This window comes from Pseudomonas oryzae, from assembly GCF_900104805.1.
Lineage (GTDB): Bacteria > Pseudomonadota > Gammaproteobacteria > Pseudomonadales > Pseudomonadaceae > Geopseudomonas > Geopseudomonas oryzae.
Map to the genome: position 1 here is coordinate 1,206,192 of NZ_LT629751.1, position 111,802 is coordinate 1,317,993.

The 111,802-nt window shown below is 67.5% G+C and carries 104 protein-coding genes, 2 tRNA genes, 3 rRNA genes and 1 pseudogene (2 of these 110 only partly in view); 66 read left to right on the forward strand and 44 right to left on the reverse strand.

What is annotated here, in order from left to right; genetic code table 11:
• The 7 genes from BLT78_RS05450 to BLT78_RS05480 form a co-directional block, all read left to right on the forward strand.
• Positions 1-215: the 3' portion of a phenol hydroxylase subunit gene (locus BLT78_RS05450; RefSeq protein ID WP_172830765.1), read on the forward strand. 91 nt of this gene lie to the left of the window's left edge; the window shows 215 of its 306 coding nt (coding positions 92-306); the start codon falls outside the window, past its left edge; the stop codon is at positions 213-215.
• A gap of 61 nt (positions 216-276) precedes the next feature.
• The gene (locus BLT78_RS05455; RefSeq protein ID WP_090347989.1) at positions 277-1,269 is read left to right on the forward strand and encodes an aromatic/alkene monooxygenase hydroxylase subunit beta; all 993 of its coding nucleotides are present in this window, start codon (positions 277-279) and stop codon (positions 1,267-1,269) included.
• An 11-nt stretch (positions 1,270-1,280) separates the two neighbouring features.
• A complete protein-coding gene (locus BLT78_RS05460) occupies positions 1,281-1,550 on the forward strand; it encodes an MmoB/DmpM family protein (protein WP_090347990.1) in 270 nt (89 codons plus the stop codon).
• A 14-nt stretch (positions 1,551-1,564) separates the two neighbouring features.
• A complete protein-coding gene (locus tag BLT78_RS05465; protein WP_090347991.1) occupies positions 1,565-3,085 on the forward strand; it encodes an aromatic/alkene/methane monooxygenase hydroxylase/oxygenase subunit alpha in 1,521 nt (506 codons plus the stop codon).
• Positions 3,086-3,154: 69 nt separating this feature from the next.
• Positions 3,155-3,511: a phenol hydroxylase subunit P4 gene (locus BLT78_RS05470; protein WP_090347992.1), complete on the forward strand. Its 357-nt coding sequence runs from the start codon at positions 3,155-3,157 to the stop codon at positions 3,509-3,511.
• 14 nt (positions 3,512-3,525) lie between these two features.
• Positions 3,526-4,587 (forward strand): NADH:ubiquinone reductase (Na(+)-transporting) subunit F, encoded by a 1,062-nt coding sequence (locus BLT78_RS05475; protein ID WP_090347993.1) that lies wholly within the window; start codon positions 3,526-3,528, stop codon positions 4,585-4,587.
• A 172-nt stretch (positions 4,588-4,759) separates the two neighbouring features.
• Complete coding sequence (locus BLT78_RS05480) at positions 4,760-5,173, forward strand: GFA family protein (protein WP_090347994.1); 414 nt, start codon at positions 4,760-4,762, stop codon at positions 5,171-5,173.
• 66 nt (positions 5,174-5,239) lie between these two features.
• On the opposite strand, the gene BLT78_RS05485 is transcribed toward BLT78_RS05480, so the two are convergent.
• Genes BLT78_RS05485 through BLT78_RS05495 form a run of 3 tightly spaced genes read right to left on the reverse strand, consistent with a single transcriptional unit; the run spans position 5,240 to position 7,404 of the window.
• A complete protein-coding gene (locus BLT78_RS05485) occupies positions 5,240-5,836 on the reverse strand; it encodes a hypothetical protein (RefSeq protein ID WP_157719485.1) in 597 nt (198 codons plus the stop codon).
• Complete coding sequence (locus BLT78_RS05490) at positions 5,833-6,864, reverse strand: hypothetical protein (RefSeq protein ID WP_090347996.1); 1,032 nt, start codon at positions 6,862-6,864, stop codon at positions 5,833-5,835. The genes BLT78_RS05485 and BLT78_RS05490 overlap by 4 nt, the downstream gene beginning before the upstream one ends.
• Positions 6,865-6,876: 12 nt before the next feature.
• Complete coding sequence (locus BLT78_RS05495; RefSeq protein ID WP_090347997.1) at positions 6,877-7,404, reverse strand: PAAR domain-containing protein; 528 nt, start codon at positions 7,402-7,404, stop codon at positions 6,877-6,879.
• A gap of 423 nt (positions 7,405-7,827) precedes the next feature.
• On the opposite strand from BLT78_RS05495, the gene BLT78_RS05505 reads away from it, so the two are divergent.
• Complete coding sequence (locus tag BLT78_RS05505; RefSeq protein WP_090347998.1) at positions 7,828-8,073, forward strand: type II toxin-antitoxin system Phd/YefM family antitoxin; 246 nt, start codon at positions 7,828-7,830, stop codon at positions 8,071-8,073.
• Entirely contained in the window at positions 8,063-8,344 is a 282-nt protein-coding gene (locus tag BLT78_RS05510) for a type II toxin-antitoxin system RelE family toxin (RefSeq protein WP_090347999.1), read from the forward strand. Before BLT78_RS05505 ends, BLT78_RS05510 begins: the two co-directional genes overlap by 11 nt.
• A gap of 153 nt (positions 8,345-8,497) precedes the next feature.
• Here the strand turns inward: BLT78_RS05510 and BLT78_RS05515 are convergent, their stop codons facing one another.
• Positions 8,498-9,226: an alpha/beta fold hydrolase gene (locus tag BLT78_RS05515; RefSeq protein WP_157719486.1), complete on the reverse strand. Its 729-nt coding sequence runs from the start codon at positions 9,224-9,226 to the stop codon at positions 8,498-8,500.
• A gap of 310 nt (positions 9,227-9,536) precedes the next feature.
• Between BLT78_RS05515 and BLT78_RS05520 the strand changes: the two genes are divergently transcribed.
• From BLT78_RS05520 to BLT78_RS05580, 13 genes are all read left to right on the forward strand, one after another.
• Positions 9,537-10,997, forward strand: a complete 1,461-nt coding sequence (locus BLT78_RS05520; RefSeq protein WP_090348001.1) for a 2-hydroxymuconic semialdehyde dehydrogenase — start codon at positions 9,537-9,539, stop codon at positions 10,995-10,997.
• Between the two features lie 122 nt (positions 10,998-11,119).
• Positions 11,120-11,917 (forward strand): 2-oxopent-4-enoate hydratase, encoded by a 798-nt coding sequence (dmpE, locus tag BLT78_RS05525; RefSeq protein ID WP_090348002.1) that lies wholly within the window; start codon positions 11,120-11,122, stop codon positions 11,915-11,917.
• Positions 11,914-12,717: a 2-oxo-3-hexenedioate decarboxylase gene (dmpH, locus tag BLT78_RS05530; RefSeq protein WP_090348003.1), complete on the forward strand. Its 804-nt coding sequence runs from the start codon at positions 11,914-11,916 to the stop codon at positions 12,715-12,717. The genes dmpE and dmpH overlap by 4 nt, the downstream gene beginning before the upstream one ends.
• Before the next feature lie 22 nt (positions 12,718-12,739).
• Complete coding sequence (locus BLT78_RS05535) at positions 12,740-12,949, forward strand: tautomerase family protein (RefSeq protein WP_090348004.1); 210 nt, start codon at positions 12,740-12,742, stop codon at positions 12,947-12,949.
• Positions 12,946-13,860, forward strand: a complete 915-nt coding sequence (locus BLT78_RS05540; RefSeq protein WP_090348005.1) for an acetaldehyde dehydrogenase (acetylating) — start codon at positions 12,946-12,948, stop codon at positions 13,858-13,860. The genes BLT78_RS05535 and BLT78_RS05540 overlap by 4 nt, the downstream gene beginning before the upstream one ends.
• The gene (gene dmpG / locus BLT78_RS05545; RefSeq protein ID WP_172830766.1) at positions 13,857-14,909 is read left to right on the forward strand and encodes a 4-hydroxy-2-oxovalerate aldolase; all 1,053 of its coding nucleotides are present in this window, start codon (positions 13,857-13,859) and stop codon (positions 14,907-14,909) included. Before BLT78_RS05540 ends, dmpG begins: the two co-directional genes overlap by 4 nt.
• Positions 14,910-15,031: 122 nt before the next feature.
• Positions 15,032-15,787, forward strand: a complete 756-nt coding sequence (locus BLT78_RS05550; RefSeq protein WP_090348007.1) for an SDR family oxidoreductase — start codon at positions 15,032-15,034, stop codon at positions 15,785-15,787.
• A gap of 131 nt (positions 15,788-15,918) precedes the next feature.
• Positions 15,919-16,347 carry a tautomerase family protein gene (locus BLT78_RS05555; RefSeq protein WP_090348008.1) on the forward strand — a complete coding sequence of 143 codons (429 nt, stop codon included), beginning with the start codon at positions 15,919-15,921 and terminating at the stop codon, positions 16,345-16,347.
• Entirely contained in the window at positions 16,344-16,706 is a 363-nt protein-coding gene (locus tag BLT78_RS05560) for a 2Fe-2S iron-sulfur cluster binding domain-containing protein (RefSeq protein ID WP_090348009.1), read from the forward strand. Before BLT78_RS05555 ends, BLT78_RS05560 begins: the two co-directional genes overlap by 4 nt.
• Before the next feature lie 52 nt (positions 16,707-16,758).
• Positions 16,759-17,463, forward strand: a complete 705-nt coding sequence (locus BLT78_RS05565) for an NAD(P)H-dependent oxidoreductase (RefSeq protein ID WP_090348010.1) — start codon at positions 16,759-16,761, stop codon at positions 17,461-17,463.
• A 36-nt stretch (positions 17,464-17,499) separates the two neighbouring features.
• On the forward strand, positions 17,500-18,294 hold the full coding sequence (locus BLT78_RS05570) for an SDR family NAD(P)-dependent oxidoreductase (RefSeq protein WP_090348011.1): 795 nt from the start codon (positions 17,500-17,502) through the stop codon (positions 18,292-18,294).
• Between the two features lie 148 nt (positions 18,295-18,442).
• On the forward strand, positions 18,443-19,423 hold the full coding sequence (locus BLT78_RS05575; RefSeq protein WP_090348012.1) for a 2-hydroxyacid dehydrogenase: 981 nt from the start codon (positions 18,443-18,445) through the stop codon (positions 19,421-19,423).
• A 152-nt stretch (positions 19,424-19,575) separates the two neighbouring features.
• Positions 19,576-20,361, forward strand: a complete 786-nt coding sequence (locus tag BLT78_RS05580) for a sulfite exporter TauE/SafE family protein (RefSeq protein WP_090352159.1) — start codon at positions 19,576-19,578, stop codon at positions 20,359-20,361.
• Between the two features lie 106 nt (positions 20,362-20,467).
• On the opposite strand, the gene BLT78_RS05585 is transcribed toward BLT78_RS05580, so the two are convergent.
• Positions 20,468-21,061 carry a nitroreductase family protein gene (locus BLT78_RS05585; protein WP_090348013.1) on the reverse strand — a complete coding sequence of 198 codons (594 nt, stop codon included), beginning with the start codon at positions 21,059-21,061 and terminating at the stop codon, positions 20,468-20,470.
• 192 nt (positions 21,062-21,253) lie between these two features.
• Here BLT78_RS05585 and BLT78_RS05590 point away from each other — a divergent pair, with 192 nt between their 5' ends.
• Both BLT78_RS05590 and BLT78_RS05595 read left to right on the forward strand, forming a co-directional pair.
• A complete protein-coding gene (locus BLT78_RS05590) occupies positions 21,254-22,444 on the forward strand; it encodes a trans-sulfuration enzyme family protein (RefSeq protein ID WP_090348014.1) in 1,191 nt (396 codons plus the stop codon).
• A gap of 104 nt (positions 22,445-22,548) precedes the next feature.
• A complete protein-coding gene (locus tag BLT78_RS05595) occupies positions 22,549-24,762 on the forward strand; it encodes a beta-agarase (protein ID WP_090348015.1) in 2,214 nt (737 codons plus the stop codon).
• A gap of 31 nt (positions 24,763-24,793) precedes the next feature.
• Here BLT78_RS05595 and BLT78_RS05600 read toward each other — a convergent pair whose 3' ends face one another.
• The 9 genes and pseudogenes from BLT78_RS05600 to urtA form a co-directional block, all read right to left on the reverse strand.
• On the reverse strand, positions 24,794-26,011 hold the full coding sequence (locus BLT78_RS05600; RefSeq protein WP_090348016.1) for a hypothetical protein: 1,218 nt from the start codon (positions 26,009-26,011) through the stop codon (positions 24,794-24,796).
• A 41-nt stretch (positions 26,012-26,052) separates the two neighbouring features.
• Complete coding sequence (locus tag BLT78_RS05605; RefSeq protein WP_090348017.1) at positions 26,053-26,559, reverse strand: DUF1993 domain-containing protein; 507 nt, start codon at positions 26,557-26,559, stop codon at positions 26,053-26,055.
• 364 nt (positions 26,560-26,923) lie between these two features.
• Positions 26,924-28,201: a methyl-accepting chemotaxis protein gene (locus BLT78_RS21955; protein ID WP_408003109.1), complete on the reverse strand. Its 1,278-nt coding sequence runs from the start codon at positions 28,199-28,201 to the stop codon at positions 26,924-26,926.
• Positions 28,196-28,939, reverse strand: a pseudogene (locus BLT78_RS21960) (PDC sensor domain-containing protein); the annotation flags it as partial. The gene BLT78_RS21955 and the pseudogene BLT78_RS21960, both read right to left, overlap by 6 nt.
• Before the next feature lie 264 nt (positions 28,940-29,203).
• On the reverse strand, positions 29,204-29,902 hold the full coding sequence (gene urtE, locus BLT78_RS05615) for an urea ABC transporter ATP-binding subunit UrtE (RefSeq protein WP_090348019.1): 699 nt from the start codon (positions 29,900-29,902) through the stop codon (positions 29,204-29,206).
• 119 nt (positions 29,903-30,021) lie between these two features.
• Positions 30,022-30,837: an urea ABC transporter ATP-binding protein UrtD gene (gene urtD, locus BLT78_RS05620; protein ID WP_090348020.1), complete on the reverse strand. Its 816-nt coding sequence runs from the start codon at positions 30,835-30,837 to the stop codon at positions 30,022-30,024.
• Complete coding sequence (gene urtC / locus BLT78_RS05625) at positions 30,834-31,940, reverse strand: urea ABC transporter permease subunit UrtC (protein ID WP_090348021.1); 1,107 nt, start codon at positions 31,938-31,940, stop codon at positions 30,834-30,836. The genes urtD and urtC overlap by 4 nt, the downstream gene beginning before the upstream one ends.
• A complete protein-coding gene (urtB, locus tag BLT78_RS05630; RefSeq protein ID WP_090348022.1) occupies positions 31,940-33,508 on the reverse strand; it encodes an urea ABC transporter permease subunit UrtB in 1,569 nt (522 codons plus the stop codon). The genes urtC and urtB overlap by 1 nt, the downstream gene beginning before the upstream one ends.
• Positions 33,509-33,659: 151 nt before the next feature.
• Positions 33,660-34,928 carry an urea ABC transporter substrate-binding protein gene (gene urtA / locus BLT78_RS05635; protein WP_090348023.1) on the reverse strand — a complete coding sequence of 423 codons (1,269 nt, stop codon included), beginning with the start codon at positions 34,926-34,928 and terminating at the stop codon, positions 33,660-33,662.
• Positions 34,929-35,211: 283 nt separating this feature from the next.
• On the opposite strand from urtA, the gene BLT78_RS05640 reads away from it, so the two are divergent.
• The 10 genes from BLT78_RS05640 (at position 35,212) to ureG (ending at position 44,600) form a co-directional block, all read left to right on the forward strand.
• On the forward strand, positions 35,212-38,604 hold the full coding sequence (locus BLT78_RS05640; RefSeq protein WP_231975715.1) for an ATP-binding protein: 3,393 nt from the start codon (positions 35,212-35,214) through the stop codon (positions 38,602-38,604).
• Positions 38,601-39,272 carry a response regulator transcription factor gene (locus BLT78_RS05645; RefSeq protein ID WP_090348025.1) on the forward strand — a complete coding sequence of 224 codons (672 nt, stop codon included), beginning with the start codon at positions 38,601-38,603 and terminating at the stop codon, positions 39,270-39,272. The genes BLT78_RS05640 and BLT78_RS05645 overlap by 4 nt, the downstream gene beginning before the upstream one ends.
• The gene (locus BLT78_RS05650) at positions 39,269-40,123 is read left to right on the forward strand and encodes an urease accessory protein UreD (RefSeq protein WP_090348026.1); all 855 of its coding nucleotides are present in this window, start codon (positions 39,269-39,271) and stop codon (positions 40,121-40,123) included. Before BLT78_RS05645 ends, BLT78_RS05650 begins: the two co-directional genes overlap by 4 nt.
• Positions 40,124-40,133: 10 nt before the next feature.
• The gene (locus BLT78_RS05655; RefSeq protein WP_090348027.1) at positions 40,134-40,436 is read left to right on the forward strand and encodes an urease subunit gamma; all 303 of its coding nucleotides are present in this window, start codon (positions 40,134-40,136) and stop codon (positions 40,434-40,436) included.
• A 114-nt stretch (positions 40,437-40,550) separates the two neighbouring features.
• The gene (locus BLT78_RS05660) at positions 40,551-40,868 is read left to right on the forward strand and encodes an urease subunit beta (RefSeq protein WP_090348028.1); all 318 of its coding nucleotides are present in this window, start codon (positions 40,551-40,553) and stop codon (positions 40,866-40,868) included.
• Positions 40,865-42,568, forward strand: a complete 1,704-nt coding sequence (gene ureC / locus BLT78_RS05665; RefSeq protein WP_090348029.1) for an urease subunit alpha — start codon at positions 40,865-40,867, stop codon at positions 42,566-42,568. Before BLT78_RS05660 ends, ureC begins: the two co-directional genes overlap by 4 nt.
• A gap of 13 nt (positions 42,569-42,581) precedes the next feature.
• Positions 42,582-43,070 carry an urease accessory protein UreE gene (gene ureE / locus BLT78_RS05670; RefSeq protein ID WP_090348030.1) on the forward strand — a complete coding sequence of 163 codons (489 nt, stop codon included), beginning with the start codon at positions 42,582-42,584 and terminating at the stop codon, positions 43,068-43,070.
• Positions 43,071-43,092: 22 nt separating this feature from the next.
• Complete coding sequence (locus BLT78_RS05675) at positions 43,093-43,275, forward strand: hypothetical protein (protein ID WP_090348031.1); 183 nt, start codon at positions 43,093-43,095, stop codon at positions 43,273-43,275.
• 13 nt (positions 43,276-43,288) lie between these two features.
• A complete protein-coding gene (locus BLT78_RS05680) occupies positions 43,289-43,963 on the forward strand; it encodes an urease accessory protein UreF (protein WP_090348032.1) in 675 nt (224 codons plus the stop codon).
• 10 nt (positions 43,964-43,973) lie between these two features.
• The gene (gene ureG, locus BLT78_RS05685) at positions 43,974-44,600 is read left to right on the forward strand and encodes an urease accessory protein UreG (RefSeq protein WP_090348033.1); all 627 of its coding nucleotides are present in this window, start codon (positions 43,974-43,976) and stop codon (positions 44,598-44,600) included.
• A 29-nt stretch (positions 44,601-44,629) separates the two neighbouring features.
• On the opposite strand, the gene BLT78_RS05690 is transcribed toward ureG, so the two are convergent.
• Positions 44,630-45,532 carry a LysR family transcriptional regulator gene (locus BLT78_RS05690; RefSeq protein ID WP_090348034.1) on the reverse strand — a complete coding sequence of 301 codons (903 nt, stop codon included), beginning with the start codon at positions 45,530-45,532 and terminating at the stop codon, positions 44,630-44,632.
• Between the two features lie 171 nt (positions 45,533-45,703).
• Here BLT78_RS05690 and BLT78_RS05695 point away from each other — a divergent pair, with 171 nt between their 5' ends.
• The 9 genes from BLT78_RS05695 (at position 45,704) to BLT78_RS05735 (ending at position 54,070) form a co-directional block, all read left to right on the forward strand.
• On the forward strand, positions 45,704-46,423 hold the full coding sequence (locus BLT78_RS05695) for a pirin family protein (protein ID WP_090348035.1): 720 nt from the start codon (positions 45,704-45,706) through the stop codon (positions 46,421-46,423).
• 20 nt (positions 46,424-46,443) lie between these two features.
• Positions 46,444-47,043, forward strand: coding sequence for an FMN-dependent NADH-azoreductase (locus tag BLT78_RS05700; RefSeq protein ID WP_090348036.1), 600 nt, complete (start codon positions 46,444-46,446; stop codon positions 47,041-47,043).
• A 502-nt stretch (positions 47,044-47,545) separates the two neighbouring features.
• Positions 47,546-49,082 (forward strand): 16S ribosomal RNA (locus BLT78_RS05705).
• A 66-nt stretch (positions 49,083-49,148) separates the two neighbouring features.
• Positions 49,149-49,225: transfer RNA gene (locus tag BLT78_RS05710), tRNA-Ile, on the forward strand.
• Positions 49,226-49,256: 31 nt separating this feature from the next.
• Positions 49,257-49,332: transfer RNA gene (locus BLT78_RS05715), tRNA-Ala, on the forward strand.
• A gap of 268 nt (positions 49,333-49,600) precedes the next feature.
• A 23S ribosomal RNA gene (locus BLT78_RS05720) occupies positions 49,601-52,492 on the forward strand.
• Between the two features lie 130 nt (positions 52,493-52,622).
• Positions 52,623-52,738: ribosomal RNA gene (rrf, locus tag BLT78_RS05725) — 5S ribosomal RNA — on the forward strand.
• The 16S, 23S and 5S rRNA genes sit together here with 2 tRNA genes alongside, the layout of an rRNA operon.
• A gap of 192 nt (positions 52,739-52,930) precedes the next feature.
• Positions 52,931-53,401 carry a YMGG-like glycine zipper-containing protein gene (locus BLT78_RS05730; protein ID WP_090348037.1) on the forward strand — a complete coding sequence of 157 codons (471 nt, stop codon included), beginning with the start codon at positions 52,931-52,933 and terminating at the stop codon, positions 53,399-53,401.
• A gap of 246 nt (positions 53,402-53,647) precedes the next feature.
• The gene (locus BLT78_RS05735) at positions 53,648-54,070 is read left to right on the forward strand and encodes a hypothetical protein (protein ID WP_090352160.1); all 423 of its coding nucleotides are present in this window, start codon (positions 53,648-53,650) and stop codon (positions 54,068-54,070) included.
• Between the two features lie 115 nt (positions 54,071-54,185).
• Here BLT78_RS05735 and BLT78_RS05740 read toward each other — a convergent pair whose 3' ends face one another.
• The 6 genes from BLT78_RS05740 to BLT78_RS05765 form a co-directional block, all read right to left on the reverse strand.
• Positions 54,186-54,437, reverse strand: a complete 252-nt coding sequence (locus BLT78_RS05740; protein ID WP_090348038.1) for a hypothetical protein — start codon at positions 54,435-54,437, stop codon at positions 54,186-54,188.
• A gap of 244 nt (positions 54,438-54,681) precedes the next feature.
• Positions 54,682-55,989, reverse strand: coding sequence for an MFS transporter (locus tag BLT78_RS05745; protein ID WP_408003094.1), 1,308 nt, complete (start codon positions 55,987-55,989; stop codon positions 54,682-54,684).
• A gap of 204 nt (positions 55,990-56,193) precedes the next feature.
• Positions 56,194-57,960 (reverse strand): FAD-dependent oxidoreductase, encoded by a 1,767-nt coding sequence (locus BLT78_RS05750; protein ID WP_090348040.1) that lies wholly within the window; start codon positions 57,958-57,960, stop codon positions 56,194-56,196.
• Positions 57,961-58,096: 136 nt separating this feature from the next.
• Positions 58,097-58,417, reverse strand: coding sequence for an NIPSNAP family protein (locus tag BLT78_RS05755; RefSeq protein WP_090348041.1), 321 nt, complete (start codon positions 58,415-58,417; stop codon positions 58,097-58,099).
• A gap of 22 nt (positions 58,418-58,439) precedes the next feature.
• A complete protein-coding gene (locus BLT78_RS05760; protein ID WP_090348042.1) occupies positions 58,440-60,161 on the reverse strand; it encodes an FAD-dependent oxidoreductase in 1,722 nt (573 codons plus the stop codon).
• Between the two features lie 22 nt (positions 60,162-60,183).
• A complete protein-coding gene (locus BLT78_RS05765; protein WP_090348043.1) occupies positions 60,184-60,993 on the reverse strand; it encodes a shikimate dehydrogenase family protein in 810 nt (269 codons plus the stop codon).
• Between the two features lie 147 nt (positions 60,994-61,140).
• Here BLT78_RS05765 and BLT78_RS05770 point away from each other — a divergent pair, with 147 nt between their 5' ends.
• From BLT78_RS05770 to BLT78_RS05780, 3 genes are all read left to right on the forward strand, one after another.
• A complete protein-coding gene (locus BLT78_RS05770; protein WP_090348044.1) occupies positions 61,141-61,911 on the forward strand; it encodes an IclR family transcriptional regulator domain-containing protein in 771 nt (256 codons plus the stop codon).
• A gap of 186 nt (positions 61,912-62,097) precedes the next feature.
• Positions 62,098-62,838: a sulfite exporter TauE/SafE family protein gene (locus BLT78_RS05775; protein WP_090348045.1), complete on the forward strand. Its 741-nt coding sequence runs from the start codon at positions 62,098-62,100 to the stop codon at positions 62,836-62,838.
• Positions 62,839-63,079: 241 nt separating this feature from the next.
• Complete coding sequence (locus BLT78_RS05780) at positions 63,080-64,480, forward strand: phospholipase D-like domain-containing protein (RefSeq protein WP_197673142.1); 1,401 nt, start codon at positions 63,080-63,082, stop codon at positions 64,478-64,480.
• A gap of 64 nt (positions 64,481-64,544) precedes the next feature.
• Here BLT78_RS05780 and BLT78_RS05785 read toward each other — a convergent pair whose 3' ends face one another.
• The 5 genes from BLT78_RS05785 to BLT78_RS21320 all read right to left on the reverse strand — a co-directional run bounded on the left by BLT78_RS05785 (position 64,545) and on the right by BLT78_RS21320 (position 69,714).
• A complete protein-coding gene (locus BLT78_RS05785; RefSeq protein WP_090348046.1) occupies positions 64,545-66,236 on the reverse strand; it encodes an FAD-dependent oxidoreductase in 1,692 nt (563 codons plus the stop codon).
• A gap of 196 nt (positions 66,237-66,432) precedes the next feature.
• Entirely contained in the window at positions 66,433-67,434 is a 1,002-nt protein-coding gene (locus tag BLT78_RS05790) for a tripartite tricarboxylate transporter substrate binding protein (protein WP_090348047.1), read from the reverse strand.
• 31 nt (positions 67,435-67,465) lie between these two features.
• Positions 67,466-68,980 carry a tripartite tricarboxylate transporter permease gene (locus BLT78_RS05795; protein ID WP_090348048.1) on the reverse strand — a complete coding sequence of 505 codons (1,515 nt, stop codon included), beginning with the start codon at positions 68,978-68,980 and terminating at the stop codon, positions 67,466-67,468.
• Between the two features lie 10 nt (positions 68,981-68,990).
• Complete coding sequence (locus BLT78_RS05800; protein WP_090348049.1) at positions 68,991-69,464, reverse strand: tripartite tricarboxylate transporter TctB family protein; 474 nt, start codon at positions 69,462-69,464, stop codon at positions 68,991-68,993.
• Between the two features lie 73 nt (positions 69,465-69,537).
• A complete protein-coding gene (locus BLT78_RS21320; RefSeq protein WP_157719487.1) occupies positions 69,538-69,714 on the reverse strand; it encodes a hypothetical protein in 177 nt (58 codons plus the stop codon).
• A 243-nt stretch (positions 69,715-69,957) separates the two neighbouring features.
• Here BLT78_RS21320 and BLT78_RS05805 point away from each other — a divergent pair, with 243 nt between their 5' ends.
• Positions 69,958-70,734, forward strand: a complete 777-nt coding sequence (locus BLT78_RS05805) for an IclR family transcriptional regulator (RefSeq protein ID WP_090348050.1) — start codon at positions 69,958-69,960, stop codon at positions 70,732-70,734.
• A gap of 94 nt (positions 70,735-70,828) precedes the next feature.
• On the opposite strand, the gene BLT78_RS05810 is transcribed toward BLT78_RS05805, so the two are convergent.
• The 3 genes from BLT78_RS05810 to BLT78_RS05820 all read right to left on the reverse strand — a co-directional run bounded on the left by BLT78_RS05810 (position 70,829) and on the right by BLT78_RS05820 (position 72,473).
• Entirely contained in the window at positions 70,829-71,230 is a 402-nt protein-coding gene (locus tag BLT78_RS05810; protein WP_090348051.1) for a hypothetical protein, read from the reverse strand.
• Between the two features lie 181 nt (positions 71,231-71,411).
• Positions 71,412-71,867, reverse strand: a complete 456-nt coding sequence (locus BLT78_RS05815; RefSeq protein ID WP_090348052.1) for a hypothetical protein — start codon at positions 71,865-71,867, stop codon at positions 71,412-71,414.
• A 45-nt stretch (positions 71,868-71,912) separates the two neighbouring features.
• A complete protein-coding gene (locus tag BLT78_RS05820; protein ID WP_090348053.1) occupies positions 71,913-72,473 on the reverse strand; it encodes a lipid-binding SYLF domain-containing protein in 561 nt (186 codons plus the stop codon).
• Between the two features lie 282 nt (positions 72,474-72,755).
• On the opposite strand from BLT78_RS05820, the gene BLT78_RS05825 reads away from it, so the two are divergent.
• Both BLT78_RS05825 and BLT78_RS05830 read left to right on the forward strand, forming a co-directional pair.
• A complete protein-coding gene (locus BLT78_RS05825) occupies positions 72,756-73,814 on the forward strand; it encodes a Gfo/Idh/MocA family protein (RefSeq protein WP_090348054.1) in 1,059 nt (352 codons plus the stop codon).
• A gap of 13 nt (positions 73,815-73,827) precedes the next feature.
• Positions 73,828-74,643: a sugar phosphate isomerase/epimerase family protein gene (locus tag BLT78_RS05830; RefSeq protein WP_090348055.1), complete on the forward strand. Its 816-nt coding sequence runs from the start codon at positions 73,828-73,830 to the stop codon at positions 74,641-74,643.
• Positions 74,644-74,658: 15 nt separating this feature from the next.
• Here the strand turns inward: BLT78_RS05830 and guaD are convergent, their stop codons facing one another.
• Positions 74,659-75,954 carry a guanine deaminase gene (gene guaD / locus BLT78_RS05835; protein WP_090348056.1) on the reverse strand — a complete coding sequence of 432 codons (1,296 nt, stop codon included), beginning with the start codon at positions 75,952-75,954 and terminating at the stop codon, positions 74,659-74,661.
• 138 nt (positions 75,955-76,092) lie between these two features.
• Between guaD and BLT78_RS05840 the strand changes: the two genes are divergently transcribed.
• The gene (locus BLT78_RS05840) at positions 76,093-76,296 is read left to right on the forward strand and encodes a hypothetical protein (RefSeq protein WP_090348057.1); all 204 of its coding nucleotides are present in this window, start codon (positions 76,093-76,095) and stop codon (positions 76,294-76,296) included.
• A gap of 59 nt (positions 76,297-76,355) precedes the next feature.
• On the opposite strand, the gene xdhC is transcribed toward BLT78_RS05840, so the two are convergent.
• The 3 genes from xdhC to xdhA all read right to left on the reverse strand — a co-directional run bounded on the left by xdhC (position 76,356) and on the right by xdhA (position 81,077).
• Positions 76,356-77,171 carry a xanthine dehydrogenase accessory protein XdhC gene (xdhC, locus tag BLT78_RS05845; RefSeq protein ID WP_090348058.1) on the reverse strand — a complete coding sequence of 272 codons (816 nt, stop codon included), beginning with the start codon at positions 77,169-77,171 and terminating at the stop codon, positions 76,356-76,358.
• A 110-nt stretch (positions 77,172-77,281) separates the two neighbouring features.
• Positions 77,282-79,630: a xanthine dehydrogenase molybdopterin binding subunit gene (gene xdhB, locus BLT78_RS05850; RefSeq protein ID WP_090348059.1), complete on the reverse strand. Its 2,349-nt coding sequence runs from the start codon at positions 79,628-79,630 to the stop codon at positions 77,282-77,284.
• Positions 79,623-81,077, reverse strand: a complete 1,455-nt coding sequence (gene xdhA, locus BLT78_RS05855; protein ID WP_090348060.1) for a xanthine dehydrogenase small subunit — start codon at positions 81,075-81,077, stop codon at positions 79,623-79,625. The genes xdhB and xdhA overlap by 8 nt, the downstream gene beginning before the upstream one ends.
• Before the next feature lie 268 nt (positions 81,078-81,345).
• Between xdhA and BLT78_RS05860 the strand changes: the two genes are divergently transcribed.
• Positions 81,346-82,950, forward strand: a complete 1,605-nt coding sequence (locus tag BLT78_RS05860) for a diguanylate cyclase domain-containing protein (RefSeq protein WP_231975721.1) — start codon at positions 81,346-81,348, stop codon at positions 82,948-82,950.
• A gap of 108 nt (positions 82,951-83,058) precedes the next feature.
• On the opposite strand, the gene BLT78_RS21325 is transcribed toward BLT78_RS05860, so the two are convergent.
• Positions 83,059-83,244, reverse strand: a complete 186-nt coding sequence (locus BLT78_RS21325) for a hypothetical protein (RefSeq protein WP_157719488.1) — start codon at positions 83,242-83,244, stop codon at positions 83,059-83,061.
• Between BLT78_RS21325 and BLT78_RS21330 the strand changes: the two genes are divergently transcribed.
• On the forward strand, positions 83,243-83,395 hold the full coding sequence (locus BLT78_RS21330) for a hypothetical protein (RefSeq protein WP_157719489.1): 153 nt from the start codon (positions 83,243-83,245) through the stop codon (positions 83,393-83,395). The genes BLT78_RS21325 and BLT78_RS21330 overlap by 2 nt on opposite strands.
• 225 nt (positions 83,396-83,620) lie before the next feature.
• Positions 83,621-85,081 (forward strand): sodium-dependent transporter, encoded by a 1,461-nt coding sequence (locus tag BLT78_RS05870; RefSeq protein WP_090348062.1) that lies wholly within the window; start codon positions 83,621-83,623, stop codon positions 85,079-85,081.
• A gap of 978 nt (positions 85,082-86,059) precedes the next feature.
• On the opposite strand, the gene BLT78_RS05875 is transcribed toward BLT78_RS05870, so the two are convergent.
• A complete protein-coding gene (locus BLT78_RS05875; protein WP_090348063.1) occupies positions 86,060-87,256 on the reverse strand; it encodes an amino acid aminotransferase in 1,197 nt (398 codons plus the stop codon).
• Positions 87,257-87,539: 283 nt separating this feature from the next.
• On the opposite strand from BLT78_RS05875, the gene BLT78_RS05880 reads away from it, so the two are divergent.
• Complete coding sequence (locus BLT78_RS05880) at positions 87,540-89,099, forward strand: sigma-54-dependent transcriptional regulator (protein ID WP_090348064.1); 1,560 nt, start codon at positions 87,540-87,542, stop codon at positions 89,097-89,099.
• A 53-nt stretch (positions 89,100-89,152) separates the two neighbouring features.
• Here BLT78_RS05880 and BLT78_RS05885 read toward each other — a convergent pair whose 3' ends face one another.
• On the reverse strand, positions 89,153-89,671 hold the full coding sequence (locus tag BLT78_RS05885; RefSeq protein ID WP_090348065.1) for a hypothetical protein: 519 nt from the start codon (positions 89,669-89,671) through the stop codon (positions 89,153-89,155).
• Positions 89,672-89,844: 173 nt separating this feature from the next.
• The gene (gene amaB, locus BLT78_RS05890) at positions 89,845-91,335 is read right to left on the reverse strand and encodes an L-piperidine-6-carboxylate dehydrogenase (protein ID WP_090348066.1); all 1,491 of its coding nucleotides are present in this window, start codon (positions 91,333-91,335) and stop codon (positions 89,845-89,847) included.
• Between the two features lie 137 nt (positions 91,336-91,472).
• Here amaB and BLT78_RS05895 point away from each other — a divergent pair, with 137 nt between their 5' ends.
• From BLT78_RS05895 to BLT78_RS21340, 11 genes are all read left to right on the forward strand, one after another.
• Complete coding sequence (locus BLT78_RS05895; RefSeq protein ID WP_090348067.1) at positions 91,473-92,363, forward strand: LysR family transcriptional regulator; 891 nt, start codon at positions 91,473-91,475, stop codon at positions 92,361-92,363.
• 288 nt (positions 92,364-92,651) lie between these two features.
• Positions 92,652-93,902 (forward strand): 2-aminoadipate transaminase, encoded by a 1,251-nt coding sequence (locus tag BLT78_RS05900; RefSeq protein WP_090348068.1) that lies wholly within the window; start codon positions 92,652-92,654, stop codon positions 93,900-93,902.
• Positions 93,903-94,712: 810 nt separating this feature from the next.
• Positions 94,713-96,101: a 2-oxoadipate dioxygenase/decarboxylase HglS gene (gene hglS, locus BLT78_RS05905; RefSeq protein ID WP_090348069.1), complete on the forward strand. Its 1,389-nt coding sequence runs from the start codon at positions 94,713-94,715 to the stop codon at positions 96,099-96,101.
• Between the two features lie 314 nt (positions 96,102-96,415).
• The gene (locus BLT78_RS05910; RefSeq protein ID WP_090348070.1) at positions 96,416-97,189 is read left to right on the forward strand and encodes an ABC transporter ATP-binding protein; all 774 of its coding nucleotides are present in this window, start codon (positions 96,416-96,418) and stop codon (positions 97,187-97,189) included.
• 14 nt (positions 97,190-97,203) lie between these two features.
• A complete protein-coding gene (locus tag BLT78_RS05915) occupies positions 97,204-97,959 on the forward strand; it encodes an ABC transporter substrate-binding protein (RefSeq protein ID WP_090348071.1) in 756 nt (251 codons plus the stop codon).
• 52 nt (positions 97,960-98,011) lie between these two features.
• Positions 98,012-98,707 (forward strand): ABC transporter permease, encoded by a 696-nt coding sequence (locus tag BLT78_RS05920; RefSeq protein ID WP_090348072.1) that lies wholly within the window; start codon positions 98,012-98,014, stop codon positions 98,705-98,707.
• Positions 98,704-99,393 (forward strand): ABC transporter permease, encoded by a 690-nt coding sequence (locus BLT78_RS05925; protein WP_090348073.1) that lies wholly within the window; start codon positions 98,704-98,706, stop codon positions 99,391-99,393. The genes BLT78_RS05920 and BLT78_RS05925 overlap by 4 nt, the downstream gene beginning before the upstream one ends.
• A 308-nt stretch (positions 99,394-99,701) precedes the next feature.
• Positions 99,702-100,163, forward strand: coding sequence for an Lrp/AsnC family transcriptional regulator (locus tag BLT78_RS05930; protein WP_090348074.1), 462 nt, complete (start codon positions 99,702-99,704; stop codon positions 100,161-100,163).
• A 420-nt stretch (positions 100,164-100,583) separates the two neighbouring features.
• Positions 100,584-100,961 carry a DUF7674 family protein gene (locus BLT78_RS21335; protein WP_157719490.1) on the forward strand — a complete coding sequence of 126 codons (378 nt, stop codon included), beginning with the start codon at positions 100,584-100,586 and terminating at the stop codon, positions 100,959-100,961.
• Positions 100,962-101,065: 104 nt separating this feature from the next.
• Positions 101,066-101,824 carry a hypothetical protein gene (locus tag BLT78_RS05935; RefSeq protein WP_090348075.1) on the forward strand — a complete coding sequence of 253 codons (759 nt, stop codon included), beginning with the start codon at positions 101,066-101,068 and terminating at the stop codon, positions 101,822-101,824.
• Positions 101,825-102,345: 521 nt separating this feature from the next.
• Positions 102,346-102,516, forward strand: a complete 171-nt coding sequence (locus BLT78_RS21340; protein WP_157719491.1) for a hypothetical protein — start codon at positions 102,346-102,348, stop codon at positions 102,514-102,516.
• Positions 102,517-102,646: 130 nt separating this feature from the next.
• Here the strand turns inward: BLT78_RS21340 and BLT78_RS05940 are convergent, their stop codons facing one another.
• From BLT78_RS05940 to BLT78_RS05950, 3 genes are all read right to left on the reverse strand, one after another.
• On the reverse strand, positions 102,647-104,329 hold the full coding sequence (locus BLT78_RS05940) for a thiamine pyrophosphate-binding protein (RefSeq protein ID WP_090348076.1): 1,683 nt from the start codon (positions 104,327-104,329) through the stop codon (positions 102,647-102,649).
• Positions 104,330-104,383: 54 nt separating this feature from the next.
• On the reverse strand, positions 104,384-105,631 hold the full coding sequence (gene alr, locus BLT78_RS05945; RefSeq protein ID WP_090348077.1) for an alanine racemase: 1,248 nt from the start codon (positions 105,629-105,631) through the stop codon (positions 104,384-104,386).
• Positions 105,632-105,797: 166 nt separating this feature from the next.
• Positions 105,798-106,895, reverse strand: a complete 1,098-nt coding sequence (locus BLT78_RS05950; RefSeq protein ID WP_090348078.1) for a saccharopine dehydrogenase family protein — start codon at positions 106,893-106,895, stop codon at positions 105,798-105,800.
• A 638-nt stretch (positions 106,896-107,533) separates the two neighbouring features.
• Between BLT78_RS05950 and BLT78_RS05955 the strand changes: the two genes are divergently transcribed.
• Positions 107,534-108,754 (forward strand): sigma-54-dependent transcriptional regulator, encoded by a 1,221-nt coding sequence (locus tag BLT78_RS05955; protein ID WP_197673143.1) that lies wholly within the window; start codon positions 107,534-107,536, stop codon positions 108,752-108,754.
• Positions 108,755-108,762: 8 nt separating this feature from the next.
• On the opposite strand, the gene BLT78_RS05960 is transcribed toward BLT78_RS05955, so the two are convergent.
• The 4 genes in view from BLT78_RS05960 to BLT78_RS05975 are tightly spaced (at most 22 nt apart) and all read right to left on the reverse strand, a layout consistent with a single transcriptional unit that may run on beyond the window.
• The gene (locus tag BLT78_RS05960) at positions 108,763-109,497 is read right to left on the reverse strand and encodes an amidohydrolase family protein (protein WP_090348080.1); all 735 of its coding nucleotides are present in this window, start codon (positions 109,495-109,497) and stop codon (positions 108,763-108,765) included.
• A gap of 16 nt (positions 109,498-109,513) precedes the next feature.
• Complete coding sequence (locus tag BLT78_RS05965; protein WP_090348081.1) at positions 109,514-110,032, reverse strand: GIY-YIG nuclease family protein; 519 nt, start codon at positions 110,030-110,032, stop codon at positions 109,514-109,516.
• 22 nt (positions 110,033-110,054) lie between these two features.
• Complete coding sequence (locus BLT78_RS05970) at positions 110,055-111,110, reverse strand: aminotransferase class I/II-fold pyridoxal phosphate-dependent enzyme (protein ID WP_090348082.1); 1,056 nt, start codon at positions 111,108-111,110, stop codon at positions 110,055-110,057.
• 10 nt (positions 111,111-111,120) lie between these two features.
• On the reverse strand, positions 111,121-111,802 hold the end of the coding sequence (locus BLT78_RS05975; protein WP_157719492.1) for a hypothetical protein. 1,340 nt of this gene lie beyond the right edge of the window; only the last 682 of its 2,022 coding nucleotides appear in the window; its start codon lies off the right edge, out of view; the stop codon is at positions 111,121-111,123.

Below are 111,802 nucleotides of genomic sequence, written 5' to 3' on the forward strand. Positions count from 1 at the left end.
GCTTCATCGAGTTCGACTTCGCCATCGGCGAGCCCGACCTCTGCGTGGAGATGATCCTCAGCCCCGAGGCCTTCGCCGAGTTCTGCGCGGCCAACCGGGTGCAGATGCTGCCGCCGCGCGACCCGGACGCCGGGTCGCCGGCCGCCGGGGACGAGGAGCCCAGCGACTGGCACTGGAGTCTCGCCGACGCCACCCAGACCCGCTTCAAAGCCTGATCAGCGACAAGAACAACAAGAACGGCGCTGCGTACCGCGCAGTGCCGGCAGGAGAGAGCACATGCAAATCGACCTTCGCACGGTGAGCATCCAGCCGCTGCGCCAGACCTTCGACCACCTGGCCCGCCGCTTCGGCGACAAGCCGGCCTCGCGCTACCAGGAAGGCAGCTACGACATCCAGGCCGCCGAGAACCTGCACTACCGGCCGACCTGGGATCCGGAGCAGGCGCTGTACGACACCGGCATCACCAAGATCGTCATGCAGGACTGGTACGCCCTCAAGGACCCGCGCCAGTTCTACTACAGCACCTACACCCTGGCCCGCGCCCGCCAGCAGGACAGCATGGAGGCCAACTTCGCCTTCGTCGAAAGCCGCGGCCTGACCGACCTGCTGCCGGCCGAGCTGCGCCAGATCGCCCTCGACCTGCTGGTGCCGCTGCGCCACGCCGCCTGGGGCGCCAACCAGAACAACACCTTCATCTGCGGCTACGGCTACGGCACCACCTTCACCCAGCCGTGCATCTACCACGCCATGGACAACCTGGGCATCGCCCAGTACCTGTCGCGCCTGGGCCTGCTGCTCGGCGGCACCGAGGCGCTGGACGCCGGCAAGGCCGCCTGGCTGGACGGCGAGGCCTGGCAGCCGCTGCGCCGCTACGTCGAGGACTGCCTGGCGCTGCGCGACCCGTTCGAGCTGTTCGTCGCGCAGAACGTCGCCCTCGACGGACTGCTCTATCCGCTGGTCTACGAGCGCATCGTCGACGACTACCTGTCCAGCCGTGGCGCCTCCACCGTGGCCATGCTCACCCAGTTCATGACCGACTGGTTCGACGAGACCAAGAAGTGGGTGGATGCGGTGCTCAAGGTCGCCGCCGGCGAGTCCGAGCACAACCGCGCCCAGCTGCAGGAGTGGATCAACGCCTGGCAGTGCCGCGCCGCCTCGGCACTGCTGCCGGTGGTCGAGCAGGTGTTCGGCGCCGAAGCCGACGACCTGGTCAGCGAACAAGTGGCCGCCTTCAAGGCGCGCATCGAAAAAACCGGCATCGCGCTCTGAGAGGCTCACCCATGTCCACCGTATTCATTGCCCTGCAAGCCAACGAAGACACCCGCCCGATCATCGAGGCGATCGAGATCGACAACCCCAATGCCGTGGTCAACCGCGAGCCGGCGATGGTCAAGATCGACGCGCCGAACCGCCTGGTGATCCGCAAGGACACCATCGAGGAGCAGCTCGGCCGCAGCTTCGACCTGCAGGAACTGCAGATCAACCTGATCACGCTGTCAGGCAACGTCGACGAAGACGAAGACACCCTGACCCTGACCTGGAACAGCTGAGAGAGGACTCCGCCATGGACATGAAAACCGCCGCCAAGAAGCTCAGCCTGAAGGACAAGTACAAGCTGTTCACCCGCGACCTGGGCTGGGAGCCGACCTACCGCAGCAAGGACGAGGTGTTCCCCTACGTCCAGTACGAAGGCATCAAGATCCACGACTGGAACCAGTGGGAAGACCCGTTCCGCCTGACCATGGACGCCTACTGGAAGTACCAGGCCGAGAAGGAGCGCAAGTTCTACGCGATCATCGACGCCCACGCGCAGAACAATGGCCACCTGAACATCACCGACGCCCGCTACCTGTCGGCGCTGAAGGTGTTCCTGCAGGCCATCAGCCCCGGCGAGTACGCCGCCCACAAGGGCTTCGCCCGCGTCGGCCGCGAGTTCCCCGGCGTCGGCACCCAGGTCGCCTGCCAGATGCAGGCCATCGACGAGATCCGCCACGCGCAGACGCAGATCCACGCGCTGTCCAACTACAACAAGTTCTACAACGGCTTCCACGCCTTCGCCGAACAGCGCGACCGCATCTGGTACACCTCGGTGGCCCGCTCGTTCTTCGACGACGCCATGTCCGCCGGCCCGTTCGAGTTCATGATCGCCATCGGCTTCAGCTTCGAATACGTGCTGACCAACCTGCTGTTCGTGCCGTTCATGTCCGGCGCCGCCTACAACGGCGACATGGCCACCGTCACCTTCGGCTTCTCGGCGCAGTCCGACGAGGCGCGGCACATGACCCTGGGCCTCGAGTGCATCAAGTTCATGCTCGAGCAGGACCCGGACAACCTGCCGATCGTCCAGGCCTGGATCGACAAGTGGTTCTGGCGCGGCATCCGCGTGCTGAGCCTGGTCAGCACCATGATGGACTACATGCTGCCCAAGCGCGTGATGTCCTGGCGCGAGGCGTGGAACATCTACGGCATCGAGAACGGCACTGCGCTGTTCAAGGACCTGGCCCGCTACGGCATCCGTGCGCCCAAGGGCTGGGACCAGGCCGAAGAGGCCATCGACCACATGTCCCACCAGCTGATGCTCGGCCTCTACCAGTGGAAGTTCGGCACCTCCTTCCACGTGTGGATCCCCTCCGACGAGGACATGGACTGGCTGTCGAAGAAGTACCCGACCACCTTCGACAAGTACTACCGCCCGCGCTGGGAGCACATCAAGAAGCACGAAGCCGCCACCGGCGCGCCGTTCAACAACTTCGGCCTGCCCAAGCTGTGCCAGTGCTGCCAGCTGCCGACCCTGTTCACCGAGCCGGGCGACCCGACCCTGATCTGCCACCGCGAGTCGGTGTACCAGGGCGAGCGCTACCACTTCTGCTCCGACGGCTGCAAGGACGTGTTCGACAACGAGCCGGAGAAGTACATCCAGGCCTGGCTGCCGATGCCGGGGCTGATGCAGGACCTCAAGGGCGACCTCGGCGCCTGGGTCGACTGGGTGTTCCTCAAGGACGGCCAGGACAACGGCGACTACGCCACCTCCCAGGACCGGCAGAACTTCGAGCAGTGGCGCGCCCAGGCCACGTCCAACCAGTAACGCCAGGTGGCGCGGCCGGGGCGCACCCCGGCCGCGCCCGCGAACAGAACAACAAGAAGGAATACGCACATGACCGTAGCCGCCCGCAAAGAATACGTCGGCATCCCCCGCGACCGCGTGGAGAACTTCCACGGCAAGCAGCTGGTGTTCATCAGCTGGGACCACCACCTGCTGATCTGTGCCCCCATCATGTTCTGCCTGCCGCCGCAGGCCACCTTCGGCGAACTGATCGAAAGCCACCTGCAACCGCTGCTGCAGGCCGACCCGGATGCCGCCGCCCTCGACTGGAGCAAGGTCGAGTGGCTCAAGGAAGGCCAGCCGTGGGTGCCGGACTTCGCCGCCAGCCTGGCCGCCAACGGCATCGGCCACAAGGAACAGCTGCGCATGCGCACCCCGGGCCTGCACAGCCTGGTACCGGTGAACTGAGGGGAGGGCGCGCCATGAGCTACGAACTGACCATCGAGCCGCTCGGCCAGACCATCGAGATCGAGGAAGGCCAGACCATCCTCGACGCCGCGCTGCGCGCCGGCATCTACCTGCCGCACGCCTGCTGCCACGGCCTGTGCGCCACCTGCAAGGTGCAGGTCACCGACGGCGAGATCGACCACGGCGAAGCCTCCAGCTTCGCCCTGATGGACTTCGAGCGCGAGGAGCAGAAGTGCCTGGCCTGCTGCGCCACCGTGCAGAGCGACGTCACCATCGAGGCCGAGATCGAGGAAGATCCGGACGCCGAGAACCTGCCGGTGCGCGACTTCCCCGGTGTCGTCAGCCGCATCGAGAGCCTGACCCCGACCATCAAGGGTATCTGGCTCAAGCTCGACGCCCCGGAAGGCATGCACTTCCAGGCCGGCCAGTACGTCAACCTGGAACTGCCCAACGGCATCGGCAGCCGCGCCTTCTCCATCGCCAACGCTCCGGAGGCGGGCGGCGAGATCGAGCTGAACATCCGCATCGTCCCCGGCGGCAGCGGCACCACCTACGTGCACGAACAGCTCAAGGTCGGCGACCGCCTGACCATCAGCGGCCCCTACGGACGCTTCTTCGTGAAGAAGTCCGCCGACGTGCCGGTGATCTTCATGGCCGGCGGCTCCGGCTTGTCCAGCCCGCGCTCGATGATCCTCGACCTCTTGGGCGAAGGCTTTGAAAAGCCGATCACCCTGATCTACGGCCAGCGCAACCGCGACGAGCTGTACTACCACGACGAGTTCCTCGCCCTGGCCGAGCAGCACCCCAACTTCCAGTACGTGCCGGCACTCTCCCACGAACCGGAAGGCAGCGGCTGGCAAGGCTTCCGCGGCTTCGTCCACGAGGCGGCCAAGGAATACTTCGCCAACGACTTCCGCGGCCACAAGGCCTACCTGTGCGGCCCGCCGCTGATGATCGACTCCTGCATCACCACCCTGATGCAGGGCCGCCTGTTCGAGCGCGACATCTACACCGAGAAGTTCATCTCGGCGGCCGATGCCCAGCAGGTGCGCAGTCCGTTGTTCAAGGCGATCTGAGTCACCCTTTGCGGCCGCCCACGGGCGGCCGGTTTTTTGGATCCGACCGCGGGAACCGCATCCCTTGTAGGGGCGAATTCATTCGCCAGCGTGGCCCCGGTCAGGCGAATGAATTCGCCCCTACAGAGGACTAGCGGCGCAACGTCGCTTCGTTTTCGGGAGGAAAGACAGGATGAGTGAAAACAAACTGATCGGCGGCTGCGCCTGCGGCGCGGTGCGCTACGAATCCACAGCCGAGCCGGTCATTGTCGCCCACTGCCATTGCCGCGACTGCCAGCGCGCCAGCGGCGCCGCCATGTCCACGGTGTTCGCCGTGCCCCGCGTGGCCTTCCGCCGCGAAGGGCCGACCAGCACCTACGCCACCAACGGCGACAGCGGCCACCCGGTGGTCCGCCACTTCTGTCCCGACTGCGGCTCGCCGCTGTTCTCGGACGTGAGCGTGCTGCCCGACCTGCAGTTCGTCCGCGCCGCCAGCCTCGACGACCCGACCGCCGTCAGCCCCACCATGCACATCTACTGCGACAGCGCCCAGCCGTGGGGCAGGCCGCTGGACGACCTGCCGCACTTTGCCAAAATGCCGGGCTGAGCATTTGTGGTCAGCGCGCGCAACTACGCACCCTTGCCCGCACAAGATACGTCAGAGCCATTCCCACTAGTGTGATTTGCGCTCGGCATTCTCGATTTCGGCGAATATCTTCAGATGCTCGGCATGAGAGGGCTGTCCATCGAATATTCTTTCGGCTGAACCGCCTAGCAATGCGTCCCCTGTTTGGCCGTCTCTAGCGAAGGTGATGACGTAACGTTGTCCGTGCAATGTGACGAAGACGTTGTAGTAATCCACTGGCTTGTTGGGCTCTGCAAATGCGCTGTAAATGTAGCGAATACGCTTGCTCAGATCAGGTGGGTCAATGAATACCGGTTCGGTATTTACGTCTTCATAAGGGCCGTAATCGAAAGCCCCGGCGACGACAAAGGGAAGATCTTCCAGTTGCATGCGGGTAAAGGGCATGGGCTTTATTCGCAGCATGGAGACATTGCTGGCACCTTTATCTGCATCCATATGGCGAGGCTTGTACATTCCGCTGGAAAACCATCGGCTGGCGTCGAACATCTCTTCGACCTCGAAGCCACCGTAGTACATCATGACTTTTCCGGGCATAGTTACTTCCTTGGTATTCAGATAAAGGCCTGTGGCAACCAGAAAGGTCGCCAGGGCAAGAGTCCATGCAAGTGCTTTCAATCGCTTCATTGTGGCTTGTACTCCCGCAAGATTGCGGGAACCCCCGTTGGGGTTTCACCTGCGCGAACACCACGAACCGCGCCTTCTGCATCAAGCGGATAGCCAATCAGAATTTCGTTTTTATCGCGACTGTTGGCATGGCGGACGAGGTTCTCCTCCTCTGCGCTAGCGGTTTTTCGGGGAGGTACTGGGGCTGCTTCATTGGGCAACTGGGCGGTAACATCGTTTTTGGCTTTCCGATATGCCGCAAGGCGCCTCTGGTGCTCGGCCAACTGGCGTCTATAGTTTTTTATCGCTTGGGCGTCGGCATTTATCTTGTCCCGAGCACTCGCGAGTCCTGTCCTGTCACTAGAATTACCATAGGTCTGATCGTAATTACTGCGTCGGGGAAATGCCCACACAGTGGTTCGGGTGGCGTCAGCCAATATCTGCGCCAAGCTTTGCTCATACAGTGGATCTTCGTCGTCATCGACCTGCACATCAGCCTGGATGCCAAGCCCAGTTCGGCAGGCGTATGAGTGGATCCTGGCGCCGAGATCGAACGCATCCGGTTTGAGCATCCAAGCCTGGGCGTCGCACAAGCGGTAACTGTCCACCTTGTCCATCTCGTAGCCGAATTCTATGGAGCCAACCAGACCATGGGAGAAAAAGTCGAGTTTCTTGATGTCGCGCTTTTTTGCGGTACGCAGGTTGATGAAGTCTACGAGGTGGGATATAGAGTCCAGTTCACGATACTTTGCTTGATAGCGTGTAGTAACCAAATCGTTCACGGCGTCCAGCAGTTTTCGCTCGTATCCTTCTGTGAAAATCAGGAATATGCGTTGTATGGAGTCGTTAGGGGTTGCAGGCGGGTATAGGCGAGTCTGCCGGATCCCCTGATTGATAAAGCGCATCATGTTGCCTTTCTGCCCCCGCAAGCTCTCCATGATAGTCATGTGTGAAGAGCCAACTACGGTAATGAAGTCCTGCTGCAGATAAACTGGTATCTGCGTAGTACTATGCAGGGTGCTGGTTTTTCCCTGATGTTGCTGAGCCATCACGTCCAATCCTTAGAAGCTGATTCCCTTGTCCCTGAGGTGGTTGGCTGCATCCTTGCCCCACCGTACGACTACCGATTGAGGTTCATCGGTGAACACCCTTTCGGTGTTACCATAGCTATTGGTGTACCCGACAAGTCGCTGACCATCGCTGCATTCCACGCAGTAAAGGATGCCTCCGGCAGGTTGTCCGCTATTTTCGTCAATGAGTTGGTATTGCTCGCTATTCCTGGGCAGTATCTCCGGTGCCGAGAAAGGTGCGGCAGCGGATTGGGTGCCAACCAGCACATCGCCCGAGCCGGTAATGATGAGGCCGCCATGCGCTGTGGCACTGCCCTGAAAGGCTATTGGTTTGCCGTTGATCAGGATGGTGCCGATGCCTTCGGTAACCGTGTCGCCGCAAGCGGTGGCATCGCCAACCCGCAATGCAGGCAGGTTGTTTATCAGCACATTGGGTGAGCCGCTGGTGGTGGGATTGGTGCCGTGGCCTGGCAGAGGGCAGGCATTAAGATCGCCAAGACGTGCTGCTGGTTTCGCCATATTGAAACATCCATGTTTGATTGTGTTGTGGATCTTATAGGGTGATGGATATTGCTGGTGTGCCTCGGATCACCCCATGACCTCATGGGTATGCAGGTCATTTTTCTGAAAGCTGTCGCGTCTTCTCCATTGTCCGCGCGCCTGTAGCGCCGCCAGCCTCGACGACCCGGCAGCGGTCAGCCCGACCATGCACATCTACTGTGCCAGCGCCCAGCAGTGGGGCAAGCCGCTGGACGACCTGCCGCATTTTGCGAAGATGCCGGGCTGAGCCACACCGGTCGAGGTGCGCGTGAGCGCGCCTCAGTCATCAATGGCTGTGTTGGCGGCCAGCCAGACGCATCCCACCTGACCAGCGGCAGTCTGCCGCCTTGTCTCCTTTCAGTTAAAAAGACCAATATAAAGATCTGAAAAGGAGTCCTTATCATGCAAAGCGTACTGGCCGACAAGGCCGTCAGCGTCTCCGAACTGAAGAAGAATCCCTCCGCGGTGATCGGCGGCGCCGATGGCGGGCCGGTGGCGGTGCTCAACCACAACCGGGTGATGGGCTACCTGGTCCCGGCCGAGGTCTACGAGGCGATGATCGAGCGCCTGGAAGATCTGGAACTGGCCGAAATCGCCCGCGCCCGTGCCGGCGAGACGCCCGTGCCGGTGAGCCTGGATGACCTATAGCCTGGAGTTCCTGCCGTCCGCGCTGAAGGAGTGGGAGAAACTGGGCCATACGGTGCGCGAGCAGTTGAAGAAGAAACTGCGCGAGCGCCTGGAACTGCCCAGGGTGCCGGCCGACGCCCTGCGCGAGATGCCGAACCACTACAAGATCAAGCTGCGCGCCTTGGGCTACCGGCTGGTGTGCCGGGTGGAGGACGAGCGCGTGGTGGTGATCGTGGTCGCCGTGGGCAAGCGCGAGCGCGTCGCGGCCTACGAGAAGGCGAAGGGGCGGTAGTTGCTCAGGTGCCGCCCTGCGGCTGACTGAAAGCGGGCCAGCGACAGTCGAGCGCGGCTCTAAAATCCTTGCGATCACACGGATTCCTGGGAATTTCGGCCCACGAACACCGAAAATCCGTGCGTTCGCACGGATTTTTTCTTGTCTGCAGGATCAACCACGCAACTGCTCGACAATCGACTCGAACATGCAGTCGGCGGCCGAGCGGCCATCGTGCAGCGGATTGCAGAACAGCGCCCAGGCATTGGCGTGGTTGGTGTCCAGCGCCTCGTCGATGTCCGGCTCGCCGGCGACATGCCACTTGCGCCCCAGCTGCGCCACCAGGTCCGACGCGTTCGACCGCCCCGGCTCGGCGCGCACGTTGATCCAGCAGTGGCTGCGCGGCGCCGGCCGGTGGTAGGGAATCCGCGAACCCAGCCGCACCAGCAGGCCCGAACCCACCGGGTCCAGGGTCACCAGCATCTCCACCCGGTAGCCCCATTCGCTCAGCCGCTGCGACAGGTGCGCGCCGCTCCAGGCGCCGAGGCTGTGGCCGACGATATAGATGGGCGTGGTCTGGTCATGTACCTCGGCCGCCACCAGCCGGCCGATGGCGGATGCGCTCCATACCTCGTGATAGCCGAGATACAGCGACTGGTAGCCGTCCGTCTGCCCGGCTTCCTCGATGCGCTGGTCGAAAGCGGTCAAAGCATAGGCGATGTTGCGGTAGGGACCGGCCAGGTAGTAGGCCTTCTTGTCACCAGCACCGCCGATGAACAGGGCGACCGCTCTACACGCGGGATGGGTTGCCGCTCCGGGATCTTGATCCTTGGCCGTGGAGACCAGTGTCGGGAGAGGTCGCGATTCACTGGCTCCGCTGGGATGCCGGCTTGAGCTCGCCATTGTGCATCCTCCCAGGATGTATGGAGGCTGTGACAGCAACGCATCAGCGCAGCTGCCGGGTAAGAGCATGATAGTCCCATCGTGCATGGCTCAGTGTCAGGTGCCTCTGCCAAGGCCCGGCTTCCCCGCTCGAGGGTGCTTTCGGGCAAAGGTTGATGCGTATCAAGCGATACCTTTAAGGTATTCGGTCAGAAGAAACAAAGTATTAGCCGGTATCACCCCCTCTCCCTATTCTCACTCCCAAGGCCCAGCCCCGACTAACCCCGGTCGCCCTGGCTGGCCACCCCCAGAACAACAACGCGGAGTGACCATGCGCAAGATTGAGAACTTCATCGCCGGCGAGTACGTCGCCGCTGCCAGCGGCAAGCGTTTCGACAAGCGCTCGCCGCTCGACAACCGCGTGATCGCCTCCATCGCCGAGGCCGGGCGCGGTGAGGTGGATGCGGCGGTCAAGGCCGCGCGTGGCGCGCTCAGCGGCGAGTGGGGCGGGTTGACCACCGAGCAGCGTGTCGAGCTGCTGTACGGCGTGGCCAACGAGATCACCCGCCGCTTCGACGACTTCGTCGAGGCCGAGATGGCCGACACCGGCCAGCCCGCGCATGTCCAGAAGCACGTGTTCATCCCGCGCGGCGCGGCCAACTTCAAGGTGTTCGCCGACGTGATCAAGAACGTGCCCAGCGAATCCTTCCAGATGGCCACCCCGGACGGTCGCGGCGCGCTCAACTACTCGCTGCGCGTGCCCAAGGGCGTGATCGGCGTGATCTGCCCGTGGAACGCGCCGTTCATGCTGATGACCTGGAAGGTCGGCCCGGCGCTGGCCTGCGGCAACACCGTGGTGGTCAAGCCGTCCGAGGAGTCGCCGCAGACCGCCGCACTGCTCGGCGAGGTGATGAACGCCGTGGGCATCCCCAAGGGCGTGTACAACGTGGTGCACGGCTTCGGGCCGGATTCGGCCGGCGAGTTCCTCACCCAGCATCCGGGCGTCAACGCCATCACCTTCACCGGTGAGACCCGCACCGGCGCGGCGATCATGAAGGCCGCCTCGGAAGGCATGCGCGACGTCTCCTTCGAACTGGGCGGCAAGAACGCCGGCATCGTGTTCGCCGATGCGGACTTCGACGCGGCGGTGGAGGGCATCTTCCGCTCCGCCTTCCTCAACTCCGGGCAGGTGTGCCTGGGCACCGAGCGGGTGTACGTCGAGCGGCCGATCTTCGAGCCCTTCGTGCAGGCGCTGAAGGTCAAGGCCGAGGCGGTGAAGTTCGGCCGCCCGGACGATCACAACGCCAACTATGGCCCGCTGATCAGCCAGGAACACCGCGACAAGGTGCTGTCCTACTACCGCAAGGCGGTGGAAGAGGGCGCCACCGTGGTCACCGGCGGCGGCGTGCCGGAGATGCCGGGCGAGCTGGCCGAAGGCGCCTGGGTGCAGCCGACCATCTGGACCGGCCTGTCGGATGACGCGGCGGTGGTGCGCGAGGAGATCTTCGGCCCGTGCTGCCACATCCGCCCGTTCGACAGCGAGAACGAGGTGGTCGCCCTGGCCAACGACAACGTCTACGGCCTGTCCACCACCATCTGGACCAACGACCTGGCCCGCGCCCACCGCATGGCGGCGCGCGTCGAGGTGGGCATCACCTGGATCAACAGCTGGTTCCTGCGCGACCTGCGCACCCCGTTCGGCGGCTCCAAGCAGTCCGGCATCGGCCGCGAGGGCGGGGTGCATTCGCTGGAGTTCTACACCGAGACGCGCAACGTCTGCGTGAAGCTGTAAGCCGCGCCGCGGGCCTGTAGGGGCGAATTCATTCGCCAAGAGATCGGGTAAAGGCGAATGAATTCGCCCCTACAAGAGTCGGCCCGGACATTCGATTGCCTTCGCCCCCACGGGACACAGACATGGACAACAACAAGATCGAGCAATACGGCGATGAGCTGTACGAAGCCTTCGTCGCCCGCCGTGCGGTGCCGCCGCTGCTGAGCCGCGAGCCGGACATCAGCATCGAGGACGCCTACCGCATCCAGCAGCGCTTCGTCGCGCGGCGCCTGGCGGCCGGCGAGACGGTGGTCGGCAAGAAGATCGGCGCCACGAGCAAGCCGGTGCAGGATTTCCTCGGCGTGTACCAGCCGGACTTCGGCATCCTCACCTCGGGCATGGTCTACCAGGAGGGCGACACCATCGACCTCGGCGAGCTGATCCAGCCCAAGGCCGAGGCGGAGCTGGCCTTCGTGCTCAAGCACGACCTCAAGGGGCCGGGCATCACCGCGATGGACGTGATCCGCGCCACCGACTACGTGCTGCCGTGCTTCGAGATCGTCGATTCGCGCATCACCAACTGGCAGATCAAGATCCAGGACACCGTGGCCGACAACGCCTCCTGCGGCGTGTACGTGCTGGGCAAGACCAAGGGCGACCCGCGCAAGCTGGACCTGACCCTGGCCGGCATGGTGCTGGAGAAGAACGGCGAGCTGTTCTCCACCGGCGTCGGCGCCGCGGTGCAGGGTTCGCCGGCCAACGCGGTGGCCTGGCTGGCCAACACCCTCGGCGAGCTGGGCATCCCGTTCAAGGCCGGCGAGGTGATCCTCTCCGGTTCGCAATCGGCGCTGGTGCCGGTGGTCGATGGCGACGAACTGGTGTGCACGGTCGGCGGCCTCGGCAGCTGCCGGGTGAAATTCTCCGGGAGGAGCGCAGCATGAGCAGCAACCTGACCCTGTCCCGCGAGGACATCGTGCGCCTGTGCGAGCGCGTCGAAGGGGCGCAGACCCGCGCCTACGCGATCCCCAAGCTGACCGACGAATACCCGGACATGACCATCGCCGACGGCTACGCCGTGCAGAGCGAGCTGCGCCGCCGCTTCATCGCCAAGGGCCACAAGCTGGTCGGCTGGAAGGCCGGACTGACCTCCAAGGCCAAGATGCAGCAGATGGGAGTCAGCGTGCCCTCCATCGGCTTCCTCACCGACCGCATGGCGCGCCCGGAGAACTCGGCCATCTCCACGTCCGACTTGGTGCACCCGCGCGTCGAGTGCGAGGTGGCCTTCGTGATGAAGGAAACCCTGCAGGGTCCGGGCTGCACCGCGGCCGACGTGCTGGCCGCTACCGACTACGTGCTGCCGGCGGTGGAGATCATCGATTCGCGCTTCTCCGGCTTCAAGTTCGACCTGGCCAGCGTGATCGCCGACAACGGCTCTTCGGCGCGCTTCGTTGGCGGCGGCCGGCCGCGCTACGTCGAGGACCTCGATCTGCGCACCCTCGGCGTGGTGATGGAGAAGAACGGCGAGATCGTCGGCATGGGCGCCAGCGCCGCGGTGCTCGGCCATCCGGCCGAAGCGGTGGCCATGCTGGTGAACATCCTTGCCGAACTGGGCGAGAACCTGCCGGCCGGCAGCTTCGTGATGAGCGGCGGGATCACCGAGGCCGTGCCGGTCAAGCCGGGCGACAGCGTGGTCGCCCGCTTCCAGGAACTCGGCTCCGTATCCATGCGCTTCACCGAATAACAAGAATCTGGAGAGTACCCCCATGCCCATCATCGAAATGCACATGATCGAAGGCCGCACCGTCGAGCAGAAGCAGCGCGTCGCCGCCGCCGTCACCGCGGCGGTCGCCGAGAGCCTGGATTGCAGCCCGGAAACCGTGCGCATCCTGATCACCGAACACCGAGAACACGAGTTCTACGTCGCCGGCCTGAGCAAGCCGCAGCGCGCCGCGCTGCAGGAGCAGGGACAATGAAGAAGATCCGCTGTGCGCTGATCGGCTCGGGCAACATCGGCACCGACCTGATCTACAAGATCCAGCGCAGCGAAGTGCTGGAGCCGGTGTGGATGGTCGGCATCGACCCGGAATCCGAAGGCCTGGCGCGCGCCCGCGAGATGGGCCTGAAGACCACTAGCGACGGCGTGGACGGCCTGCTGCCGCATGTACTGGAAGACAACATCCAGATCGCCTTCGACGCCACCTCGGCCTACGTGCACGCCGAGAACAGCCGCAAGCTCAACGCGCTGGGCGTGCTGATGATCGACCTGACCCCGGCGGCCATCGGCCCGCTGTGCGTGCCGCCGGTGAACCTGCGCGAGCACGCCGAGAAGCTGGAGATGAACGTCAACATGATCTCCTGCGCCGGCCAGGCGACCATCCCGATCGTCCACGCGGTGTCGCGCATCCAGAGCGTCGGCTACGCCGAGATCGTCGCCAGCCTGGCGTCGAAATCCATCGGCCCGGGCACCCGCGCCAACCTCGACGAGTTCACCTACACCACCTCCAACGCGCTGGAGAAGGTCGGCGGCGCGCGCAAGGGCAAGGCGCTGGCGATCATCAACCCGGCCGAGCCGCCGATGATCATGCGCAACACCATCTCCTGCCTGACCGACGACGAGCCGGACCAGGAGCGCATCAGCGCCTCGATCCTCGAGATGATCGGCGAGGTGCAGAAGTACGTGCCGGGCTACCGGCTGGTCAACGGCCCGCTGTTCGACGGCAACAAGGTGGCGGTGTTCATGGAAGTGGCTGGTCTCGGCGACTACCTGCCGACCTACGCCGGCAACCTCGACATCATGACCGCGGCGGCCACTCGCACCGCCGAGATGTTCGCCGAGGAGATCCTTGCAGGAAAGATCCAGCTGCCCACCCCGGAGGTTGCGTGATGAGCCAGTCCAACAGTCTCAAGGGCCGCAAGGTCATCCTCCACGACATGTGCCTGCGCGACGGCATGCACGCCAAGCGCGAGCAGATCAGCATCGAGCAGATGGTCAAGGTCGCCACCGCCCTCGATGATGCCGGGGTGCCCTACATCCAGGTCACCCACGGCGCGGGCCTGGGCGGCAACTCGCTGCAGCACGGCTTCGCCCCGCACAGCAACGAGGAGTACATCAGCGCCGTCGCCTCCAAGATGAAGCAGGCCAAGGTCTCGGTGCTGCTGATTCCGGGCCTGGGCACCATGAAGGAGCTGCAGTCGGCCTACGACTGCGGTGCGCGCAGCGTGCACGTGGCCACCCACTGCACCGAGGCGGACACCTCGCCGCAGCACATCGCCTTCGCCCGCAAGCTGGGCATGGACACCACCGGCTTCCTGATGATGGCCCACCTCAACGATGCTGAAGGCATCGCCAAGCAGGGCAAGCTGATGGAGTCCTACGGCGCGCAGACCGTGTACGTCACCGACTCGGCCGGCTACATGCTGCCGGAGGACGTCAAGGCACGCATCGGTGCCCTGCGCGAGGTGCTCAACCCGGAAACCGAGATCGGCTTCCACGGCCACCACAACCTGGGCATGGGCATCGCCAACTCCATCGCCGCCATCGAGGCTGGTGCCAGTCGCATCGATGGCTCGGCCGCGGGCCTCGGCGCCGGCGCCGGCAACACCCCGCTGGAGGTGTTCGCCGCGGTGTGCGAGCGCATGGGCATCGACACCGGCGTCGACCTGTTCAAGCTGATGGACGTCGCCGAGGACATCATCGTGCCGATGATGGAGCACGTGGTGCGCGTCGACCGCGAGTCGCTGACCCTCGGCTACGCCGGCGTCTACTCGACCTTCCTGCTGCACTCCAAGCGTGCTTCCGAGCGTTTCGGCGTACCGGCGCGCGACATCCTGGTCGAGCTGGGCCGCAGGAAGATGATCGGCGGCCAGGAGGACATGATCCTCGACACCGCGATGACCATGGCCAAGGAGCGCGGGCTGCTGAAGTCGGCCTGAGGCGAGCGCCGGGCAGGGTGACCTGTCCGGCGTTGCCGTTTATGGAGGCCCCTGTAGGGGCGAATTCATTCGCCCCCACGGATCGGGAAATCGGCTCCATGCGTTTGCCCCGGGAGGTGAACATGAGTGCGAACACGGAACTGGCCGTGGTGGTGGGCGCCACCGGCGCCTTCGGCCAGGCGATAGTCGGACGGCTGTGCGCCGCAGGCCTGGAGGTGCTGGCGGTGGCGCGCAGCGCGGCGAGCATCGATGCACTGGCCAGCCGCCATGCCGGCGTGACCGGTTGCGTGGCCGATATCGCCAGCGACGAAGCCATCGTGGCGATTGCCGCCGCCGTCGACCGCCCGGTGCGCATGGTCGTGCACGGGCCGGGCGTGGCGGTGGCTGGTGGGGTGCTGGAGGCGCCGACTTCGGCGCTGGTGGATGCGGTGAACATCAAGGTCGGCGGCCTGCTGCGGCTGGTGCGCGCGGTGGACTCGCGTTTGGTGAGGGGCTCGCGCCTGGTGGCCATCGGCGGCCACTACGGCTTCGAGCCGACCGCCTACGCGGCGGCGGCCGGGGTGGCCAACGCCGCGCTGGCCAACGCCAGCCGCCAGCTCAGCCTGGCCTATGGCCCGCGCGGCATCACCGCGCACCTGATCGCCCCCGGCCCGGCCGATACCGAGCGCCTGCATCGGGTTGCCGCCGACCGTGCCGCGCTGCGCGGGATCAGTACCGAGGCGGTGCTGGCGGAGCTGTGCGCCGAGTCGTCGCTCGGCGCGCTGACCACTCCGGAGCAGGTGGCCTGGGCGGTGACGCTGCTGCTGGCGCCGGAGGCCGATGCGATGACCGGCTCTACGCTGATGCTGGATTCCGGGCGGCGTCGGGGGCTGCCGTAGGGGGCGCCTTGCGCACCCTGCATCTGCGGTGCGCTGTTCGCACCGAATCCATGCCGAAGCCTTGCCGGGCGCAGCGCACCCTGTGCAGGCTGCGGATTGAATGCGCAGACAAAAATAATCGGAGATGCGCCATGCCTGTCGTGAACTTCCATCTGCTTGCCGGACACAGCACCCCGGAGCAGGAAGAGCACCTGCTCAAGGGAGCCTCGCGGCTCTACGCCGAGGTGCTCAAGGCGCCCATCGAGCGGGTGCGGGCCTTCATCACCACCTATCCCGCCAGCCGGTTCGCCGTCGCCGGCGCGCCGTGCAGCGCCAACGGCCTGCACGCGCCGTTCTTCGAATTCATCGTGCTCGACGGCCGCGCGCTGGAAGATCGCCAGCGTCTGCACCAGGGCTTCACCGACCTGCTGGAGGACGTGCTCGGCGTGCCACGCGAGCTGGTGCGCGGCCTGTGCCGACGGGTGCCGCCGGAGGACTGGTCCATCGGTGGCGCGCCGGCCAGCGTGCTGCGCGCCGATGAGGTTGCGGCCCGCGCCGCAGCCGGGGAGGGTGCCGCATGAAACACGAGATCCATATCGAGGACACCGGCGAGCGCTACGCCTGCGACGAGCAGGAAACCGTGCTCAACGGCATGGCCAGGCTCGGCCGCAAGGGCATTCCGGTCGGCTGCCGCGGCGGCGGCTGCGGGGTGTGCAAGGTGCAGGTGACCAGCGGCGACTACCGGACCACCCGCACCATGAGCCGCCAGCACGTCAGCCTCGACGAGCAGGAACACGGCACCGTGCTGGCCTGCTGCATCCAGGCGCAGAGCGACCTGAGCCTCAAGGTGGTCGGCAAGCTGCACAAGGCGGTGTGCAAGGGGGTAATTCCGCCAGCGCCGCTGGCAGACCAATCGGTAGGGGCGAATTCATTCGCCTGACATGGCAGCATCGGCGAATGAATTCGCCCCTACAGGATTGGACAACGCCCTCATGAACGTACTGATCGTCCACGCCCACCACGAGCCGCGCTCGTTCAACAGCGCGCTGAAGGATTGCGCCGTCGAGCAGTTGAGCGCCGCTGGCCACGCGGTGCAGGTTTCCGACCTCCATGCGATGGGCTGGAACCCGGTGGCCAGCGCCGCCGACTTCGGCTCGCGGGCCAACCCGGACTATCTGGTCTACGCCCTGGAACAGCGCCACAACTTCGAGGCCGGCACCCTGGCGCCGGACATCGCAACCGAGATCGCCAAGGTGCAGTGGTGCGACCTGCTGATCTTCAACTTCCCGCTGTACTGGTTCTCGATGCCGGCGATCCTCAAGGGCTGGATCGACCGAGTGATGATTTCCGGGGTGTTCTACGGCGGTCGGCGCATCTACGACCGTGGCGGCATGTGCGGCAAGCGCGCGCTGGTGACCCTGACCCTCGGCGGCCGCGAGCACATGTTCGGCGCCGGGGCGATTCACGGCGAGATCGAAACCCTGCTGCGCCCGCTGCTGCAGGGCAGCCTGGCCTACTGCGGCTTCGCAGTACTGCCGCCCTTCATCGGCTATCACGTGCCCTACGTCGACGACGCAGCGCGTGCGCAGATCCTCGCCGACTACCAGCGCCACCTGGGCGCGCTGGACAGCCTGGAACCGCTGCGCTTCCCCAGTCTCGCCGACTATGACGAACGCCTGCTGCCGCTGGCACGCTGAAACCGTTCATTCACCTGCAATCACAGGAGTTCCTTCATGATCATCGACCTTTCCGCCAAGACTGCCATCGTCACCGGCTCCACCGGCGGTATCGGCCTGGCCATCGCCAGGGGCCTGGCCGACGCCGGGGCGAGCGTGGTGGTCTGCGGCCGCGAGGCGGGGCGGGTCGACGCCGCGCTGGCCAGCCTGCGCGACACCCGCGCCGGCAGCCAGGCCCGTGGCGTGGTGGTCGACGCCGGCACTGCCGAGGGTTGCCGGGCGTTGATCGCCGCCGAGCCGGAGGCCGACATCCTGGTCAACAACCTCGGCGTCTACGGTGCGAAGGAGTTCTTCGCCATCGAGGATGCCGACTGGGAGGAGATCTTCCAGATCAACGTGATGAGCGGCGTGCGCCTGGCGCGCCACTATGCGCGCGGCATGCAGGCGCGTGGCTGGGGACGCATCCAGTTCATCTCCAGCGAGTCGGCATTGAACATCCCCGCCGAGATGGTCCACTACGGCGTCAGCAAGGCGGCGCTGCAGGGCGTGTCGCGTGGCCTGGCCAAGGTGCTGGCCGGCAGCGGGGTGACCGTCAACAGCATCCTGCCCGGACCGACCCGCACCGAGGGGGTGATCGCCTTCTTCGCGCAGATGGCCAGGGAGCGCGGCGTATCGCTGGAGGAGATGGAGGCACTGTTCCTCAGGGAGAACCGCCCCTCGACGCTGATCCGCCGCTTCGCCAGCCCGGAGGAGGTGGCCAGCCTGTGCGTCTATGTCGCCTCCCAGCAGGCCAGCGCCACCACCGGCGCGGCGCTGCGGGTGGATGGCGGGATCGTCGAGAGCATCGCCTGAGTCCGCGAGTCCGCGAGTCCGCCGGCGCAAGGCGTTCGCCGGCGGACGCTCCGGCCAGCCGTGGCGGGGGCAAGGCGGTAAGCGGGTCGCTTGACCGGCGCCGGCGCCCGGCGGCACCCTCGCGGTTCCCTTCGTGCACGGAATCGCCATGAAAAAGAACGTCTTCGTCTTCAGCCGCCTGAGCCCCGAACACCAGCAGCGTCTGCGGCAGAACTTCAACGTCAGCGTGCTCGATCCGGCCGGCGACATCGCGGCCCAGTACGCCGCGGCGCTGCCCGAGGCGCACGGCCTGCTCGGCGTCGGCCGGCGCTTCGGCCGCGCCGAGCTGGAGCGTGCGGCCTGCCTGGAGGTGGTCTCCAGCATCTCGGTGGGCTACGACAACTACGACCTCGACTACCTCAACCAGCGCGGCATCCTGCTCACCAACACCCCGGACGTGCTCACCGAGACCACCGCCGACCTCGGCTTCACCCTGCTGATGGCCGCCGCGCGGCGCGTGCCGGAGCTGGACGCCTGGGTCAAGGCCGGCCACTGGCAGGCGCCGGTGGGGCCGGCGCAGTTCGGCAGCGACGTGCACGGCAAGACCCTCGGCATCCTCGGCCTCGGCAATATCGGCGCGGCCATCGCCCGCCGCGGCCGGTTCGGCTTCAACATGAACGTGCTGTACAGCGGCAACAGCCGCAAGCCGGCGCTGGAAGCGGAGCTGGGCGCGCGCTTCTGCGCCTTCGACGAGCTGCTCGGCGCGGCCGACTTCGTGGTGCTGGTGGTGCCGCTCAGCGAGCAGACCCGCCACCTGATCGGCCGCCGCGAGCTGGCGCTGATGAAGCCGGGTGCCATCCTGGTCAACGTCGCCCGCGGCCCGGTGGTGGACGAGCCGGCGCTGGTCGAGGCGCTGCAGAGCGGCCAGCTGCGCGCCGCCGGCATGGATGTGTACGAGCAGGAACCGCTGCGCGAGTCGCCGCTGTTCGCCCTGCCCAACGTGGTGACGCTGCCGCACGTGGGCTCGGCCACCCACGAGACGCGCCTGGCGATGGCCGAGCTGGCGCTGGACAACCTCGAGCGCGCACTGCTTGGCGGCACGCCGCGCTGCATGGTCAATCCGCAGGTGCGCGAGGCAGGCGCTCGCTGAGGCGAGGGCAGCCGCGCGGCCCTGGTGCGGCGGCTGCCCCTGCGGCCTGTGGTTATAACTACAGGTCACATCGTTCTAAATGCTTATGTAGAAAAGCCGCTATCCTGCCGCCCAGTTTCGATGGAACTTCGCTCCGTGAGCTGGGTGTGATGATGGATGCCGCGATAATCGGTTTTGTGGTGGCTGGCCTGGTGGTCGGCTTTATCGTCGGCATGACCGGTGTCGGCGGTGGTTCGCTGATGACGCCGATCCTGCTGTGGTTCGGCATCAACCCGGCGACTGCGGTGGGCACCGACCTGCTGTATGCGGCGATCACCAAGTCCAGCGGCGTGCTGGTGCACCGCAAGAACGACAACATCGACTGGAAGATCACCGGCTGGCTGGCCCTGGGCAGCGTGCCGGCGGCAGCGCTGACGCTGCTGTTCCTGAACAGCCTGCACACCGACCAGCAGGCCCTCAACGCCCTGATCAAGCAGGCGCTGGGCTTCGTCCTGCTGCTCACCGCCCTGGCGATCCTGTTCAAGAAGCAGCTGATGGCCTTCGCCAGCCGGCATGCCGACGACAGTTTCCACCTCAGTGCCCCGACCCTCAACACGCTGACCGTGGTCACCGGGGTGATCCTCGGCGTGATGGTGACGCTGACCTCCATCGGCGCCGGCGCGCTGGGTACGGTCGCACTGTTCATGCTCTATCCGTTCCTGCCCACCCGCCGCCTGGTCGGCACCGAGATCGCCCATGCGGTGCCGCTGACCCTGGTCGCCGGCCTCGGTCACGCCGGCATGGGCAGCATCGACTGGCAGCTGCTCGGCTACCTGCTGGTCGGCTCGCTGCCGGGCATCTATCTCGGCAGCCACCTGACCGGGCGGATTCCCGAGCATCTGCTGCGTCCCTGTCTGGCGGTGATGCTGTCGCTGGTCGGTTTCAAGCTGGCCTTCTGAGTACTGCCGCATCGGCTGCAGAGCGTTCCCGGAGCCCGCCGCAAGGCGGGCTTTGCATTTGCGGGGGCGTGTGGCGAAGGCGCGCGGTGCGCCTTCGCGCCAGGCCTTACAGGGTGAAGTCGCCCTCGGCGCAGATGGCCTCCAGCGGCAGGCGCGGGCTGGGGGTTTCCCGCGCCTGGAGGGACTCGGGCAGGTTGCTGGCGTCGCCGCGCTTGCCGACGGCGACCATGGCGTGGATCTCGTGGTCGGCCGGAATCTTCAGCGCCTTGCGCGCCAGCTCCTTGTCGAAGCCGGTCATCGCGTGGGTGTGCCAGCCGGCCAGGTGCGCCTGCAGGGCGAAGAAGCCCCAGGCCGCGCCGGTGTCGAAGGTGTGCGAGGGCGCCGGCTGCTCCTCGCTCTTGCCCGGCGGCGCGAAGGTGGTCTTCGACACGATCACCAGCAGCGCCGAGGCGTGCTGCGCCCAGCCGCGGTTGAACTCGTTGAGCAGGCCCAGGTAGCGCGGCCAGTCGGCGCTGTCGCGGCGCGCGTAGAGGAAGCGCCAGGGCTGCGAGTTGTACGCCGAGGGCGCCCAGCGTGCGGCCTCGATGAAGCCGAGCAGGGTGGCCTCGGGAATGTTCTCGTTGTTGAAAGCGCGCGGCGACCAGCGCTCGAGGAACTGCGGGTCGATGTCGTGGGTAGCGACGCGGGGGTTCTTGCTCATGGTCTCTCCTGGCTGGACTGGCACGAGGTCGGGCCGATCCGTTTAGCGAATATCGAAATAGTAAATCAATAGTTTATGCCTGAATGAAGGGGGGCTAGGGTAGGGCATCCGCTGCGCCAGTCCTGTCGCCGCATCCTCCGTCGGCACCGATCGCGCTACCCTTGGCGGCGTGCCCCTGTCCAGGAATGTCCCATGTCCGCATCCACTCAAGGCTTCGCCACCCGCGCCGTGCACAGCGGCAACGACGTCGACCGCCACATGGTCACCCACGCCAAGACCCAGCCGATCTACCAGACCTCGGTGTTCGTCTACGACTCGCTGGCGCAGGTCGACGACTTCCTCGCCGGCAACCCCGACAACTTCATGTACACGCGCATCGGCAACCCCAACCCGGCGGCGCTGGAGGCGCTGATCCGCGATCTGGAGGGCGGCGAAGACGCGCTGTTCTGCGCCTCGGGGATGGCGGCGATCAGCGCCGCGCTGCAGGGCGTGCTGAGCGCCGGCGACCACCTGATCGCCAGTCGCGAGCTGTACGGCACCACGCAGAGCCTGATCGAGAAGGAGCTAAGCCGCTTCGGCATCGCCTCGACGCTGGTCGACATAGGCGACCTGGCCGCGGTGGAAGCGGCGATCACCCCGCAGACCCGGCTGATCTACACGGAAACCGCGTCCAACCCGCTGGTGCGGGTCAGCGACATCCCGGCGCTGGCGGCGCTGGCGAAGCGGTACGGCCTCAAGCTGGTGGTCGACAACACCTTCCTCTCGCCGGCGCTGTACCGCCCGCTGGCCGACGGCGCCGACCTGGTGCTGCACAGCACCACCAAGTACCTCAACGGCCACAGCGACGCCACCGGTGGCATCCTCGCCGGCGACGCCGCGTGGGTGGCGCAGGCGCGGCGCTTCCAGATCAACGCCGGCGGCAGCGCCAGCCCGTTCGAGGCCTGGCTGACCTTCCGCGGCGCCAAGACCCTGGCCCTGCGCATGCAGGCCCACTCGCGCAATGCCCAGGCGCTGGCCGAGGCGCTGGAGGGGCATCCCAGGGTGGCGCGCGTCTACTACCCGGGGCTGCCGTCGCATCCCGACCACGAACTGGCCACGCGCCTGTTCCCCAACGGCTGCTCGGGGATGCTCAGCTTCACCCTCAGGGGCGGGCTGGACGAGGTCGACCGGCTGATCCAGTCCCTGCAGCTGGCGGTGTTCGCCCCCTCGCTGGCCGGCGTGGCGACCAGCATCAGCCACCCGGGCAAGACCTCGCACCGTGCGCTGGATGCGGCGACCCTGGCCAGCCTGGATATCCACGACGGCACCGTGCGCGTCTCGGTGGGCATCGAGGAGGCGGCGGACATCGTCGCCGACTTCGTGCAGGCGCTCGACCGCATCTGAGCTGCCCGGCCGTTACTCGTGCAATTCTCGCAGGCGCGCGTGGTCTACTGGCGCTTGTCGACGCCCGCCGGGCATGCCTGGCGGGCCATATGGAGAGCCGTCCGATGCTTCGCCCTGTTCTGTACGCCGTGCTGTCGCTGCTGCTCGGCGGACCGCTGCACGCCGCGCCGCTGCCGCTGTTCGACTTCGCCAGTCCCGGGCCGGCGGTGGCCCTCGCCACCGACAACGCCGCGCTGGCGGCCGGTGCCGCCGAGCTGACCGCGCAGGGCGAGGCGTTGCGCCGGGTGACCTTCGCCGCCGGCGATATGGCCAGCCTGCGCCTGACTCCGCTCGCAGGCAGCTGGGACTGGTCTGCGGCCAGCGCCCTCAGCCTGCGCCTGCAGAGCGCGATGGACTGGGCGCTGACCCTCGACGTGAAGATCGAGAGCGCCGACGGCCAGGTGCTGAGCAGTCGCATCGCCCTGCCATCCGGCCCGGCGCAGGAGCTGCTGGTGCCGCTGCAGGCCGGTTCGCCGCGCGGCCAGGGCATGCGCTCCGCGCCGCCGATGCCGTGGGGCGAGGGCGAGCGGCGCACCCTGCTGGCCACCCAGGTGGACGGCCGGCTCGACCGCAGCCGGGTGGTGGCGGTCACCTTGTCCCTCGACCATCCCAATGCGCCGCAGAGCCTGCTGCTCGGCCGCGTCGGCGTGCGCAGCGAGGCGGATCTGCAGCAGGCCGCCTATGCCGGCATCGTCGACGGCTACGGCCAGTTCAGTCGCGGGCAGTGGCCGGAGAAGATCGCCAGCGACGCCCAGCTGCGCGAGGCGGCGGTGACGGAGAACCTCCTGCTGCAGCGCTGGCTGGCCGAACGGCCGCGCCAGGACCGCTTCGGCGGCCTGCTGGATGGCCCGAGCTTCGCCGCCAGCGGCTTCTTCCGCACCGAGAAGCGCGACGGCCGCTGGTATCTGGTCACCCCGGACGGCCATCCGTTCTACTCCCTCGGCGTCAACGCGATCAGCGCGGTGCAGAGCGCCACCTACGTCGAGGGCCGCGAGGCGATGTTCGCCGAGCTGCCGGCGCCCGGCAGCGCGCTGGCCGCCTACTACGGCGTCGGCGACAGCCGCCGCGGCACCGGCGCCAGCCGCGATCTGGGCTTCGCCCACGGCCGCTGGTTCGACTTCTACCGCGCCAACCTGCGGCGAAGCTACGGCGCGCCGGCCTGCAGCGGCGCGCCGGAGTGTGGCGACTTCGACAGCCCGCGCTGGACGGTGCACACCCTGGAGCGCCTGCAGGCCTGGGGCTTCAACACCATCGGCAACTGGAGCGACGCCACGCTGGTCGACGCGCGACGCGTGCCCTACACCCTGCCGCTGCTGATCGCCGGCAACTTCGCCACCGTCAGCACCGGCCTCGATTTGTGGGGCGGCATGCCCGACCCGTTCGATCCGCGCTTCGCCGAAGCCGCCGAGCGCGCCGTGCGGGTCGCCAGCGCGGGGCACGCCGACGATCCCTGGCTGATCGGCTACTTCGCCGACAACGAGCTGGCCTGGGTCGGCATCGGCGAGCCGTTGCGCGCGCGCTACGCGCTGGCGCTGGGCAGCCTGCGCCTGGGGCCGGAGTCGCCGGCCAAGCGCGCCTTCGTCGAGCAGCTGCGCGGCCGCTACGCCACCGCGCAGGAGCTGGCGGCGGCCTGGGGCATCGCGCTGGCCGACTGGAGCGTGCTGGAGGGCGCGGGTTTCGCGGCACCGTTGCCGGAGGCCGGGCATCCGGCCATCGAGGAGGACCTGCAGCGCTTCCAGCGTCTGTACGCCGACACCTACTTCCGCATCGTCGCCGAGCAGCTCGCGGCGCAGGCGCCCAACCACCTGCTGCTCGGCGGGCGTTTCGCCGGCACCATTCCGGAGGCGGTGGACGCCTGCGCCCGCCATTGCGACGTGCTGAGCTTCAACTTCTATACCCGCGAGCCGCAGCACGGCTACGACTTCGCCGTGCTGCGCGCACTGGACAAGCCGCTGCTGATCACCGAGTTCCACTTCGGCTCGCGCGACCGCGGGCCGTTCTGGGGTGGCCTGCAGGAGGTGTGGACCGAAGAGCAGCGCGGCCCGGCCTATGCGCACTACCTGGCGCGGGCGCTGGAGGAGCCGAGCATCGTCGGCCTGCACTGGTTCCAGTACCTCGACCAGCCGGTCACCGGCCGCCTGCTCGACGGCGAGAACGGCCACCTCGGCCTGGTGGCGATCACCGACCGGCCCTATTCCGGCTTCGTCGCGGCGGTGCGGGAGGCCAACCGGGCGGTCGCCGCGAAACTGACCGGCGATGAGCGGGCGGCCAGCCGCTGATCGGCCGGCGATCCCGCCCGCCAGGCGCGGGTTACAGGACGATCCCCAGCAGGCGTTTCAGCAGCTCCTCCAGGGGCATCATGGTCAGCAGCAGAGGCCCCACCGGCAGCAGGGTGGTGATCGCGAGACGGATGATCACATCGCGGGTGACCGGGGCGAGGCGCATCTCCTGCACCACCGCGAAGCTGTTGCCAAGGTCGGCGAGCGACTGGATATCGCCGCTGCCCACCAGTGGTTCGTCAGGCGCGGCGCCACCGCGCAGCCATTTGCGGTCGAATTCGCGCACGTAATTCATCGCCAGCCCGCCGTATTCGCGCAGGCCGACCCGTTTGGCCGCGGCCAGCTGGGCGGTGAAAACGAACAGCGGGGCGAGTACCAGCATCTGGATGAACGTGACCACCAGGGCAATCTCGGCCTTGTACGCCGGCAGAGTGGTGCCGAGGTGGATGACCCGGTTGGCCAGAATGCCGGCCAGCAGTGCGCCGTGGGCAAGCGCGAGCGGCATGAAGGCGTAGGCCGAGTTGGCCAGGAAGCCCAGCCCGCCGACCCGGTCCGGGTGGGTCGGGATCAGGTTCAGCTCGATGCGCGATACCTGCCAGAGAAAGCGCATCCAGATGGCGATGCGGAAGAACCAGCGCACCAGCAGGAACTGGAATACCGGCACGCTGACATAGCCGTACCAGACCCCGGCCAGCGACAGCTCGAACCCCGAATCGGTCGGCACCGTATACCAGGAGGCGGTATCCAGCACGGCGAACTGGCGCCAGATGACGAGCACGCCCAGCCCGTAGACCAGCGCGATGAGCAGCGCCTCGGCGGTCACCGAGTTGCGCAGGCGCATGGCGGAGGCGATGGCGGATTCGAAACGACTCCGCTCGTGGTCCGCAACCAGCCCCCGCGCGAGGAATTGCTGCACCACCGGACGGATGCGCTGGTGCACGACCAGTTCGGCGACGATCAGCAACGGCATCGCGATCAGAAAGCGGATATGGACTTCGAAATCCATGAGGAAGGGAATGGCCACTCCGCCATCCAGCAACCGCCCCTCCAGCGCCGAGAACAGCAGCAGCGGCAGCCAGGCGAACAGGGCGATCACCACTATGCGCTTGCGCACCAGTTCGAGCGTATCGCCCGAGAGGTGGGCGCGGCGGAACAGCTGAAACAGCGGGCCGCCGAGCACCAGCGAGAAGTCGCCCGGATCGCTGGCGAACTGTGCGGACGGTGGCGGGCGGCCATTGCTTGACTTCATGGATGGCTCCGATGCCGTGTCGATGTTCCGGTTTGCCCCGCTCAGAGCGGGCCCAGATAGTCCTGCTTGCCGACCTCGACGCCATGGTGGCGCAGGATTGCGTAGGCGGTGGTCAGGTGAAAGAAGAAGTTGGGCAGGGCGAAGGTCAGCAGGTAGGCCTGCCCGCTGAAGTGGATTTCCCGCTCGTGCGCCTTGAGCACGATGGGCCGCTCCTCGCTGCCGTCGACCTGGGTTGCCGTTATCCCCTGCAGGAAGGTCAGCGTCCTGGCGATACGCTCCTGCAGCTCGGCGAAGCTGCTTTCCGTGTCGGCAAAGCTCGGCACTGCGATGCCGGCCAGGCGCGCGGCGCAGCCCTTGGCGGTGTCGGAGACGATCTGCACCTGACGCACCAGCGGAAACATGTCGAGGGCGAGGCGGGCATCCAGCAAGACCGCCGGGGCGATCTTGCGCGCTTCGGCGTGGGCGGCGGCCTTGCGCAGCAGGGCGGCGAGGTTTTCCAGCCCGCGGCAGAGCACGGGGATGGAGGCCTGGTACATGGACAGGGACATTTTCGACTCCTTGGCGGGATCGCCGGCACCGGCTTGCGCGGTGCCAGCTCCCTTCAGGTTAGTCGACGACGTGCCGTGCAGCCGCCTGTCGCCGGGGCATGCGCAGGGATTCGCGCAACCGCCACTGGGCGGCGCGCATGCTGTCGCTGGAGGTGTGCTGTCTGGGGACGGGTATTCCCGGTGCGGCCGCCGAAAGCATGCCCGGCGGCGAATTCTCAGGCTGTGTCCGCACTGGCTGTTGCGCGGGGTAATGACCGAGAGATGTTCACTTGCAGGGCGATGCCGGGACTCGCTCGGTAGCGCCGTGACTGGCTGACCACCGTGCGGAGCCCCGCCGGCCGGCGGGGCTCCCGGGCCGGGCCGGTCAGAAGGCCTCGGCGACAGCACCCCGCGCCGGCAGCGACCGCGCGGCCGTAGCGGGAGCCGCGCTGCGGTAGCTGGCGCTCTCCTCGCCGACCTTGAACAGCGCCACGGTCTGCACCAGCTCCTCGGCCTGGCTGTGCAAGCTGGTCGCGGCGGCGGCCATCTCCTCGACCAGGGCGGCGTTCTGCTGGGTGGCGTGATCCATCTGGGTGATGGCCAGGCCGACCTGGCTGACCCCGGCGCTCTGTTCGCGGCTGGCGGCGCTGATCTCGCCCATGATGTCGGTGACCCGCTGGATGGCCTCGACCACGTCCTGCATGGTGCTGCCGGCCTGGTCGGCCAGGCTGCTGCCGGCGGCGACGCGCTCGACGTTCACCGCGATCAGCTGCTTGATCTCGCTGGCGGCGTCGGCCGAGCGCTGCGCCAGGGTGCGCACCTCGTTGGCCACCACGGCGAAGCCGCGGCCCTGTTCGCCGGCACGCGCGGCCTCGACCGAGGCGTTCAGCGCGAGGATGTTGGTCTGGAAGGCGATGCCGTCGATCACGCTGATGATCTCGGACATCTTGCGGGAGCTGTCGTCGATCTCGCGCATGGTGTCGACCACCCGGTCGACCACCGAGCCGCCGCGCACGGCCACGTCGGAGGCGCTCATCGCCAGCTGGTTGGCCTGGGCGGCGCCCTCGGCATTGTTCTGCACGGTGCTGCCCAACTGCTCCATCGAGGCGGAGGTTTCCTCCAGGGCGCTGGCCTGGCTTTCGGTCCGCGAGGACAGGTCCCCGTTGGCCTGGGAGATCTGCGCGCTGGCGACCGCGACGCTCTGCGAGCCCTGGCGCACGTTGGCGACCACCGCGCACAGGCTGTCCTGCATGTGCTTGAGCTGGGCCATCAGGCTGTTGTCGTCGCCGTCGCGCAGACGGATCGGCTGGCTCAGGTCGCCCTGCGCCACGCGGCTGGCGATGGCCGCGGCATCCTCGGGGTCGCCGCCGATCGGGCGCAGTACCATGCGGTTGAGGGCGATGCTCAGGCCGACGGAAACCAGCACGATGCTCAGCAGGCCGAGCGCGATGGCCACGTTGCGCAGGATGGCGATGCCGGCCAGCACCTCGTTCTCCGGCACGTTGGCGACGAAGGCCCAGGGCGTGCTGGTCGCGCCGACCTTGAACGGGACATACAGGCGCGTCACCTCGGTGCCCAGGCGCGCGTCGATCAGGCTCTCGCGGTGCATCTGGCCGGCGGCGATCAGGCCGCGCTGCTCCTCGCTGAAGCCGGCGTCGGTCATGTCGCGGCCGACGTTGGCCGGGTCGCGGTCGGCGACGACGATACCGGCGTTGGACAGCAGGGTCGCGTAGCCGGTATCGAACAGGCGCAGCTTGCCGACCATCTCCTGCAGGCTGGCCAGCGCGATGTCGACGCCCGCCACGCCGAGGAAGCGGCCGTCGACGATGATCGGTACGGTCAGGGTGGTGATCAGGGTTTCCTTGCCGGCCACGGTGTAGAGGTAGGGGTCGAGCAGCACCGGCTGGCGTGTCTGCTTGGCCAGCTGGTAGTAGTCGCCGGCGCCGGACTTGTCATAGTCGATCAACGGCTCGACCTGCAGGCTGCCGGCGCCACGATTCCAGTAGGGCACGAAGCGACCGCTGGCATCGTGACCGGCGGTGTTGGCGTACTTGGCATCCTTGCCGTCGAAGGCATCGGGCTCCCAGCCGCTCCACACCCCGAGGAGACCGGGATTGCCGGCCAGCACGCCGCGCAGAATGGTGTTGGCCGTCTCGCGGTCGGCCTTGCCGCTGCTGCGCAGGCTGCCGAGCGTGTCGGCCAGTACATGGGCGGTGTTGAGGGCGCGCTCGATGCTGAGCGAGACGGCCGAGCTTTCGTGCTCGGCCCGCTCGCGGGCGTAATCGAGCGCCGTGTCGTTCTGCAGGGAGGCCGCCTGCTGGCTGAGCACCGTCACGGTGGCGGCGAAGCCGACCAGTACGATGGATACCACGCATGCCAACAGCCTGGCGCGCAGGCTCATCTTCTTCCTTTCCAAGATTCAACCTCTCGACTCGTCAGGGTGACGCACGGAGCAACGCACCACGCTGGTAGCGCGGGGGCGGTCCCGGCATGCCGTGCGGACAGTCCGGCTGCCCGGCACAGATCCCGGCAGGCGCAGGGGTAGACGCCTTGCGCTGGGATTTGTGTGACGAATGTCTCACATGTTTTGCATTGCGAGAAGTGTCGCCTTGACAGATATTCGAATTGGTCTACGTGCTCCGGTATCGGCACGGCCGGTGCCGGCTCAGATCGCCACCAGCCCGCGCACGCCGTCGGCTTCCATGCTCTCGCCGCGGCCCTGCTGGACGATCTCGCCGCGCGACATCACCAGGTACTGGTCGGCCAGTTCGGCGGCGAAGTCGTAGAACTGCTCGACCAGCAGGATGGCCATGTCGCCGCGCGCGGCGAGCCGCCTGATCACCGCGCCGATCTCCTTGATCACCGAGGGCTGGATGCCTTCGGTGGGTTCGTCGAGGATCAGCAGGCGCGGGCGGCTGGCCAGCGCGCGGCCGATGGCCAGCTGTTGCTGCTGGCCGCCGGAGAGGTCGCCGCCGCGGCGGTGCTTCATCTCGCGCAGCACCGGGAACAGCTCGTAGATGGATTCCGGCACTGCCTTCGCCTCGCTGGCGCTGAAGCGCGACAGCCCCATCAGCAGATTTTCCTCGACGGTCAGGCGGGCGAAGATGTCGCGGCCCTGCGGCACGTAGGCGATGCCGGCATGCACGCGCTGGTGCGGCTTGTAGCCGGTGATCTCGGCATTTTCCCAGAGGATCTTCCCGTCCTTTGCCGGGATCAGGCCCATCAGGCATTTCAGCAGGGTGGTCTTGCCCACCCCGTTGCGGCCGAGCAGGCAGGTGACCTCGCCGACTTTCGCCTCGAACGACAGGCCGCGCAGGATGTGGCTGCCGCCGTAGTACTGGTGGAGTTGCTGGACTTGCAGCATGTGTCTGTCCTCTTGCAGGGGACGCCGGGGCGTCCCGTCAACATTGCCGGGTCTGCCTGGTGCGCACGGCGCACCCTACCGGGCACGCTTCGTAGGGTGCGCTGCGCACCCCGTGCATCTCAGCGCCCCAGATACACCTCGATCACCCGCTCGTTGGCCTGCACCTGCTCCAGCGAGCCTTCGGCCAGCACGTGGCCCTGGTGCAGCACGGTGACGTGGTCGGCGATGGAGCCGACGAAGCCCATATCGTGCTCGACCACCATCAGCGAATGCTTGCGCGACAGCGAGGTGAACAGCTCGGCGGTGAACTCGGTCTCGGCGTCGGTCATCCCCGCCACCGGCTCGTCGAGCAGCAGCAGGTGCGGCTCCTGCATCAACAGCATGCCGATCTCGAGGAACTGCTTCTGGCCGTGGGAGAGCAGGCCGGCCGGGCGCTTGCGCGCGCCTTCCAGGCGGATGGTGGCGAGCACCTCGTCGATGCGGTCGCGCTGTTCGCCGGTCAGCCGCGCGCGCAGGCTGGCCCACACCGACTTGTCGGTCTTCTGCGCCAGTTCGAGGTTTTCGAACACGCTGAGCGCCTCGAACACCGTCGGCTTCTGGAACTTGCGGCCGATGCCGGCCTGAGCGATCTCCACCTCGCTCATCCCGGTCAGGTCGAGCTGCTCGCCGAACCAGGCCTGGCCGCTGTCCGGGCGGGTCTTGCCGGTGATCACGTCCATCATGGTGGTCTTGCCGGCGCCGTTGGGGCCGATGATGCAGCGCAGCTCGCCGACGCCGATGTACAGGTTGAGGTCGGTCAGCGCCTTGAAGCCGTCGAAGCTGACGTTGATGCCCTCGAGGGTGAGGATGGTGCCGTGGCGGACGTTGACGCCCTTGCCGACCAGATGGCCGGTGTCCAGCGGCAGGTCGGCCTGGTGGGTGGTGGCGGCGTTCATTGCTCTTTCTCCTTGCGCAGCAGACCGATCACGCCCTTGGGCAGGTACAGGGTGACGACGATGAACAGGGCGCCGAGGAAGAACAGCCAGTACTCGGGGAAGGCCACGGTGAACCAGCTCTTCATGCCGTTGATCAGCCCGGCGCCGAGCAGCGGGCCGATCAGCGTGCCGCGCCCGCCGAGGGCCACCCACACCGCCGCCTCGATGGAATTGGTCGGCGACATCTCGCTGGGGTTGATGATGCCCACCAGCGGCACGTACAGCGCCCCGGCCAGGCCGCACAGCACGGCGGACAGCACCCAGATGAACAGCTTGTAGCCGCGCGGGTCGTAGCCGCAGAACATCAGGCGGTTCTCGGCGTCGCGCAGCGCGGTGAGCACCCGGCCGAACTTGCTGCGCGCCAGGCGCAGGCCCAGGTACAGGCTGCCGGCCAGCAGCGCGACTATGCACAGGAACAGCACGGCGCGGGTGCCGGTGGCGGTGATGTCGAAGCCGAGCAGGGTGCGGAAGCTGGTGAAGCCGTTGTTGCCGCCAAAGCCCGTCTCGTTGCGGAAGAACAGCAGCATGCCGGCGAAGGTCAGCGCCTGGGTCATGATCGAGAAGTACACGCCCTTGATCCGCGAGCGGAAGGCGAAGAAGCCGAACACCAGCGCCAGCAGGCCGGGCGCCAGCACCACCAGGCACAGGGTCCAGAGGAAGCTGGACGTGCCGTACCAGTACCAGGGCAGCTCGGTCCACGACAGGAAGGTCATGAACGCCGGCAGGCCGTCGCCCGCGCTTTCGCGCATCAGGTGCATGCCCATGGCGTAGCCGCCGAGGGCGAAGAACAGCCCGTGGCCGAGCGACAGCAGCCCGGCGTAGCCCCACACCAGGTCGAGGGCCAGGGCGACCACCGCGTAGCAGAGGATCTTGCCGACCAGGGTCAGGGTGTAGGCCGAGACGTGCAGGGCGCTGCCGGCCGGCAGCAGGTGCAGCAGCGGCAGGGCGACCAGCACGGCGAGCAGCGCCAGGCCGAGGGCGAGCGCCGCGCGCGGGCCGAGCTGGCCGGCGGCGCGCGCCAGCAGGCTGTTGTTGAGTGGCGTGGGGTTGAGAGGCATGTTCATCAGTCGATCACCCGGCCCTTGAGGGCGAACAGGCCCTGCGGACGCTTCTGGATGAAGAGGATGATCAGCGCGAGGATGAGGATCTTGCCCAGCACGGCGCCGATCTGCGGTTCGAGGAGCTTGTTGGCGATACCCAGGCCCGAGGCGGCCATCACCGTGCCGGCCAGCTGGCCGACGCCGCCGAGCACCACCACCAGGAAGGAGTCGATGATGTAGCTCTGGCCGAGGTCCGGGCCGACGTTGCCGATCTGCGACAGGGCCACGCCGCCGAGGCCGGCGATGCCCGAGCCGAGGCCGAAGGCCAGCATGTCCACCCGCCCGGTCGGCACGCCGCAGCAGGCGGCCATGTTGCGGTTCTGGGTGACCGCGCGCACGTTGAGGCCCAGGCGCGTGCGGTTGAGCAGCAGCCAGGTCAGCACCACCACGCCCAGGGCGAAGCCGATGATCGCCATGCGGCTGTAGGGCAGCACCAGGTTGGGCAGCACCTGCAGGCCACCGGACAGCCAGCTCGGGTTGGCCACCTCGACGTTCTGCGCGCCGAACAGCACGCGCACCGCCTGGATCAGGATCAGGCTGATGCCCCAGGTGGCCAGCAGGGTTTCCAGCGGGCGGCCGTAGAGGTGGCGGATCACCGTGCGCTCCAGCGCCATGCCGATGGCGGCGGTGACCAGGAAGGCCAGCGGCAGCGCGGCCAGCGGGTAGAGGTCGAGGTAGCCGGGGGCGAACTTCTGGAAGGCGCCCTGCACCAGCCAGGTGGTGTAGGCGCCGAGCATCAGCATCTCGCCGTGGGCCATGTTGATCACCCCGAGCAGGCCGAAGGTGATGGCCAGGCCGAGGGCGGCGAGCAGCAGGATGGAGCCGAGCGACAGGCCGCTGAACGCCTGGCCGAGCAGTTCGCCGACCAGCAGGCGGCGCTCCACCTGATGCAGGCTGGTTTCGGCCGCCTTGCGCACCCGGGCGTCGCTTTCCGCGCTGGCCAGCAGCGCCTCCAGGCGGGTGCGCGCCAGCGGCTCGCCGCTTTCGCCGAGCAGGCGCACGGCGGCCAGGCGTACCGCCGGGTCGGCGGCAGCCAGTTGCAGGTTGGCCAGCGCCAGCGCCAGGGCGTCGCGCACGGCGTCGTCGTCCTCGGCGGCCAGGCGCGCGTCGAGCAGGGCGAGCTGCGCCGGCTTGGCGCTCTTCTGCAGTTGCCGGGCGGCGGCCAGGCGCACCGCCGGCGCGGCGTCGAGCAACTGGTGGCTGGCCTGGGCGCTGGCGAGCAGGGCGCGCAGGCGGTTGTTCAGGCGCAGCGGTTTCGGCGTGCCTTGCGGCTGGGCCGTGTCTTCGACGGCGACGAAGCGGCCGTCCTGGGCGATGAACGGCTGTCTGGCGCTGTCGCCGGCCAGGCGGCCCTGTTGCAGGGCGTCGAGCAGCGGCAGGCGCTCGGGGGCGGGCGCGGCGGCCCAGTCTTCGAGCAGCTGGGCCTGGCGCGCCGGGCTGGCGGCGACGAAGTCGGCGGCGTCGCCGGCGTGCGCCGCGAAGGGCAGCCACAGCAGCAGGCTCAGCAGGATTCGGGTAAGGGGGGTGGGCATGGGTCTGTCCTGAATATCCCGATGACGGCTCGGGACCCTGTAGGAGCGGGCTTGCGCTGGTCGCCACGCGCTGCGTGGCAAGCCATGGCGGAACGCTGCGCGTTCCAGCGGCGTTCCCACGCGGAGCGTGGGAACGGTCGAGCAAGGTCGCTTAGTTCGACTTCACCGCGTAGTCCGGCTTCTTGTCGTTGCCGGGGATGAACGGGCTCCACGGCTGGGCGCGCAGCGGGCCTTCGGTCTGCCAGACCACCGAGAACTGGCCGTCCTCCTGGACCTCGCCGATCATCACCGGCTTGTGCAGGTGGTGGTTGGTCTTGTCCATGGTCAGGGTGTAGCCCGACGGCGCCGCGAACGACTGGCCGGCGAGTGCCTCGCGCACCTTGTCGACCTCGGTGGTGCCGGCCTGCTCGACGGCCTGCGCCCACATGTGGATGCCGACATAGGTGGCCTCCATCGGGTCGTTGGTCACCGCCTTGTCGGCGCCCGGCAGGTTCTTCGCCCTGGCGTAGGCCTGCCACTTGTTGACGAACTCGCTGTTGGCCGGGTTTTCCAGCGACTGGAAGTAGTTCCAGGCGGCGAGGTGGCCGACCAGCGGCTTGGTGTCGATGCCGCGCAGCTCCTCCTCGCCGACCGAGAAGGCCACCACCGGCACCTCGGTGGCTTCCAGGCCCTGGCTGGCCAGTTCCTTGTAGAACGGCACGTTGGAGTCGCCGTTGACCGTGGAGATCACCGCGGTCTTGCCGCCGGCGGCGAACTTCTTGATGTTGGCGACGATGGTCTGGTAGTCGCTGTGGCCGAACGGGGTGTAGACCTCCTCGATGTCCTTGTCGGCCACGCCCTTGGACTTGAGGTAGGCGCGCAGGATCTTGTTGGTGGTGCGCGGATAGACGTAGTCGGTGCCGAGCAGGAAGAAGCGCTGGGCGCCACCGCCGTCCTCGCTCATCAGATACTCGACCGCCGGGATGGCCTGCTGGTTCGGCGCCGCGCCGGTGTAGAACACGTTGGGCGACAGCTCCTCGCCTTCGTACTGCACCGGGTAGAACAGCAGGCCGTTGAGTTCCTCGAACACCGGCAGCACCGACTTGCGCGACACGCTGGTCCAGCAGCCGAACACCACGTCGACCTTGTCCTGGGTCAGCAGCTGGCGGGCCTTCTCGGCGAACAGCGGCCAGTTGGAGGCCGGATCGACCACCACCGGCTCGAGCTGCTTGCCGTTGACCCCGCCCTTGGCGTTGATCTCCTCGATGGTCATCAGCGCCATGTCCTTGAGCGAGGTCTCGGAGATGGCCATGGTGCCGGACAGCGAATGCAGGATGCCGACCTTGATGGTTTCGGCGGCCTGCACGGTGAAGGGGAACAGGCCGCTGAGCATCAGGGCGCTGGCGGCGAAGGCGGACTTGAGCAGGGGACGGCGTTGCATGCGGTGAATCTCCGGTGGGCGTTGGATGGGACACAGCATGGTCCGCCGGCCGCCCGGGGCGTTATACGCAGCATTACGTAAGCGCCTACGTCATCTGACGTATCCAGCCGCTGCGCCCTGATGGTGCATCCTCTGCCCCATGAAGAGATCTTGGTGCACATCCCTGGCGTCAGGCCGGCCCGACTGGGTCGCGGCGGGCCTGCGCATGGCGAAAAGCGGCTCCGTAACGGGGCAGGGCACGCTCCTTGCAGGTGCGCCGCACCCGCTCCAGGAAATCCCCGCCGTGCACGCCAACGGACCCCAGCGCATCGTCAACATCCGCCGCGACTACAACAGCTGGGTAGCCGACGAGACGCGCGAAGACTACGCCCTGCGCTACACGCCCGCCTCGTTCCGCAAGTGGTCGGAGGGGCGCATCGCCAACACCGCGCTCGGCACCCTGTCGTTCCTGGTGCTGGAGGCCATCGGCGCCACCCTGGTGCTCAACTACGGCTTCACCAACAGCCTGTGGGCGATCCTCGCCATGAGCCTGGTGATCTTCCTCACCGGCCTGCCGATCAGCTACTACGCCGCGCGCCACGGCATCGACATGGACCTGCTGACCCGCGCCGCCGGCTTCGGCTACATCGGCTCGACCATCACCTCGCTGATCTACGCCAGCTTCACCTTCCTGTTCTTCGCCCTCGAGGCGGCGGTGATGGCGGTGGCGCTGGAGATGTACTTCGCCATCCCGCTCGGCCTCGCCTACGTGGTCAGCGCCCTGGCGGTGATCCCCCTGGCGGTCTACGGGGTGACCCTGATCAGCCGCCTGCAGGCCTGGACCCAGCCGCTGTGGCTGCTCCTGCTGCTGGTCCCGTATGCCGCGGTGCTGCTCGCCCATCCGCAGCTGCCCGGCGAACTGGCGGGCTTCGCCGGCAGACAGGGCGACAACGGCTTCGATCCGCTGGCCTTCGGCCTGGCCTGCACCCTGGTGCTGGCGCTGGTCACGCAGATCGGCGAGCAGGTCGACTACCTGCGCTTCCTGCCCGAGCAGACCGCCGCCAACCGCGGCCGCTGGTGGGCGGCACTGCTGCTCGCCGGCCCCGGCTGGATCGTCCCCGGCGCGCTGAAGATGCTCGGCGGCGCACTGCTGGCGGTGCTCGCCCTGCAGTACGGGGTGAGCATGGAGCACGCCGACGAGCCGGCGCAGCTGTACCGGGTGGCCTACCAGCAGCTGTTCGCCGACCCGCACTGGGCGATGGCGGCGATGATGCTGCTGGTGGTGGTGTCGCAGCTGAAGATCAACGTCACCAACGCCTACGCCGGCTCGCTGGCCTGGTCGAACTTCTTCGCCCGCGTCACCCACAGCCACCCCGGGCGGGTGGTCTGGCTGGTGTTCAACGTCGGCATCGCCCTGATGCTGATGGAGCTGGGCGTGGTCGAGACCATCGAGCAGGTGCTCGGCCTGTACGCCAACGTCGCCATCGCCTGGATCGGCGCGATGGTCGCCGACCTGGTGATCAACAAGCCGCTCGGCCTGTCGCCCCGGCTGATCGAGTTCAAGCGCGCCTACCTGCACGACATCAACCCGGTCGGCGTCGGCGCCATGCTGCTCGCCTCGCTGCTGGCGATCGTGGCCTACGCCGGCCTGTTCGGCGCACAGGCGCAGGCCATGGCGCCGCTGATCGCCCTCGGCACCGCGCTGCTCGCCGCGCCGCTGCTGGCCTGGCTGACCGGCGGGCGCTACTACCTGGCCCGCGCCCACCAGGCGCAACTGCTGCACCCGCACCGCCAGCAGGACAAGGTCGAATGCGGGGTGTGCGGCAACCCCTACGAGGAACCGGACATGGCCTGGTGCCCGGCCTACGCCGCGCCGATCTGCTCGCTGTGCTGCTCGCTGGACGCGCGCTGCGGCGACCAGTGCAAGCCGCGCGCGGCGCTGCACGAGCGGCTGCAGGGCTGGCTCGGGCGCCTGCTGCCGGGGGTCGCCGTGCCGCGCCTGCACACCCGCCTGCTGCACTACCTGCTGGTGTTCGGCCTGATGGGCGTGCTGCTCGCCGGCGCCCTGGCGCTGGTCTACGGCCAGGTCGCCCAGGGACTGGCCGCCGATGCGCTGCAGCCCCTGCAGCAGGGCTTCCTCAAGGCCTTCCTGATCCTCGCCCTGTTCGTCGGCGTGCTGGCCTGGTGGGTGGTGCTCAACCGCGAGAGCCGCCGGGTGGCGCTGGAGGAGTCGAACCGCCAGACCCGCCTGCTGATCCAGGAGATCGACGCGCACCGCCAGACCGACGCCCAGCTGCAGCAGGCCAAGGAAGCCTCCGAGGCGGCCAACGCGGCGAAGAGCCGCTACGTCACCGGGCTGTCCCACGAGCTGCGCACGCCGCTCAACAGCATCCTCGGCTACACCCAGATCCTGCGCCGCGACGCCAGCCTCGGCGAACGCCAGCAGGAGGCCCTCGCCACCATCCACCGCAGCGGCGCGCACCTGCTGTCGCTGATCGACGGCCTGCTCGACGTGGCGCGCATCGAGGCCGGCAAGCTCAACCTCGAACCGTGCGAGATCGACTTCGCCGAGTTCGTCGACCAGCTCGGCAAGATGTGCGCCCTGCAGGCCGCCGAGAAGGGCCTGACCTTCCACCTCGAGCGCAGCGGGCAGATGCCGGCGGTGGTGCGCGGCGACGAGAAGCGTCTGCGCCAGATCCTCATCAACCTGCTCGGCAACGCGGTGCGCTACACCGAGCGGGGCAGCGTCACCCTGCGCGTCGGCTACCTGCGCCAGACCGCCACCTTCGAGATCCTCGACACCGGCATCGGCATGGCCAGCGAACAGCTCGAGCGCCTGTTCCAGCCCTTCGAGCGCGGCGACCCGCTGCGCCAGGACGAGGGCCTGGGCCTGGGCCTGAGCATCGCGCGCATGCTCAGCGTGCTGATGGGCGGCGAGCTGACGGTGAGCAGCATGCCGGGGCAGGGCACCCGCTTCCAGCTGCGCCTGTACCTGCCGGCGGTGCGCGTGCCGCAGGCGCTGCTGGCCGAGGAGCACGACATCGTCGGCTACCGCGGCCCGCGCCGGCGCATCCTGGTGGTCGACGACCACCTCGAACACCGCAAGGTGCTGGCCGGCCTGCTCGAACCGCTGGGCTTCGACATCGCCATGGCCGCCAGCGGCCAGGAGGCGCTGAGCCAGGTGTCGCTGCTCAACCCCGACCTGATCCTCATGGACCTGTCGATGCCGCAGCTGGACGGCTGGCAGACCAGCCGGCTGATCCGCCAGTCGGTCGGCTCGCAGGCGCCGATCATCGTGGTCTCCGCCAACGCCTTCGCCGACGAGGGCGCGCGCCGCCTCGATCCGGCCTGCGACGACTACCTGGCCAAGCCGGTGCACGGCCCGGCGCTGCTGGAGAAGATCCGTCTGCACCTGGGCCTCGACTGGCTGCGCCGCGAGAGCGCCGAGCCGGCGCCCACCCGCGAGCTGGAGCTGCCGGCGCAGGCGCTGGCCGAGCTCGGCGAGCTGGCCGCGCTGGGCTACGTGCGCGGGGTGATCGAGCGGCTCGACCGTCTGGAGCAGGAGCAGCCGGGCTGCGCACCGGCCATCGAGCGCCTGCGCGGCCTGGCCCGGCGCTTCCAGCTCGACGAACTGGCGCGCTGCCTGGCCCAGGCCACCCCGCGCGCCGCGCAACCCCCGCTGGAGTCCTCGCCATGAATCTTGTCGAACGCGCCGGACAGAGCATCGTGCTGATCGTCGACGACCTGCCGGACAACCTGGCGCTGCTCTCCGACGCCCTCGAGCAGGCCGGGCACATGGTGCTGGTGGCCCTCGACGGCGCCACCGCGCTGGAGCGCATGCAGCGCCTCAAGCCCGACATCGTCCTGCTCGATGCGCGGATGCCGGGCATCGACGGCTTCGAGACCTGCCGGCGGATCAAGGCGCGCGCCGAGTTCGAGGACGTGCCGGTGCTGTTCATGACCGCACTGACCGAGAGCGAGCACGTGCTGGAGGGCTTCGCCGCCGGCGGCGTCGACTACGTGACCAAGCCGATCCATCCCGAGCAGGTGCTGGCGCGGGTCGCCTCGCACCTGCGCACCGCCCGCGCCCTGCGCCAGGCCCGCGAGGCCGCGCAGCCGCCGGCGGCGCCGGACGCCGAGGCGGTGCGCGCCGCGCTGACGCGCCGCTACCAGCTCACCGCCCGCGAGGTGGAGGTGCTGGAGTGGGTGGCCTGCGGCAAGACCAACCGCGACATCGGCGAGATCCTCGGTCTCAGCCCGCGCACCGTCAACAAGCATCTGGAGCACGTCTACGTGAAACTCGGCGTGGAAACCCGCACCGCCGCCGCCTCGGTGGTATTGGCCATGGGGGGCAGCCGCGGATGAACAGCCCGAACCTGGCGCCGCCCGACACGACCACCCGCTTCGCCCCGGCCGACGACGGCTGGCGCGCCCAGCTGGCCCTGCGCTTCCGGCCGCGCGGGGCGCGTACCGAGCTCACCGGCCGCCGCCACTTCGGGCCGCTGACCGTGCAGCGGCCGTTCTTCCCCGAGGGGGCGCCGGCGCACATCTACCTGCTGCACCCGCCGGGCGGGGTGGTCGGTGGCGACCGCCTGCACCTGGACGTCCGCCTGGAGGAGGGCAGCCACGCGCTGCTGACCATGCCCGGCGCCACCAAGTTCTACCGCAGCGCCGGGCCGACCGCCTACCTGGAGCAGCACTTCCATGTCGCCGCCGGCGCCACCCTGGAGTGGCTGCCGCAGGACGGCATCCTGTTCCCCGGCGCCCGGCTGCGCCTGGAAAGCCGCTTCCACCTGGAGCCCGGCGCCCGGCTGCTGGCCTGGGAAACCCTGTGCCTGGGCCGTCCAGTGATGGGCGAAGCCTTCGACAGCGGCCGGCTGGACAGCCTGCTGGCGGTGGAGCGGGGCGGCGACCCGCTGCTGCACGAGCGCCTGCGCCTCGACGGCGGCCGGCTGGACAAGCTCGCCGGCCTGCCGCTGCTGGCCACCTTCCTCGTCGCGCCCGGCAGCGCGGCACTGCTGGAGCTGGCCCGCGAGCAGCTTGCCGGCCTGCCGCAGCCGGCCGGGGCGACCCTGCTCGACGACTACCTGCTGGTGATCCGTCTGCTCGACGCCGACAACCAGCGCCTGCAAGCCACCCTGCAGCGGCTGTGGCACGCCCTGCGCCCGGCCGTCACCGGCCTGGCGCCGTGCCCGCCGCGCATCTGGGCCACCTGAGGGACACACGATGGAACTGACCCCGCGAGAGAAAGACAAGCTGCTGCTGTTCACCGCCGCGCTGCTGGCCGAACGCCGTCTGGCGCGCGGCCTCAAGCTCAACTACCCGGAAGCGGTGGCGCTGATCAGCGCCGCGGTGCTGGAAGGCGCCCGCGACGGCCGCACCGTCGCCGAACTGATGGAGGCCGGCCGCCAGGTGCTCAGCCGCGAGCAGGTGATGGACGGCGTGCCGGAGATGATCCCCGACGTGCAGGTCGAGGCGACCTTCCCCGACGGCACCAAGCTGGTGACGGTGCACAACCCGATCATTTGATGACGCGCATTCGTAGGGTGGGTAACGGCGCAGCCTTACCCACCGTTGGCGGGGATGGTGGGTAATCGCTGGCGCGAGTTACCCCCTACGCCGCTGTGGACTCAGGAGAGAACCATGATTCCCGGAGAAATCCAGGTCGCCGCCGGCGACATCGAGCTGAACGAGGGCCGCGAGCGGGTGACGCTGTCGGTGGCCAACCACGGCGACCGCCCGGTGCAGGTCGGCTCGCACTACCACTTCTACGAGGTCAACCCGGCGCTGGTGTTCGAGCGCGAGCAGGCCCGCGGCTTCCGCCTCGACATCGCCGCCGGCACCGCCGTGCGCTTCGAACCGGGCCAGGCGCGCAGCGTCACCCTGGTAGCGCTGGCCGGCAAGCGCGAGGTCTGGGGCTTTCGCGGCGCGGTGATGGGCCGGCTGGAGGACAACGCATGAGCCGCATTTCCCGGCAGGCCTACGCCGACATGTTCGGCCCCACCGTCGGCGACCGCGTGCGCCTGGCCGACACCGCGCTGTGGGTGCACGTCGAGCAGGACTTCACCATCTACGGCGAGGAAGTGAAGTTCGGCGGCGGCAAGGTGATCCGCGACGGCATGGGCCAGGGCCAGATGCTCGCCGCCGACTGCATGGACCTGGTGCTGACCAACGCGCTGATCATCGACCACTGGGGCATCGTCAAGGCCGACATCGGCGTGAAGAACGGCCGCATCGCCGCCATCGGCAAGGCCGGCAACCCGGACATCCAGCCCGGCGTGACCATCGCGGTCGGCCCGGCCACCGAGGTGATCGCCGCCGAGGGCAAGATCGTCACCGCCGGCGGCATCGACTCGCACATCCATTTCATCTGCCCGCAGCAGGCCGAGGAGGCGCTGACCTCCGGGGTGACCACCTTCATCGGCGGCGGCAGCGGGCCGGCCACCGGCACCAACGCCACCACCTGCACCTCCGGCCCCTGGTACATCGCGCGCATGCTGCAGGCCGTCGACAGCCTGCCGGTCAACGTCGGCCTGCTCGGCAAGGGCAACGTCTCGCAGCCCGCGGCGCTGCGCGAGCAGATCGCCGCCGGCGCCGTGGGCCTCAAGCTGCACGAGGACTGGGGCTCGACCCCGGCGGCAATCGACTGCTGCCTGGGCGTGGCCGAGGAAACCGACACCCAGGTGGCGATCCACACCGACACCCTCAACGAGTCCGGCTTCGTCGAGGACACCCTGGCCGCCATCGGCGACCGCACCATCCACACCTTCCACACCGAGGGGGCGGGCGGCGGCCACGCGCCGGACATCATCACCGCCTGCGCCCACGCCAACGTGCTGCCGTCGTCGACCAACCCGACGCTGCCCTACACCATCAACACGGTGGACGAGCACCTCGACATGCTGATGGTCTGCCATCACCTCGACCCGAGCATCGCCGAGGACGTGGCCTTCGCCGAGTCGCGCATCCGCCGCGAGACCATCGCCGCCGAGGACATCCTCCACGACATCGGCGCCTTCTCGATGACCTCCTCGGACTCCCAAGCAATGGGCCGGGTCGGCGAGGTGGTGCTGCGCACCTGGCAGGTGGCGCACAAGATGAAGCTGCAGCGCGGCCCGCTGGCGCAGGACTCGGCCTACAGCGACAACTTCCGGGTCAAGCGCTACATCGCCAAGTACACCATCAACCCGGCGCTGTCCCACGGCATCGCCCACGAGGTCGGCTCCGTCGAGGTCGGCAAGCTGGCCGACCTAGTGCTGTGGTCGCCGGCGTTCTTCGGCGTCAAGCCGGCGCTGGTGATCAAGGGCGGGATGATCGCCACGGCGCCGATGGGCGACATCAACGGCTCGATCCCCACCCCGCAGCCGGTGCACTACCGGCCGATGTTCGGCGCGCTCGGCGCGGCGCGGCATGCCACGCGGATGACCTTCCTGTCGCAGGCCGCCATCGCCTCCGGCGTGCCGCAGCAGCTCGGCCTGCGCAGCCTACTCGGCGAGGTGCGCGGCTGCCGCAGCGTGCGCAAGAGCGACATGGTGCACAACGGCCATCTGCCGCAGATCGAGGTGGACTCGCAGACCTACCAGGTGCGCGCCGACGGCGAGCTGCTGGTCTGCGAGCCGGCCGAGTCGCTGCCGATGGCGCAGCGTTACTTCCTTTTTTGAAGCGGGGACGAGAATGATCCGACTGACCCGACGCCTGGAAACGGGCACCCCGAGCGCCACCCTGACGCTCGATCTCGACAGCCGCATCAAGAGCCGGCTGCGCGTCACCCTCGACGACGGCCGCGAAGCCGGCCTGTTCCTCGAACGCGGCCAGCTGCTGCGCGGCGGCCAGTTGCTCGGCGCCGAGGAGGGCGGGGAGGTGGTGCAGGTGATCGCCGCCGCCGAGCGGGTCTCCACCGTGCGCTGCGCCGATCCGCTGCGCCTGGCGCGCGCCTGCTACCACCTCGGCAACCGCCATGTGCCGCTGCAGATCGAGGCCGGTTTCGCCCGCTACCAGCACGACCATGTGCTCGACGACATGGTGCGCGGCTTCGGCCTCGAGGTAGTGGTCGAGCAGGCGCCCTTCGAGCCGGAGGCCGGCGCCTACCAGAGCGCCCCGCACGGCCACAGCCATGGCCACGAGCACCGTTTCGTGCTCGCCCCCGGCCAGCACCCCCACTGAATCCCGTACCCGGAGCCCCACCATGCAAAAGACCCTTGCCTTCGTCCTGTCGCTGGCCGCCGCGCCGGCCTTCGCCCATGTCGGCCACGCCCATACCAGCGAGCACGGCCTCCTCCACTACCTGCTCGGCACCGACCAGATGCTGCTGGGCATCGCCATCGCGCTGGTCGCCGGGCTGGCCTACTGGCTGCGCCCGCGCTGGTGACGGTGGCCAGGCGATGAGTGCCGATCTGCATCTGCTGCGCCTGCTGCAGCTGGCCAGCCCCAACCTGCCGGTGGGCGGCTTCACCTACTCGCAGGGCCTGGAGTGGGCGGTGGAAGCCGGCTGGGTCCGCGGCGCCGAGGGCTTCCGCGCCTGGCAGCGCGAGCAGCTGGAAGACACCCTCGGCCATCTCGACTGGCCGCTGCTGGCGCGTCTGTACCGGGCCTGCCGGGATGACGATGCCGCGGCCTTCGCGCGCTGGAGCCGCTTCCTGCTGGCCAACCGCGAGACCGCCGAGCTGCGCCTCGAGGAACGCCAGCGCGGCCAGGCGCTGGCGCGGATGCTCGACGGCTGGCAGCTGGCCCAGGCCCCCGAATGGCGGCAGAGCATCGAGCTGAGCCAGCTCGGCGGCATGGCCTGGTTGGCCGCGCACTGGGACATCCCGCTGCGCCAGCTGGCCCTCGGCCACGGCTTCGCCTGGCTGGAGGGCGCGGTGATGGCCGGGGTCAAGCTGGTGCCCTTCGGCCAACAGGCCGCCCAGAGCCTGCTGCGCGACCTCTGCGCGGAGCTGCCCGCCGTGCTCGAGCAGGCCCTCGAACTGCCCGACGAGGCGCTCGGCGGCGGCCTGCCGCTGCTGGCCATCGCCTCGGCCCGGCATGAAACCCAATACACCCGCTTGTTCCGTTCCTGAGGAAGACCCCATGCAAGACTACAAGCAACCCCTGCGCGTCGGTGTCGGCGGCCCGGTCGGCTCCGGCAAGACCGCGCTGCTCGAAGCCCTGTGCAAGGCCATGCGCGACCACTACCAGATCGCCGTGGTGACCAACGACATCTACACCAAGGAGGACCAGCGCATCCTCACCGAGGCCGGCGCCCTGGAGCCCGAGCGCATCGTCGGCGTGGAAACCGGCGGCTGCCCGCACACCGCGATCCGCGAGGACGCCTCGATGAACCTGGCGGCGGTCGAGGCGCTGGCGCGCAAGTTCGGCAACCTGGAGGTGATCTTCGTGGAAAGCGGCGGCGACAACCTGTCCGCCACCTTCAGTCCGGAGCTGGCCGACCTGACCGTCTACGTGATCGACGTGGCCGAGGGCGAGAAGATCCCGCGCAAGGGCGGCCCGGGCATCACCAAGTCGGACTTCCTGGTGATCAACAAGATCGACCTGGCTCCCTACGTCGGCGCCTCGCTGGAGGTGATGGAGCGCGACACCAACCGCATGCGCCCGGAGCGCCCGTGGACCTTCACCAACCTGAAGACCGGCCACGGCCTGCAGACGCTGATCGACTTCATCGTCGAGAAGGGCATGCTCGACGCGGCGCGCGGCTGAGACGCCGCCGGCTGGGCGCCTGACCCGCCTCAGGGGCAGGGCGGCTTGCCCTCGCCCAGCCGTGCGGAGAGGAAGTCGATCAGCACCCTGACCCGCAGGGGCATGTAGCGGTTGCTTGGCAAGACGGCATAGATGCCCAATGGCGGCGGGGCGAAGTCGTCCAGCACGCTGACCAGCCGTCCCGCCGCCAGGTGGTCGGCGACGATGAAATCCGGTTGCACGCTGACGCCCTGGCCCTGCACGGCCGCCTCGGTCAGGGCGTCGCCGTTGTTGGCCTGCAGGCGGAAGGGCAGGTAGACCGACTCCAGATGGCCGTCGATCTGGAAGGTCCATGGCCGGTTGTTGGCCTGCGGCGAGTAGCCGAGGCATGCGTGGTCAGCGAGTTCGCCGGGGTGTGCCGGCCGGCCATGCCGCTCCAGGTAGCCAGGGGCGGCCACGGTGAGCAGGCGGCAGTTGCCGAGCTTGCGGACGATCTGCCCCGGATCGAGCTGGCCGGTAATGCGGATCGACAGGTCGATGCCTTCCTCGATCAGGTTCAGCTGGCGGTCGCTGAAATCCATCGCCAGGCTGATCGCCGGATAGTTTTGCGTGAACTCCAGCAGCAGCGGCACCAGCTTGCGCAAGCCGAAACTCAGCGGCAGGCTGACGCGCAGCTGGCCGCCCGGTGTCAGCCGTTCTTCCATCACCCCGGCCTCTGCCTCCTCGACCAGCTCGAGGATGGTCCGGCACTTTTCCAGATAGGCACTGCCCGCGGAGGTCAGCGACAGGCTGCGGGTGCTGCGCACCATCAGCTTGACCCCCAGGTGCTCCTCCAGTGCGGCGATCTGCCGGGTCACCACCGAGCGCGCGACGCCGAGCTGGCCCGCCGCCGCCGAGAAGCTGCCCAGTTCGGCGACCCGCACGAACAGGCCCATGGCATCGAGTCGATTCATTGTTGATTCCCAGGTCAACAGACTGTTCGTGATTGTCCTCTATTTGGCATCAGTGTGCGCGGGTAAAGTTGCTCCATCGCCAACGACCTGGTGCCGGCCCCGATGACCGGCGTGGCGCACCGGCTTCCCATCGTGGCGGGCAGCGCCCGGGCCGATACAGAGGAGATAGAAATGCTGGATATCAGACCTGCCGCCGAGCGCGGTCTCGCCAACTTCGGCTGGCTGCATTCGCAGCACAGCTTTTCCTTCGGCAGCTACTACGACCCGAAGCACATGGGTTTCTCTGATCTGCTGGTGATCAACGACGACCGGGTGCGCGCCGCGCGCGGTTTCGATACCCACGGCCACCGCGACATGGAGATCTTCTCCTACGTGCTGGAAGGGGCCCTGGAGCACAAGGATTCGATGGGCAACGGTTCGGTGATCCGTCCGGGCGACGTACAGATGATGAGCGCCGGCACCGGCGTGCGGCACAGCGAGTACAACGCTTCGCGCGAGGAGCTCGTGCACTTCCTGCAGATCTGGATCGTGCCGAGCCGCAAGGGTGGCGCGCCGCGCTATCAGCAGCGGCACTTCGCCGCCGCCGAGAAGCGTGGCCGGTTGCGCCTGATCATCTCGCCGGACGGCGCCGACGCTTCGCTGTCGGTCAATCAGGACGTGCGGGTCTACGCCGGCCTGTTCGACGGTGCCGAGCAGCAGCGCATCGAGCTGCCGGCCGATCGCTACGCCTATATCCACGTCGCTCGCGGTGCGCTGACCGTCAATGGTCAGCGCCTGGCGGCCGGCGACGGCGCCCGTCTGCGCGACGTCCGCGAAATCGACTTCAGTGCTGGCGACGCTGCCGAAGTGCTGCTGTTCGACCTGCGCCCCAACGAATTGCCGATGTACTGAATTCCTGAGGAGGAAAGATCATGAAAATCCTGCAAATCAACGCCAGCGCCCGCTCCACCGGGGCCAACTCCACTCGCCTGGCCGACGCCATTACCGCGCGGCTCAAGGCGCAGAGTCCGGCAGCCGTGGTCGAGCTGCGCGATCTGGCCAGCGATCCGCACCCGGTCCTCGACGAAGCCGCGCTGGGGGCGCTGTTCACGCCGGCTGAGCAGCGCAGCGCCGAACAGGCTGCGCGCGTGGCACTGGATGATGCGCTGATCGCCCAGGTGCAGGCCGCCGATGTCGTCGTGCTCGGCGTGCCGATGTACAACTTCGGCGTGCCGGTGCAGCTGAAGACCTGGCTCGACGCCATCGCCCGTGCCGGCGTGACCTTCCGCTACACCGAGAACGGCCCGCAAGGCCTGCTCACGGGCAAGAAGGTCTACGTGGCGCTGGCCCGTGGCGGGATCTACCGCGACACTCCGGCCGACTCCCAGGTGCCCTACCTGAAGACCGTGCTCGGCTTCCTCGGCATGACCGACGTCGAGTTCGTCTATGCCGAAGGGCTGGCGATGAGCAGCGAGGGCGCCGACCAGGCGTTCGCGGCGGCGGAGGCCCGGATCGGCGAACTGATCGCCTGATCGGGGCCGCTGCCGGGGAGCCATGCCGGTTTGCCGGCAAACGTCTGCGCTGCCAGGTGCGCGTCCCGATCGAGCCGCCCATTGGAGCAGGGGTATCGGGCCGCGCACGGAGCTCTGGAGAGTGTGGATTCAGCGGTCTGGATGTTTCTCGAAAAAAGTAGTTGACGGTGTTTTGCCCGTCCGTATAATTCGCCACCTCGTTACGGCGCACAGCCAGTTAACGAGGCCGCAAGTGATTGATTTTGAACGAAATTCTTCAAAATAAACGCTTGACAGGTTGAAAGGCTGCTGTAGAATGCGCGGCCTCGGTTGAGACGAAAGCTTCCGCAGGGTCTGATCGAAACGCTCTTTAACAAGTTGAATCAAGCAATTCGTGTGGGTGCTTGTGGGGTAAGACTGGTGATCGCAAGATTATCAGCATCACAAGCAACACTCGTGAATTCGAGAGTTTTTTGCGATTGCTGAGCCAAGTTTAGGGTTTTCTCAAAACCCGGATTGATTTGAACTGAAGAGTTTGATCATGGCTCAGATTGAACGCTGGCGGCAGGCCTAACACATGCAAGTCGAGCGGATGATGGGAGCTTGCTTCCTGATTCAGCGGCGGACGGGTGAGTAATGCCTAGGAATCTGCCCGATAGTGGGGGACAACGTTTCGAAAGGAACGCTAATACCGCATACGTCCTACGGGAGAAAGTGGGGGATCTTCGGACCTCACGCTATCGGATGAGCCTAGGTCGGATTAGCTAGTTGGTGGGGTAATGGCTCACCAAGGCGACGATCCGTAACTGGTCTGAGAGGATGATCAGTCACACTGGAACTGAGACACGGTCCAGACTCCTACGGGAGGCAGCAGTGGGGAATATTGGACAATGGGCGAAAGCCTGATCCAGCCATGCCGCGTGTGTGAAGAAGGTCTTCGGATTGTAAAGCACTTTAAGTTGGGAGGAAGGGCTGCTGGCTAATACCCTGCAGTTTTGACGTTACCAACAGAATAAGCACCGGCTAACTTCGTGCCAGCAGCCGCGGTAATACGAAGGGTGCAAGCGTTAATCGGAATTACTGGGCGTAAAGCGCGCGTAGGTGGTTCAGCAAGTTGGATGTGAAAGCCCCGGGCTCAACCTGGGAACTGCATCCAAAACTACTGGGCTAGAGTACGGTAGAGGGTGGTGGAATTTCCTGTGTAGCGGTGAAATGCGTAGATATAGGAAGGAACACCAGTGGCGAAGGCGACCACCTGGACTGATACTGACACTGAGGTGCGAAAGCGTGGGGAGCAAACAGGATTAGATACCCTGGTAGTCCACGCCGTAAACGATGTCAACTAGCTGTTGGGTTCCTTGAGAACTTAGTAGCGCAGCTAACGCGATAAGTTGACCGCCTGGGGAGTACGGCCGCAAGGTTAAAACTCAAATGAATTGACGGGGGCCCGCACAAGCGGTGGAGCATGTGGTTTAATTCGAAGCAACGCGAAGAACCTTACCTGGCCTTGACATGCTGAGAACTTTCCAGAGATGGATTGGTGCCTTCGGGAACTCAGACACAGGTGCTGCATGGCTGTCGTCAGCTCGTGTCGTGAGATGTTGGGTTAAGTCCCGTAACGAGCGCAACCCTTGTCCTTAGTTACCAGCACGTTATGGTGGGCACTCTAAGGAGACTGCCGGTGACAAACCGGAGGAAGGTGGGGATGACGTCAAGTCATCATGGCCCTTACGGCCAGGGCTACACACGTGCTACAATGGTCGGTACAGAGGGTTGCCAAGCCGCGAGGTGGAGCTAATCTCACAAAACCGATCGTAGTCCGGATCGCAGTCTGCAACTCGACTGCGTGAAGTCGGAATCGCTAGTAATCGTGAATCAGAATGTCACGGTGAATACGTTCCCGGGCCTTGTACACACCGCCCGTCACACCATGGGAGTGGGTTGCTCCAGAAGTAGCTAGTCTAACCTTCGGGGGGACGGTTACCACGGAGTGATTCATGACTGGGGTGAAGTCGTAACAAGGTAGCCGTAGGGGAACCTGCGGCTGGATCACCTCCTTAATCGAAGATCCCAGCTTCTTCATAAGCTCCCACACGAATTGCTTGATTCACTCGCGAAAGGCGATTGGGTCTGTAGCTCAGTTGGTTAGAGCGCACCCCTGATAAGGGTGAGGTCGGCAGTTCGAATCTGCCCAGACCCACCAATTGTCGTGGTGCGCAGGCCGATCGAAAGATGGGGCCATAGCTCAGCTGGGAGAGCGCCTGCTTTGCACGCAGGAGGTCAGGAGTTCGATCCTCCTTGGCTCCACCATTTAATCGCCGAAAGCTCAGAAATGAGTATTCAGTCAGTTCGCCAGGTGCGGCTGATGTAGGAATACTGATTTCTGGTCTTTGCGCCAGAACGTTCTTTAAAAATTCGGGTAAGTGATAGAAGTAGACTGGGTGAGTGTTTTCACTGCACTCATCCACGTCAAGGTAAAATTTGCGAGTTCAAGCGCAAGTTTTCGGCGAATGTCGTATTCACGCACAATGACCGCAGGAAATCGGATCTTCGGATTGCAGATTGCTTGGGGTTATATGGTCAAGTGAATAAGCGCATACGGTGGATGCCTTGGCAGTCAGAGGCGATGAAAGACGTGGTAGCCTGCGATAAGCTTCGGGGAGTCGGCAAACAGACTTTGATCCGGAGATCTCTGAATGGGGGAACCCACCCGGCACAAGCCGGGTATCTTGTACTGAATCCATAGGTGCAAGAGGCGAACCAGGGGAACTGAAACATCTAAGTACCCTGAGGAAAAGAAATCAACCGAGATTCCCTTAGTAGTGGCGAGCGAACGGGGATTAGCCCTTAAGCTTCTTGGATTTTAGCGGAACGCTCTGGAAAGTGCGGCCATAGTGGGTGATAGCCCCGTACGCGAAAGGGTCCTTGAAGTGAAATCGAGTAGGACGGAGCACGAGAAACTTTGTCTGAACATGGGGGGACCATCCTCCAAGGCTAAATACTACTGACTGACCGATAGTGAACCAGTACCGTGAGGGAAAGGCGAAAAGAACCCCGGAGAGGGGAGTGAAATAGAACCTGAAACCGTATGCGTACAAGCAGTGGGAGCCTACTTTGTTAGGTGACTGCGTACCTTTTGTATAATGGGTCAGCGACTTATATTCAGTGGCGAGCTTAACCGTATAGGGGAGGCGTAGCGAAAGCGAGTCTTAATAGGGCGTTTAGTCGCTGGGTATAGACCCGAAACCGGGCGATCTATCCATGAGCAGGTTGAAGGTTAGGTAACACTGACTGGAGGACCGAACCCACTCCCGTTGAAAAGGTAGGGGATGACTTGTGGATAGGAGTGAAAGGCTAATCAAGCTCGGAGATAGCTGGTTCTCCTCGAAAGCTATTTAGGTAGCGCCTCACGTATCACTCCAGGGGGTAGAGCACTGTTTCGGCTAGGGGGTCATCCCGACTTACCAAACCGATGCAAACTCCGAATACCTGGAAGTGTCAGCGTGGGAGACACACGGCGGGTGCTAACGTCCGTCGTGAAAAGGGAAACAACCCAGACCGTCAGCTAAGGTCCCAAAGTTGTGGTTAAGTGGTAAACGATGTGGGAAGGCTTAGACAGCTAGGAGGTTGGCTTAGAAGCAGCCACCCTTTAAAGAAAGCGTAATAGCTCACTAGTCGAGTCGGCCTGCGCGGAAGATGTAACGGGGCTCAAACCACACACCGAAGCTACGGGTTCATCCTTTGGATGAGCGGTAGAGGAGCGTTCTGTAAGCCTGTGAAGGTGAGTTGAGAAGCTCGCTGGAGGTATCAGAAGTGCGAATGCTGACATGAGTAACGACAATGGGAGTGAAAAACTCCCACGCCGAAAGACCAAGGGTTCCTGCGCAACGTTAATCGACGCAGGGTTAGTCGGTCCCTAAGGCGAGGCTGAAGAGCGTAGTCGATGGGAAACAGGTTAATATTCCTGTACTTCTAGTTACTGCGATGGGGGGACGGAGAAGGCTAGGCCAGCTTGGCGTTGGTTGTCCAAGTTTAAGGTGGTAGGCTGATTTCTTAGGCAAATCCGGGAAATCTAGGCCGAGAGCTGATGACGAGCGTTCTTTTAGAATGCGAAGTGGTTGATGCCATGCTTCCAGGAAAAGCCTCTAAGCTTCAGGTAACTAGGAACCGTACCCCAAACCGACACAGGTGGTCGGGTAGAGAATACCAAGGCGCTTGAGAGAACTCGGGTGAAGGAACTAGGCAAAATGGCACCGTAACTTCGGGAGAAGGTGCGCCGGTGAGGGTGAAGTATTTACTACGTAAGCCCATGCCGGTCGAAGATACCAGGCCGCTGCGACTGTTTATTAAAAACACAGCACTCTGCAAACACGAAAGTGGACGTATAGGGTGTGACGCCTGCCCGGTGCCGGAAGGTTAATTGATGGGGTTAGCGCAAGCGAAGCTCTTGATCGAAGCCCCGGTAAACGGCGGCCGTAACTATAACGGTCCTAAGGTAGCGAAATTCCTTGTCGGGTAAGTTCCGACCTGCACGAATGGCGTAACGATGGCGGCGCTGTCTCCACCCGAGACTCAGTGAAATTGAAATCGCTGTGAAGATGCAGTGTATCCGCGGCTAGACGGAAAGACCCCGTGAACCTTTACTATAGCTTTGCACTGGACTTTGAGCTTGCTTGTGTAGGATAGGTGGGAGGCTTTGAAGCGTGGACGCCAGTTCGCGTGGAGCCATCCTTGAAATACCACCCTGGCAATCTTGAGGTTCTAACTCTGGTCCGTTATCCGGATTGAGGACAGTGTATGGTGGGTAGTTTGACTGGGGCGGTCTCCTCCCAAAGAGTAACGGAGGAGTACGAAGGTGCGCTCAGACCGGTCGGAAATCGGTCGCAGAGTATAAAGGCAAAAGCGCGCTTGACTGCGAGACAGACACGTCGAGCAGGTACGAAAGTAGGTCTTAGTGATCCGGTGGTTCTGTATGGAAGGGCCATCGCTCAACGGATAAAAGGTACTCCGGGGATAACAGGCTGATACCGCCCAAGAGTTCATATCGACGGCGGTGTTTGGCACCTCGATGTCGGCTCATCACATCCTGGGGCTGAAGCCGGTCCCAAGGGTATGGCTGTTCGCCATTTAAAGTGGTACGCGAGCTGGGTTTAGAACGTCGTGAGACAGTTCGGTCCCTATCTGCCGTGGACGTTTGAGATTTGAGAGGGGCTGACCTTAGTACGAGAGGACCGGGTTGGACGAACCTCTGGTGTTCCGGTTGTCACGCCAGTGGCATTGCCGGGTAGCTATGTTCGGAAAAGATAACCGCTGAAAGCATCTAAGCGGGAAACTTGCCTCAAGATGAGATCTCACTGGAGCCTTGAGCTCCCTGAAGGGCCGTCGAAGACTACGACGTTGATAGGCTGGGTGTGTAAGCGTTGTGAGGCGTTGAGCTAACCAGTACTAATTGCCCGTGAGGCTTGACCATATAACACCCAAACAATCTGATTGTTTGCGTGAGACAGGCCGAAAGCTTGCAGAACCGCAAGACAGATACCGAATACGACTATCACGTACCCGATTCGGGGTAGCGCCACGGCGATGCCCCAACCGAATTGCTTGACGACCATAGAGCGTTGGAACCACCTGATCCCATCCCGAACTCAGCAGTGAAACGACGCATCGCCGATGGTAGTGTGGGGCTTCCCCATGTGAGAGTAGGTCATCGTCAAGCACCTATACAGAGACCCCGATCAGCTCATGCTGGTCGGGGTTTCGTCTTTCCGGGCCTGAAAAACCGGCTGGTAGACGGTCCCCGAGGCTGCTCTGCCTGGTAGCGCAGGGCCTTCGGGGAGGCGCGGGCAGGGCTATGCTTTCCGGGGCGGAGTCGCCTCCGCATGCCTTCCGTTGCCGGAGTCGCCCGATCATGTCCAGATCCTCCTCATTGCTCGTCGCCACACTGCTGTCGTTCGCTTGTCTGCCTGCGCTGGCGGAGACGATAAGCCCCTTGCACGGCCAGTCGCAGCAGACCATGCAGGCCGACATGAGCGCCTGCCAGGCTCAGGCCGCCAGCGCCGGCGGCTCGACCCCCAGCGCCACGACCTCGGGAGGCGGGCGGCTGCGCGGCGCCGCAGCCGGTGCGGCGGCAGGGGCTGCGGCCGCGGAGATCCGCGGTCGTGAGCATGAGGAGGCGTATGAGCGCATCGATGACGACATCAAGCAGGAGTATCGACAGAGCGAGGCCAGGGATGCGGCAGCGGTCGGCATGGCGGTCGGTGGCTCGCGGCAGCGTCAGGAGCGTCGCCAGGGGCGCCGCGAAGAGCGGCAGGGCGCGGCGAACGCTTCGTCCGCGTACAGCAGCTGCATGCAGCAGCGCGGTTATCAGGTCACGCCTTGAGGCGCGCAGCGGTATCGCCAGCGTTGCGAGAGCTCCCAGGGCTGTAATCCACCAGCTCGCTACGCGCTGCCCGGCCCCAGCTTGTTATCATCCGCAGCCATTCGGCCGGATGGCGCGGCCAGCGAGCGCGCTGTCTTCAGGCTGACACAGATCCCGGGCCAAGCTGGCAGGTACAAGGGCCGACCGGCGATTTGCGGAAGATCACTACAGAATCAGGAGCTCAGGATGGACAAGGTTTGGCTGCAGATGTGCGAAGCGGCGGGGGTGGACCCGGACAAGCGCCTGGCAGCGCGCCGGGCGGTGCTCGACAGCGCCGAGGCAGTGGATTGCACCGTATACCGCCCGGACGAGAACGATCCCGACGCTGAGGAGGATGACCTTGGCGAGGCGCGCATCGTCTTTACCGGACCCTTCGAGGCGCCGGCGGAGTGGAATCCGGCTGAGCGCGAGGAGTTTTTCGGTGACGATGATCCCGAGCAGTTCTTCACCGCGCGCATCGAATGCGAGGCCGAGCCGTCTTCGTCCGCCTACTTCGTGCCGGAGATGGGCGACTACCTGGCTGCCGTGACTGGCCAGGGCGAAGTGGCCATGTACTACGTCCACGACTGCGAAGAGGACGACGACGGCCTGCACTGTGTGCTGATCCGCGACGACGTGGAGCTCTACTGAGCTATCACAGTTGCGCTGCCTGGACTGGCGAAGTGCGCCAGTCCATCCGCAGTCTGCCAACCTTTCCCCGCAAGCCCGGAGACGGGCTATCCCAGCCGGCGTCCTCCGTCGGCATTCAGTGCCGCAAGAGCCAGGTGTCGTCGTCGGCCTGGACCTGCTCGAACACCCAGAGCCAGTAGCCCAGTTCGCAGTTGTTGAAGTTGACCTCGTCCAGCCAGCGTGTGCGGGAGAAGTGCGGGTGTTCGCTTTGCGAACTCTGGCGTTCGTACTTTCTCTGTAGCTCCTCGGCGGAGAACAGGAAGTCGTTCAGGTCGTAGGGGGAAGCCTTCCTCGTGGAGAGCGCGAGACCAAGGATCGACAAAAACATGGTTGGGCTCCTGCATGCTGGCATGTGCTGAAGGGTTCCCGGGCGGGCCGGGAGACTTTGCCGGTGTGGTTGAAACGACCGGCCTGCCAATACTGTATATGTGTACAGTAAAAATGCAAGCCCCGGGCGATGCGTGATTGCGCGGCAGCCGGAGCGAGGTGCGAGCAGAAGCGCAGCCGCCCCGGCTCTTGCGAGCAGGGGCGGCTTGTCAGGATATGCGAAGGGTGGGCTCAGCCGCCGGGCATCACTCGGCGGCCTGCTCGAGCTTGCGCGGGGCCATGAAGTACAGCCAGGTCAGCGCCAGGAAGTACATGGTGGGGATGATGGTGAACAGCACGGCGTAGTTGTTGTTGGTGACGGTCAGCACGTAGCCGACGATCTGGGTCATGAACATGCCTCCGACCGCCGCGCACATGCCGCCGAAGCCGAACACGGTGCTCATCAGGTGCTTGGGGGTGTAGTCCATCACCAGGCTCCAGATGTTGGCGGTCCAGGCCTGGTGGGCACCCACGGCCAGGGCGATGGCCAGCACCGCCATCCACAGGCCGCTGGCCTTGGCGGCGAACACCACGGTGCAGATGCAGGCGGCGAAGATCAGCATGGAAACCAGGCGCGCGCGGATCGGGTTGACGCCGCGCCCGATCAGGAAGGACGACAGGATGCCGCCGCCCACGCTGCCGAAGTCGGCGGTCAGCCAGATCAGCATCAGCGGGATGCCCATCTGGGTGACGCTGATGCCCAGGTTGTACTGCTGGTTGAGGAACGGCGGCAGCCAGTACAGGTAGAACCAGAACACCGGCGCGGTGATCATGTAGGCTACGGCGAAGGCCCAGGTGCCGCGCATGCGCAGGATGCGCGAGAAGGGCACCTTGGTCGGCTCCGGCTCGACGTCCTTCTGGATGTACTCCAGCTCGGCCTTGCTGACGCTCGGGTGCTCTTCCGGGTTGTAGTACTTCAGCGCCCAGAACACCAGCCAGACCAGACCCAGTGCGCCCATGCCGATGAAGGCGGCCTGCCAGCCCCACACGGAGAGGATCAGCGGCAGCAGGGCCGGGGTGACCATGGCGCCGACGTTGGTGCCGGCGTTGAAGATGCCGGTGGCCAGGGCGCGCTCGCCGGCCGGGAACCACAGGCGGGTGGTCTTCACGCAGGCCGGGTAGTTGGCCGCCTCGGTCAGGCCGAGGATGAAGCGGCAGATCATGAAGCCGACCGCTGAAGTGGCCAGACCGTGGGCGCCGGTGGCCAGGCTCCACAGCAGCACGGCTAGGAAGAAGGCGCGCTTGACGCCGATCTTGTCGATGAAGCGGCCCTGCAACAGGAAACCGACCGCATAGCCGACCTGGAACCAGAAGTTGATGTTGGCGTAGTCCATGGTGGACCAGCTCATCTCCTTGGCGAGGATCGGTTGCATGACGCCGAGAGCGGCGCGGTCGATGTAGTTCAGGGTGGTGGCGAAGAACACCAGGGCCAGCATGCCCCAGCGCATCTTGCCGACGGCGAGGGCGGCGCGGATCTTCTCGCCGACACCCGCATGAGGGTGGACGGAGTGCACCTGGGGCGATACGACTGGGCGAGCCGTGGAAATCGACATGAGCGTTTACCCGATTCTTGAAATTGTTATGGAACAGCTTGAGCTGCTTCACCGGCTATCGGCGTCTGTTGCACCGACGAGGCCTCCGGCATGGGCAAATGGTGGAATCGCCAGTCTCTCCGGTCAATGCGATTAACGCTCATTAGGTCGATAATCGAACGCAACCTAACTGGTTAGTACATTTTGACCCGAGTCCAATTTTGCTATAGCCGCTGGTTGTTTGTCGCCAGAAAAGGGGGACTGTCCAGCCAGTTCCAGGGCCGCCAGATAGCCGAAGGTCATCCCCGGGCCGAGGGTGATGCCCCCGCTGGGGTAGTGCCCGTCCATCACGCTGGCCATGTCGTTGCCCACCGCGAACAGCCCGGCGATCGGCTGCCCGCCCCCGTCCAGCACTCGTGCTGTGGCGTCGGTGCGCAATCCGGCGAAGGTGCCGAGGCTGCCGGGCACCAGCTTCACCGCGTAGAACGGCCCTTGCGCAAGCTCTCCCAGCGACGGGTTGGGACCGTGGCGCGCCTCGCCCTGGGCGCGGTTGTAGGGCGAGGCGCCGCGGCCGAAATCCGGGTCCGCGCCGCACGCGGCGTGGCGATTGAAACGCGCCACGCTGGCGGCAAGCTGTGTCGGGGCGATGCCGCATTGGCGGGCGAGGTCTTCGAGGCTGTCGCCGCGCTTGAGGTAGTCGTTGCGCAGCCAGCGTCCCTCCGGGAAGGGGAACGGGCGCACCGCGCCGATGCCGTAGCGGTTGCGCGCGCGATGATCGCCGATCAGCCAGGCGACCGGCTCCTCGCCAGCCGGCGTGGTGGCGAACAGCGCGTTCATGAAGACGTGATAGGAGTCCGCCTCGTTGACGAAGCGCCGGCCGTCGCGGCGCACGATGACAAAGCCCGGCTTGGCGCGCTCCATCAGGTGCGGGAAGGCGCCGAGGCTGCCGTCGCCGAGCGGCACCAAGGATACCGGCGCCCAGGCGCCGGCATGGGCCAGATCGTTCGCCACTAGCCCGCCGACCGCCTCGGCCAGGCGCAGACCGTCGCCGGTATTGCACGGTGGCGCCGCCGAATGGTGCCCCTTGCCGTCCGGGGCGTGGGGGAATAGCTGCGCAATGCGCGCGCGGTCGTGGGGGAAGCCTCCGCAGGCGAGCACCACGCCGCGGCGGGCGTGGATCTCGGTCGGCGTGCCCAGCTGGTCGAGCAGGGCGCCGATCACCCGGCCGTCACTGTCGAGCAGGCGGCGCACCGGCGCTTCGGTCAGCAGGCTGACTCGCAGATCCAGCGCACTGCGCAGCAGGCGCGCCACCAGCGCGTTGCCGTTGACCAGGTGCAGGCCGCGACCGTGCAGCAGGCGGTCGCGGAAGTGCCGCAGCAGGCGCCCGGCCGCGTACAGCGCCGAGCGCGGGGAACGGGTGGCGTCGAGGAAGTGGGCGAGGTCCGCGCCGCCGGCGATGCCCATGCCGGCCAGGCTGATCAGGTCCAGCGGCGGGCGCAGCTTGGCGATCCACTCGCCGAGCTGGCGGCCGTCGAACGGCTGGGCGCACAGCGAGCGGCCGCCCAGGACCGCGCCGGGGCCGTCGTGCATGTCGGGCATGCGGCTGCCGGACTGGAACTGCACGGCAGTGTGGCGCTGGAAGAACTCGACCATCGCCGGGCCGTGGTCGAGGAAGGCGCGCTGACGTTCGTCCAGTTCGGCGCGGTGAAGCTGCTCGCGCAGATAGCGCTCGGGGGCTCCGGGCTCCTCGAGCTGGCCGTCGGCGACCGCCAGCGGATTGCGCGGAATCCACAGCCAGCCGCCGGACCAGGCGCTGGTGCCGCCGAGCAGCGGCTCCTTCTCGGCGACCACCACCTTCAGGCCGTGGTGCGCGGCGGTCACCGCGGCAGCCAGCCCGGCCGCGCCTGAGCCGATCACCAGCACGTCGCATTCGATCCTGTCGGGCGTCTGCATGTCCTGCCTCTTGTTGTTGTGGTTGGCGAGCAGTTGTAGGGGCGAGTTCATTCGCCAAGCAGGCCAGCGGCCTGCCCTTGGCAACAGCGGGGCCGCGTTGCGGCCCATGGCGAATAAATTCGCCCCTACAGATGACTCACTGCAGCGGCGAGAAGCCGGTCGGCTTCATCAGCCGCGACTCCAGGCGCTCCACCGCATCCAGTTCGCGGTTCTTGCGCGCGAAGGCGGCCCAGCGCGGGTCGGCGGCCATGCTGGCGCGCCGTGCGGCGCGGTCGTCGAGACTCTCGTAGGCCCAGATGTGCACCACCTGGTTGGCCTCGCCGAACTCGGTGGTGAAGAAGCCGACGAGCTGGCCGAGGTGCTCGGTCTGCACCGCCAGGGCGTCGCTCTGGTACAGCGCCAGCCACTCGGCGAGGCGTGGCGGCTTGATGGTGTAGGTACGCAGTTCGTAGTACATGCGGGTAGCTCCGTGGATAAGGTCAGGCTTTGGCCGGCAGCAGGCGCTCGGCGATATGGCTGGCGGCGATGTAGCCGAAGGTGATGCCGGGGCCGAGGGTGATGCCCGGGCCGGGGTAGGTGCCGTCCATGATCGAGTTCATGTCGTTGCCGGCGGCGTACAGGCCGGGGATGGGCACGCCGTCCAGGTCGAGCACGTTGGCGTGGCGGTCGGTGCGCAGGCCGCGCGCCGAGCCCAGATCGCCGGTGTCGACGCGGATGGCGTAGAACGGCGCCTTCTCCAGCGGTGCCAGGCACGGGTTGGGCTGCTGGTGCGGATCGCCGAGGTGGCGGTTGTAGCTGTTGCCGCCCTTGCCGAACTGGCGGTCGACGCCGCTGCGGGTATCGGCGTTGTGCAGCTCGAGGGTGGCGCGCAGGCCCTGCGGGTCGACGCCGATAGCGCGGGCCAGCGCCTCCGGAGTATCGGCGCGGTGCAGGTAGCCGGCTTTGAGCAGCGCCGAGTTGTCGACCGGCCTGGGCCGCGCCAGGCCCATGCCGTACTTGCCCAGGGCCTCGGCGTCGGCGATCAGCCAGCAGGGCGCGTGGCCCTGGAACATCGCCTCGACGAAGCAGTGGTAGGAGTTGGACTCGTTGACGAAGCGCCGGCCGCTCCTGTCGACGGCGATGATCCCCGGCTTGGCGCGGTCGGTGACCAGGTGCGGGAAGCGCTCCAGGCTGCCGTCCGGGTGGCGCAGCACCGATACCGGCGCCCAGAAGAAGTTGGCGGCCAGGTCCTTGCCGCTGGCGGCGTTGACCGCGCCGGCCAGGCGCAGGGCGTCGCCGGTGTTGGTTTCCGGCGACATGCTCCAGTGCGCCGCCGCGCTACTCGGGCGCTCGCCCGCGGCCTGGGCGCCGGCGCCGAAGCCGCCGGTGGCGCAGACCACGCCGCCACGCGCCTGCACCTGCACGCTGCGTCCGCCGCGGCGCAGCTGCACGCCGCGCACCGCGCCGTCCTCGACGATCAGCGCCTCGCTCTGGCAGTCCAGCCACAGCTCGACGCCCTTGGCGAAGGCGGTGGTGGCCAGCCGGGCGATCAGCGCGTTGCCGACGGTCAGGCGGGTGCCGCGGTGGTATTTGAGGCGGTCGCGGGCATAGCGCGCCATCAGCTTCAGGCAGTGCCACAGCGACTGCGGCGAGCGGCGGAAACTGAGGAAGTGCTGGATGTCGACGCGGTTCACCATCATCCCGCCGAACAGCAGCATGCCCTGCGGCGGCGCCTTGAGGTCCTTGAAGCGCTCGCCGAGGCGCCGACCGTCGTATTCGACCATCTCCAGCGCGCGGCCCCGGTCGGTGGCGCCGTCTTCGTCCGGGTAGTAGTCGGGGGAGAGCGGACGCAGTGCGTAGGCCAGCTCGCTGTGCTGTTCGAGATAGCGCAGCGCCTCGCTGCCGCGTTCGATGAAGGTGTCCACCAGTTCGGCATCGAAGCCGGCGCCGATGGTCTTCTTCAGGTAGGTGCGCACCGCCTCGGGCGAGTCCTGAATGCCGGCGGCGCGCGCCTGATCGCTGCCGGGGATCCACACGGCGCCGCCGGAGATCGCCGAGGTGCCGCCGAAAGTGTCGGCCTTCTCGACGATCAGCACGCGCAGGCCGCGGCAGGCGGCGGTGGTGGCGGCGGCGAAGCCGGCCGCGCCGCTGCCGAGCACCACCACGTCGTACTCGTGGACGGCGCTGGCCGGGGTAACGGAGGAGGGGATTGCGGAAGTCATGACGGTTGCTCCCTGGCGTGGCTCAGATCTGCTGCGGGGTGACGCCCATGAAGGCGCCGAGGTTGCCGAGCTGGGCGAAGGCCATCTCCGCGCCGGTCTGGATGGGGCAGCCCATGCGCTGGGCGAAGGCGAGCAGCGGGGTGATCTCCGGCGCGGTCACCACATCGGCCACCAGGGTGGTCGGGCGCAGGGTTTCCAGCTGCTCGGCCGGCAGCGGCAGCTCGCCGCTGCCGCCCATGCCCACCGGCGAGGCGTTGACCACCAGGTCGAAGCCGGCCAGCGAGGGGTAGTCGGTGTGCACCGCCAGACGCGGGAAGGCGTCGCGCAGGATCGCCGCCAGTGCCCCGGTGCGAGCGGCGCTGACATCGGCGAGGGTCAGCTCGCTGACGCCGGCTTCGCCCAGCGCCCAGGCGATGGCGCTGCCCACGCCGCCGGCGCCGACCACCAAAGCGCGCTGGCCGTGGCCGCGGAAGCCGTGCTGGCGGGCGGCGTTGAGGAAGCCGTCGCCGTCGACGTTGTCGCCGAGCAGGCGGCCGCCGGCCTCGCGGCGGATCACGTTGACCGAGCGCAGCGCGCCAGCGCGGGCGCTGACGCCGTCCAGTCGTTCGGCCAGCACCTGCTTGTAGGGCACGGTGACCACGCAGCCGCGCAGGTTGCGCCAGCCGCGCAGGGTGGCGAGGAAGTCGTCCAGCGCCGACTCGTTCAGGTCGATGGCGATCATCGCCAGGTCGCGGTCGTGCTGGGCGAACCAGGTGTTGAAGTTTTCCGGCGACTTCACCTGGGCGATGGGGGAGCCGACGATGGCTACCAGTTCGGTCGAACCGCGGATCATGCTGACCTCCAGCTGTTGTGCTTGTTGTGCGGCGAGTATTGCGAGGGCCTCGCCGGGCCAACAACGCGCTGGACGGTCATTCAGGTTGTTAATCGCATCGACACTGCGATAATCGCACTATGTGGCCAAAATTCCCGAGGAGCGTCGATGAGCCAAACGGAGATCCACCCGCGCGACCTGATCGCCGGGCTGCAGAAAGGCCTCGCCCTGATGCAGCTGTTCAGCGAGGACCAGCCGCGCCTGAGCGTGCCGCAGGCGGCCCGCCAGTCGGGACTGACGCCGAGCGCGGCGCGGCGCTTCCTGCTGACCCTGGTGCACGAGGGCTTCGCCGAGACCGACGGCCGCCAGTACTGGCTGACCGCCAAGGCGCTGCGCATCGGCCAGGCCTACGTCGACTCGGCGCAGATGCCGCGCATGCTGCGCCCGGTGGTCGAGCAGGTGGCGCGCACCACCGGCGAGCACGTCGCGGTGGGCCTGCGCGACGGCGACGACATCGTGCACATCGTGCGCAGCCGCTACAGCCACATCGCCTCGCTGTCGATCCGCCCCGGCTCGCGGGTGCCGATGTACTGCACCGCCAGTGGCCGGGTGTGGCTGGCGCACTTGCCCGAGGACGAGCTGGCCGCCTATTTCGCTCGCACGCCGCTGCGCCAGCTGACCCCCTACACCCGCACCGACGAGGCGGCGATCCGCGCCGAGCTGACGCAGATCGCCGCGGAGGGCTACGCCATCGTCGATCAGGAATTCGAGGTGGGCATGCGCGTGCTCACGGTGCCGCTCTACGGGCGCGGCGGGCGGCTGCAGGCGACCCTGTCGCTCACCACCCACGCCTCGCGCGTCAGCATCGAGGAGATGCGCCTGCGCTACCTGCTGCCGCTCTACGAGGCGCAGGCGCTGCTCAAGCCGGTGCTGGATTGAGCCGGCGTTTTGCGGTGAAATCGCCGGCCCAGAGCGATTGCGTGCGGTAACCGGCGAAGGGGACGGCCCCTGCCGGCGGTTTGTGCTCCAATCGCCCTTCGTCCGAACCTGCGCGCCAGGCCGCTCTCGCGCAGGCGCCGTCCAGCCGCTGCCGCGCCGCCCCGATCAATCCCGGAAACCGTGCCGATGCTTTCTCTAGAGTTCTTCCTGTTCGCCGTGCCCGCGGTGCTGCTCACCGGCCTGTCCAAGGGCGGTTTCGGCGGGGCGCTGGGCGGCATCGCCGTGCCGCTCTTGGCGCTCGGCGTGGCGCCGACCCAGGCGGCGGCGATCATGCTGCCGATCCTCTGCATGGCCGACGTGGTCGGCCTGCGCGCCTACTACGGCAAGTGGGACGTGGCCAACCTGAAGATCATGCTGCCCGGCGCGCTGATCGGCGTGCTGATCGGCTCGCTGAGCTTCGGCATGCTCAACGAGCGGATCATCGGCCTCATGATCGGCGGCATCGCCGTGGCCTTCGTGCTGGCCAACCTGATCCACCCGCCCAAGGCGCGGCCGGGTCAGCCGCCGGCCAAGGGCTCGGGCACGCTGTTCTCCACCCTGGCCGGCTTCACCAGCTTCGTCGCCCACGCCGGCGGCCCGCCGATCATGATGCACCTGCTGCCGCAGCAGCTCGACAAGGTGCGCTACGTGGCCACCATCAACGTGTTCTTTCTGCTCACCAACGCAGTCAAGCTGGTGCCCTACGGCATGCTCGGCCAGTTCACCCAGGAAAACCTGCTGGCCAGCCTGGCCCTGGGGCCGCTGGTGCCGCTCGGCGTGTGGGCCGGCCTGTGGCTGCAGGACAAGGTCAACCACCAGTGGTTCTACCGCATCGCCCGCGCCGGCATGCTGCTGGCCGGCGTGCAGTTGCTGGTCAAGCACTGGTAAAGATGGCCTGTCGGCCACTCGGCGCACGTTGAGAAAGTGGTCTGTGCCGCGTCGGTGGGAATCTACAAGCTGGACGCCTGCCTGCGCGGAAACGGCGGCAAACGACAGTCGGGCGATTTCCTAGCACTTCCGCCAGTAGCGGCGACACTTCAGGGAGTGCCTGTGACCGCTGCGCCCGCGACGGGTACAGGTCGAGTCAAGGAGCGTCGTCGCCGCGCTCCCACTGGCCGAGGTCTCGTCCATGCTTGCCGACATGTCCCTCATCCACTGGCTGACGCTGGATGGCCTGATCACCGTGGTGGCCGTCCTCGTCTACGTGGTCAACTCCCATGTGCTGCGCCAGCGTCGCCATCCCGTCGCGGCGGTCGCCTGGATGCTGTTCATCCTGCTGCTGCCTTACCTGGCCCTGCCGGCCTTCCTGCTGTTCGGCACCCGCAAGCTGGCGCGTCCGGCTCTCGTGGCATTACCGGTGCCGGGCGGGCAATCCGCTGCCGGTGGCTGGGCCGTCGACACCATAGTCGCGCTCGGCCAGCCCGCGCCGGCACGCTACTGCGACCTGAACGTGCACGCCGATGGTCGCCAGGCGGGCGAGGCGCTGTTGGCCAGCATCGACGCGGCGCAGGTCTCCCTCGACCTGTGCACCTTCCTCATCGGCCGCGACGCGCTCGGCGAGACGGTGCTCGAGCGGCTCTGCCACAAGGCCCGCGCGGGGGTGCGCGTCCGCGTGTTGCTGGATGGCATGGGCATCCTGATGGCCCGCCGGCCGAACCTGCGACCCCTGACGGAGGCCGGCGGCGAACTGGCGCTGTTCGTGCCGCCGCTGCGCGCTCCGCTGCGCTCTCCGACCAACCTGCGCAACCATCGCAAACTGCTGATCGCCGATGCGGGCCGCCCCGCATGCCGCCTCTGGTGTGGCGGGCGCAACCTGGCGGCGGAATACTTCGAGGGCAAGCCCGGCGCCGCGCCCTGGCGCGACCTGAGTTTCGACCTGCGCGGGCCGCTGACCGCCCAGGCCAGCGCACTGTTCGAGCGCGACTGGGCGTTCGCCAGGGGGTTGCCGAACGGCGGCCCCCTTGAACCCGGCGCCCCCTCGGCCGGATGGGCCGCCGAGGGTGCGCAACTGGTCGCCTCCGGCCCGGATCAGGCCGACGACAGCGTCTTTGCGCTGCTGATCACCGGCGCCTACCAGGCCCGCCAGCGCATCGCCCTTGCCACGCCGTACTTCGTTCCCGAGTCGGCGCTGCTGATGGCGCTGTGCCTGGCCGCGCGCCGTGGGGTGACGGTCGACCTGCTGCTGCCGGCGCGCTCCAATCACCGGATGTCCGACTTGGCTCGTGGGCGCCCGCTACGGGCACTGGCCGCCGCCGGCGCACGGATCTGGCTGGCGCCGGGGATGATGCACGGCAAGCTGGCGCTGTTCGACGAGACGCTGGCGCTGAGCGGCTCCGCCAACTTCGACAGCCGCAGCCTGTTTCTCAACTACGAGCTGATGGTCGCCTTCCACCAGCGCGAGGACGTGCGCCGCTTCGCCGCCTGGTTCGAGCAGGAAAGGCTCGGCGCCAGTCCCTACGTCGCCACTCAGCCGGGCCTGCTGCGCGACGCGGCTGAGGGCATCTCGCAGTTGCTGGGGTTGCAGTTGTGAGACGACGGCCATGCGGGGCGCGGTGGGCAAGGGTGGCAAACAGCCTCTTCCGCTGCGCCCCGGATCACTCCCAATCGCTCGCCCCGGCGATATGCCGCCCGGCGATGTAGCCGAAGGTCAGCGCCGGGCCGAGGTTGATGCCGCCGGCCGGGTAGTGGCCACCCATGATGCTGGCCATGTCGGTGCCGGCGGCGTACAGGCCGGGGATCGGTTGGCCGCTTTCGTCCAGTACCTGGGCGCTGGCGTTGGTCTTGAGGCCGGCGAAGGTGCCGAAGCAACCGGGCTGCACCTTCACCGCGTAGAACGGTCCGTGCTCGATGGGCGCCACGCAAGGGTTGGGCTGGTGGGTGGCGTCGCCCTGCTTGCGGTTGTAGAGGGTCGAGCCGCGGCCGAACGCCGGGTCCTCACCGTTCCGGGCATGGCGGTTGTATTCGGCGACGGTCTTAGCCAGCCCGGCCGGGTCGATGCCGCAGGCGCGCGCCAGCTCCTCGATGGTCTTGCCGCGCTTGAGATAGCCGTTGCGCAGCCAGCCGTCCAGCGGTACCGGCGCCGGGCGCGAGATGCCCAGGCCGTAGCGGCGCTGGAAGCGGTGATCGCAGACCAGCCAGGAGGCGACCTCCTGGCCCGGTGGCACCGCGGCGACCATCGCCGCGGTGTAGTCGTAGTAGCCGTGGGCCTCGTTGACGAAGCGCCTGCCGTCGGCCAGCACGCCGATGATCCCCGGCTTGCCGCGCTCGATGATGTGCGGGAAGTGGCCGGTGCTGCCGTCCGGGTGGCGCACCAGCGAAACCGGCGCCCAGGCCACCGGCGAGACCAGGTCGGTGGCCACCTGGCCGCCGACCGACTCGCCCAGGCGCAGGCCGTCGCCGGAGGCGCCCTGCGGCGGCAGGGCGAGGTGCTCATGGCCGGTGGGCGTGCGCGGGAACAGTTGCTTGCGCCGCTCGATGTCGTTGGGGAAGCCGCCGGCGGCCAGCACCACCGCCTTGCGCGCGCGGATGCTGACTTCGCCCTGCGCAGTCTCCACCACCGCGCCACGCACCGCGCCGCTCTCCATCAGCAGCCGCCGCGCCGGCGCCGACTCGATCAGGCGCACGCCGAGCTCCTCGGCCGACTTGGCCAAGCGGGCGACCAGCGCCACGCCGTTGACCAGCTGCATGGCGCGGCCGTGGCGGGCGAGGTCGATCAGGTGGCGGCCGAAGCGCCTGCCGGCGTAGACGAACGAGCGCGCCGAGCGGGTGACGCTGAGGAAGGCGGCCAGGTCCTTGCCGGCCATGATCGGCATGCCCAGGAACGAGGTCTCGCGCATGGTCTTGCGCAGGCGGTGGATCAGCGCGCCGGCCTCGCGGCCGTCCCAGGGCGCGGCGATCACCGAGCGGCCGCCGGTGCCGGCGCCGGGGCTGTCGCCGTGGATGTCGGCGATCTGGTTGCCGTCGGCGAACTGCAGGCGGGTGTGCTTCTCGAAGAACTCGACCATGTGCGGGCCGGCTTCGAGGAAGGCGTCGATGCGCGCGGGGTCGTACTTGTCGCCCAGCTCGTGCTTGAGGTAGGTGCGCGGCAGTTCCGGATCCTCGACGATGCCGGCGCGGCGCGCCAGCGGGTTGCACGGCACCCACATCCAGCCGCCCGACCAGGCGGTGGCGCCGCCGAACACCGGGTCCTTCTCCACCAGCACCACCTGCTGGCCGTGCCAGGCGGCGGTCACCGCGGCCGACAGGCCGGCGGCGCCCGAACCTATGACCAGGACATCGCATTCCACCGGGGGGTGAGGGGGCTCGCAGGCATCGCAGTTACTCCAGCTGGGCGCTTGGCGCCATGTGTTGTTTTTGGAACATGGTTCCAATAATAGAGCCGGGAAGACTTGCCGCCAAGAGGCACAAGCCGCTGGCGACGAAATGCCGACCGTGAAAACGACAGGCCCGGCGAAGTGCCGGGCCTGTGCGGGAGTGGTGGGATCAGGGCTTGGCGATGCCCAGGCTGTCCGGGGCGACCGCCACCGCCTTGGCCTTGTACATCGACCAGGCGGTGACCGACTGCCAGCGGCTGAGGTACTCGCTGGCCTCCGCGCCGCTGAGGTTCAGCGACTTGGCGCCGTAGTCCTTGAGGAAGGCTTGGAACTCGGGGCTGGCCACCGCCTTGCTGTAGGCGGCGGTCAGCTTCTGCTTGATGTCGTCGGGGGTGTCCTTGTGCACCCAGACGCCCCAGAACGGCCCCCACGGCAGGTAGTCGGCGATCCCCGGCAGGGTCTTGCTGATCGGCTCGACGCCCGGCAGCTCGGGGTGCGCCTCGGTGCTGACCACCGCCAGCGCCTTGAGCTTGCCGGTGCGGATCAGCTCCTTGGCGGCGGCCAGGCTCAGCGGCATGAAGTCGATGTGCTTGCCCATCAGCGCGGTGATGCCGGGGCCGTCGCCGCCGAAGGTCACCTCGCGCACCTCGAGCTGGTCCACCGCGCTGATCATCGAGTGCACGGTGTTGGGCAGGGCGCCGGCGCCGGCGCCGCCCATGCGCAGGGTGCCGGGGTTGGCCTTGGCCGCGGCCATCAGGTCGGCCATGCTGTTCCACGGGCTGTCGGCGTGGGTGGCGATCACCGCGACGTTCTGGCCGATCAGGTTGATCGGGTAGAGCGCGCTGTAGTCGAACTTGGCCAGGCCCAGCACCGGATACAGCTGCGGGTTCTCGGCGCCGAGCAGCACGGTGTAGCCGTTGGGCTGCTGGCCGAGCACGTAGGTGGTGCCGATCACCGCGGTGCCGCCCGGGCGGTTGTTGAGGATCAGCTTGCCGCCGAGTTCCTTCTCGACGTAGGGCGACAGGCTGCGCATCACGTTGTCGGTGGCGCCGCCGGCGCCCCAGGGGATCACCGCCTGGATCGGCCGCTCCGGGTAGTCGGCCTGGGCGGCGAGGGCGAAACCGGCGGCGCAGGCGGCGAGGGTCATTCCGGCGAGCATTTTCTTGAGCATGGGAGGTACTCCGCTTGTTGTTGTTTTCGGATCAGGGGGTGACAGGGGTGGAGGTGCACTTCTTCCTCAGCCAGACCGCTGCGGGGGTCTTGCCGAGGAGGATCAGGGTGATGCCGAGGGTGAGGATCAGCGACACCGGGTTGCTGACCAGCTCGCCGAGCAGCGCGGCCGGGTCGTCGCCGACCGAGGCCATGGCCTGGCGATAGGAGTTGTCCATCATCGGGCCGAGGATCACGCCGAGGATCACCGGGCCCATCTGGAAGCCGAAGGCCTTGAGGAAGTAGCCGAGCAGGCCGAAGCCGAGCATCCAGTACACCTCGGTCATGCTGCTGTTGATCGAGTAGGTGCCGACCACGCAGAGCACCAGGATCAGCGGGATCAGCAGGGCCTTGGGCAGCTCGACCAGCTTGGCGAACAGCTTGATGCCCATCAGGCCGAATACCAGCAGGAACAGGTTGGCCAGCGCCAGGTTGCCGACGGTGAACCAGAAGATGTGCGGGCTTTCCACCATCAGCATCGGACCGGGGTTGAGGCCGTGGATCACCAGCGCGCCGATGATCACCGCGGTCACCGCATCGCCCGGGATGCCGAGGGTCAGCATCGGCACGTAGGCGCCACCGACCGCCGCGCTGTTGGCGGTTTCCGGCGCCACCAGGCCCTCGTAGGCGCCCTGGCCGAACGGCCGGCTGGGCTTCTTCACCGTGCGCTTGGCGTGGTCGTAGGCCATCAGCGCGGCGATGTCGCCGCCGACGCCGGGCAGGGCGCCGACCAGCACGCCGATCACCGCGGTGCGCAGCGACAGCGGCAGGAACTTCAGCACCATCGCCAGCGACGGCACGATCTTGCTGACCTGCTGGCGCACCGGCGCCACGTCCAGGCTGTGCAGCTGGTAGAAGGCCTCGGCGACGCCGAACAGGCCGATCATCACCACCACGTAGTGGATGCCGCCCATCAGTTCGACCTGGTCGAAGGTGAAGCGGCCCTGCGCGGTGACCGGGTCCATGCCGACCAGACCGATCACCGTGCCCAGCGCGGCGGCGAACACGCCCTTGGCCAGCGAGCCCTCGGCCAGGCTGCCGACCAGCAGCAGGCCGAGCGCGGCGATCAGGAAGTAGTCGCGCGGGGCGAACTTCAGCGCCATCTCGCCGATCACCGGCGCCGCGCAGGCCAGCACCACGGTGCCGGCCAGGCCGCCGATCACCGACATCACCGTGCTCAGGCCGATGGCGCGGCCGGCATCGCCGAGCTTGGCCAGCGGGTAGCCGTCGAAGCCGGTGGCCACCGCGGAGGGCGCGCCGGGAATGTTGAGCAGGATGGCGCTGCGCGAGCCGCCGTACACCCCGCCGATGAAGATGCCGACGATCAGCGCCAGGGCGCTGTTGACCTCCCAGGAGAAGGTGAAGGAGACCAGGATCGACACCGCCATGGTCACCGACAGGCCGGGGATGGCGCCGATGTAGATGCCGGCGAAGGTGCCCAGCGCGGTGAGCATCAGCAGCTGCGGATCCAGCCAGGCCATCAGCAGGTAGGAGAAGGTTTCGCTCACGGGGGATTCCTCAGGGCAGGTAGACGCTGAAGGCGAGGCTGAACAGCAGCCAGATCAGGCCGGTCGACACGCCGCTGGCCAGCAGCGCCACCAGCGGCCGACCGCCGCGCAGGTAGAGCACCGAGAGCAGCAGGAAGACGAAGGTGGCGGGGTAGAAGCTGGCCCACTGGATGCTGGCCAGGTAGGCCACCGCCAGGGCGATGAACACCAGAATGCAGCGTGGAAAATGCTGCGCGCAGAACTGCCGTGCGGCGGACAGCCAGCCGCCGGCAGCGGCGGACGGTTTGCGCAGGGCGTCGCCGAGAATGACGCTCCCGCTCAGCAGCAGCACGGTGCTGACGCCGAGCGGGAAGGCGCCGGGCGAGCTGATGCCGCTGAAGCCGGCGATGCGCCAGGCCTCGACGGCGACGCCGGCAGCCAGAGCGAGCAGCAGGGTGACGAAGGCGAGTTCGCCGACCTGGCGTTGTTCGAGCGGTTTTGACATGGCGAGTCTCTCCGCCGGAGACGCGAACGCGCCTCCGCATGGTCGTGGATGGGGAGCGGGCAGGGCCCGGCGGTCAGGCGATCAGGCGCAGCAGACGGCGCAGGCTGCCGGGCGCGGCGCCGCGCGAGGCTGCGGGTTGACCGGAACGCGGGGTGGGCCGGGCGTCGAAGTAGACGAGCGGGGCGAGGCCGGTCCAGCAATCGGTCAGGACGGCGGCTGCGGCGGGGCGTGCGAGCGAAGCATCGTGCATGAGGGTGTACCTGGATTCTTATATTTATCGGCATCCCGACAGCGCTGGTGTGGCGGTGCCGGTGCTGGGATTATTGGAACCAGGTTTCACAAATGGCAATCCGAGCCGTTCGATAATCGAACAAAAACTAACCGGATGGAACATTTTACCTATTCCCAGCCGGGAGCCCGGCGCGAATCGCGCTGTTTTCGTCGAAGCATCGGCTCTTTTAGAATCGTCACATCTAACGCACGGATACCCAACATGGCAGGCAGTCAAATCGAACGCGCGCTGAGTCTTCTGGAGAGCCTGACCACCGACCCGGGCGGGGTGCAGATGCAGGCCCTGGCCGACCAGTTGCAGATCCCCAAGAGCGCCACCCACCGCATGCTCGCCGAGCTGATCCGTCTCGGTTACGTGCGCCAGGACCCGCAGACCAGCCGCTATCAACTGTCCACCAAGTTGGTGGCGCTGGGCTTCCGCTACCTGGCCAACAGCGGCGCCGACGTGGTGCAGCCGATCCTCGACCGTCTGGCCGAGGAGACCGGCGAGCTGGTGCGCCTGGGGGTGATCGACGGCGAGCGTCTGACCTGGATCGCCAAGTCGCAGGGCGCGCGCGGTGGCCTGCGCTACGACCCGGACATGGGCCGCGACGCGCCGCTGTCCTCCACCGCCTCCGGGCATGCCTGGCTGGCCAGCATGAGCGACGCCGAGGCGCTGGCCAAGGTGGCGCAGCAGACCCCGGTCGATCCCGCCGAACTCGGCCCCAACGCCCCGCGCAGCGAGGCCGCGCTGCTCGCGCGCCTGCAACTGGCCCGCGCGCATGGCTACGCCTGGGTGATGGAAAGCTCGGCGGTCGGCACCGCGGCCATGGCCTCGGTGATTCGCCATCCGCGCGACGGCCATCCCATCGGCGTACTCAGCCTGGCCGGCCCCAGCGCCCGCCTGGGCGAGGCGCGCATGCACCAGCTGGCGCCGCGCCTGCTGGAGGCCGGCGAGGAGCTGTCGCAGGCCAGTCAGGCGTCGGAGCTGTTTTCCTGAGCCATCGCGGCGCCGGTCAGCGGGATCGGCGCAGATCGCCGGCCGCTCGCGGCGGATAGCCTCGATGTTGCCGGGTTGCCGCGGATGGCGGGGGTCAGGCGTCGCGCAGCAGGTCGTGCGCGTCGAGCAGGCGCCAGGCGATCTCCGGACGCTTCTCCAGGCCGCGGCGGATCGCCGCCGGAATCGCCTGGCGGGTCTTGCGGCACAGGCCGAGCTGCTCGTCGAGGTTGATGGCGATGCCGCGCATGGTGCGCACCTCGTTGAAGCCGGGGGCGACGTGCAGGCGGATGCCCAGTTGCTCGAACAGGCGCCGCTGCATGTGCTCGAGGTCGTCGAGGCTCTGGATGTTTTCCAGGCGCTCGACCAAGCGCTTTTCCTCCTGACGGGTCAGGCGCAGCACGCGCAGGTCGGCGGCCGGATCCTCCAGCAACAGCTCGCGCCCGCAGATGCAGGCGCCGGGCGGGCAGGGCTGGCGGATCGGAAAAGGGATGGTCATGCCTCCGATCATAGCGTCGCGGCGCGACGCTTGCCCATTGGCGGGCGGCGTCGATTCCGGTCACCGGAGGTGAGTCGTGGCGCCGTCGCCCATGGGCGACGAAAAGGCGACTCCGCCGGGTGGCTTCGCCAACCAGCGTGGCCGCAGGCGGCACTGCAATTGCGTCTGCGGCCACGCTGGTTCAGGGGGCATCACTCCAGTGCAGATTCACCGTGCCGACCGCCACCGCCTTGAGATCGATGCTGCTGCGTTTTTCCTGACCATTCTGTCGGGCAATGATCGAGTACTTGTCGGCCGGCAGCTTGACGTAAACGATCGGCCCCACCTGGTTCAACTCCAGCAGGGAGCGCCCATCGGCGGCCTGGATGACCAGATCGACGTTGCTCAGATACTGATTGAGCGGCCCTGTCGAGAAGGTCATGTGCAGGTTGTAACCTTCAATCTGCTTGAAGGCCTCCGATTCGTCCCGGCCAATGCCGCCGGACAGATAGGTGATGCCGTTCTGCTCCTGCGGCTGCAACTGCACGGCCGCGCTGTCGATCATCTGCGCATCGGCGGTCGGCAGCAGCACGGGAAACGAGGCCAGTAGCACGGTCAGCACCGTGGCTGCCGACTTTTGTGGGTGAAAGAGTTTCATGGCGACTACTCCTCACGTGCCCGCGGGCGGTGCTGCCGTTTCAGCTCAGCGCTTGATCAGGGAAATCTTCGTCCCTTCGATGCTGATGCCAGCCATCAGGCCCTGTTGGTTGAAAATGAACGCGTAGGCATCCTCGCGCAGCGTGGTGGTGGACAGGTTCTTCGCGACGCCCTCGTCGACCAGTACCACGGTCGGGCCCACGCCGATTTCCCAGCCCTTGGTCTCGCGCAGATGGTTCATGGCCTTGTCGTTCATCAGGAACAGCGCATAGGCGTAGGACTGCGCACCGGCCTGCAAGCCCCAGGAGCCGCCCACGAAGTTGTAGTAACCGTCGACCTGCGAGCCGCGTATCAGCTCGCCTTCACCGTAGCTGCCGCCAAATACCAGCCCGGCCTTGACGATGTTCGGGAAGACGAGAATCGCCTTGGCATTGCCGCCAATGGTTTTGGCCAGGGGATGGGACCTGTAGAGGGTCTGCAGAGCCTGCCGGGAGTCGGTATCCAGGTCCTGGGCGGTTGCTGCGCTGACGCTGTTCGGCAGACCGGCCGAGAGCAGGGCGAGGGCCGCGAGGGCGATGGCGAGAAAATACCTGATGGATTGAGTCATTTTTCATACTCCTCTACCGGTTTGGGCCCCAGATGCCTGGGGCCGGTCTACTGCCCCAGCCCAGATCGAAACTGGCTGTCCGGGGTGGCCTGTTCGGTAGACACCGTTGCCGCGCGTATTACTGCACCTTTTGCAAGTGTTCGTTAATCGAACAGGCTTGGGTTGTCGCCGCTTGTCTAAAAGTGGAACTGGGTTCTAAATAAGCCGAGGCGCACCTGGGCGGAGTCAGTAGCACTGCTCCTGCTTCCAGGTCGACAGCCATAACAACAAGAGGAACCCGCCTTGGCCGAACCACTGCGAATCGCGCTGATCGGTGCCGGCGTCATGGGACGTCAGCACTGCCAGCACCTCAACGACCTGCCCGAGGCCCGACTGTGCGCCGTGGCCGATCCCGGCCCGCAGGCCGCGGCCTTTGCCGCCGAATGCGGCGTGCCGCACTTCGCCGACCACCGGCGGATGCTCGACGAGGGCCGCCCGCAGGCGGTGATCGTCGCCACCCCCAACACCCTGCACGTCAGCACCGCGCTGGACTGCATCGCCGCTGGCGTGCCGGTGCTGCTGGAGAAGCCGGTCGGCGTGCACCTCGACGAGGTGCGCGAACTGGTCGCCGCCTCGCGGAACGCCGCAGTGCCGGTGCTGGTCGGCCACCATCGCCGGCACAACCCGCTGATCGTGCGCGCCCGCGAGCTGGTGCGGGACGGCAGTCTCGGCCGGCTGACCACGGTCACCGCGCTGTGGCAGCTGCAGAAGCCGGACAGCTACTTCGACGTCGCCTGGCGTCGCGAACCGGGCGCCGGGATGCTGTTCACCAACCTGATCCACGACCTCGACCTGCTGCGCCACCTGTGCGGCGAGGTGGCCGAGGTGCAGGCGATCACCGGCAACGGTGTGCGCGGCTTCGCCAACGAGGACAGCGCGGCGATCCTGCTGCGCTTCGCCAATGGCGCGCTCGGCACCCTGACCGGTTCGGATGCGGTGGCCGCGCCCTGGAGCTGGGAGCTGGACTCCGGGGAGAACCCGGTCTATCCGCGCCAGGCCGACCAGCCGTGCTACCTGCTGGCCGGCACCCGCGGCGCGCTGAGCATTCCGCAGCTGAGGCTGTGGCACTACGCCGAGCCCGGGGCCGGCTGGCACCAGCCGTTGCTGAGCCGTGAGGAAGGTTTCCAGCCCGCCGAGGCGCTGCGCCGCCAGCTCGAGCACTTCGTCCACGTCGTGCGCGGGCAAGCCGCGCCACTGGTCAGCGCCGCCGACGCCGGCAACACGCTGGCGCTGATCGAAGCCATCCAGCGCGCCTCCGCCAGCGGCCGCGTCTGTGTCCCCGACCGCATTTCCATCGAATAAGCAGAGAACCGCCATGAGCGAACGCAACCTTTCCCTCGCCGCCCTGACCGTCCTCGAGCTGTCCCCGCCGGACATGGTCGAGGTGGCCGCCCGCGCCGGCTACAGCCATGTCGGCCTGCGCCTGGTGCCGGCGACGCCCGAGGAGCACCACTTCCCGCTGGTGGCCGACACCGGCCTGCTGCGCCAGACCCGGGCGCGTCTGCGCGATAGCGGCGTCCGGGTATTCGACGTGGAGATCCTGCGCCTGAAGCCCGAGACCTGCGTCGCCGAGTTCGAGCAGGTGCTCGCGGTCGGCGCCGAACTGGGCGCCAGCACCGTGCTGGTGGCCGGCAACGATCCCGACGAGGCGCGGCTTACCGACAACTTCGCCGCCTTCTGCGATCTCGCCGCCGGCTTCGGCCTGTATCCGCACCTGGAGTTCATGCCCTGGACCGACGCCCGCGACCTGACCCAGGCCATGTGCATCGTCGACAACGCCGGGCGCGCCAATGGCTGCGTGCTGGTCGACGCCTTCCACTTCAACCGTTCCGGCTCGCGCCTGGAGGATCTTGCCCGCCTCGATCCGGCGCGCATCCACTACGCCCAGCTGTGCGACGTGGCCGGCCCGGTGCCGGACGACATGGCCGAGATCCTCCGCCAGGCGCGCAACGAGCGGCGCTTCCCGGGCGACGGCGACTGCGACCTGCTCGGTCTCTTGCGCGCGCTGCCGGCCGATCTGCCACTCAGCCTGGAAATTCCCACCCGCCAGCTCTATGAGCAGGGCGTCGGCGCCCTGGAGCGGGCGCAGATCGCCATCGACAAGGCGCGCACCCTGCTGGCGCAGCTCTGAGCCGATGCACCGGCGTCAGGCGCGCCGGTGCACCGACACCCCGGCGGCGAAGGTCTCGCGCACGGCGCGGTCGTCGCCGAGGATGGTCAGGGCGAACAGGGTTTCCGCCAGGCTGCGCGACTGCGCGAGGCGGTGTTCGAGCAGCGGCGTGGCCTTGAGGTCGAGCACCACGAAGTCGGCGTCCTTGCCCGGCTGCAGGTTGCCGAGGTGCTGGTCCAGGTAGAGCGCGCGGGCGCCGCCGAGGGTGGCCAGGTACAGGGCGCGGAACGGATCGAGCTGCTGGCCCTGCAGCTGCAGCACCTTGTAGGCCTCGTTGAGCGTCTGCAGTTGCGAGAAGCTGGTGCCGGCGCCGATGTCCGTGCCCAGGCCGACGCGCACGCCGTGGGCGTCCAGCTTCGCCAGGTCGAACAGGCCGCTGCCGAGGAACAGGTTGGAGGTCGGGCAGAAGGCCACCGCCGAGCCGCTCTCGCCCAGGCGCCGGCATTCGCCGTCGTCCAGGTGGATGGCGTGGGCGAACACCGAGCGCGCGCCGAGCAGGCCGTGGTGGTCGTAGACGTCGAGGTAACCGCTGCGCGCGGGGAACAGCTCCCTGACCCATTCGATCTCGGCATGGTTCTCGGCCAGGTGGGTGTGCAGGTAGAGCCCCGGGTACTCGCGCAGCAGGCGCGCCGCCAGATCGAGCTGCTCCGGCGTGCTGGTGGCGGCGAAGCGCGGCGTCACCGCGTAGTGCAGGCGCCCCTTGCCGTGCCAGCGCTCGATCAGCGCGCGGCTCTCGTCGTAGCCGGAGGCGGCGCTGTCGCTCAGTTCGGCCGGCGCGTTGCGGTCCATCAGCACCTTGCCGGCGATCATGCGCAGGCCGAGTCGCGCGGCCTCCTCGAAGAAGGCGTCCACCGACTGCGGATGCACGCTGCAGAACACCAGCGCGGTGGTGGTGCCGTTGCGCAGCAGCTCCCGGAGGAAGAACGCCGCCTGTTCGCGGGCGTGGGCCGGATCGGCGAAGCGCGCCTCGGCGGGGAAGGTGTAGGTCTCGAGCCAGTCGAGCAGCTGGGTGCCGTAGGAGGCGACCACCCCGACCTGCGGGAAGTGGATGTGGGTGTCGACGAAACCGGGGACGATCAGCGCGTCCGGGTACTCGGTCAGCGCCGTGCCGGCTGGCAGGGCCGCCAGCAGCTCGGCGGCCGGGCCGATTTCCCGGACCTTGCCGTCCGCGACGACCAGCAGGCCGTCGGCGATGTACTGGCAGGCGGCGTCACTGCCGACTTCGCGCGGGTCGGCCAGGCAGTGCAGCAGGGCGGCGCGATAGGCGTGCATGGGCGATGTCCTGGGTGGTGGCGCTACGTTCATGATGGTCGCCGCGGCGGCGCATGGGAACCCCGAGGCCCGGTTGACGCCCGGCGGGCCGCTGCGTATACAGGCCGCCCCTCACCATCGTGATGCACAGGAGCGATCATGCAGGACGATTTCGACGCGGACGGCTACGAGCCCGAGCACGACCAGTACCTCGACAACGACGAGGAGCTTTCGCCGCTGGACGCCGACGAAGGCGAGTTCGACGACGAGGAGGACGCGGCCGGCGAGCGCGACGAGCTGGACCCCGACGACGAGGAAGTGTCGGACGAGGACTACGACAGTCCGCACTGGGACGATCTGTAGCGCGTGCTCCGTAGGGTGCGCCATGCGCACCGGCAGCGTTGTGGTGCGCACGGCGCACCCTACACGTGTTCCTCGGCTCGCGCCGGCAGCGGGCGTTCGTCGTGCGGCATGCCGTTGTAGCTGGCGACGATCTCGCCGGCCACGGCGATGGCGATCTCCATCGGCAGCTTGCCTTTCACCTCGGGCAGGCCGATCGGGCAGCGCAGGCGCGCGAGCTGGGCGGCGGGGATGCCGCGCTCGCGCAGGCGATGCTCGAAGCGCGCGCGCTTGCTCTTCGAGCCGATCAGGCCGCACCAGGCGAAGTCGCCGCGGCGCAGGATGGCTTCGGTCAGCTGCAGGTCGAGCGCGTGGTCGTGGGTCATGACGATGAAGTGGCTGCCGGGCGGCATGCGCTCGACTTCCTCGAGCGGTTCGTCGTTGACCAGCCGTTCCACCCCGGGCGGGATGTCGGCGGGGAACTCGCCCTCGCGCGCGTCGATCCAGCGCAACTGGCAGGGCAGCGCGGCGAGCAGCGGGGCGAGGGCGCGGCCGACGTGGCCGGCGCCGAACAGGGCGATGTGCGCGCGCGGCCGGCCGAGCGGCTCGAACAGCAGCACGGCGGCGCCGCCGCAGCACTGGCCGAGGCTGGCGCCGAGGGCGAAGCGCTCCAGCTGCGGCGCCTGCGCGCCGCGCGCCAGCAGCTCGCGGGCGATCTGCAGGGCGCGGAATTCCAGATGGCCGCCGCCGATGCTGTCCCAGGCACGCTCGGCGCCGACCAGCATCTTCGCCCCGGCGTTGCGCGGGGTGGAGCCGCGCTCCTCGACCACTGTCACCAGTACGCAGGGTTCGCCGCGCCGGTGCAGTTCGGCGAGGGCGTCGATCCAGGCGTTGTTCATCGCTCGTTCTCCGGCGTCAGGGCGAATGAATTCGCCCCTACAGTTCCGTGGCCGCCCTCGTTGCCCGGTTTCCGAGCGTAGGGGCGAATTCATTCGCCTTGTGGGGCGGGTCATTGCCGCGGCATCTTCTTTATCTGCTCCACCGCCCACAGCACCCGCTCCGGGGTGGCCGGGGCGTCCAGCTCGGCGTGCCGGCGGTAGTCGGCGAGGCTGGCGATGGCGTCCTTGATCGCGCACCACACCGAGATGGCCAGCATGAACGGCGGCTCGCCGACCGCCTTGGAGTGGAACACGGTGTCCTCCGGGTTGCGGCGGTGCTCCAGCAGTTTCACCCGCAGATCGGCCGGCACGTCGCCGGCGGTGGGGATCTTGTAGGTGGAGGGACCGGTGGTCAGCAGGCGGCCGCGCGCGTCCCACACCAGCTCCTCGCAGGTCAGCCAGCCCATGCCCTGGACGAAGCCGCCTTCCACCTGGCCGATGTCGATGGCCGGGTTCAGCGAGGCGCCGACGTCGTGGAGGAGGTCGGCGCGCAGCAGGCGGTATTCGCCGGTCAGGGTGTCGATGACCACCTCGGCGCAGGCCACGCCGAAGGCGTAGTAGTAGAACGGCCGGCCGCGCGCCTGCTCGCGGTCGTAGTGGATCTTCGGCGTGCGGTAGAAGCCGCTGGCCGACAGCGACACCTGGCCCTGGTGCGCTGCCTTGGCCAGTTCGGCGAAGTCGAGGTCCAGCTCGCCGACGCGCACCCGGCCGGCGTGGAACTCGATGGCCTCCTCGGGCACCTGCCAGTGCCTGGCGGCGAACTCGACCAGGCGCTGGCGGATGGTCAGCGCCGCGGCCTGTGCGGCCTTGCCGTTGAGGTCGGCGCCGCTGGAGGCGGCGGTGGCCGAGGTGTTGGGCACCTTGGCGGTGTTGGTGGCGCTGATCCGGATGCGCCCGATCTCGACCTGGAACACCTCGGCGACCACCTGGGCGACCTTGGTATTGAGGCCCTGGCCCATCTCGGTGCCGCCGTGGTTGAGGTGGATGCTGCCGTCGGTGTAGAGGTGCACCAGCGCACCGGCCTGGTTGAGGAAGCTGTTGGTGAAGCTGATGCCGAACTTCACCGGGGTCAGCGCCAGGCCCTTCTTCAGTACCGGACTGCGCGCGTTGAAGGCGCGGATCTCGGCGCGGCGGCGGGCGTACTCGCAGCTCTGCTCCAGCTCGGCGGTCATGTCATGGAGCAGGTTGTGCTCGACGGTCTGGTGGTAGTGGGTGACGTTGCGGCTGCCGATGCCGTAGTAGTTGCGCTTGCGCACCTCCAGCGGGTCGAGGCCGAGCTGGCGGGCGATGCGCTCCATGACTTCCTCGATGACCAGCATGCCCTGTGGGCCGCCGAAGCCGCGGAACGCGGTGTTGGAGGCGTGGTTGGTGCGGCAGCGGTGGCCGGTCACCTGGGCATCGCCCAGGTAGTAGGCGTTGTCGGCGTGGAACATGGCGCGGTCGACGATGGCGCTGGACAGGTCCGGCGAGTAGCCGCAGTCGGCGGCCAGCTCGATGCGCACGCCGTGCAGGCGGCCGTCGTCGTCGAAGCCGACCGCGTAGTCGCTGAGGAACGGGTGGCGCTTGCCGGTGCTCAGCATGTCCTCGCGGCGCGGCAGGCGCATCTTCACCGGCCGCCCGCTGAGGCTGGCGATCACCGCGCACAGGCAGGCCGGGCCGGCGGCCTGGGTCTCCTTGCCGCCGAAGCCGCCACCCATGCGCCGGGTGTCCACCTCGACCTTGTGCAGCGCCACGCCAAGCACCCGGGCGACCAGCTTCTGGATCTCGCTGGGATTCTGCGTCGAGCTGTGGACCAGCATGCCGCCGTCCTCGGTCGGCAGCACCGCGCAGGCCTGGCCCTCCAGGTAGAAGTGCTCCTGGCCGCCGCTGCGCAGGCGGCCGGCCAGGCTGTGCGGGGCGTTGGCCAGTGCCGCCTCGGCGTCGCCGCGCTGCTGGGTATGGCTGGGCGCGACGAAGTCCCGGCGGCGCAGCGCCTCCTCGATGTCCAGCAGCGGCTCCAGCTCCTCGTAGTCGATCCGCGCCAGCTCGGCCGCCGCGCGCGCCGCCTCCAGGCTGTCGGCGGCCACCGCCAGCACCGGCTGGCCGACGTACTCGACCACGCCCTCGGCCAGCAGCGGATCGCCCGGCAGCACCGCGCCGATGTCCAGCGCGCCCGGCACGTCGGCACTGGTGATGACTATGGCTACGCCGGGCACCGTGTAGCAGGGCGCGGTATCGATGTTCAGGATGCGCGCGTGCGGGCGGTCGGCGAGGCGCGCGTAGACGTGCAGCTGGTTTGGGAACTCCAGGTGGTCGTCGACGTACTGCGCGGCGCCGCTGACGTGGCGGGCGGAGCTCTCGTGGGGTACCGGCTGGCCGACACCGGTGTGCAGGACGGAGCGGAACTCGTTTTCCGGACTGCGGGAGGAATAGTCAGACATGCTCGGTCACCCGGGTCGGCAGGTCGGGCTGGCTGGTCTCGAGCCAGGCCTTGCGCAGCAGGTTCTGCGCCACGCGCAGGCGGTAGGCGCGGCTGGCGCGCAGGTCGTCGAGCGGATCGAAGTCCTGCTCCAGCGCGCTCGCGGCTCGCTCCACCGCCGTCTCGCTCCACGGATGGCCGAGCAGCGCCTGCTCGCAGCGGTTCGCGCGCCTGGGGATCGCCGCCATGCCGCCGAAGGCGATGCGCGCCTCGCGCACCAGACCGTCGTCGATCTGCAGGTGGACGGCGGCGCACACCGCAGCGATGTCGTCGTCGCGGCGCTTGGACACCTTGAAGGCGCGGAACAGCTGGCCGGCCTGCGGGCGCGGCAGCAGGATGCGCTCGATGAACTCGCCGGGCTGCAGCGCGGTGACCCGGTAGTCGAGGAAGAAGTCCTCCAGCGCCAGCATCCGCCGCCGCTGGCCCCGGCGCAGCAGCAGGCTGGCGCCGAGGGCGATCAGCAGCGGCGCGCAATCGCCGATCGGCGAGGCGTTGCCGAGGTTGCCGCCCAGGGTCGCCTGGTTGCGGATCTGGGTGGAGGCGAAGCGGGCGAGCAGGGCGCCGAAGTCCGGGTAATCGGCGGCCAGCAGCGGCGCGCAGTCGCTCAGCGCCACGCCGGCGCCGATATCGAGGGTGGCCTCGTCGACGACGATGGTCTTCAGCTCCCCGACCTGGCCGAGCTGGATCAGCAGCGGCAGGCGGCGGTGCTGCTGGGTGATCTCCAGCACCAGGTCGGTGCCGCCGGCCAGCAGGCGCGCCTCGGGGTTGGCCGCGTACAGCGCGGCCAGTTCGTCGAGGTCGCGCGGCAGCCGGCAGCGCGCGTCGTCGCCCTCCAGTTCGGCCACGTCCTGCGCGGCGATGGCCGCCAGCTGGGCGAGGATGTCCGCCTCGCGGGCGCTGAACTGGTCCGCGCCGCCCTGGCCGAGGGCCTGCTCGGCGGCGGCGAGGATCGGCCGGTAGCCGGTGCAGCGGCACAGGTTGCCGGCCAGCGCCGCGCAGACCGCCTCGCGCTCGAAGCCGGCGGCGTTTTTGTACTGGGCGAACAGCGACATGACGATGCCGGGGGTGCAGAAGCCGCACTGCGAGGCGTGGCAGTCGACCATCGCCCGCTGCACCGGATGCAGGTGCTCGCCCTGCTGCAGGTCCTCGACGGTCAGCAGCTGCTTGCCGTGCAGGCTGGCCAGCAGGGTGATGCAGGCGTTGATCGCCCGGTAGCGCAGGTGTTCGAAGCCGGTGTCGTCCACCACCCGCTCGCCGACCACCACGCTGCAGGCGCCGCAGTCGCCCGCGGCGCAGCCTTCCTTGCTGCCGGTGCGCCGGCGCTGCTCGCGCAGCCAGCGCAGCACCGTGAGGTTCGGGTCGAGCCGCTCGATGCGGCACGGCTCGCTGTTGAGCAGGAACTGGATCAAGGGGCCTCCGAAGGCTTCTCGTCGCGCCTGATACCCGGCGGGAAAGGCGGTTGACTTTGATATTACGCCTTTTGCCGTCTCGCTCAGGTCCGCGCGGGTGCGTGCCAACACCCGGTTTTTATTGAATATAGAGATAAGCCATAATGATTTTCCGAAAATAAGACCTGCGACACGGATTCACCTTCGTGGTGCCTGAAGGCCGCCCGCGCCAACGCGACGGCCAGGCAAGGTGCAGTCGAACTCAGGTGTGCAGCACGGAGCGGTGGGTATGACGTTCAAGGTACGAGCTTACTGGGCCAGGCTGCTGGTGGTGGGGACGCTGGGGGTGATGGTTTCCCTCCTGGCCTACGCCTATTGCCTGGCGATGGAGCGCAAGCTGCGCGCCAGCGAGTTCGAGCGTTTCGCCCATGTGCAGTCGCAGCACGTGCAGCGCCTGCTGGAGCACTCCACCCAGCTGTTGCACGCCTACCGCGGCTTCTTCCACGCCAGCGGCACGGTCGACCGGCAGCAGTTCGAGCGCTTTTCCCGCGCGGTGCTCGGCAGCTATCCGGAGGCGTTCGCCATTCACTGGGCGGCACGGGTCGCCGAGCCGGAGCGCGCCGCGTTCGAGCGCGAGATCGAGCATTTCCAGGAGGTGCCGCTCGGCATCTTCGACGTCGACGCCGACGCCAGGGAGCCCATGCCGGCGCCCAGCCGCGGCGTCTACTATCCGATCCGCTTTTCCGAACCGCTGGCGCTCAACCACAAGGTCATCGGCCTGGACACCCTGGAGCGTCCCTACAACCAGGATGTGACCCGCGAGTCCGCGCGCCTCGGCGACCAGCGGGTGACCTCGGTGTTCCCGCTGATGCAGGATCCCGACGGCCCGCTGGCGGTGGCGGTCTACCAGCCGGTCTACCGTCCGGGGGCGCCGCTGGTTTCCCCCGTGCAGCGCTGGGAAGCGCTCGAGGGCTACCTGGTGCTGATGCTGCGTCCCAGCCTGCTGCTCGGCGAGATGTCCTTTCGCGATACCCGCATCGATGTGCGCCTCTACGAGATGCAGGGCGACCGCGAGGTGGCCATCTATCCGCGCGGCGCCATCCCGCAGGCGCCCTCCGAGGGGGTATTCCACCATGTACTGGAGGTGCCCGGACGCCAGTGGGTCGTCGAGTTCGTCGCCGGGGAGGAGGGCATCGCTGCCATGTCCAGCCTGCAGCCGTTGCTGCTGATGCTCGCGCTGCTGGCGCTGACCGCCGTGCTGCTGGTCTATCTCGACCGCTCCCACCGCAGCGCCGTGGCGCTGGCCAGGGCCAACGACGAGCTGGTCGTGCGTCAGCGCGAACTCGATGGCCTCGCCTACTACGACAACCTCACCGGGCTGCCCAACCGGCTGCTGCTCTGCGAGCGTCTTGCACAGGCGCTGGAGGCCTGGCGCTGGCAGAGTGGCGAGCTGGCGGTGTGCGTCATGGATCTGGACGGCTTCAAGGACGTCAACGATCGCTTCGGCCATCAGGCCGGCGACGAGGTCCTGCAGGTGGTCGCCAGGCGTATCCAGGGCGTGCTGCGCTCGTCGGACACCGTGGCCCGCCTGGGGGGCGACGAGTTCGTGGTGCTGCTCGGCGGGGCGGAGCGCGACATCGCCCTGGACGAGGTGATGGCGCGCCTGATCGAGAGCATCGCCCGGCCGATCGAGCTGGGCGAGGGCGGGCGGGTCGTGGTCGTGACCGCCAGCATCGGCGTCGCCCTGGCCGATCCGCGCAGCAGCGTGGACAGCCTGATCCGCGAGGCGGATAGCGCCATGTACGAGGCCAAGGGCAGCGGCAAGGGCCGCTACCGCCTGCATGCCCGCGCGCTGGTCAGCCGCCCGGCGCTGGTAGAGTCGGTTTCCGACTGAGGCCGGTGCTGCGCCCTTATCTGCCGAGCGCGGCGCCATTGCGTCGGCGCGACTCCCTTTTTTAGGCGTCCGGGCGGCGGGTGCGCGCATTTGCCCGTAAGAAAATCGTTACGCATCGCTGCGCAGCGGCTTTGAGTGGCGCGGCTTTTCGCGGCTTGTAACGAAAATCTTCCAGATGTAGCCGCTCAGGCCGTGCCGGCGCTCGCCCTGCCCGGTTGTCCGGACGCCGCGCCCGCGGTGATATGCCTCCATCCAGCCGCGTGCGGCATACAAAAACAAAGTGGAGGCGCCCATGATCGCGCTCACCCAGACCGGGCAATACCCTTTCTCCGCCGACGGCCTCGCGCCCGTCGCGCTCGCCACTTCCCCCGTCGCCACCTGCGGCGCCCTAGCCCAACGCTTCCCCTGTTCTGCGCCGACGTTCATCGCCGACACCGGAGGCTGAACAGCGCCGACCCGTTCATCCGAACCAGCAGGCCGCCAGCCAGATGTGACCCGAAGGCGCCAGAGCGCATCTTGAAGGGTTCGATCGCGGCCGATTCCGAGTTGAGAGCGGAGGTGCACCCCGAGTCGTCGCGATCCGAATCCGAGGTTATCCGCCTTGCCGAATTCCGCCACTCCACAAGCGTGGCGGGTGTTTTCCGTCACGATAACAACAAGCAGGTGACGCATGTCCCGTGAAAAACCGAAGAACCTCTGGCAATCCCGCTGGGGCTTCATCCTCGCTGCAACCGGCTCGGCCGTTGGCCTGGGCAACATCTGGAAATTCCCCTACATCACCGGCGAGTACGGTGGTGGCGCCTTCGTGCTGATGTACCTGGCGTGCATCCTCGCCATCGGCATCCCGGTGATGATGACCGAGATCGCCCTCGGCCGCCGCGGCCGCGGCAGCCCCATCGATGCTATCGCCCGTGTGGCCCGCGAGAACGGCAGCCATCCGCTGTGGAAAGGCGTCGGCGGCATGGCCATGCTCTGCGGCTTCATGATCCTGTGCTTCTACGTGGTGGTGGCCGGCTGGGCCTTCGCCTATACGTGGAAGATGCTCGACGGCTCGCTGGCCGCCACCAGCGTCGACGCGCTGGCCGGCGTGTTCGAGGCGCATAACGCCAGTCCCTGGCAGCTGGGCGGCTGGAGCATCGTGGTCTCCCTGCTGACCATCTGGATCGTCGGCAAGGGCGTGCAGGCCGGTGTCGAGAAGGCTTTCCGCTGGATGATGCCGGGCCTGGCGGTGATGCTGCTGGTGCTGGTCGGCTACTCCTGGACCAGCGGCAGCTTCAGCCAGGGCTTCGACTTCCTGTTCTCCTTCGATGCCTCGAAGATCACCGGCGAGGCGCTGCTGGCCGCCCTCGGTCACGCCTTCTTCACCCTCAGCCTGGCCTCGGGCGCGATCCTGACCTACGGTTCCTACCTGCCGGACGGCCAGTCGATCACCCGCACCTCCATCGTGGTCGCCATCGCCGACACCTGCGTGGCGCTGCTGGCGGGTCTGGCCATCTTCCCGGTGATCTTCGCCAACGGCATGAGCCCGAGCGCCGGCCCCGGCCTGATCTTCATGAGCCTGCCGCTGGCCTTCCAGCAGATGCCGCTGGGTAGCCTGTTCGGCGTGCTGTTCTTCGCCATGGTCTCGGTCGCCGCGCTGACCTCGGCCATCTCGATGATCGAGGCCGTGGTCGCCTACCTCAACGAGAAGCACGGCATCAGCCGCGGCCGCGCCGCCATCGGTTCGGGCGCGGTGCTGCTGGTGATCAGCCTGCTGGCCATGTTGTCGTTCAACGTCGGCGCCGAGTGGAAGCTGTTCGGCACCACCCTGTTCGACGGTCTGGACTACATCACCTCGCGCTGGATGATGCCCTTGGGCGGCATCCTGATGGTGATCCTCGCCGGCTACTGCCTGCGCAGCGACATCATGCGCGACGAGCTGCAGCTGCCCAATGCCGGCTACGCCCTGTGGCTGTTCATGGTGCGTTACGTCAGCCCGGTGATGATCGTCATGGTGTTCCTGCACGCCCTCGGCTGGCTGGGCTTCGACCCGCTGGAGCGCTGGTACTGGATCGCCGGCGCCATCGGCACCCTGGCCATCCTCGGCGAGCTGTTCGCCCCGCGGGTACGCCTGGAGTTCGCCGCGCGCTGATCGGCGCAGCCTGGCTCCCCTGGCGGGCCCGCCCGCCAGGCACACGCGCAAACGCCCCGACTGGTTCGGGGCGTTTGCATTTCCGGGGTTCGGCTTGCCGCCAGGCGTGAAGGGCGGCGGGCTTGGCCGTGAGTGCGGCGGTGCCCGGCCGGCGAGGGGGACGATGCGCGCAAGGAAACGCGGTGCGGGGTGTTACCGGGCCAGCATGGCGTAACGGCCGCTGGGCGTCCCGGTAACGGAAAAGCCCCGACGGTAGCTCGGTTTCTGAGGATGTGTTTTTTAAGCTATTGATTTAAAAGGATATTTTAAAGTTGGCATGCCGCCTGCTTTGTTTATGGCACAACAAAAACAAGAACGCTGAACCCCCACAACAAAAACAACACGTACCGACTCCATAACAACAAGAACAACAGGATGGAGGCGCAGCAAACCGATTCTTTTGGAGAGGAGTTGCCCGCAAGGGTTCTCCATCGACCGGACCGAGAACGATAAAACTGCCCCGAGGCAGCGCCAGTACCGGTTGAACCCGCGAGCGTGCGGCAATATCAGCGTCCAAAAGAATATGTTTGCTCTTGAGGTCCCGACCTGGGACTACCACCGGGCCACTGGCCCGGGCGGGCTGCCAAAAACAACAACAAGCCCGTCAGCACAACAAGAACAAAGCACGACCTACTCGAAAGGGGAGCCCACGGGCTCCCCTTTGTGCTGTCTGGGTTTCCCGTTCCTGCGCCCATCCTGCGACCTGCGCTGGCGGCGTAGCGTTCGCGCGCGTGGTTCACGGCCCGCATGCGGACCCGTGATGCAGCAGCGCGTGCGAGTACAGTGTGGCCGGGCGCCGGCTGGCGGATCTGTCTGGCAACGCCCCGGACTGTAGCGGAAGCGACCCGCAGCGGACGGATCGGGGGATGCGCCGAGCGAGGGAGCCAGCCGGTGGGAAGAGGGGAACAGCGGGGCGTCGGCGCGCCCCGCTGGAGGGGGTCAGTCGCAGACCCGGGCGATGGCGGCGGCCAGATCGCCGAGGCGGCGGCCGTTGAGGCCGGCGATGTTGGCGCGGCCGCGGCCGACCATGTACACGCTGCATTCCTCGCGCAGGCGGCGCACCTGCTCGATGGACAGGCCGGTGTAGGAGAACATGCCGCGCTGGCGGGCGATGTGGGCGAAGCGCTCGGCCAGACCGAACGGCTGCAGGGCCTCGACCAGGCCATGGCGCAGCTGCAGGACGCGCACGCGCATCTGCTCCAGCTCGGTCATCCACTGCGCGCGCAGGCCGGCGTCGCCGAGCACGCTGGCGACCACCGCGGCGCCGTGCGAGGGCGGCGTCGACCACAGGTTGCGGGCCAGCGAGGACAGCTGGCTGCGCACGTCGAGCAGCTTGTCGTGGCTGTCGGCACAGACGAGCAGCGCACCGGTACGCTCGCGGTACAGGCCGAAATTCTTCGAGCAGGAGCTGGTGACCAGCAGCTCGGGCAGCTCGGCGGCGAACAGGCGCACCGCCCAGGCGTCCTCGTCCAGGCCGTCGCCGAAGCCCTGGTAGGCGCAGTCGATCAGCGGCAGCAGCTCGCGGCGGCGGACGATCTCCAGCACCTGGCGCCAGTCGTCCTGGGACAGATCGAAGCCGGTCGGGTTGTGGCAGCAGGCGTGCAGCAGCACCACGTCGCCCACCGGGATGCGCTCCAGCGCGGCGAGCATGGCTTCGACGTCGAGGCGGTTGTCGGCGCCGACGTAGGGGTAGTGCGCAACCTGCAGGCCGGCCTCGGCGAAGATGCTCTCGTGGATCGGCCAGGTCGGATCGCTCAGCCAGATGCCGCGACCGGGCAGGCAGTGGCTGAGGAAGTCGGCCGCCAGGCGCAGGGCGCCGGTGCCGCCGGGAGTCTGAGTGGCGCCGGCGCGTTGTCCGGCGAGCAGCGGCGAGTCGTTGCCGAGCACCAGCGCCAGCAACTGCTGGCCGAACTCGGGGTCGCCGTGGCCGTTGCTGTAGATCTTGGTGGTCTCGCAGGACACCAGGCGCTGCTCGGCCTGCTTCACCGCCTGCATGATCGGCGTGTGGCCGGCGTCGTCCTTGTAGACGCCGACGCCCAGGTCGAGGCGGGCCGGGTTGGGATCGCGGCGGTAGGCCTCCATCAGGCCGAGAATGGGATCATCGGGCACGCGGGCGACGGACTGGAAATGGCGCATTGACGTTCCTCTGCACGGGCGGCCGGCGCTCATGGCGCGGCCGGTTCTTGGAGTTATGGAGCGTCATGGATACCGCAGGGCGGACCGGCGCGGGCGGCAATTGCGGCTGCCGGAGCCGCGGGTATTTCACGCCTGCGTAAGGATTCCGTTACAAATCGCGCACAAGGTGCGCATCAGGCGGCTTTCTGGCTCTTCCGTTGCCGACGATCGTCAAATATTCTTGACGCAAGAATGCGCCCGCGGGCGCCTCCGTCCCTGTGACAAGTACAACAGGCTCTCCCCCATGCGCCTCAAGGTCCTCTGCCAGAACCGCGTCGGCATCCTGCGCGACATCCTCAACCTGCTGGTCGAGTACGGCGTCAACGTCGCCCGCGGCGAGGTCGGCGGCGAGCAAGGCAATGCCATCTTTCTGCTCTGCCCCAACCTGATCAACCTGCAGTTCCAGTCCCTGCGCCCCAAGCTGGAAAGCATTTCCGGGGTGTTCAACGTGCAGCGCGTCGGCCTGATGCCCAGCGAGCGGCGCGCCCTGGAGCTCAACGCACTGCTCGGCGCCCTGGAGTTCCCGGTGCTGTCGGTGGACATGGCCGGGCAGATCGTCGCCGCCAACCGCGCCGCCGCGCAGCTGCTCGGCGTGCGCGTGGACGAGGTGCCGGGCATCGCCCTGTCGCGCTACACCGAGGACTTCGACCTGCCGGCGCTGGTGCGCGCCAACAAGGCGCGGATCAACGGCCTGCGGGTCAAGGTCAAGGGCGACGTGTTCCTCGCCGACATCGCCCCGCTGCAATCCGAGGGCGAGGAGAGCGAGGCGCTGGCCGGCGCGGTGCTCACCCTGCAGCGCGCCGACCGCATCGGCGAACACATCTACAACGTGCGCCGCCAGGAGCTGCGCGGCTTCGACAGCATCTTCCAGAGTTCCAGGGTACTCGCCGCCGTGGTCCGCGAGGCGCGGCGCATGGCGCCGCTGGATGCGCCGCTGCTGATCGAAGGCGAGACCGGCACCGGCAAGGAGCTGCTGGCGCGCGCCTGCCACCTGGCCAGCCCGCGCGGCAAGGCGCCGTTCATGGCGCTCAACTGCGCCGGCCTGCCGGAGTCGATGGCCGAGACCGAGCTGTTCGGCTACGGCCCGGGCGCCTTCGAGGGCGCCCGTCCGGAGGGCAAGCTCGGCCTGCTGGAACTGACCGCCGGTGGCACCCTGTTTCTCGACGGTGTCGGCGAGATGAGCTCGCGCCTGCAGGGCAAGCTGCTGCGCTTCCTGCAGGACGGCGGTTTCCGCCGGGTCGGCAGCGACGAGGAGGTCTATCTGGACGTGCGGGTGATCTGCTCGACCCAGCAGGACCTGTCCGAGCTGTGCGCGCGCGGCGAGTTCCGCAGCGACCTCTACCACCGCCTCAACGTGCTGTCGCTGCACATTCCGCCGCTGCGCGAGTGCCTGGACGGCCTCGACGCGCTGGCCTCGCACTTCATCGACCAGGCCAGCCGGCAGATCGGTTGCCCGCTGCCGCAGCTCGCCCCGCGCGCGCTGGAGCGCCTGCGCCACTACCAGTGGCCCGGCAACGTGCGCCAGCTGGAGAACGTGCTGTTCCAAGCGGTGTCGCTATCCGACGGCAAGCTGATCAAGCCCGAGCACATCCGCCTGCCCGACTACGACGCTCCGCAGCCGCTGGGCGCGTTCAGCCTGGATGGCGGCCTCGACGAGATCGTCGGCCGTTTCGAGAAGGCGGTGCTGGAAAGCCTGTACCACGACCACCCGAGCAGCCGTCAGCTCGGCAAGCGTCTGGGGGTGTCGCACACCACCATCGCCAACAAGCTGCGCCAGTACGGGATCGGCGCGGAGAAGGGCTAAGGCCATCGGCGTCCACGCGGTCAGGGATGGCCTGCTGCCCTGCGGACTTTCCTTCAGCGCCGGGTCTTTGCCCTGCGATACGAGCCGCGCTCGATCGCGATGTGGCAGCCGGCGCAGTTGGCGGGGCTTCTCACCGCCCCCTGGGTGAACGCATCTGCGCCGACCTGGCGGTGTCGGCGTCCGAACCAATCGGTCTGGGTGATTCGCGGTTGCCTGCCGGCTGTGATCTCCCCTTGCAGGGGGAGATGATTGTTGCTGGAGACCAGCATCAGGAACCCGCGGATCTTCTCTTCCTCGCGCGGCCCCAGCGCGACATTCACGCCGAAGTGGTTGTCCAGGGTATCCATGTGCGCAGCCCAGGCTGCGCCGGGTAGCAGGCCCGGAGGGAAGGCCATGTGGCAGCCGCTGCATTCGCGTCGCCATAGCTGCGCGGCATCCGCGGCAATGGCTGGTGTGATCGGCCGCTGGTTCTTGCCACTCCCAGAGCCTGTTGCAGGGGGGAGTTCGCTGCCCGCTGCCAGTGTGAGTGGGCTGCAAAGGCCGAGCAGCAGCGCGATGCCGAATCGTTTCATGGCGGACTCTCAGATAGCGGTGAGGCGCTATCCTGCGCAGTCTCGCTGAATCCACCCTTAAAACGTGTGGCTATTGCGCTGGCGGTCATCGGCGGCATCGGACCGTCAGGCCGATGCCGCCGACAAGCCGCTGCACCCGGATGGATGGAGCGGCTGTCCAGCGTCACACCCCCTCAGTCGAACACGATGCCCTGGGCCAGCGGCAGCTCGCGCGAGTAGTTGACGGTATTGGTCTGCCGGCGCATGTAGGCCTTCCACGAATCCGAGCCGGACTCGCGGCCGCCGCCGGTTTCCTTCTCGCCACCGAAGGCGCCGCCGATCTCCGCGCCGCTCGGGCCGATGTTGACGTTGGCGATGCCGCAGTCGCTGCCGGCCGCGCTCTGGAAGGCTTCCGCCTCGCGCACATCCGTGGTGAAGATGCACGAGGACAGGCCCTGCGGCACCTCGTTATTGAGGCGCAGCGCCTCGTCGAAGTCGCGGTAGCTCAGCACGTAGAGGATCGGCGCGAAGGTCTCGTGGCGCACCACCTCGCTCTGCGCCGGCATTTCCACCAGCGCCGGCGCGACGTAGTAGGCGTTCGGGTACTGCTCGGTCAGCTGGCGTTCGCCGCCGAACACCTGGCCGCCCTCGTCGCGCGCTTTGACCAGCGCGTTCTGCATGGCCTCGAAGGCCTGCCGGTCGATCAGCGGGCCGACCAGGTTGCCATGCAGCGGGTGGCCGATGCGCACCTTGGCGTAGGCGGCCTTGAGGCGGGCGACTATCTCGTCCTTGACCGACTCGTGGGCGATGAGGCGGCGCAGGGTGGTGCAGCGCTGGCCGGCGGTGCCGACGGCGCTGAACAGGATGGCGCGCACCGCCATGTCCAGGTCGGCGCTGGGCGCGAGGATCATCGCGTTGTTGCCGCCCAGTTCGAGGATGCAGCGGCCGAAGCGCGCGGCGACGCGCGGGGCGACCTCGCGGCCCATGCGGGTGCTGCCGGTGGCGCTGACCAGCACCACGCGCGGGTCGGCGACCAGCGCCTCGCCGGCGTCGCGGTCGCCGACGATCAGCTGGCTGAGGCCGGCCGGGGCGTCGCCGAAGGCCTTCAGTGCCTTGTCGAACAGTGCCTGGCAGGCGAGGGCGGTCAGCGGGGTCTTCTCCGACGGCTTCCACAGCACGGCGTTGCCGCACACCAGTGCCAGGGTGGCGTTCCACGCCCACACGGCGACCGGGAAGTTGAAGGCGCTGATCACGCCGACCACGCCCAGCGGATGCCAACTCTCGCGCATGTGGTGGCCGGGACGCTCGGAGGCGATGGTCAGGCCGTACAGCTGGCGCGAGAGGCCGACGGCGAAGTCGCAGATGTCGATCATTTCCTGCACTTCGCCCAGGCCTTCCTGGGTGATCTTGCCGGCCTCCCAGGAGACCAGCTCGGCCAGCTCGGCCTTGTGCTCGCGCAGTACCTCGCCGAACAGACGCACCAGCTCACCGCGGCGCGGCGCCGGCACGCTGCGCCAGCTCTCGAAGGCGGCCTGGGCGGCGGCGATCTTCGCCGGCACGCTGGCGGCCGGCTCCAGCGCCACGGCGCCGATGCGGCTGCCGTCGATGGGGCTATGGATGACGTGGCTGCCCTGGTTGGCGGCCTCGGCGCTGACGCCCAGTCGGCTGAGAAGATGCTCGACCATGATTGGCTCCTGTCGCAGGATTGTTGGAATTTGGCCTCCCGGTCAGTATCGATCCGCCTCTCGCGGGCTCACAAGCGAGGGTTTTTCGCCTTATCATTCCTTTATTTCATGACTCGCTACTCGTCACCGAGAATCCCATGTCCAAACGTCTGATGCCGTCCATGACCGCGCTGCAGTGCTTCGAGGCGGTCGCGCGCCACCTGAGCTTCACCCGCGCCGCCGAGGAGCTGCACCTGACCCAGAGCGCGGTGAGCAAGCAGGTCGCCCAGCTCGAGGACATGCTCCAGCACCTGCTGTTCCGCCGCATCCGCCGCCGCCTGCAGCTCACCCCGGCCGGCGAGCTGTACCTGGCCGAGGTCAACAAGATCCTCAACCAGGTGGCGATGTCCACCCACTACATCCTCTCCTACGGCGGCAACACCGAGGTGCTCAAGGTGGCGACCCAGCCGACCTTCGGCGCGCGCTGGCTGATTCCGCATCTCAAGGGCTTCGGCAAGGCCAACCCGAACATCCACCTCGACCTGCGCAACGTGCTGGAGCCGTTCGACCTGCTGGAGGGCAAGGCCGACGTGGTGTTCTTCTTCGGCCAGGGCACCTGGCCGGGCGCCGAGTGCATCGAGCTGTTCGGCGAGACCATGGTGCCGGTGTGCGCGCCGGACCTGTTCGCCGGCGGCATCGCCAGTCCCGAGCAGCTCGGCGAGCAGGTGCTGATGCAGTGCGTGTCGCGCCCGGAGGCCTGGCACGACTGGTTCGACAGCCTCGGCCTGCAGACCAGCCACAGCTACCACGGCCCGCGCTTCGAGACCTTCTACATGTGCATCCGCGCCGCCCAGGCCGGCTGCGGCGTGGCGCTGGTGCCGCGCTTCCTGGTCGAGGACGAGCTGAACGACGGCAAGCTGGTGATCGCCTGGGACCACGAACTGCCGAGCGGTGGCAAGCACTTCATGGCCTACGCCGAACACGCTGCCGAGGTGCCGAAGATCCGCGCCTTCGTGAAGTGGATTCGCGGGCAGCTCGACGCCGCGTAGGGTGCGCCGCGCTCACCGGGATGACGGGCCGGGTGAGTCGGTCTCGTAGGGTGCGCCGTGCGCACCATGAAGCCGGTGGCCTCTTGCGGTGCGCACGGCGCACCCTACGGAACACTCCTGCGCTGGCTGCGGGGCTGGTGGACAAGGCTGCGCCGTTGTCCACCCTACGGATTGATCCTGCGCTGGCAGGAAAAAAAGGAATAAAACAGCGATTTTTTTTCGTTTGCCGCCCGCCGGCCCTTGCCGATTTCATGGTGCGCACCACCAGTCCTTGCGGAGCAGCGCGCCATGCCGTCGACCCACGTCAGCCAGTCCCTGGCCATCGTCCACCCGATCAGCCTCAGCCACGGTCGCAACGCCGAGGTCTGGGACACCCACGGTAAGCGCTACATCGACTTCGTCGGCGGCATCGGCGTGCTCAACCTCGGCCACTGCCATCCGCGCATCGTCGAGGCGGTGCGCGAGCAGGCCGGGCGGCTGACCCACTCTGCGTTCAACGCGCTGCCGCACGAGGGCTATAACCAGCTGCTGGATGCGCTGGCGCGCTTCGTGCCGGTGTCCTACCGGCTTTCGGGGATGCTCACCAACAGTGGCGCCGAGGCCACCGAGAACGCCCTGAAGGTCGTCCGCGCCGCCACCGGGCGCGGCGCGGTGATCGCCTTCGACGGCGGCTTCCACGGCCGCACCCTGGCCGCGCTCAACCTCAACGGCAAGGTCGCCCCCTACAAGCAGAAGGTCGGCAGCCTGCCCGGCCCGGTCTACCACCTGCCGTACCCCAGCGCCGACAACGGCGTCAGCGTGGAGGTCGCCCGCGCCGCCATGGAACGCCTGTTCAGCGTGGAGATCGACGTCGAGGAAGTCGGCTGCTTCATCCTCGAGGCGGTGCAGGGCGAGGGCGGCTTCCAGGCGCTCGACGCCGGCTTTGCCCAGTACCTGCGGCGCTTCTGCGACGAGCGCGGCATCGTACTGATCGTCGACGAGATCCAGTCCGGCTTCGGCCGCACCGGCCAGCGCTTCGCCTTCTCGCGCCTGGGCATCGAGCCGGACCTGCTGCTGCTCGGCAAGAGCATCGCCGGCGGCCTGCCGCTCGGCGCGCTGGTCGGCCGCCCGGAGCTGCTCGATGCGCTGCCCAAGGGCGGCCTGGGCGGCACCTACTCGGGCAACCCGCTGGCCTGCGCGGCGGCGCTGGCCACCCTGGAGCTGATGAGCGACGCTAACCTGGCGACCTGGGGCGAGCGCCAGGAGCAGTGCATCCTGCGCCACTTCCGCGCCTGGCAGGACAGCGAGCTGGCCCCGGCGCTGGCGCGCCTGACCGGCGTCGGCGCCATGCGCGGCATCGAGCTGCGCAGCGACGACGGCGGGCCGGGCAGCGAGCGCCTCGCCCGCCTGCTGGCCAATGCCCGCGAGGCCGGCCTGCTGCTGATGCCGAGCGGCAAGCACCGCCACATCGTCCGCCTGCTGGCGCCGCTGACCGCCGAGGAGGCGATCCTCGACGAAGGCATGGCGATCTTCGGCCGCAGCCTTGAAGCCAGTCTCTGAATCCCGCCCGTAGGGTGCGCCGCGCGCACCACAAGCCCGCAGCCGTAGTCGCCCCCGCTTGGCCGATGGTGCGCATGGCGCACCCTACGCGCGTCGAGCTGCCTGCGAATCCGCTTCACGAGGACGCGGGTCTTCGGCACCTCGGCGCTGTGGTCGGGGCAGACCATGCCGTGCTTGCCGCCGCTGGTGATCGTAGGGTGCGCCGCGCGCACCACAAGCCCGCAGCCGTAGTCGCACCCGCGTGGCTGGTGGTGCGCATGGCGCACCCTACGCGCGTCGAGCTGCCCGCGAATCCACTTCACGAGGACGCGGGTCTTCGGCACCTCGGCGCTCTGTTCGGGGCAGGCCATGCCGTGCTTGCCGTCGCTGGTGATCGTAGGGTGCGCCGCGCGCACCACAAGCCCGCAGCCGTAGTCGCACCCGCGTGGCTGGTGGTGCGCATGGCGCACCCTACGCGCGTCGAGCTGCCCGCGAATCCACTTCACGGAGGCGCGGGTCTTCGGCACCTCGGCGCTGTGGTCGGGGCAGACCATGCCGTGCTTGCCGCCGCTGGGGATCGTAGGGTGCGCCGCGCGCACCACAAGCCCGCAGACGTAGTCTCACCCGCGTGGTCGATGGTGCGCATGGCGCACCCTACGGATGACTTTCAGAATTCCGCAGTGGAATGAAGTTCAGAGATTTTGTCGTTTGAGCGGCAGAGCAGTCCTCAACAGAATGAACTCGTAGGGTGCGCCATGCGTACCAGCGAGGGGCCAGAGGTGCGCACGGCGTACCCCACGGGCCGCAGCCGCTTTCCAGGAGTGCAGTGCGATGAACCAGAATGCCTTTGTCAGCCCGGATGCGATCCGCGCGCGTTTCTCCCTGGCCATGTCCGCCATGTACCAGAGCGAGGTGCCGCTGTACGGCGAGCTGCTCGACCTGGTAGGGCGGATCAACCGCGAGGTGCTGGCAGCCGAGCCGGCGCTGGCCGAAACGCTGCGCGAGAATGGCGAGCTTGCGCGCCTGGCCGAGGAGCGCCACGGTGCCATCCGCCTGGGCAGCGCTGCGGAGCTGGCGACCATGGCGCGGTTGTTCGCGGTGATGGGCATGCAGCCGGTGGCCTACTACGACCTGAGCTGCGCCGGCGTGCCGGTGCACGCCACCGCGTTCCGCGCGGTCGACGAGGCCTCGCTGGCGCACAGCCCGTTCCGCGTGTTCACCTCGCTGCTGCGCCTGGAGCTGATCGACGACCCGGCGCTGCGCGCGCAGGCCGCCGAGATCCTCGCCGGCCGGCAGATCTTCACCCGCCAGGCGCTGCTGCTGATCGAGCAGTGCGAGCGCGCCGGCGGGCTGACCGAGGAGCAGGCCGGCGTGTTCATCCGCGAGGCGCTGCAGACCTTCCGCTGGCACCGCCAGGCGCGAGTCAGCGCCAAGGCCTACCAACAACTGCACGAGCAGCACCGGCTGATCGCCGACGTGGTGGCCTTCCCCAACCCGCACATCAACCACCTGACCCCCTGCACTCTGGACATCGACGCCGTGCAGGCGGCGATGCCGGCGCGCGGCATGGCGGCCAAGGAGCTGGTGGAAGGCCCGCCGGCGCGGCGTTGCCCGATCCTGCTGCGCCAGACCAGCTTCAAGGCGCTCGACGAGGCGGTGCAGTTCGCCTGCGGCACGCCGGGTTCGCACAGCGCGCGCTTCGGCGAGGTCGAACAGCGCGGCGCCGCACTGACCGCGCGTGGTCGCGCGCTCTACGACCAGCTGCTCGCCGCCGCCCGCGAGCGCTGTCAGGGCGTGCCGGCAGCCGATTACCCGCAGGCCTACGCCCAGGCGCTGGTCGCCTGCTTCGCCGACTTCCCCGACGACTACGATCAGCTGCGCCGCGAGGGGCTGGTGTTCGGCCGCTACCGGGTCACCGAGGAAGGCCGCGCCGCGCGCCGCGAGGGCTGTCTGGCCAGGGATCGCGAGGCCCTGCTGGCGGCCGGCCAGTTGCACTGGGAGCCGCAGCGCTACGAGGACTTCCTGCCGGTCAGCGCGGCGGGCATCTTCCAGTCCAACCTCGGCGGCAACACCCGCGGCGCCTACGACCAGAGCGCCAACCGCGCCGAGTTCGAGCGCGCCCTCGGCCGCCCGGTGCTCGACGAGCTGGCGCTCTACGCCCGCGTGCAGAACGTCTCGCTGCAGGCCTGCGCGCAGGAACTGGGCATGCCGCTGGCGTAGATGCTGCCGCGCGTCATCCGCACGCGGCTGGCAGCTACGCGCGGCGGCAAGACCGCGCCCGCCAAGTGACTTGCCGGCCGCTCGCGGCCATTCACATCGCCTGTTTACCCGCTCCCCGGTCGCCTCCGTGCGCCGGGGATTTTTTGTTTTGCGGGCGCGGTAATTCGCCGCCTGATCAGTAGTTTTTGGAATGGAAAGCGTCGTTCTTTTCGTTTGAGCGGTGCGCGTGGAGTTGCTTTCATCGGGGCGTGACCAAGGCCATCGCGCCGGCCGCCCCGGACCGGACGCGAGACAAGAACAACAAAGGTGTAGCCATGCAAGCATCCGCCCCCGCCCTGGAAATCCGCGACCTGCACAAGCGCTACGGCGAGCTGGAGGTGCTCAAGGGCGTCTCGCTGACGGCCCGCGACGGCGACGTGATCTCCATCCTCGGCTCCTCCGGCTCCGGCAAGTCGACCTTCCTGCGCTGCATCAACCTGCTGGAGAACCCCTGCAAGGGCGAGATCCACGTCGCCGGCGAGCAGCTCAGGCTGAAGACCGCCCGCGAGGGCCATCTGGTCGCCGCCGACCCCAGGCAGATCAACCGCCTGCGCAGCGAACTGGGCTTCGTGTTCCAGAACTTCAACCTGTGGCCGCACATGACCATCCTCGACAACGTGATCGAGGCGCCGCGCCGCGTGCTGGGCCTGTCCAGGGCCGAGGCCACCGAGCGCGCCGAGGCGCTGCTGGCCAAGGTCGGCATCGCCGACAAGCGCCACTGCTACCCGAGCCAGCTGTCCGGCGGCCAGCAGCAGCGCGCCGCCATCGCCCGCACCCTGTGCATGGAGCCCAAGGTCATCCTGTTCGACGAGCCGACCTCGGCGCTCGACCCGGAGATGGTCCAGGAGGTGCTCAACGTGATCCGTGCGCTGGCCGAGGAGGGCCGCACCATGCTGCTGGTCACCCACGAGATGAACTTCGCCCGCCAGGTTTCCAGCGAGGTGGTGTTCCTCCACCAGGGCCGCGTCGAGGAGCAGGGCACCCCGCAACAGGTCTTCGACAACCCGCAGTCCGCGCGTTGCCAGCAGTTCATGTCCAGCAATCACTGATCGGAGCGCCAACCATGCATGACTACAAGAAAGTGCTGCTCGTCGCCGCCAGCGTTCTCGGCCTGCTCGGCCAGGCGGTCGCCGCCGACAAGCTGAAGATCGGCACCGAAGGCGCCTACCCGCCGTTCAACCTGGTCGACGCCCGCGGCAAGGTCGGCGGCTTCGACGTGGAGATCGCCGAGGCGCTGTGCGCGCAGATGAAGGCCGACTGCGAAGTGGTCACCTCCGACTGGGACGGCATCATCCCGGCGCTCAACGCCAGGAAGTTCGACATGATCGTCGCCTCGATGTCGATTACCGACGAGCGTAAGCAGGCGGTCGACTTCACCGACCCGTACTACACCAACAAGCTGCAGTTCATCGCGCCCAAGGGGGCCGAGTTCAAGACCGATGAAGCCAGCCTGAAGGGCAAGGTGATCGGCGCGCAGCGCGCCACCATCGCCGGCACCTGGCTGGAGGACAACCTCGGCGACGTGGTGCAGGTCAAGCTCTACGACACCCAGGAAAACGCCTACCTGGATCTGGCCGCCGGGCGCGTCGACGGCGTGCTGGCCGACAAGCTGGTCAACTGGGAGTGGCTGAAGAGCGAGCCGGGCAAGGGCTTCGAGTTCAAGGGCGAGCCGGTCTACGACAACGACCGCATCGGCATCGCCCTGCGCAAGGGCGACGCCGAGCTGCGCGAGAAGCTCAACCACGCGCTGCAGGCCATAGTCGCCGACGGCACCTACAAGCAGATCAACGACAAGTACTTCCCGTTCAGCATCTACTGACGGGCCCGCGCCCGGCTGCGGCCGGGCGCACCTGCAGGCGAGGGTGACAAGCATGTTTCTCGATTTGCACGGTTTCGGTCCCGCCCTGCTGGCGGGCACCTGGATCACCATCCAGCTGGCGCTCTGCTCGCTGGCCGTCGGCCTGGTGCTGGGTCTCTGCGGCGCGCTGGCCAAGACCTCCAAGTACCCAGCGCTGCAGTGGCTGGGCTCCAGCTACTCGACCCTGGTGCGCGGCGTGCCCGAACTGCTCTGGGTGCTGCTGATCTACTTCGGCAGCGTCAGCCTGATGCGCGCCCTGGCCGACGCGCTGGGCATGGACAGCCTGGAGCTCAGCCCGTTCGCCGCCGGCGTGCTGGCGCTGGGCCTGTGCTTCGGCGCCTACGCCACCGAGGTGTTCCGCGGCGCCATCCTGGCCATTCCGAAAGGGCAGTGCGAGGCCGGGCAGGCGCTCGGCCTCGGCACCTGCGCCATCCTCTGGCGGCTGATCCTGCCGCAGATGTGGCGCATCGCCCTGCCGGGCCTCGGCAACCTGTTCATGATCCTGATGAAGGACACCGCGCTGATCTCGGTGATCGGTCTCGAGGAGATCATGCGCCACTCGCAGATCGCGGTGACCGCCAGCAAGCAGCCGTTCACCTTCTACCTGATCGCCGCCTGCATCTACCTGTGCCTGACCATCGTCGCCATGAGCAGTCTGGCGCTCATGGAGAAGCGCGCCGCACGCGGCTTCCGGAGGGCCTACGCATGAACTGGGAACTGATGATCAAGTGGACGCCGCGCCTGCTCGAGGGCGCCTGGCTGACCCTCGAACTGGTGGCCATCGCCGTGCTGGCTGGCCTGCTGCTCGCCATCCCGCTGGGGCTGGCGCGCAGCTCGCGGCACGCCTGGGTGCGCGCGCTGCCCTACGGCTACATCTTCTTCTTCCGCGGCACGCCGCTCTTGGTGCAGCTGTTCCTGGTCTACTACGGCATGGCCCAGTTCGAGGCGATCCGCCAGAGCGCGCTGTGGCCGGTGCTGCGCGATCCCTACTGGTGCGCGGTGATCACCATGACCCTGCACACCGCGGCCTACATCGCCGAGATCCTGCGTGGCGCCATCGCCGCCATCCCGCCGGGCGAGATCGAGGCGGCGCGGGCGCTGGGCATGTCGCGGGTGCAGACCGTGCTGCACATCGTCATGCCGCGCGCGGCGCGCATCGCCCTGCCGGCCTACAGCAACGAGGTGATCCTGATGCTCAAGGCCAGCGCGCTGGCCAGCACCATCACCCTGCTGGAGCTGACCGGCATGTCGCGCACCATCATCGCCCGCACCTACCAGCCGGTGGAGATCTTCCTGATGGCCGGGGTGTTCTACCTGCTGGCTTCCTATGCGCTGGTGCGCATGTTCCGTCTGCTGGAGCAACGCCTGCGCGTGGAGCTGTGCCAGGGCCGTTGAGTTGAGCGTGTGGTGCTTGGCATCGTCAGCCGCGAGCCGGCGCGATGCCCTTGCCCGGTCGCCGCGAGGCGGCCGGGTTTTTCTGTGTGGTGGCCGCGCTCGGGCACTCGCATGCCGCCAATATCCCGGCCTGTAGGGGCGAATTCATTCGCCTTGAGAGGGTGTGCTGGCGAATGAATTCGCCCCCACAACGGATCGACCAGGCTCGGAAGCCATCCATGCGATTGCCGCCGGGAGCGCCCCCGGCGACCGCAAGCCGGCCCGGCCGTTTGTTAAGATGCCCCTTTCCCGTTTGCGATGATTTGCCGATGACCGAGCTCACCAACATCCGCCTCGACGAGATCGACCGCCAGCTGATCGCCGCCCTGCAGGTCGACGCCCGCGAGAGCGCCGCCATGCTCGCGCGCAAGCTCGGCATCGCCCGCACCACGGTGATCTCGCGCATCGCCCGCCTGGAGAAGAGCAAGGTCATCACCGGCTACGGCGTGCGCCTCGGCCAGCGCGTGCTGGACGGCGGCCTGCAAGCCTACGTCGGCATCACCCTGCAGCCGCGCTCGGGCAAGGAGGTGCTGCGCCGCCTGAGCAACATGCCCGAGGTGCAGCAGCTGTGTACGGTGAGCGGCGAATTCGACTTCGTCGCCTGGCTGCACGCCGAGACCCCCGAGCGCCTCGACCAACTGCTCGACGAGATCAGCGCGGTGGACGGGGTGGAGAAGACCAACACCTCGATCATCCTCTCCACCAAGATCGACCGCGGCGGCCGGCTGTAGCGGTCACTCCTGCGCTTTTTCGTCTTCTGCCCAGCGCCAACGGCCGGCGCCGGGCATGTCGCGCGGTGCTTCGGCAGCTACTCCCGGGTTTTCTGCGTGGAAGTACAGCACCGAGTCAGGCATGACCCCGAGGACAAACGGGGGAAGTCGAAACCGGCAAGGGCGGCGGCCGCATTCGTCTGGGATGCAGGTGCGCTCCCGATTGTCTTTCCAGCGCGTGTCGCGCTAATCTCGACGCCAGCCGAATCTCTCTTGCAGAAGGACTTGCTGCCATGGTGTATAACCGCCAAATCCCACCAAACCACTTCCGAAAAGCGCATTTCAGAGCACTCTGGACCTCAAGGGCTGGAATGTTATCCACCAGTCCCGTTCGGGATGTTATACGCTATTTGGTGGCTATTTATAGTTAGAGCTAAAAGCATGGAAGCAATCCTAGATTTATACATCGCAGTCAGATCAAACTTTCCCGAAATCACTGCGAAAGCTGATCGCGAGCATGTTCGGCTTTGGGGCGAGTTAGATGCTGAGTTTGCATGCTCTTGGTTCACCAGCCTTGCCAACGCTCTCAACGCAGAGATGTGTAAAGGTACAAATCCTGAGCGCCACGCAAAGCTATTCGCATTCATCAGCAGTAGCCTTGAAAATGGTTCCAATGAAATTCACAGCTGTATCGATGTTTCATTCACTGAAAATCTGTTTTGGCAGGTGCCAGCCGAAAAGGCAGCGCCCTACTGGCAGGTATTACCTGAGCCGCTCAAAGATTTCTACATAGGGTTCCATCATCGTGTACCGCTCTAATATACGGTACAAGCCGTTCGCTTCGCTCACTGGGGCAGTCAAACGCTACGCGCTTGCCTGCCCCTTAGCCTGAACGTTAGCACCAACAAGGAGTTGAGCCCCAGGTGTTCTCAGGACAAGAAGCAAAAGAACTAATAATCAAAGCAAGCAACTGCTGGCTATTCCCTGATTTCACAAACAAATTAACTTGGTATATAGCCATCCTTGGGGGAGCCATTCTGGCAACCCCAACAGCCTTTAAAGAAATATTCTGCAACTTCTTAGTGGATACATTTAACCTTAATAGTGGCAGCCATTTCACCCTCGCCGAGCTTCAAGCAAGCACTGTTGAGCCACTAACGGGTTTAGGATTGATTGCTCTCGCCCTAATACACAATTTGGCCAACAAATTTCTTACACAAAAAGCATCAGAATTTGCCCTCGAAGACAGCAAAAAACGACAACGGGTTGATACCCACCTCTTCCAGAAATTCCTTGATGACTTCCCTTCTAATGGTTACACCATTCCATTTCTACGAGATCACGACTTAGGCGGGACATACCACGACAGAAGCCTTACGGATATCAATAAATTCGTAGACTCTTGGGATGATGTTGAATATCACTTTCTCGACAAAGAGCTCGAAGAGAGGCGCGCAGATCTGTGGCAAAAATGTCGTGCTTTTACTTATCTTCTAGCTATGCACTCATATGATATTCATGGCGGACCTATGTTCTCTTGCATTCCTGATGCTTACAAAGGCGCATGGAACTACCCTGAGCACGTGGAGCAAAAACTGAGAGAGCTAAATGAAAAAGCCACAGAATGCTACGAACTGCACCAGGCCTTTATCATGTTTGCCAGACAGAAGCTAAAATGCTAACAAGTCGTATATGGACTCTCCCCCACAAGTAGTGAGCAAAGCCTTGCCAACCCTGTCGTCAGTGCGGTTGCATTCGTATATCCGGCCTTCGCTGGGCGTTGCCGCCCGGCCACTCTGTAGTTCGTGCAGCGGGGGCCAAGCGTTCCATCGATCACGGGTATCATGATTGTTATCGGCCTTGCTCCGTTGCAGGACTCGCCTGTTCCGACAGTGTCGCTGTTCACCACTGCCACAAGAAAACCTGCTCCTGCTTACACCGGCCCGCCGTCAGGCGGGCTTGCTGCTCTGCCAGTCGCCGCTGAGGATGGCTCGATCAATCTTCAAGAAAATGCAATGCCTGTGATGAGGGGATCATTGCCATGAAGCTACTGCCACAAGAAGGGAAATGCCCGCACTGTCAGTCGGTCATAAGTATCAGAGGTCTGCGGAAAGTCCCTTTCGCCGGATCGCTGAGGTGGTACGAGCTGACGCCGGCGTCAAAGCAGGCCTGCCCGCAGTGCAACCGCCTGGTCAGGAACACCATGGCCGACTCGAAGTGGCTTTGCTTGCCGTTCGCCATGCTGTTTATGGTCATTGGTTGTATCTTTCTGGAAGTGAAGCTGTCGTTCCTGGCGCAGCTTTCCGCCATTGCATTTTGTGCCGTGGGCGTACACATGGCCATGCGCTCGGGGCGGTTTGTATCTGATGAGTGAGGCGGCGAATAGCGTGCCTGGGGTTTCAATATGATTCTTGGGCGTTGCCACCGCCAACCGGTAGTTCGCGGGGAGCCAGCATCCGAGTGATCCGTGTGGTAGACGGGCGGCCAAGGCCGCCCGTTGTGTTTCAGCGCCCTTGCAGCGCCTGCTCGCGGATCTGGTCGAGGCTCTGGCGCGGCGTCAGCGCCTGCGGGTCGACGCGGATTTCCAGTAGCGCCGCCTTGCCGGCCGCGCGGGCGCGGGAGAAGGCGCCGGGGAAGTCGGCGGTGTGCTCGACCACCTCGGCGTATAGGCCATAGGCCTGGGCGAGGGCGGCGAAGTCCGGGTTGTGCAGCGCGGTGCCGCTGACCCGGCCGGGGTAGTGGCGCTCCTGGTGCATGCGGATGGTGCCGTACATGCCGTTGTTGACCACGATGAAGATCGGCCGCGCGTCGTGCTGGATGGCGGTGGCCAGTTCCTGGCCGTTCATCAGGAAGCAGCCGTCGCCGGCGAAGCTCAGCACCGTGCGCTCGGGCGCGGCCAGCGCGGCGGCGATGGCGGCCGGCACGCCGTAGCCCATCGAGCCGTTGGTGGGTGCCAGCTGGGTGCGGAAGCGCGGGTACTGGTAGAAGCGGTGCAGCCACACCGCGTAGTTGCCGGCGCCGTTGCAGAGGATGCTGTCCTCGGGCAGGTGCTCGCGCAGCCAGGCGATGATCCCGCCCATCTGCACCGGGCCGGGCGAGGGCGGGCAGTCGAGGTTGGCGCGGTAGTGCTGGTTGAGCTGCTCGATCCACTCGGCGTGGCGCTGCGGCTCCACCGCCGGCAGTTCGGCGGCCGCGGCGGCGAACGCGGCCGGGTGGCTGGCGATGGCCAGCGCCGGCTGGTAGACGCGGCCCAGTTCCTCGAGCCCGGCGTGCACGTGGATCAGCGTCTGCCGCGGGGTGGGGATGTCCAGCAGGCTGTAGCCGCTGCTGCTGACCTCGCCCAGGCGGCTGCCGACCACCAGCAGCAGGTCGGCCTGCTGCACGGACTCGCGCAGCTCGGCGCTGGCGGCCAGGCCCAGGTCGCCGGCGTACTGCGGGTGGCGGTTGTCGAACAGGTCCTGGCGGCGGAACGATAATGCTACCGGCAGGCGCTGGCGCTCGGCGAAGGCGCGCATGTCGGCGACCGCCTCGGCCGTCCAGCCGCCGCCGCCGAGCACCAGCAGGGGACGCCGGGCCTGCTCCAGCAGCGCCTGCATCTCGGTGAGCTGGGCGGGCGCCGGGTGGCTGTCGATGCGCCGGCTGGGCAGGGCGTCGGCCACCTCGACCACGTCGGTGAGCATGTCCTCGGGCAGTACCACCACCACCGGGCCGGGGCGGCCGCTGATGGCGCGCTGGAAGGCCTGGGCGAGCTGCTCGGGCAGTCGACGGGCATCGTCGATCTGCACCACCCACTTGGCCAGCGGGGCGAACATCTGCCGGTAGTCGACCTCCTGGAAGGCCTCGCGGCCGAGCTGGTCGCGGGCCACCTGGCCGATGAACAGCAGCATCGGCGTGGAGTCCTGGAAGGCGGTGTGCACGCCGACCGAGGCGTTGGTGGCGCCGGGGCCGCGGGTGACGAAGCAGATGCCCGGCTGGCCGGTGAGCTTGGCGTGGGCCTCGGCCATGTAGGCGGCGCCGCCTTCCTGGCGGCACACCACCAGGTCGATCCTTTCGCGGGCATCGTGCAGGGCGTCGAGCACCGCCAGGTAGCTTTCGCCGGGCACGCAGAAGGCGCGCTGCACGCCGTTGAGCAGCAGGGCGTCGACCAGGATCTGGCCGCCGCTGCGAGGTTTGATGACTGAATTCACTGATCGCTCCTCGGAAACGAAGCGGGCGCCGCTGAGGCGCCCGCGAGTGGCTGGTTACTGCGCCGCCTGCTGCGGCTTGAGGAACTTCGGGTTGGAGTTGCCCCACACCGTGTAGAGGTCGGCGAGCAGGGCATCGTTGAATTCCTCCAGCTCGCCCTGGGTGATCTCCGCGTCGCCCTGACGGCCGAACAGCACCACCTCGGCGCCCGGATGCACGTCGGGGATGGCGGTGACGTCGACCATCAGGGTGTTCATCGACACCTTGCCGACCACCGGCGCGCGGTGGCCGTTGATCAGCACGGCGGCCTTGTTGGTGAACAGGCGGCGGTAGCCGTCGGAGTAGCCGACCGAGATGTTGGCCAGGCGCGAGTCGCGGGTCAGGGTGTAGGTGCCGTCGTAGCCGACCTTGTTGCCGGCCGGGTACTCGTTGACCGAGGCGACCCGCGACTTGAAGTTCATCACCCGCTGGTACTGGGTGTGGCTGGGCACGGTGTCGCCGTACAGGGCGCCGCCGGGGCGGACCATGTCGAGGTGCGCCTCGGGCACCTCGAGAGTGGTGAAGGAGTTGGCGCAATGCAGCAGCAGTTGGCTGCGCTCCAGCCTGCCGTGCTTGATCACCCAGGCGGATTCCTCCTTGAACTTCTCCAGGCCCTTGAGCACCTCGGCGCGGTCCTCGACCGGGAAGTGGGTCATGATTCCGGCGACCTTGAGGCCCGGCATGTTGACGATGTCCACGGCGGCCAGCTTGCCTTCGGCGGTGCTCATTTCCAGGCCGTTGCGGCTGATGCCGGCGGAGTTGAGGCCGAGGTGGATGCGCAGGGTCTTGCCCTGGGCACGCGCCGCCGCGGCGACCTTTTCGGCGAACTCCAGGTCGCCGACCAGCTCTTCCATGTCGTAGCGCATGGCGTCCTGCACTTCGCCGAGGGTGGCGGTGCGGACACGCATCAGGCGGCCGCCGAAGCCGTTCTCGCGGACGATGCGCGCTTCCTCGTTGCTGGCGACGCCGATGCAGGGAATGCCGCTGGCGATCACCGAGGGCATCAGCAGGTCGATGCCGTGGCCGTAGGCGTCGGCCTTCATCACCGCACAGATCTGCGTCCTGGCGCCGACCTGCTTCTTCAGTTCGGCGATATTGTGCTCGAAGGCGACCTTGTCGATCTCGATCCAGGCGTTGGCGGCCTGCGCCGTGGCGCTGGCGGCGTCGGCGGCGGCGCTGGCGTTGATCAGGGTGGGTGCGGCCTGGCCGTGGCCGGCCAGCAGGGCGAGGGTTACCGCGACGGCGAGGGTGCTGCGCTTGAACATCCTTGAATCTCCTTGGCGTTGTTCTTGTCGGAGCGGGGCATGCTGGTGCGTAGGGCCCGCAGGGTGCGCGCGGCGCAGCCCATCCCCCGGGGCGCCGTACGCCCCCTGCGGGTAAAACGAAGAGTGAAAACGGAACCTGCCCGCGAGCGCGGGCAGGTGGTCAGGCTCAGGCCGCTTCGCGGGCTTCGTCGGTCTGCTCCTCGTAGGCCTTGCCGAAGCGGTTGGCGAGGAAGTCGTCGAGGGACACCTGCTCCTGGCTGATGAAGCCGGACTGCGGCAGGCGCTTCTCGCGGAACAGGTCCAGGGCGGCGCAGATGCCGGCGGCGGTGGTGATCTGGATGGCGCTGGTCAGGCGGCCGCCGCGCACGTCGGCGAAGATCTTGCGGCTGAACACTTCCTGCACCAGCTTGCCGTCCTTGAGGCCGTTGACGGTGACGAACACCAGCACCACGTCCTGCATGGTGCTCGGCACGGCGCCGCGCAGGATGTCCTTGAGCTTGTCCTGGTTGCCGGCCAGACGCAGGTCCTCGAGGAGGAACTTCATCAGGTCGCGGTGGCCCGGGTAGCGCACGGTCTTGTAGTCCAGGGTCTCGACCTTGCCGCTCAGGGTGTCGCACAGGGTGCCCAGGCCTCCGGAGGTGTTGAACGCCTCGTACTCGACGCCGTCGAGGGAGAAGTGCTCCAGGCCTTCCAGCGGCTGCACCAGTTGCAGGCGGCCGTTGCGGATCGCCTCGCACGGATGGCAGTACTCGTTGACCAGGCCGTCGACGCTCCAGGTCAGGTTGTACTTCAGCGAGTTGGTGGGGAATTCCGGCAGCGCGCCGACGCGCATCTTCACCTCGCGCACGCTGTCGAAGCGGGCGGCCAGCGAGTGGGCGGCGATGCCGATGAAGCCCGGCGCCAGGCCGCACTGCGGCATGAACGCGGTCTTGCTGTCCTTGGCCAGCTCCATGATGGTCTTGGTGGCGTGCACGTCTTCGGTCAGGTCGAAGTAGTGGGTGCCGGTGTTCTTCGCCGCCTTGGCCACGCCGATGGCCATGTGGTACGGCAGGGCGTTGAGTACGGCGTCCTGGCCGGCCATGGCCTTTTCCAGGGCGGCGCTGTCGGACGAATCCAGCTCCAGAGTGGCGATGCCCAGTTCGGCAATGGCGCTCAGGGAACTGCGCTCACGATCGGCGACGATGACCTTGTAGTCGCCGGTGTTGGTCAGCAGTTGCGCGATGGTGTAGCCGATGTGGCCGGCGCCGAGCAGGAGTACGTTCATTGTTGTTGTCTCCGGGTTACTGGTTAGGACGGGAGCCAGTCTAGGAGGGACGTCTGTTCGTCGATAAGACGCAACGTGCTGCGTTTCGATGAATTGATACGACAGAGTGACGAGTCTGATGGTCAATCTGTCGTTTCGGGCGCATCCCGGCGGGATTGCCGGCCTGCCGGCGCCTGCGCCGGCAGGCCGGCGCGCCGGGGTCTGGAGTGGGCGTGCCGGGCGAGCGACGAGGAGCGGCAAAGCGCCGGCTGGGCAAAGAGCGCGGCGGCGCCGGAACGAGGCATCCCGGCCTTGGCAAGGCCGATTCGGCCGGCGCCGGCAAGCAGCCGGGAAACGGATGAATCATGACCATCGTCACCTTTATCTCTGCATTTTTTTCGGATTTGTCGGCATGATCGGGAAATATGGCATCAGTTTGCCATTGTTCCTTACGTCCGGAAGTTGCGTCGCCTGTCGATGTGAAGGACTAGATTCTTCTGTCGTCAAGGCAATGGAGCCGTGATTCCATGTTGATCTCAGCCTGGATTCATTTTTGCCGGCAGATGGATACGCAGACATGCAGTTCCATCGAGGACCTGCTGCAGCGGGCGGGCATCGCGGCCGCGGCGATGCCGCAACCGGCGCGGGGATGTGGCGTGATGATCTTTGCCCAGATCGATGCCGCCTGCCTGGATGTGCTGCGCGCGGCCAGCCACGAAGCCACCGTGCTGGTGATCGTGCTGTGGTCGCGCGACCTGACCACCGAGCAGCTGTGGGCGCTGTTGCACGCCGGCGCCGCGGATGTGCTGGTGTGGCAGGAGTTGCCGGCCAGCATGGAGCCGGTGCTGGCCCGTCTGCAGCGCTGGCAGGTCGTCGAGCAGCTGGCCGAGGAGGTCCGCCAGCGCGGCAGGCTGGTCGGCCAGAGCCAGGCGTGGCGCAGCCTGCTCCGTCAGCTCATCGAGGTCGCGGCGTTTTCGCCGGCGCCGGTGCTGATCATCGGCGAGAGCGGCACGGGCAAGGAGCTGCTCGCCGGCCTGGTGCACGAGCTGGATCCGCGCCGCAGCGCGGCCGAGCTGGTGGTGGTGGACTGCACGACGGTGACCGCGGAGCTGTCCGGCAGCGAGTTTTTCGGCCACGAGCGCGGCGCCTTCACCGGCGCGGTCAACGCCCGCGACGGCGCCTTCGCCCTGGCCAACGGCGGCACGCTGTTTCTCGACGAGATCGGCGAGCTGCCGCTGGCGCTGCAGGCGCAGCTGCTCAGGGTGATCCAGGAGCACCAGTACAAGCGGGTGGGCAGCAACCTCTGGCAGTTCACCGACTTTCGCCTGGTATGCGCCACCAACCGCGATCTGGAGGCCGAGATCCACCGTGGGCGCTTCCGCAGCGACCTGTATTTCCGCATCGCCGGCTGGATCTTCCGCACCCCGCCGTTGCGCGAGCGCCGCGAGGACATCCTGCCGCTCGCCACGCACTTCATCGCCGAGGCGAACCCCGAGCAGCCGGCGCCGGACTTCGACGACGCCGTGCGCGAGTACCTGCTCACCCGCGACTATCCCGGCAACGTGCGCGACCTGCGCCGCGTCGTCGCCCGCCTGCAGCACCGCCATGTCGGGCCGGGGCCGATCACCGTCGGCGATGTGCCCGAGGAGGAACGTCCACGGCAGTTGCCGTGCCGCCAGGACTGCTTCGCCAGCGGCTTCGAGGCGGCGATACGCCAGGCGCTGAGCCTGGGCGTCGGGCTCAGGGAGATCCGCGAGGCGGCGGCGGAGGTGGCCATCCGCCTGGCCATCGAGGAGGCCGACGGCAACCTGCACCGCGCCGCCAGCCGCCTGGGGGTGACCGACCGGGCCCTGCAGTACCGCCGCGCCCACGAGCGCTGAGCCGGTGCTCAGCCGTGCGTCTGGCCGATCAGGCGCAGGAAGTTGCCGCCCAGCACCAGCGCCTCGTCGGCCGGGGCGAGGCCGAGCAGGCGGATCTTCGCCAGCTCGACGGCCGGATGCAGCCAGGGGCCGTCGCTGCCGAACAGCAGCTTGCGGGCGCCGGCGCGGCGCAATGCCTGCTCCAGCAGGTCGAAGCGGCGCACGCCGGCCGTGTCGGCATGGATGTTGGGATGGCGCACCAGATGGTCGATCAGCGCGAGCTGGGCCTGCCAGTCATCGGCGAAGCTGCCCAGGTGCGGGATGATGAAGGGCACGTCCGGGTATTCCTGGGCCAGCAGCTCGCACACCGCGACCTCGCCGGTGACGTCGTAGAGCACCGGCAGGCGCAGGGCGCGCGCCGCCTCGCAGACCTCGCGGCTGATCCGCGCGTCGTGGCGGTGCAGCTTGATACCGACGAAGCCATAGCGTTCGACGGCGCCCTGCAGCAGGGTGCGCACGCGCCCGCGATCGCGCGCGGCATGCACGAAGGCGAAGCCGTAGAAGCGCCGGGGATGGCGCAGCAGCAGTTCGCCGACCTCGCGGTTGGCCTGCGCGTAGTCGGAATGGAAGGCGGCGAGCAGCACGCTGCGGGCGATGCCCGCCGCCCGGGCGCGGCCGAGGTAGGCGGCCAGCGGCGCATGGGTATCCCAGGGGCCGCTGAAGCCGTCGCCTTTGCCGGCATGGCAGTGGCAGTCGATGATCATGGCGGCGGCTGCGCGTTCAGGCGTCGTACACCACGATCACCCGGCCCCGGCGGCGCCAGGAACCGCCCGGCTGACGGCGCGGCGGGGCGAATTCGAAGCTCGCCGCTTCGTCCTGGCAGCGCCGGCAGCCGCAGCTGCGGCCGTGCGGGGCGGCGCCCTCGGCGTCGGGGGCCAGTTCCAGTTCGCGCGCCTTGCGGTTGGTCAGCAGCCCGCCCTGGCTGCGCAGCCCCCATTTCCGGATGGCCGCCCGTTCCTGGGCCTTGAGCTGCGCCTCGCTCAACGGGCGCAGGTCGACCGAATAGCCCACGGGGGAGATGCCCATGCGGGTCAGGCACAGCAAGTGCTCCTGCAGACGCCGGCGCAGGTTGCTGGCGCGCCCGACGTAGAAGGGCTTGCCCTGCTTGCGCAGGGTGTAGATGCCCGGGCCGTTGGCGGCCGGGCTGGCCAGCGCCTGCGGGAGGGACAGCTCGGCGCTGAGCGGGCGTTGCCCGGTGGCCGGGAAGGGTTCGATGGCAAAGATCCTGGAGCCGTTCATGGTGCCTCCATGTGGCGGGCGGTCAGCGCGCCGTCAGCACGGCGGCGACGCGGTCGATGTCGCGCGGGCGGTGCCCGGCGCTGACGAGCAGGGTGAGACGCGGTGTGCCGTGCTGCCCGCTGCCGGTCAGCAGGGCATCGATGCCGCCGTCGCGCAGGCGCTGCTGCAGCCACGCGGGCGGCGGGCCGGGCGCGCCGACGAAGGACTGCACCGGGAAGGGCATCGCGCAGGCCGGTTGCAGGCCCAGCGGCTTCAGCTGCCGGCGCAGGCGCCGGACCAGCGCCAGCAGGCGGCTGCGGCGGGCATCGCCGCAGGCGCGGTTGAGCGCCAGCGCCCGGCTGGCCGCGCGGATGGCGGCCACCGACGGCGGGCTGCAATGCAGGCGGGTTTCGCTGCGCTGGATGAAGCGTTGGATCAGCGCCCGGCTGCCGGCGAGGACCGCCAGCGGGGCGGCGAAGGCCTTGGCCAGCGAGGCGCCGACCACGATGTGTGGCCCCGCGAGCCCCTGCCAGCGCAGGGAGCCGCCGCCGCCGCTGCCGTAGGGGCTGGCCGCCGTGGGCCGCGCACCGAGGATGCCGAGCGCCTGGGTGTCGTCCAGCACCAGATAGCCGCCGCAGTCGCGCGCCACCCTGGCGTAGCCGGCCAGCGGCGCCGCGCGGCCGCACTGGGTGCAGTAGCCGTCGGCGAGGATGATCGGCCGCTCGTGCCGCGCCCGCGCCCGCCGGGCCAGGCGCGCCACGGCGGCGACATCGTGATGGGCGAAGCTCTCCACCCGGGCGCCCCGGGTGGCGGCGCACTGCGCGCCCCAGCGGGCGATCGCATAGCTGCCGGCATCCACCAGGATCACCGTCGAACGATCGGCGAGCAGGCGCAGCAGGTCCCAGAACAGGTGCAGGGTGGAAGGCAGTAGCAGTGCCGCCTCGCAGCCCTGCAGCTGCGCCAGGCGCTCGGCCAGCGCCGTCGCGCCCGGCGGTTCGCGCAGGGCTGCCGGGCGCCCCTGGCTGAGCCCCTCCCAGTGGCCGAGAGCGGCGCTGGGGTGGCGCCAGCCGAGATACAGGGCGGAGGTGAAGTCGAGCATGGGGCGGCCCTCAGGCGTTGCGCCGTTGCTGTTCCAGGCGCCGCCTGAGCAGCAGCGAGGGCAGGGTGACGTCCACCGTGTCGGCGCCCAGGTCGACCCCGGTGGCGGCGCGGTAGGCGTGCACGTAGCCCTGCACCTGCGGGCGGAAGAAGCGTGCCCAGTTGAACGCCTGCAGCGGCTCGTAGACGTCGCTCCAGTGCCCCCAGCGGATCGACAGCAGCAACTGCTCGCCGAACACCGCGAGGTTGCGGAAGTGCAGCACGCTGGTGTCGCTCCAGCCCTGCAGCTTCTTCATCGCGTCGACGCGATCCATCCACGGCTCCGGATAGGCCACCATCACCCGCGTCGGCAGGAACTCGCGCAGTTCCGGCCGCGCCAGCAGCCACTGCTGCATGAGCATCTCGATGCGCGCGGTGGAGGGCAGGTCGCCGAACTGGTTGTGCGCGCCCTGGGAGAGGATCAGGTGCACCTCCTTGAGTGCGTTGAGCACCGGGAAGGCGTCGGCCTTGACGTTGGTGTCGTCGTCCTGCTTGTAGAAGGACGGCAGCAGGCGCAGCAGGTTGTGGAACGCCTCGATGAACTTCGAGCGGCTGTCGGCGGCGCGGATCTCCTGCACCGCCTTGCCGTCCAGGCGCAGGCCGTAGTGGTGGTCGTACTCGTAGTTGCGGCGCACCACGCTGAGGCGGTGCTGC

Excerpts from the sequence above, each read along its gene's own strand:
- BLT78_RS05455 (WP_090347989.1), top strand. The coding sequence starts at position 277 with ATGCAAATCGACCTTCGCACGGTGAGCATCCAGCCGCTGCGCCAGACC.
- BLT78_RS05460 (WP_090347990.1), top strand. The coding sequence starts at position 1,281 with ATGTCCACCGTATTCATTGCCCTGCAAGCCAACGAAGACACCCGCCCG.
- BLT78_RS05465 (WP_090347991.1), top strand. The coding sequence starts at position 1,565 with ATGGACATGAAAACCGCCGCCAAGAAGCTCAGCCTGAAGGACAAGTAC.
- BLT78_RS05470 (WP_090347992.1), top strand. The coding sequence starts at position 3,155 with ATGACCGTAGCCGCCCGCAAAGAATACGTCGGCATCCCCCGCGACCGC.
- BLT78_RS05475 (WP_090347993.1), top strand. The coding sequence starts at position 3,526 with ATGAGCTACGAACTGACCATCGAGCCGCTCGGCCAGACCATCGAGATC.
- BLT78_RS05480 (WP_090347994.1), top strand. The coding sequence starts at position 4,760 with ATGAGTGAAAACAAACTGATCGGCGGCTGCGCCTGCGGCGCGGTGCGC.
- BLT78_RS05485 (WP_157719485.1), bottom strand. The coding sequence starts at position 5,836 with ATGAAGCGATTGAAAGCACTTGCATGGACTCTTGCCCTGGCGACCTTT.
- BLT78_RS05490 (WP_090347996.1), bottom strand. The coding sequence starts at position 6,864 with ATGGCTCAGCAACATCAGGGAAAAACCAGCACCCTGCATAGTACTACG.
- BLT78_RS05495 (WP_090347997.1), bottom strand. The coding sequence starts at position 7,404 with ATGGCGAAACCAGCAGCACGTCTTGGCGATCTTAATGCCTGCCCTCTG.
- BLT78_RS05505 (WP_090347998.1), top strand. The coding sequence starts at position 7,828 with ATGCAAAGCGTACTGGCCGACAAGGCCGTCAGCGTCTCCGAACTGAAG.
- BLT78_RS05510 (WP_090347999.1), top strand. The coding sequence starts at position 8,063 with ATGACCTATAGCCTGGAGTTCCTGCCGTCCGCGCTGAAGGAGTGGGAG.
- BLT78_RS05515 (WP_157719486.1), bottom strand. The coding sequence starts at position 9,226 with ATGGCGAGCTCAAGCCGGCATCCCAGCGGAGCCAGTGAATCGCGACCT.
- BLT78_RS05520 (WP_090348001.1), top strand. The coding sequence starts at position 9,537 with ATGCGCAAGATTGAGAACTTCATCGCCGGCGAGTACGTCGCCGCTGCC.
- dmpE (WP_090348002.1), top strand. The coding sequence starts at position 11,120 with ATGGACAACAACAAGATCGAGCAATACGGCGATGAGCTGTACGAAGCC.
- dmpH (WP_090348003.1), top strand. The coding sequence starts at position 11,914 with ATGAGCAGCAACCTGACCCTGTCCCGCGAGGACATCGTGCGCCTGTGC.
- BLT78_RS05535 (WP_090348004.1), top strand. The coding sequence starts at position 12,740 with ATGCCCATCATCGAAATGCACATGATCGAAGGCCGCACCGTCGAGCAG.
- BLT78_RS05540 (WP_090348005.1), top strand. The coding sequence starts at position 12,946 with ATGAAGAAGATCCGCTGTGCGCTGATCGGCTCGGGCAACATCGGCACC.
- BLT78_RS05550 (WP_090348007.1), top strand. The coding sequence starts at position 15,032 with ATGAGTGCGAACACGGAACTGGCCGTGGTGGTGGGCGCCACCGGCGCC.
- BLT78_RS05555 (WP_090348008.1), top strand. The coding sequence starts at position 15,919 with ATGCCTGTCGTGAACTTCCATCTGCTTGCCGGACACAGCACCCCGGAG.
- BLT78_RS05560 (WP_090348009.1), top strand. The coding sequence starts at position 16,344 with ATGAAACACGAGATCCATATCGAGGACACCGGCGAGCGCTACGCCTGC.
- BLT78_RS05565 (WP_090348010.1), top strand. The coding sequence starts at position 16,759 with ATGAACGTACTGATCGTCCACGCCCACCACGAGCCGCGCTCGTTCAAC.
- BLT78_RS05570 (WP_090348011.1), top strand. The coding sequence starts at position 17,500 with ATGATCATCGACCTTTCCGCCAAGACTGCCATCGTCACCGGCTCCACC.
- BLT78_RS05575 (WP_090348012.1), top strand. The coding sequence starts at position 18,443 with ATGAAAAAGAACGTCTTCGTCTTCAGCCGCCTGAGCCCCGAACACCAG.
- BLT78_RS05580 (WP_090352159.1), top strand. The coding sequence starts at position 19,576 with ATGGATGCCGCGATAATCGGTTTTGTGGTGGCTGGCCTGGTGGTCGGC.
- BLT78_RS05585 (WP_090348013.1), bottom strand. The coding sequence starts at position 21,061 with ATGAGCAAGAACCCCCGCGTCGCTACCCACGACATCGACCCGCAGTTC.
- BLT78_RS05590 (WP_090348014.1), top strand. The coding sequence starts at position 21,254 with ATGTCCGCATCCACTCAAGGCTTCGCCACCCGCGCCGTGCACAGCGGC.
- BLT78_RS05595 (WP_090348015.1), top strand. The coding sequence starts at position 22,549 with ATGCTTCGCCCTGTTCTGTACGCCGTGCTGTCGCTGCTGCTCGGCGGA.
- BLT78_RS05600 (WP_090348016.1), bottom strand. The coding sequence starts at position 26,011 with ATGAAGTCAAGCAATGGCCGCCCGCCACCGTCCGCACAGTTCGCCAGC.
- BLT78_RS05605 (WP_090348017.1), bottom strand. The coding sequence starts at position 26,559 with ATGTCCCTGTCCATGTACCAGGCCTCCATCCCCGTGCTCTGCCGCGGG.
- BLT78_RS21955 (WP_408003109.1), bottom strand. The coding sequence starts at position 28,201 with ATGACCGACGCCGGCTTCAGCGAGGAGCAGCGCGGCCTGATCGCCGCC.
- urtE (WP_090348019.1), bottom strand. The coding sequence starts at position 29,902 with ATGCTGCAAGTCCAGCAACTCCACCAGTACTACGGCGGCAGCCACATC.
- urtD (WP_090348020.1), bottom strand. The coding sequence starts at position 30,837 with ATGAACGCCGCCACCACCCACCAGGCCGACCTGCCGCTGGACACCGGC.
- urtC (WP_090348021.1), bottom strand. The coding sequence starts at position 31,940 with ATGAACATGCCTCTCAACCCCACGCCACTCAACAACAGCCTGCTGGCG.
- urtB (WP_090348022.1), bottom strand. The coding sequence starts at position 33,508 with ATGCCCACCCCCCTTACCCGAATCCTGCTGAGCCTGCTGCTGTGGCTG.
- urtA (WP_090348023.1), bottom strand. The coding sequence starts at position 34,928 with ATGCAACGCCGTCCCCTGCTCAAGTCCGCCTTCGCCGCCAGCGCCCTG.
- BLT78_RS05645 (WP_090348025.1), top strand. The coding sequence starts at position 38,601 with ATGAATCTTGTCGAACGCGCCGGACAGAGCATCGTGCTGATCGTCGAC.
- BLT78_RS05650 (WP_090348026.1), top strand. The coding sequence starts at position 39,269 with ATGAACAGCCCGAACCTGGCGCCGCCCGACACGACCACCCGCTTCGCC.
- BLT78_RS05655 (WP_090348027.1), top strand. The coding sequence starts at position 40,134 with ATGGAACTGACCCCGCGAGAGAAAGACAAGCTGCTGCTGTTCACCGCC.
- BLT78_RS05660 (WP_090348028.1), top strand. The coding sequence starts at position 40,551 with ATGATTCCCGGAGAAATCCAGGTCGCCGCCGGCGACATCGAGCTGAAC.
- ureC (WP_090348029.1), top strand. The coding sequence starts at position 40,865 with ATGAGCCGCATTTCCCGGCAGGCCTACGCCGACATGTTCGGCCCCACC.
- ureE (WP_090348030.1), top strand. The coding sequence starts at position 42,582 with ATGATCCGACTGACCCGACGCCTGGAAACGGGCACCCCGAGCGCCACC.
- BLT78_RS05675 (WP_090348031.1), top strand. The coding sequence starts at position 43,093 with ATGCAAAAGACCCTTGCCTTCGTCCTGTCGCTGGCCGCCGCGCCGGCC.
- BLT78_RS05680 (WP_090348032.1), top strand. The coding sequence starts at position 43,289 with ATGAGTGCCGATCTGCATCTGCTGCGCCTGCTGCAGCTGGCCAGCCCC.
- ureG (WP_090348033.1), top strand. The coding sequence starts at position 43,974 with ATGCAAGACTACAAGCAACCCCTGCGCGTCGGTGTCGGCGGCCCGGTC.
- BLT78_RS05690 (WP_090348034.1), bottom strand. The coding sequence starts at position 45,532 with ATGAATCGACTCGATGCCATGGGCCTGTTCGTGCGGGTCGCCGAACTG.
- BLT78_RS05695 (WP_090348035.1), top strand. The coding sequence starts at position 45,704 with ATGCTGGATATCAGACCTGCCGCCGAGCGCGGTCTCGCCAACTTCGGC.
- BLT78_RS05700 (WP_090348036.1), top strand. The coding sequence starts at position 46,444 with ATGAAAATCCTGCAAATCAACGCCAGCGCCCGCTCCACCGGGGCCAAC.
- BLT78_RS05730 (WP_090348037.1), top strand. The coding sequence starts at position 52,931 with ATGTCCAGATCCTCCTCATTGCTCGTCGCCACACTGCTGTCGTTCGCT.
- BLT78_RS05735 (WP_090352160.1), top strand. The coding sequence starts at position 53,648 with ATGTGCGAAGCGGCGGGGGTGGACCCGGACAAGCGCCTGGCAGCGCGC.
- BLT78_RS05740 (WP_090348038.1), bottom strand. The coding sequence starts at position 54,437 with ATGTTTTTGTCGATCCTTGGTCTCGCGCTCTCCACGAGGAAGGCTTCC.
- BLT78_RS05750 (WP_090348040.1), bottom strand. The coding sequence starts at position 57,960 with ATGCAGACGCCCGACAGGATCGAATGCGACGTGCTGGTGATCGGCTCA.
- BLT78_RS05755 (WP_090348041.1), bottom strand. The coding sequence starts at position 58,417 with ATGTACTACGAACTGCGTACCTACACCATCAAGCCGCCACGCCTCGCC.
- BLT78_RS05760 (WP_090348042.1), bottom strand. The coding sequence starts at position 60,161 with ATGACTTCCGCAATCCCCTCCTCCGTTACCCCGGCCAGCGCCGTCCAC.
- BLT78_RS05765 (WP_090348043.1), bottom strand. The coding sequence starts at position 60,993 with ATGATCCGCGGTTCGACCGAACTGGTAGCCATCGTCGGCTCCCCCATC.
- BLT78_RS05770 (WP_090348044.1), top strand. The coding sequence starts at position 61,141 with ATGAGCCAAACGGAGATCCACCCGCGCGACCTGATCGCCGGGCTGCAG.
- BLT78_RS05775 (WP_090348045.1), top strand. The coding sequence starts at position 62,098 with ATGCTTTCTCTAGAGTTCTTCCTGTTCGCCGTGCCCGCGGTGCTGCTC.
- BLT78_RS05780 (WP_197673142.1), top strand. The coding sequence starts at position 63,080 with ATGCTTGCCGACATGTCCCTCATCCACTGGCTGACGCTGGATGGCCTG.
- BLT78_RS05790 (WP_090348047.1), bottom strand. The coding sequence starts at position 67,434 with ATGCTCAAGAAAATGCTCGCCGGAATGACCCTCGCCGCCTGCGCCGCC.
- BLT78_RS05800 (WP_090348049.1), bottom strand. The coding sequence starts at position 69,464 with ATGTCAAAACCGCTCGAACAACGCCAGGTCGGCGAACTCGCCTTCGTC.
- BLT78_RS21320 (WP_157719487.1), bottom strand. The coding sequence starts at position 69,714 with ATGCACGATGCTTCGCTCGCACGCCCCGCCGCAGCCGCCGTCCTGACC.
- BLT78_RS05805 (WP_090348050.1), top strand. The coding sequence starts at position 69,958 with ATGGCAGGCAGTCAAATCGAACGCGCGCTGAGTCTTCTGGAGAGCCTG.
- BLT78_RS05810 (WP_090348051.1), bottom strand. The coding sequence starts at position 71,230 with ATGACCATCCCTTTTCCGATCCGCCAGCCCTGCCCGCCCGGCGCCTGC.
- BLT78_RS05815 (WP_090348052.1), bottom strand. The coding sequence starts at position 71,867 with ATGAAACTCTTTCACCCACAAAAGTCGGCAGCCACGGTGCTGACCGTG.
- BLT78_RS05820 (WP_090348053.1), bottom strand. The coding sequence starts at position 72,473 with ATGACTCAATCCATCAGGTATTTTCTCGCCATCGCCCTCGCGGCCCTC.
- BLT78_RS05830 (WP_090348055.1), top strand. The coding sequence starts at position 73,828 with ATGAGCGAACGCAACCTTTCCCTCGCCGCCCTGACCGTCCTCGAGCTG.
- guaD (WP_090348056.1), bottom strand. The coding sequence starts at position 75,954 with ATGCACGCCTATCGCGCCGCCCTGCTGCACTGCCTGGCCGACCCGCGC.
- BLT78_RS05840 (WP_090348057.1), top strand. The coding sequence starts at position 76,093 with ATGCAGGACGATTTCGACGCGGACGGCTACGAGCCCGAGCACGACCAG.
- xdhC (WP_090348058.1), bottom strand. The coding sequence starts at position 77,171 with ATGAACAACGCCTGGATCGACGCCCTCGCCGAACTGCACCGGCGCGGC.
- xdhB (WP_090348059.1), bottom strand. The coding sequence starts at position 79,630 with ATGTCTGACTATTCCTCCCGCAGTCCGGAAAACGAGTTCCGCTCCGTC.
- BLT78_RS05860 (WP_231975721.1), top strand. The coding sequence starts at position 81,346 with ATGACGTTCAAGGTACGAGCTTACTGGGCCAGGCTGCTGGTGGTGGGG.
- BLT78_RS21330 (WP_157719489.1), top strand. The coding sequence starts at position 83,243 with ATGATCGCGCTCACCCAGACCGGGCAATACCCTTTCTCCGCCGACGGC.
- BLT78_RS21325 (WP_157719488.1), bottom strand. The coding sequence starts at position 83,244 with ATGGGCGCCTCCACTTTGTTTTTGTATGCCGCACGCGGCTGGATGGAG.
- BLT78_RS05870 (WP_090348062.1), top strand. The coding sequence starts at position 83,621 with ATGTCCCGTGAAAAACCGAAGAACCTCTGGCAATCCCGCTGGGGCTTC.
- BLT78_RS05875 (WP_090348063.1), bottom strand. The coding sequence starts at position 87,256 with ATGCGCCATTTCCAGTCCGTCGCCCGCGTGCCCGATGATCCCATTCTC.
- BLT78_RS05880 (WP_090348064.1), top strand. The coding sequence starts at position 87,540 with ATGCGCCTCAAGGTCCTCTGCCAGAACCGCGTCGGCATCCTGCGCGAC.
- BLT78_RS05885 (WP_090348065.1), bottom strand. The coding sequence starts at position 89,671 with ATGAAACGATTCGGCATCGCGCTGCTGCTCGGCCTTTGCAGCCCACTC.
- amaB (WP_090348066.1), bottom strand. The coding sequence starts at position 91,335 with ATGGTCGAGCATCTTCTCAGCCGACTGGGCGTCAGCGCCGAGGCCGCC.
- BLT78_RS05895 (WP_090348067.1), top strand. The coding sequence starts at position 91,473 with ATGTCCAAACGTCTGATGCCGTCCATGACCGCGCTGCAGTGCTTCGAG.
- BLT78_RS05900 (WP_090348068.1), top strand. The coding sequence starts at position 92,652 with ATGCCGTCGACCCACGTCAGCCAGTCCCTGGCCATCGTCCACCCGATC.
- hglS (WP_090348069.1), top strand. The coding sequence starts at position 94,713 with ATGAACCAGAATGCCTTTGTCAGCCCGGATGCGATCCGCGCGCGTTTC.
- BLT78_RS05910 (WP_090348070.1), top strand. The coding sequence starts at position 96,416 with ATGCAAGCATCCGCCCCCGCCCTGGAAATCCGCGACCTGCACAAGCGC.
- BLT78_RS05915 (WP_090348071.1), top strand. The coding sequence starts at position 97,204 with ATGCATGACTACAAGAAAGTGCTGCTCGTCGCCGCCAGCGTTCTCGGC.
- BLT78_RS05920 (WP_090348072.1), top strand. The coding sequence starts at position 98,012 with ATGTTTCTCGATTTGCACGGTTTCGGTCCCGCCCTGCTGGCGGGCACC.
- BLT78_RS05925 (WP_090348073.1), top strand. The coding sequence starts at position 98,704 with ATGAACTGGGAACTGATGATCAAGTGGACGCCGCGCCTGCTCGAGGGC.
- BLT78_RS05930 (WP_090348074.1), top strand. The coding sequence starts at position 99,702 with ATGACCGAGCTCACCAACATCCGCCTCGACGAGATCGACCGCCAGCTG.
- BLT78_RS21335 (WP_157719490.1), top strand. The coding sequence starts at position 100,584 with ATGGAAGCAATCCTAGATTTATACATCGCAGTCAGATCAAACTTTCCC.
- BLT78_RS21340 (WP_157719491.1), top strand. The coding sequence starts at position 102,346 with ATGGCCGACTCGAAGTGGCTTTGCTTGCCGTTCGCCATGCTGTTTATG.
- alr (WP_090348077.1), bottom strand. The coding sequence starts at position 105,631 with ATGTTCAAGCGCAGCACCCTCGCCGTCGCGGTAACCCTCGCCCTGCTG.
- BLT78_RS05950 (WP_090348078.1), bottom strand. The coding sequence starts at position 106,895 with ATGAACGTACTCCTGCTCGGCGCCGGCCACATCGGCTACACCATCGCG.
- BLT78_RS05955 (WP_197673143.1), top strand. The coding sequence starts at position 107,534 with ATGATCTTTGCCCAGATCGATGCCGCCTGCCTGGATGTGCTGCGCGCG.
- BLT78_RS05960 (WP_090348080.1), bottom strand. The coding sequence starts at position 109,497 with ATGATCATCGACTGCCACTGCCATGCCGGCAAAGGCGACGGCTTCAGC.
- BLT78_RS05965 (WP_090348081.1), bottom strand. The coding sequence starts at position 110,032 with ATGAACGGCTCCAGGATCTTTGCCATCGAACCCTTCCCGGCCACCGGG.
- BLT78_RS05970 (WP_090348082.1), bottom strand. The coding sequence starts at position 111,110 with ATGCTCGACTTCACCTCCGCCCTGTATCTCGGCTGGCGCCACCCCAGC.